Origin of the sequence: Streptomyces achromogenes subsp. achromogenes (genome assembly GCF_000720835.1) — a bacterium.
Classification (GTDB): domain Bacteria; phylum Actinomycetota; class Actinomycetes; order Streptomycetales; family Streptomycetaceae; genus Streptomyces; species Streptomyces achromogenes.
On record NZ_JODT01000033.1, the window covers coordinates 1 to 83375 of the forward strand.

The 83375-nt window shown below is 72.8% G+C and carries 59 protein-coding genes and 2 pseudogenes; 30 read left to right on the forward strand and 31 right to left on the reverse strand.

Annotated elements, in window-relative coordinates; all coding sequences use genetic code 11:
• From IH25_RS0128740 to IH25_RS0128750, 3 genes are all read right to left on the reverse strand, one after another.
• Nucleotides 1-1067: CE1 family esterase (locus IH25_RS0128740; RefSeq protein ID WP_051754174.1), on the reverse strand; the 1067-nt coding region annotated here is incomplete at its 3' end.
• Between the two features lie 86 nt (nucleotides 1068-1153).
• On the reverse strand, nucleotides 1154-2569 hold the full coding sequence (locus IH25_RS0128745) for a glycoside hydrolase family 43 protein (protein WP_051754169.1): 1416 nt from the start codon (nucleotides 2567-2569) through the stop codon (nucleotides 1154-1156).
• Between the two features lie 45 nt (nucleotides 2570-2614).
• Nucleotides 2615-4261: a glycoside hydrolase family 27 protein gene (locus IH25_RS0128750; RefSeq protein WP_030616883.1), complete on the reverse strand. Its 1647-nt coding sequence runs from the start codon at nucleotides 4259-4261 to the stop codon at nucleotides 2615-2617.
• 384 nt (nucleotides 4262-4645) lie between these two features.
• Between IH25_RS0128750 and IH25_RS0128755 the strand changes: the two genes are divergently transcribed.
• Nucleotides 4646-5752 (forward strand): ricin-type beta-trefoil lectin domain protein, encoded by a 1107-nt coding sequence (locus tag IH25_RS0128755; protein WP_030616886.1) that lies wholly within the window; start codon nucleotides 4646-4648, stop codon nucleotides 5750-5752.
• A 249-nt stretch (nucleotides 5753-6001) separates the two neighbouring features.
• Here IH25_RS0128755 and IH25_RS0128760 read toward each other — a convergent pair whose 3' ends face one another.
• From IH25_RS0128760 to IH25_RS0128770, 3 genes are all read right to left on the reverse strand, one after another.
• Nucleotides 6002-7153, reverse strand: coding sequence for an LLM class flavin-dependent oxidoreductase (locus IH25_RS0128760; protein ID WP_030616889.1), 1152 nt, complete (start codon nucleotides 7151-7153; stop codon nucleotides 6002-6004).
• 199 nt (nucleotides 7154-7352) lie between these two features.
• Nucleotides 7353-13394, reverse strand: coding sequence for a non-ribosomal peptide synthetase (locus tag IH25_RS0128765; RefSeq protein WP_030616890.1), 6042 nt, complete (start codon nucleotides 13392-13394; stop codon nucleotides 7353-7355).
• A gap of 385 nt (nucleotides 13395-13779) precedes the next feature.
• The gene (locus tag IH25_RS0128770) at nucleotides 13780-15504 is read right to left on the reverse strand and encodes an asparagine synthetase B family protein (RefSeq protein ID WP_051754170.1); all 1725 of its coding nucleotides are present in this window, start codon (nucleotides 15502-15504) and stop codon (nucleotides 13780-13782) included.
• Nucleotides 15505-16046: 542 nt separating this feature from the next.
• On the opposite strand from IH25_RS0128770, the gene IH25_RS38685 reads away from it, so the two are divergent.
• From IH25_RS38685 to IH25_RS0128795, 5 genes are read left to right on the forward strand one after another with little or no spacing between them, the layout of a single operon-like run.
• On the forward strand, nucleotides 16047-22052 hold the full coding sequence (locus IH25_RS38685; RefSeq protein ID WP_167346055.1) for a type I polyketide synthase: 6006 nt from the start codon (nucleotides 16047-16049) through the stop codon (nucleotides 22050-22052).
• Between the two features lie 35 nt (nucleotides 22053-22087).
• Nucleotides 22088-23857: an acyl-CoA dehydrogenase family protein gene (locus tag IH25_RS0128780; protein ID WP_051754172.1), complete on the forward strand. Its 1770-nt coding sequence runs from the start codon at nucleotides 22088-22090 to the stop codon at nucleotides 23855-23857.
• A gap of 55 nt (nucleotides 23858-23912) precedes the next feature.
• Nucleotides 23913-27221, forward strand: coding sequence for a non-ribosomal peptide synthetase (locus tag IH25_RS0128785; protein ID WP_030616898.1), 3309 nt, complete (start codon nucleotides 23913-23915; stop codon nucleotides 27219-27221).
• Nucleotides 27221-28525, forward strand: coding sequence for an MFS transporter (locus IH25_RS0128790; RefSeq protein ID WP_063755166.1), 1305 nt, complete (start codon nucleotides 27221-27223; stop codon nucleotides 28523-28525). The genes IH25_RS0128785 and IH25_RS0128790 overlap by 1 nt, the downstream gene beginning before the upstream one ends.
• Nucleotides 28526-28548: 23 nt before the next feature.
• Nucleotides 28549-29817, forward strand: a complete 1269-nt coding sequence (locus IH25_RS0128795) for a cytochrome P450 family protein (protein ID WP_107058490.1) — start codon at nucleotides 28549-28551, stop codon at nucleotides 29815-29817.
• A 97-nt stretch (nucleotides 29818-29914) separates the two neighbouring features.
• On the opposite strand, the gene IH25_RS0128800 is transcribed toward IH25_RS0128795, so the two are convergent.
• From IH25_RS0128800 to IH25_RS0128815, 4 genes are read right to left on the reverse strand one after another with little or no spacing between them, the layout of a single operon-like run.
• Entirely contained in the window at nucleotides 29915-30373 is a 459-nt protein-coding gene (locus IH25_RS0128800; RefSeq protein WP_030616907.1) for a MaoC family dehydratase, read from the reverse strand.
• Nucleotides 30374-30433: 60 nt separating this feature from the next.
• Nucleotides 30434-31996 carry an acyl-CoA synthetase gene (locus IH25_RS0128805; RefSeq protein ID WP_051754173.1) on the reverse strand — a complete coding sequence of 521 codons (1563 nt, stop codon included), beginning with the start codon at nucleotides 31994-31996 and terminating at the stop codon, nucleotides 30434-30436.
• Nucleotides 31997-32009: 13 nt separating this feature from the next.
• Nucleotides 32010-32891, reverse strand: a complete 882-nt coding sequence (locus IH25_RS0128810; RefSeq protein WP_030616911.1) for an amidohydrolase family protein — start codon at nucleotides 32889-32891, stop codon at nucleotides 32010-32012.
• 32 nt (nucleotides 32892-32923) lie between these two features.
• Nucleotides 32924-33835 (reverse strand): SDR family NAD(P)-dependent oxidoreductase, encoded by a 912-nt coding sequence (locus tag IH25_RS0128815; RefSeq protein ID WP_030616913.1) that lies wholly within the window; start codon nucleotides 33833-33835, stop codon nucleotides 32924-32926.
• 110 nt (nucleotides 33836-33945) lie between these two features.
• Between IH25_RS0128815 and IH25_RS0128820 the strand changes: the two genes are divergently transcribed.
• From IH25_RS0128820 to IH25_RS0128840, 5 genes and pseudogenes are all read left to right on the forward strand, one after another.
• Nucleotides 33946-34818, forward strand: a complete 873-nt coding sequence (locus IH25_RS0128820) for a PaaX family transcriptional regulator C-terminal domain-containing protein (RefSeq protein WP_030616915.1) — start codon at nucleotides 33946-33948, stop codon at nucleotides 34816-34818.
• Between the two features lie 461 nt (nucleotides 34819-35279).
• Entirely contained in the window at nucleotides 35280-36650 is a 1371-nt protein-coding gene (locus IH25_RS0128825) for an alpha/beta hydrolase (protein WP_078844471.1), read from the forward strand.
• 48 nt (nucleotides 36651-36698) lie between these two features.
• On the forward strand, nucleotides 36699-38306 hold the full coding sequence (locus IH25_RS0128830; RefSeq protein ID WP_030616920.1) for an MFS transporter: 1608 nt from the start codon (nucleotides 36699-36701) through the stop codon (nucleotides 38304-38306).
• Between the two features lie 25 nt (nucleotides 38307-38331).
• Nucleotides 38332-38496: pseudogene (locus IH25_RS40015) on the forward strand (DUF1697 domain-containing protein); the annotation flags it as partial.
• A 49-nt stretch (nucleotides 38497-38545) separates the two neighbouring features.
• Nucleotides 38546-39121: a YdeI/OmpD-associated family protein gene (locus tag IH25_RS0128840; RefSeq protein ID WP_030616922.1), complete on the forward strand. Its 576-nt coding sequence runs from the start codon at nucleotides 38546-38548 to the stop codon at nucleotides 39119-39121.
• Between the two features lie 401 nt (nucleotides 39122-39522).
• Here the strand turns inward: IH25_RS0128840 and IH25_RS37885 are convergent, their stop codons facing one another.
• Both IH25_RS37885 and IH25_RS0128850 read right to left on the reverse strand, forming a co-directional pair.
• A complete protein-coding gene (locus tag IH25_RS37885; protein WP_157847031.1) occupies nucleotides 39523-43197 on the reverse strand; it encodes a hypothetical protein in 3675 nt (1224 codons plus the stop codon).
• Between the two features lie 74 nt (nucleotides 43198-43271).
• The gene (locus IH25_RS0128850; protein ID WP_030616924.1) at nucleotides 43272-43805 is read right to left on the reverse strand and encodes an AAA family ATPase; all 534 of its coding nucleotides are present in this window, start codon (nucleotides 43803-43805) and stop codon (nucleotides 43272-43274) included.
• 243 nt (nucleotides 43806-44048) lie between these two features.
• Between IH25_RS0128850 and IH25_RS0128855 the strand changes: the two genes are divergently transcribed.
• The gene (locus IH25_RS0128855) at nucleotides 44049-45233 is read left to right on the forward strand and encodes an aminotransferase class V-fold PLP-dependent enzyme (protein WP_030616926.1); all 1185 of its coding nucleotides are present in this window, start codon (nucleotides 44049-44051) and stop codon (nucleotides 45231-45233) included.
• A 122-nt stretch (nucleotides 45234-45355) separates the two neighbouring features.
• On the opposite strand, the gene IH25_RS0128860 is transcribed toward IH25_RS0128855, so the two are convergent.
• Genes IH25_RS0128860 through IH25_RS0128875 form a run of 4 tightly spaced genes read right to left on the reverse strand, consistent with a single transcriptional unit; the run spans nucleotide 45356 to nucleotide 50196 of the window.
• The gene (locus tag IH25_RS0128860) at nucleotides 45356-46498 is read right to left on the reverse strand and encodes an XdhC family protein (RefSeq protein WP_030616928.1); all 1143 of its coding nucleotides are present in this window, start codon (nucleotides 46496-46498) and stop codon (nucleotides 45356-45358) included.
• A complete protein-coding gene (locus IH25_RS0128865; protein ID WP_030616930.1) occupies nucleotides 46491-48626 on the reverse strand; it encodes a xanthine dehydrogenase family protein molybdopterin-binding subunit in 2136 nt (711 codons plus the stop codon). Before IH25_RS0128865 ends, IH25_RS0128860 begins: the two co-directional genes overlap by 8 nt.
• Nucleotides 48623-49615 (reverse strand): FAD binding domain-containing protein, encoded by a 993-nt coding sequence (locus IH25_RS0128870; protein WP_030616932.1) that lies wholly within the window; start codon nucleotides 49613-49615, stop codon nucleotides 48623-48625. Before IH25_RS0128870 ends, IH25_RS0128865 begins: the two co-directional genes overlap by 4 nt.
• Nucleotides 49612-50196: a (2Fe-2S)-binding protein gene (locus tag IH25_RS0128875; RefSeq protein ID WP_030616938.1), complete on the reverse strand. Its 585-nt coding sequence runs from the start codon at nucleotides 50194-50196 to the stop codon at nucleotides 49612-49614. Before IH25_RS0128875 ends, IH25_RS0128870 begins: the two co-directional genes overlap by 4 nt.
• A 270-nt stretch (nucleotides 50197-50466) precedes the next feature.
• Between IH25_RS0128875 and IH25_RS0128880 the strand changes: the two genes are divergently transcribed.
• The 7 genes from IH25_RS0128880 to IH25_RS0128910 all read left to right on the forward strand — a co-directional run bounded on the left by IH25_RS0128880 (nucleotide 50467) and on the right by IH25_RS0128910 (nucleotide 56260).
• On the forward strand, nucleotides 50467-51045 hold the full coding sequence (locus IH25_RS0128880; protein WP_030616941.1) for a TetR/AcrR family transcriptional regulator: 579 nt from the start codon (nucleotides 50467-50469) through the stop codon (nucleotides 51043-51045).
• Nucleotides 51046-51238: 193 nt separating this feature from the next.
• Nucleotides 51239-51754: a lytic polysaccharide monooxygenase auxiliary activity family 9 protein gene (locus tag IH25_RS0128885; protein WP_030616944.1), complete on the forward strand. Its 516-nt coding sequence runs from the start codon at nucleotides 51239-51241 to the stop codon at nucleotides 51752-51754.
• A 304-nt stretch (nucleotides 51755-52058) separates the two neighbouring features.
• The gene (locus IH25_RS0128890; RefSeq protein ID WP_030616948.1) at nucleotides 52059-52832 is read left to right on the forward strand and encodes a calcium-binding protein; all 774 of its coding nucleotides are present in this window, start codon (nucleotides 52059-52061) and stop codon (nucleotides 52830-52832) included.
• A 415-nt stretch (nucleotides 52833-53247) separates the two neighbouring features.
• Nucleotides 53248-53733: a hypothetical protein gene (locus IH25_RS0128895; protein ID WP_030616950.1), complete on the forward strand. Its 486-nt coding sequence runs from the start codon at nucleotides 53248-53250 to the stop codon at nucleotides 53731-53733.
• 98 nt (nucleotides 53734-53831) lie between these two features.
• The gene (locus tag IH25_RS0128900) at nucleotides 53832-54422 is read left to right on the forward strand and encodes a class F sortase (protein ID WP_030616952.1); all 591 of its coding nucleotides are present in this window, start codon (nucleotides 53832-53834) and stop codon (nucleotides 54420-54422) included.
• Nucleotides 54423-54641: 219 nt separating this feature from the next.
• Nucleotides 54642-55286 carry an HD domain-containing protein gene (locus IH25_RS0128905; protein ID WP_030616955.1) on the forward strand — a complete coding sequence of 215 codons (645 nt, stop codon included), beginning with the start codon at nucleotides 54642-54644 and terminating at the stop codon, nucleotides 55284-55286.
• Nucleotides 55283-56260, forward strand: a complete 978-nt coding sequence (locus IH25_RS0128910) for a GlxA family transcriptional regulator (RefSeq protein WP_030616957.1) — start codon at nucleotides 55283-55285, stop codon at nucleotides 56258-56260. The genes IH25_RS0128905 and IH25_RS0128910 overlap by 4 nt, the downstream gene beginning before the upstream one ends.
• Before the next feature lie 159 nt (nucleotides 56261-56419).
• Here IH25_RS0128910 and IH25_RS0128915 read toward each other — a convergent pair whose 3' ends face one another.
• Entirely contained in the window at nucleotides 56420-57073 is a 654-nt protein-coding gene (locus IH25_RS0128915; RefSeq protein WP_030616959.1) for a TetR/AcrR family transcriptional regulator, read from the reverse strand.
• 131 nt (nucleotides 57074-57204) lie between these two features.
• Here IH25_RS0128915 and IH25_RS0128920 point away from each other — a divergent pair, with 131 nt between their 5' ends.
• Nucleotides 57205-58167, forward strand: a complete 963-nt coding sequence (locus IH25_RS0128920; protein WP_030616962.1) for an alpha/beta hydrolase — start codon at nucleotides 57205-57207, stop codon at nucleotides 58165-58167.
• A 134-nt stretch (nucleotides 58168-58301) separates the two neighbouring features.
• Here the strand turns inward: IH25_RS0128920 and IH25_RS0128925 are convergent, their stop codons facing one another.
• Nucleotides 58302-58880, reverse strand: a complete 579-nt coding sequence (locus IH25_RS0128925) for a TetR/AcrR family transcriptional regulator (protein WP_030616965.1) — start codon at nucleotides 58878-58880, stop codon at nucleotides 58302-58304.
• A gap of 90 nt (nucleotides 58881-58970) precedes the next feature.
• Between IH25_RS0128925 and IH25_RS0128930 the strand changes: the two genes are divergently transcribed.
• The 5 genes from IH25_RS0128930 to IH25_RS0128950 all read left to right on the forward strand — a co-directional run bounded on the left by IH25_RS0128930 (nucleotide 58971) and on the right by IH25_RS0128950 (nucleotide 62983).
• A complete protein-coding gene (locus tag IH25_RS0128930) occupies nucleotides 58971-59417 on the forward strand; it encodes a DUF1772 domain-containing protein (RefSeq protein WP_030616968.1) in 447 nt (148 codons plus the stop codon).
• Between the two features lie 106 nt (nucleotides 59418-59523).
• Nucleotides 59524-60300, forward strand: coding sequence for a maleylpyruvate isomerase family mycothiol-dependent enzyme (locus tag IH25_RS0128935; protein ID WP_030616970.1), 777 nt, complete (start codon nucleotides 59524-59526; stop codon nucleotides 60298-60300).
• Between the two features lie 85 nt (nucleotides 60301-60385).
• Nucleotides 60386-61030, forward strand: coding sequence for a phosphotransferase (locus tag IH25_RS0128940; protein ID WP_245172907.1), 645 nt, complete (start codon nucleotides 60386-60388; stop codon nucleotides 61028-61030).
• 93 nt (nucleotides 61031-61123) lie between these two features.
• On the forward strand, nucleotides 61124-61936 hold the full coding sequence (locus tag IH25_RS0128945; protein WP_030616975.1) for a phytanoyl-CoA dioxygenase family protein: 813 nt from the start codon (nucleotides 61124-61126) through the stop codon (nucleotides 61934-61936).
• A gap of 180 nt (nucleotides 61937-62116) precedes the next feature.
• Entirely contained in the window at nucleotides 62117-62983 is an 867-nt protein-coding gene (locus IH25_RS0128950) for an AraC family transcriptional regulator (protein ID WP_030616978.1), read from the forward strand.
• 48 nt (nucleotides 62984-63031) lie between these two features.
• Here the strand turns inward: IH25_RS0128950 and IH25_RS0128955 are convergent, their stop codons facing one another.
• On the reverse strand, nucleotides 63032-63700 hold the full coding sequence (locus tag IH25_RS0128955) for a class I SAM-dependent methyltransferase (RefSeq protein ID WP_030616980.1): 669 nt from the start codon (nucleotides 63698-63700) through the stop codon (nucleotides 63032-63034).
• Between the two features lie 247 nt (nucleotides 63701-63947).
• Between IH25_RS0128955 and IH25_RS0128960 the strand changes: the two genes are divergently transcribed.
• Nucleotides 63948-64400 (forward strand): phospholipase, encoded by a 453-nt coding sequence (locus IH25_RS0128960; RefSeq protein WP_030616983.1) that lies wholly within the window; start codon nucleotides 63948-63950, stop codon nucleotides 64398-64400.
• Between the two features lie 63 nt (nucleotides 64401-64463).
• On the opposite strand, the gene IH25_RS0128965 is transcribed toward IH25_RS0128960, so the two are convergent.
• The 3 genes from IH25_RS0128965 to IH25_RS0128975 form a co-directional block, all read right to left on the reverse strand.
• Nucleotides 64464-66752 carry a tetratricopeptide repeat protein gene (locus IH25_RS0128965; RefSeq protein ID WP_157847033.1) on the reverse strand — a complete coding sequence of 763 codons (2289 nt, stop codon included), beginning with the start codon at nucleotides 66750-66752 and terminating at the stop codon, nucleotides 64464-64466.
• Between the two features lie 56 nt (nucleotides 66753-66808).
• Entirely contained in the window at nucleotides 66809-67498 is a 690-nt protein-coding gene (locus tag IH25_RS40855) for a hypothetical protein (protein WP_030616989.1), read from the reverse strand.
• Between the two features lie 166 nt (nucleotides 67499-67664).
• Complete coding sequence (locus IH25_RS0128975) at nucleotides 67665-68360, reverse strand: hypothetical protein (protein WP_245172908.1); 696 nt, start codon at nucleotides 68358-68360, stop codon at nucleotides 67665-67667.
• A gap of 328 nt (nucleotides 68361-68688) precedes the next feature.
• Here IH25_RS0128975 and IH25_RS42885 point away from each other — a divergent pair, with 328 nt between their 5' ends.
• Genes IH25_RS42885 through IH25_RS0128990 form a run of 3 tightly spaced genes read left to right on the forward strand, consistent with a single transcriptional unit; the run spans nucleotide 68689 to nucleotide 69847 of the window.
• Nucleotides 68689-68817, forward strand: coding sequence for a hypothetical protein (locus tag IH25_RS42885; RefSeq protein WP_280842544.1), 129 nt, complete (start codon nucleotides 68689-68691; stop codon nucleotides 68815-68817).
• Complete coding sequence (locus IH25_RS0128985; RefSeq protein WP_030616996.1) at nucleotides 68814-69419, forward strand: PRC-barrel domain-containing protein; 606 nt, start codon at nucleotides 68814-68816, stop codon at nucleotides 69417-69419. Before IH25_RS42885 ends, IH25_RS0128985 begins: the two co-directional genes overlap by 4 nt.
• Nucleotides 69416-69847 (forward strand): PRC-barrel domain-containing protein, encoded by a 432-nt coding sequence (locus IH25_RS0128990; protein WP_030616999.1) that lies wholly within the window; start codon nucleotides 69416-69418, stop codon nucleotides 69845-69847. The genes IH25_RS0128985 and IH25_RS0128990 overlap by 4 nt, the downstream gene beginning before the upstream one ends.
• Nucleotides 69848-70271: 424 nt before the next feature.
• On the opposite strand, the gene IH25_RS0128995 is transcribed toward IH25_RS0128990, so the two are convergent.
• From IH25_RS0128995 to IH25_RS0129035, 9 genes are all read right to left on the reverse strand, one after another.
• A complete protein-coding gene (locus IH25_RS0128995) occupies nucleotides 70272-73022 on the reverse strand; it encodes an alkaline phosphatase family protein (RefSeq protein WP_030617002.1) in 2751 nt (916 codons plus the stop codon).
• Nucleotides 73023-73026: 4 nt separating this feature from the next.
• On the reverse strand, nucleotides 73027-74382 hold the full coding sequence (locus IH25_RS0129000) for an ABC transporter permease (protein ID WP_051754177.1): 1356 nt from the start codon (nucleotides 74380-74382) through the stop codon (nucleotides 73027-73029).
• Between the two features lie 8 nt (nucleotides 74383-74390).
• A complete protein-coding gene (locus IH25_RS0129005) occupies nucleotides 74391-75413 on the reverse strand; it encodes an ABC transporter ATP-binding protein (RefSeq protein ID WP_078844475.1) in 1023 nt (340 codons plus the stop codon).
• Between the two features lie 154 nt (nucleotides 75414-75567).
• Nucleotides 75568-76278, reverse strand: a complete 711-nt coding sequence (locus IH25_RS0129010; protein WP_063755167.1) for a GNAT family N-acetyltransferase — start codon at nucleotides 76276-76278, stop codon at nucleotides 75568-75570.
• A gap of 90 nt (nucleotides 76279-76368) precedes the next feature.
• The gene (locus IH25_RS0129015) at nucleotides 76369-77406 is read right to left on the reverse strand and encodes a LacI family DNA-binding transcriptional regulator (protein ID WP_268695574.1); all 1038 of its coding nucleotides are present in this window, start codon (nucleotides 77404-77406) and stop codon (nucleotides 76369-76371) included.
• Between the two features lie 25 nt (nucleotides 77407-77431).
• Nucleotides 77432-79096 carry a glycoside hydrolase family 13 protein gene (locus IH25_RS0129020; RefSeq protein ID WP_030617013.1) on the reverse strand — a complete coding sequence of 555 codons (1665 nt, stop codon included), beginning with the start codon at nucleotides 79094-79096 and terminating at the stop codon, nucleotides 77432-77434.
• 82 nt (nucleotides 79097-79178) lie between these two features.
• A complete protein-coding gene (locus tag IH25_RS0129025; protein WP_030617017.1) occupies nucleotides 79179-80093 on the reverse strand; it encodes a sugar ABC transporter permease in 915 nt (304 codons plus the stop codon).
• Nucleotides 80094-80106: 13 nt separating this feature from the next.
• Complete coding sequence (locus IH25_RS0129030) at nucleotides 80107-81105, reverse strand: carbohydrate ABC transporter permease (RefSeq protein WP_037655796.1); 999 nt, start codon at nucleotides 81103-81105, stop codon at nucleotides 80107-80109.
• Between the two features lie 134 nt (nucleotides 81106-81239).
• Complete coding sequence (locus IH25_RS0129035; protein WP_030617035.1) at nucleotides 81240-82529, reverse strand: extracellular solute-binding protein; 1290 nt, start codon at nucleotides 82527-82529, stop codon at nucleotides 81240-81242.
• 509 nt (nucleotides 82530-83038) lie between these two features.
• Between IH25_RS0129035 and IH25_RS42565 the strand changes: the two are divergent.
• A pseudogene (locus tag IH25_RS42565) lies at nucleotides 83039-83375 on the forward strand (hypothetical protein); the annotation flags it as partial.

Below are 83375 nucleotides of genomic sequence, written 5' to 3' on the forward strand. Positions count from 1 at the left end.
GTAGCAACCCGGCCTGAAGCGCTACCACCACCAGGCACCAAACTGATCAGCCCAGACCAACCCCATGACTCACTGATCAGAAAGACCGCTCCTGGACAGGTGAGGGTGAGGTTCGCGGTCAGGCCGGTGTTCCACGCGTTCACGGTGCTGGTGACCTGGCAGCCCGCCGTCCCCGGGGTCGGGGTGGAGGTCTGGAACTGCGTGAAGAACTTCCATATCTCTTGCGGCAGCCAGGTCCTGGGGCCGCTGTCGCCCGGGGCACCGTCCTGCGGAGCGGCGATGTGGCCTTCGTCGAACGCGGCCCAGACCACCGGATGGCCGGCCGAGCAGCCCGCGTAGGCGGTGACCCGGTGGGTCAGGCTGCCCTGGGCCGGCTCGGGCGGGTTCTGGGGAGTGCAGCCGTTGTTCCTGACGAACCTGTCCCGCATCGCCCGGCCGCCGGAGATGCCGAGGACGTTGTCCCTCAGACCGTGCACTCCGAGGTAGGCGATGGGCCGGGTGCCGTCGTCGCAGCCGCTGAGCACCCCGCCGCTCTGGACCGCGACCGCGCGGAAGACCGTCGCGCGGGAACACGCGAGCGAGTACGACATGGCGGCACCGTAGCTGAACCCCAGGGCGAAGCGCTGTGTCTGGTCGACACACAGGTCCGTCTCGATCCGCCTGATCATGTCGTCGACGAAGGTGACGTCCTCCCCGCCGGTGTTGGCCCAGCCGTTGCCGAGACCCTGGGGCGCGACGAAGACGGCACTGTTGTCCGCCAGTCGCTGGAGTCCGTAGTAGGCCCAGGTGCCCGGGTCCACGGTGCGGCCGGTGGCGACGTCGGTGGAGGTGCCGCCCAGCCAGTGGAACCCGAAGACCAGCCGGTAGGCGCGGTCTCGGTCGTAGCCGTCGGGGACCCGCAGGATGAAGCTCCGGTTCTTGCCACCGCTCTGGAGGGTGTACGTGCCGCTCGTCAGGGTCGGGGCCTTGCCGCACCCGGGGCTCGCGGCGGCGGCATCGGCGGGTGCGGCGGCGGCGCGGCCCGGTGTTGTGCCGCCCAGGCCGAGGACCAGCAGCACCGCGACCAGGCCGGGCCATAACAGGGATCTCGTCCTCGTCGTCGTCATCCGGGTCATCCGGCTTCCCTTCTGTTCGGTCATCGCTCTGTCCCAGGTCAGAACGCGGGGGTGAAGCGCCACCAGTCGATGTTGAACAGGTAGCCGCTGCCGCCGGTGAAGCGCAGATAGAGGTCCTGGGTTCCCGTGGCGCCGCCGACCGGGCAGGTCACCGAGGTCCAGGTCTGCCAGCCGCCGGTGGAAGGCACACCGCACCGGCCCACGAGCGTCCCGTTCGGGGAGCCCAGCCGCAGTTCGACGGTGCCGCCGCCGCTGCCCGAGGCGACGCGCGCGGTGAAGGAGGAAGCGCCCGCCCCGAAGGCCACGCCCTTGACCTTGATGTAGTCGCCGTTGTCGATCCAGCCGACATCCCTTCCGCCGTCACCGGCCGGTTCGGTCTCGATCCCGGACCCCCAGGCGATCGTCTCGGCCTCCTGGCGTACGTACGGGTCGAGCGTGCCGACCTGCGGTGCGCCCGTGTTCGTCATGCCGATGGTCGGGATCGTGCCGTCGGCGTTGTAGGAGAACCGCTCCACCGCGACCGAGCGGGTGAAGCCGCCACCGCCCGGCAGCGCTCCGTTGTGGTAGAAGAAGTACGAGTTGCCCTTGAAGTCCACGATCCCGGGGTGGTTGGTGAAGCTGCCGCCCTGTGTGGGCATGACCGTCCCGCGGTAGGTCCAGGGTCCGGTCGGACCGGGCGCCGTGGAGTAGGCGATGAACTCCGAGCAGCACTTGGCCGCGAACACCAGGTAGTACAGGCCGTTCCGCTTGTAGACCCAGGGGCCCTCCTCGTACAGCGTGGGACGGTTGGGGTCACCGGTGCGGGTGCCGAATCCCGCGGTGGTGAGCGGGATCCTGGTGGGGCCGCCCGAGTACGAGGTCATGTCGGCGTTCAGCTTGACGTACCACAGATTGGGGTTGCCCCAGTACAGATAGGCCTGGCCGTCGTCGTCGATGAAGACGGTCGGGTCGATCTCGCCGTTCTCCACCAGCGGATGGCCGAGGGCGTCCCGGAACGGGCCGGTGGGGCTGTCCGCCACCGCCACGCCGATGGCCATCCGGCCGGTGGCCCGGTTCTTCACCGGCACGTACCAGTAGAACCGGCCGCCGCGCTCCACGGCCTGGCCCGCCCAGGCGTCGGCGGACGCCCAGCCGAAGGTGGCCAGGCCGAGCGGTGAACCGTGGTCGGTCCAGTTGACCATGTCGGCGGAGGACCACACACGCCAGTCCTTCATGGTGAAGTACGTGGAGCCGTCCTCGTCGTGCCCGGTGTAGAGGTAGACCCGTCCGTCATGGACCAGCGGTGCCGGATCCGCCGTGTAGACGTGCTGCACGATCGGGTTGTCGGCCCTGGCCGGCGTGGGCCTCACCGCGGCGGGGACGACGGCGAACGCCAGCAGCAGACCCAGGGTCCAGGCGAGTGCCCGGCCGAGCCTCGTACCGCCGGCGGACGACCGCCGGAGCGGGATCGTCATCGTGGTCTCCTCAGGGTGTTGGCGGACGGCTGCACGCGATGTCCCTCATGCGCGGGACCACTTCTGGGCGGCCCGGCCGTCACAGGTCCACAGGACCAGCGGGGTTCCGTCGGCCGTGCCGGAGCGGTCGGTGTCGAGGCACAGTCCGGCGTGGACGTTGCGGACCGACCCGTCCGAGCCGAGGGTCCACTTCTGGTTGTCCTGGCCGTTGCAGGGCCAGGTGACGACGCGGGTGCCGTTGGCGGTGCCCTGGTCGTAGGCGTCCAGGCACTTGTCGCCGTAGACCCGGATCTCGCCGCCCGCCCACGTGGTCCACAGCTGGTTCGCGGCCGTGTGGCAGTCCCAGAGCAGGACCGTGGCCCCGGCGACGGTGGAGGCGTTGTCCACGTCCGCGCAGCGGCCGGACGCCCCGCCGCGCAGACGCGAGGTGGTGGCGGCCAGCGGGCTGCCACCGCTCACCCGGTACACGGCCACGCCGTGCGCGGGGACGTTCGCCGAGATCTGCCCGGACGTGCTCGACGTGCCGCCGGTCCACAGGTCGGTGAGGGTGAACGGCCCGCCGGACAGACCTACTTGCGCGGGCGAAGCGGTGACGGTCGCGGCGCCCGATCCCCGGTTGAACAGGCCCACCGCGACCGAACCGTCCTGCAGCGGCTTGGCGAACACCTCGGTGGCGCCGTCGTCACGTACCCGGCGTCCTCCCACGCCCAGCGGGTCCTGGTTCACCGCCAGCAGACGCGGATTGCGCAGGATGGCACTCACGTCGGCGGACATGGTGCGGATGTCGTTGCCGGCCATCAGCGGGGCGCCCAGCAGGGCCCACAGGGCGAAGTGCGAGCGGGACTCGGTCAGCGACAGGCCGGGACGGCCGACGACCAGCATGTCGGGGTCGTTGAAGTGTCCCGGACCCGACTGGGCCGCCAGCGGCGCGGTGACGTCGAGGACGTTGCCGACGCCCATCGGGTAGCTGTTGGTGTTGCCGTTCTGCCAGATGTCGAGCAGGTCCTCGGTCGTCCGCCACAGGTCGGCGACCTCGCCCCAGTTGTAGGTGGCGCCGGTGATGGCGTGCAGGCTGTTGGGGTTGATGCTGTAGACGATCGGACGGCCGGTGGCGCGCAGCGCGTCGCGCATGAGCGTGAACCGCGCGACCTGCTCGTCACGGGTGCCGCTGGAGGAACACCAGTCGTACTTGAGGTAGTCGACGCCCCACGAGGCGAACGCGGCGGCGTCCTGGGCCTCGTGGCCCTTGCTGCCGGTCGACCCCGGGTAGCCGCCCGTGGCCTGCGCGCAGGTGCGCTCGTTCGGCACCTGGTAGATGCCGAACTTGAGGCCCTTGTTGTGGATGTAGTCCCCGAGGGCCTTCATGCCGCTCGGGAACTTGGTGGGATTCGCCCGCAGGTTGCCCTGCGCGTCGCGCTGCGGGTCGAACCAGCAGTCGTCGACCACCACATACCGGTAGCCGGCGTCCCGCATGCCCGAGGACACCATCGCGTCGGCGGCCTGCCGGACCTGGGCCTCGGTGATCCCGCACCCGAAGCTGTTCCAGCTGTTCCACCCCAACGGCGGGGTGAGCGCCGGGCTGCCCGGCGCGGCGGAGGCGGTGGAGTGAGAGGCGGCCGTCAGGGACGCGGTGACCGTCAGCGCGGCGGTCGCGAGGAGGCGGAGGAAGCGCCCGCCTGATCGTCTGAACACCAAGGGCTCCTTTTCCGGGGTCGATATGTCAGGCTCATGACATGAGGGTGTGGTTCGCAATTTCGAACGACATTCGGAAACTCGGCCTCACGGATATTAGAGAGACCTCCGACCCTGTCAACACCGCCCGCCCTCAGGAATCCGCGGCCCCAGCCCACAAGGGCCCCATATGCGCACGGAAGTGCGACGTTCAGTCAACGGGTTCACGGAAGTGGCCTGGCGAATGTTTCGGAGCAACTGGCGAATTATGCGAGAAGGATTGACGCCTCCCGCCGGCCGCCTATCATCCAGGGTGCTCGATATGCCAACCGATGTTCGATATCACGAACATGCCGATCGATCCAGTCGCTCCGCACCGCACGAACCGACGAAGGGGACGTGTGCATGAGAAAGTCCTGGATTCTCACCCTGGTCACGCTTGTCGCCGCCGCGCTCGGAGTCATGACGGCCGGCGTCACCCCTGCCTCCGCCGCCCCGAACACGCCTTTACGCCTCATGCCGTTGGGCGACTCCATAACCTGGGGCGTGGGCAGCAGCACCGGCAACGGCTACCGCGGACCGCTCTGGAACAAGCTCGCGGCGGACGGGCATCCGCTGGACTTCGTGGGCACGGTGCGCAACGGCCCGATGTCCGACCCCGACAACGAGGGCCACTCCGGATACCGCGTCGACCAGATCGCCGCACTCGCCGACGCCTCGCTGACCCGTTACCGGCCCAACGTCGTGACCCTGCACATCGGGACCAACGACCTCCAGGGGGCCTCCGAGGTCGACACCGCCGTCACCCGGCTGCGCTCGCTGGTCGGTCAGATCACCGCCGACGTCCCCGACGCGACCGTCCTCGTCGCCTCCCTGGTCGTGTCCACCAGCGCCTCGGAGGAACGGTTCCGGGGCGCGTACAACCAGGCCGCCTCCCGCATCGTCGCTGACGCGCGGGCCGCGGGCAAGCACGTCGCGTACGTGGACATGAGCGGCCTGACCACGGCCGACCTGGCCGATCCCCTGCATCCCAACGACGCCGGCTACCAGAAGATGGCCGACGCCTTCCACCGCGGCATCCAGGCCGCGGACAACGCCGGGTGGCTGAAGAACCCGGCCCCCGCCCCCGCCCGCGTGCAGTCCGGCATCGCCGGCAAGTGCCTGGACGTCAACGGCACCAACAGCGCGGACGGGACCGCCGTCCAGATCTGGAGCTGCGGCAGCGGCGCCAACCAGGTCTGGTCCGCGTACACCGACGGCACGCTGCGCTCCCTGGGCAAGTGCCTCGACGCGGCCGGCGGGAGCACGGCCAACGGTACGAAGGTGCAGATCTGGTCCTGCCACGGCGGCGCCAACCAGGTCTGGCAGCCCTACAACGGCGGCTACCGCAACCCGGCCTCCGGCCGCTGCCTCGACGACCCGGGCTTCTCCACGGCCGACGGCACGCAGCTCCAGCTGTGGGACTGCACCGGCGGCTCCAACCAGAAGTGGACCACGCTGACCGCCGGATGACCCCAGGTCCGTGAGGTGCCGGCCGGCCCGGGCGGTGGTGTCTCGCACACCCGGGAACGTCTTGTGGACCTGCGGAGTCACCTGGCCCGGGCGAGGCGGTCGGGCGCACACCGGGCCGGCGCCGGCCCCGCCCGAGCACCACGGGGCGGTGCGCGGGCGGGGCGGAGGGCGCCGGCCGCGTCCGAAGGCGGCCGGGCCGGTTCCTCCGGTACGGACGGCGGGGAATGTGCCTGTGCCACGCCGGACGGCTCACCCCGATGCCAGCAGTCCCCGCCTCCGCAGCTCGGGGGCCAGGCCGTCCGAGAGCCAGTGGGCCTCCTCCAGGTTCGGGAACCCGGAGAGGATGAACTCGCTCACGCCGATGTCGCGGTACTCCTCCAGCCGGTCGGCGACCTCCGCGTGGCTGCCTACGAAGGCCAGCGCCGAGCCTCCGGCCAGGAGCCCGAAACCGCCCCAGAGGTTGGGCGCCACGTGGAGGCTGTCCAGGTCCTCGATGCCTGCCCCTGCGAGGAGGCTCTGGCCCCTGGCCTGGCCGACCGAGTCGCGGGCGCCCAGCAGCGCGCGGGCCCGTGCGGCGTGGGCCGGGTCGATGCCGGCGAGATGCCGCTCGGCGTCCGCGAACGCCTGCTCGGCGGTGTCCCGGCTGAGCAGCCAGGCACGCAGGCCGAACCGAGGTGCCGGCCGGCCCTCGGGCAGCGCCTCGGCCAGCCACTTGATCTTCTCCATGATCATGTCCAGTGGTTCCAGCCAGCTCAGATAGACGTCGGCGTGCCGGGCGGCGACCGGCCGGGCGTACTCCGAGGACCCGCCGAACCAGATCTCCGGCGGCTTCGCGGGCAGGTCGCGCCCCGGGGCCGTCACGGAGGCGTCCCGCGCCGCGAAGTACTCCCCGGTGTGATCGACCGTCTCACCCGCCAGCAGCGGCCGGACGATCCGCAGGAACTCCTCGGTGCGGGCGTATTGCGCGGCCTTGTCTCCGTGGTCGCCGTAACGGCGTGCCTCCCACCCCGGTTCACCGGTCACCACGTTCAGCGCCAGGCGGCCGTGGCCGGCGAGCCGCTGGAAGGTCGCCGCGTGATGCGCGGTCAGCAACGGGTGCTGGGTGCGGGGGTGCAGCGCCACCAGGAACCGCAGGGTGCGGGTGTGCGCCAGGAGCACGGAGGAGACGATCCAGGGGTCCTCACAGGAGGACCCGGTCGGGACGAGTACGGATGTGCACCCGGCCTCCTCCACCGCCAGCGCGATCTCCGTGAGGTAGGACAGGGTCGGTGCGCGGAAACCCCCGGGCCCGGCGGAGTCCCGGTCGGGCAGCACGACGTTGGTGCCGCCCTGCCGGAACTGCCGGGTCTCCCCGGAGCTCGGCAGGTACCAGTGGAGGCGGATCCGGTCATCGGTCGTCATGTCAACGGCCCGCTTTCGATCGGTTCGTGACGGTGGGGGGAGGGCAGCCGCGAGCCGGCGCGGAACGGCCGCGTGACCAGGGCGCCACCAGGCCCCGGACGGACTCGCCGGCGAGCGCGCCCGGGTGCGGGACGCCGTGCGGGGTGACACGAGGGCGGCCCGCCGGCGGTGGCGCGGCACACCCGCGTCACCTCGCGGCTCACTTCCACGGCCGGTGCGGGTCGACGGGCTCGGCCAGTGTCCGCTCCGGGGCGTCCGCCAGGCCGACGAGCACGTCGCCGATCGCCGCGGCCAGCGTCCCGGCCTGCTTCGCCGAGACCCGCGTTCCCTGGTAGGAGAGCACGGCGGTCAGCTCGCCGTCCTCTTCGGCCACGGTCAGGGTGATGCCGGTCTTGGCCTCCCGGGCCCCGAGCCGGTCGAGGAAGACCGGCCGCAGATACGTTCCTGCCAGTTCCGCCTTGCGGTCGCCGCGCAGGTTCATGTTCAACGTGACATCGGTGTAGGGCGAGCGTCCTGGCCGCCGCACCGGGGCCAGCCGCTCCAGGACGTCCTCGAACGGGGCCTCGCCGTGCGCGAAGGCGTCGAGCGTCTCGGTCCTCAGCGCGGCCAGTACGTCGCCGAGCGAGCTGTCCGCGGTCACGTCGGACCGCAGCACGACGGTGTTCAGGGTGGGCCCGAGCAGGTCCGGGAAGGCACCCCGGTCCGGCTGGACGGCGGGGACGCCCACCGTCAGACCCGGCTGGCCGGTCCAGCGGTGCAGGGCGACCACGAGCGCCGCGCCCACCACCATGAACCAGGACACCGAGTGGCGGGTCTGGAGGTGCCGCAGCCGCTGTCCCAGGCCGGCCGGCAACGGCACCGTGACCGCCCCGTCCGGCTCGGGCAGCGCCGGCGGCTCGGGGAACTCGACCGTGCTCGTGGCGCCGTCGAGCCGTTCACTCCAGAAGTCGAGGTCACGGCGCTGCCGTTCGCCTCCGCGGGCCGCTTCGCCGGCTGCCGTGAACTCGCGGTACTGGGTGCGTGGCGGCCGGGCGGGCACTCCGTCGGCGACGGCACGGTAGTAGCGGTCGAGCTCCGACAGCAGCGTCGGGACCGATTCCCCGTCGATGACGAGGTGGTGGGCGCACACCAGCAGCGCGTGCGCGTCTGCGAGGTCCGCCACGGCGAACCGCAGCAACCGCCCGGACTCCAGGTCGAAGGGCTGCTCGGCGGTGTCTTCGAGCCATTGCGCCAGTTCCTCGTCCGGCTCGGCCGGGTTGGTGACGAACACCAGCTCGATGCGGGGCCGCCACGGCTCCCGGATGACCTGACGCAGCACGCCGCCGTCGGTCACGAACGCGGTGCGCAGGATCTCGTGCCCCGCGACCAGCTCGGCCAGCGCACGGTTCAGCACCGCCAGGTCCAGTGGTCCCTCGGCCTTCCAGGACAGCAGGACGGTGTTGCGGGAGCGCGCCTCGACCTGTTCCGCGAGCCAGAGCTGGCGCTGGAGTGGGCCGGCCGCGGGCAGCCGGCCGGCGTCCGTCGCCGTGTCCGGGCGGACGGCGGGCGGGGGGCCGCCGAGCTCGCGGTCGACGAGCGCGGCCAGCGCGTCCAGGCGGGGGTGTTCGAACAGGGCGCGCATCGGCAGTCGCACACCGAAGTGCTGCTGGATCCGCGCGATCAGCGCCACCGCGTTCATCGAATGCCCGCCCAGCGCGAAGAACGAGTCGTCGGGTTTCACCGAGGGGACGCCGAGCAGTTCGGACCACAGCCGGCCGAGGACCGCCGCCGTGCCGCTCCCGGTGGCGGCCGGTCCCTCGGCCGCCGGTTCGGCCGGCGGTGTCCCCGGCCGGCGGCGCAGCGCCTCCTCGTCCACCTTTCCGTTGGTCGTCAGCGGAATCTCCGGGACGGTGCGGAACTCTCCCGGGATCATGTAGCCGGGCACCTTGGCGAGCAGGTGGTCGTAGAGGTCGCGCCGGGTGAGCGGGGCGGTGGTGGCCACGACTCCGATGAGGCGGTCCGGCTCGGCCAGCACCGCGGCGTCGTGGACCTGCGGGTGTTCGAGCAGCGCGGCGCGCACCTCGCCGGGCTCGACGCGGTATCCGCGCAACTGCACCTGGTCGTCGGCCCGGCCGATGAACTCCAGTGTCCCGTCCGGCCGGTACCGGGCCAGGTCGCCGCTGCGGAACAGCTTCCCGTCACCGAACGGCGACTCGACGAACCGCTGCGCCGTCAGCTCGGGCCTGCCCAGGTAGCCGCCCGCGACTCCGGCACCGCCGACGTGTATCTCGCCGACCGCGCCGACCGGCAGCAGCCGGCGGCCGGTCAGCCGGTCCAGCAGCAGCAGCCGGGTGGTGGGGATCGGCCGGCCGATGACGCTGGCGTCCGCGTCGGCGTCCGCCCGGGTGACGGTGTGGACGCTGGCGTGCACCGTGGTCTCGGTGATGCCGTACATGTTCACCAGCCGCACATGGGGGCGGCGTTCCAGCCAGTCCCCCAGTACCGCCGGGCGCAGGGCCTCGCCTCCGAAGATCACGTATCGCAGCCGGTTGAGCCCCGTGGGCGTCGCCGGTTCGCGGCCCACGATCCGGCCGAACGCGCTCGGGGTCTGGTTGAGCACGGTGACCCCTTCCCGTTGCAGCAGCGCCCAGAACTGCTCGGGGTCGCGGGCCTGTTCCTCGGTCACGAGCACCAGCCTGCCGCCGTGCACGAGTGCGCCGAAGATCTCCCAGACCGAGAAGTCGAAGGCGTAGGAGTGGAACATCGTCCACACGTCGCCCGGTCCGAACGCGAACGGGAGGCGCTCGTTGGTGACGAGCCGCACCAGGTTCCGGTGGCTGATCACCACGCCCTTCGGCTTTCCGGTGGTGCCGGAGGTGTAGATGCAGTAGGCGGGCGCGTCGACGGCCACCGGGGGCAGGTCGCGGTCGGAGCCGGGTTCGGCGTCGACCGCGACGGTGGCGCCCTGGAACCCCGGGACGCCGGCACCGTCCGGGGTCACCGCGAGCCGGGTTCCGGAGTCGTTGAGGATGAAGGCCGCCCGCTCGAGCGGCCCCGCCGGGTCGACCGGCAGGTACGCGGCCCCCGCGAGCAGCACGGCGAGGATGGCCTCGATCTGCCGTGGTCCGCGCGGCAGCAGCAGGGCGACGAGTTCGCCCGGTTCCACGCCGCGTTCGAGGAGGACCTCCGCGAGCCGCTCGGACCGGGCGAGGAGCTGTCCGTAGGTGATCTGTGTGCCTTCGTGCGTCAGGGCCACGGCCTCGGGCCGGCGCCCGGCGGCCTGCCGGACCAGTTCGTGGACGGTGGTCTCCGGGTAGGCCGCGTCGGTCGCGTTCCAGACCGCCAGTTGGGTGTGGCGTTCGTCGTCGGTCAGCGGGTCCAGGTCGCCGAGCGCGGTGTGCGGCCGCCGCGCGAGCTGCCGCAGGGCTGTCGTGAAGTGCTCCGCGAGGGCGGCGATCTGGTCGTGGTCGAAGTAGCGTCCGTTGAAGACGAGGACGCCCCGGTGGCCGCCGTCCTCCGGGCGCAGCACGAGGTGCAGGTCGTATTTGCCGTAGCCGCCGGCGAGGCCGGTCTCCTCCTGCGGCCCGGTGTCGTCGAGGACCGTGACGAGCACGTCGAACAGGGCGGTGCGGCTCATGTCCTTGACCGGGTCGATCCGGCGTACCAGTTCATCGAACGGGGCGTGCTCGTGCCGCTGGGCGTGCGCGCGCTCGGCCGCGACCGCGGTCGCCAGCCGGTCGAAGGTGACATCCGGCCGTGCCTCGAAGCGCAGCGGCAGCAGGTTGGACAGGGGGCCGACGATGTGGCGGTCGGCGTCGTGGCGTCCCGGGTGGGTGAGGCCCAGCACCAGGTCGGTCTGTCCGGTGTACCAGCCGAGGACGGCGGTGAACGCGGCCAGCAGCACGTCCAAGGGGGCCACGCTGAGCCCTTCGGCGAGCGTTTCGACCGCTGTGTCCGCCGGCACCGGGAAGCCGGCCGTGGCCTCCTCGTAGACGTGGACGGCGTCGCGCCGGCGCCGTTCGGGCAGGCGCAGGGGCTCGGCCGGGGGGCTGAGCACGGCGGCGCGTGCCTCGATGTCCGCGCGCCGCGTCTCCTGCGGTGCCCGCTCCTGCCAGGCGCCGAAGCTGCTGGGTTCGGGGGTGTCCCCGAGGAGTTGCCGGGCGAGGAGCCGCAGCGAGTGGTCGTCCGCGACGGCCTGGTGGGCGGTCAGCGCCAGCCAGGCCGAGCCGTCTTCGCGCGGCAGCACGGTGACGCGCAGCAGCGGGCCGTCGACCAGGTCGAACGGCGCGGTGACGGCCGCGCGCAGTGCTTCGGGGCCGGCGCCGGCGGGCAGCCACTGCGGACGCACCGGAACGGTGTCGTGGACGCGCTGCACCACCTCGCCGTCCACGTGGTCGAACGTGGTGCGCAGCGCCTCGTGCGCCCGCACCACCGCCGCGACGGCGGCGTCCAGCCGGGACGGCTCGGGGGCCTCGGGGAGCCGCAGCACGAGCCTGAGGTTGTGGTAGGTCGGCGCCGCCGGGTAGATCTCCCCGTTCTCGAACCGGTCCACGAACCACATGCGCTGCTGGTGGGGGGAGGCGGGCCGGACGAGGACGGCGGGCGCCGTCCTCGGGGGGTCACGGTCCGGCTCGGGCGGCAGGGGGTCCGCGGCCGGCGGGTCGTCCGTCGCTTCCGGGGCGGCGGCCGGGGCCACCGCCGCCGTGAAGTCGCGCAGGCGGGGGTGGTCGAACAGGGTCCGGATCGACGCCGCTTCGGCGCCGTAGCGCTTGTCGACCGCGAGCACCAGCTTCTCCGCCAGCAGCGAGTGGCCGCCCAGCTCGAAGAACGAGTCTTCGGGGCCGATGTCCCGCACGCCGAGCACGTCGGCCCACAGCCGGGCCATCTCCGTCACCGACTCGTCGCCGGCCCGCTCCGCGAAGGGGCCGGGCCGTGTCCGTGCGACGGGTCCGGGGTCCGCCGCCAAGTCCCGCCTGACGTCGATCAGCGGCGTGTCGGGGTTCTCGGCGAACGCGTCGAGGATGGACCGGTAGTCGTGCGCGAGTTCGGCCACCCGGGTGGGGCCGACGGCGCCGGTGGGGTCCTTCCACAGCACGTGGGTGCCGGCGCTGTCCTCGCGCACCATCGTCGCCAGGAGGAAACCGGCGGAGCTCTCCATGCCGAGCAGCCGCAGCGACGCCCGGTGCTCGCCGTGGCGCAGGGGCAGATCCTGTACGTCGACCCCGTCCCGCAGGCCGGCGTTCCAGACCTGGAACACCGTCTGGTGGGTGCGCGCCCCCGCTTCCGGCCCGGTGAGGCCGGCCGCCCGCATGATCGCCGGCAGTGGCAGGTCCCCGTGCGCGACGGCGTCCCGCACGCGGCCGTGGACCCGGCGCGACAGCGAGGCGTAGGTGTCGTCCGCCGTGGGCCGGTCCAGGACCGGCAGGGGGTTGACGAAGTCCCAGACGAGTTCGCGCAGCGACGCCGAGGACCGACCGTGGTAGGGCACGAACGACAGCACGTCCGTGCCTCCGCCGTACCGGCGCAGCAGCGCGAAGTAGCTTCCCAGGAGCACCGATGTGTAGGAGACGCCGATCTCGGTGGCGCGTGACCGCAGCCGGGCGGCGAGTTCCGCGGGTATCAGCTCCTCCAGCACGGTGTACCGCGTCTCGTCCACGCTCGGCGGCAGCCGGAAGCCGAGCTCCTGACCGCCCAGCGTCCTCCGCCAGTACTCCCGGTCGGCTTCGCCTTCCGGACCGTCGGCCAGCGCGTGCGACCGCTCGGCGTGGCGCACCAGCGGGCCGTGGTCGGGGACCACCGGTGTGGCGCCCGCGTACGTGTCCCTCAGCGCCTCCAGGAGCACGAGGATCGACGCGCCGTCGAACACCAGGTGGTGCACGGCCAGGACCAGGACGGTGAAGTCCGCGCCCCGCAGCAGCTCCACCCGGGCGAGCGGTCCGCGGCGCAGGTTGAACGGCCGTTGCCAGCTTTGGCGTACGGCCTCGTCCCGGGGGAGGTCCGTCGTCGTCTCCGTCACCGGGATCTCCGGGCCGCCCGAGCGGTCCAGCACCAGGCCGCCCGGTGTGGCCAGCACCCGGCCGCGGAGCTGGGGGTAGAGGTCGCCGATCTCCTTGACCGCCGCACGCAGGCATGCCACGTCGAGCGAACCGGTCACTTCGAAGGGCGTCGGGATGATGTTCGTCCAGGCAGCCGGGTCACGTTTCCACGCGACCCAGATGGCTTCCTGCCCGACCGAGAGCGGGACCTGCTTCGGGTCACTCACATGTGCCTCATTTCCGCGTCGTGTCCGGCTTCTTCTCCGCCCCGCCGGTACTCGTTCGGCGCGGCGGAGTCAGGTCGGTCCGTGGCGGACAGCCGGATGTGGGGGGCGTTGACGCGCTGCCGCGCGCGGCAGCGGGAGACGTCTGCCGGCCTTTGGGCGTCGGCACCGGTGGTTCTCCTCGCCCGGGCGAGGACCGGGGCCGTGGGCAGACGGGTACGGGGCGAAGCGGCGGGTCCGCGGACTCACCCCCGGGCGGGGTGGGAGGCGCCGCGTCGGCGAGTGGTTCGTGGGCGGGCTCGGGCCCCGGGCCGCGGCGGGCGGCGGCTTCCCCGGCCGGAATCGCGGCGCCGCCCGGTGTCACCCGCTGTGTCGTCCCGCCGCCGGGTCACAGCTGCGTCCGCACGTTCAGCCGCCTGAGCCACGCGTCGAGTTGCAGCACCATCTCGACGTCCGCACGGCCGAGCCAGCCGCCACGGTCGAGGCGGCTTGGATCGTCGACGACAGCGGTGGCGGCACGACGGTCCAGCAGCGCGTGCACAGGGGCCGCCGAGTCGTTCAGCAGCGCCCGGAGGCGGCTCAGGAGAGCGGATTTGTAGTACGTGTCGTAGGTGATCGGGTAGGGCACCTTCGGCCGGGTGAGCACCGACTCGGGGACCAGGCCGCGCCCGAGGGCGCGCAGGAGGCTCTTCTCCCTGCCGTCGAAGGACTTCGCCCGCGCCGGCAGGTGGTACACGGCCGACACCACCTGGGGGTCGGCGAACGGGAAGCGCACCTGGAGTCCGGCCGCGGTCGATATCCGCTCCGAGTGGAGCACCGTCTGCTCCAGCAGCCGGGTGATCGTCAGATGATCGATCTCGCGGGCGAGGCGGTCGGTGCGGGACGCACCCGGCGGGTGCCGCACCTCGGCGACGGCTTCGCGGAACAGGGAGTCGATCCAGCCGGACACGTCGATGGCGGCGAGCAGTTCGGTGTCGAACAGTCCGGCACCGATGCCGTACGGCAGACCGAAGCGCCGGGAACGCTCGATCCAGGGAAACGATGTCAGGGCACGGGTGGGGTCGGGATCCCCGCCGAGTCCGGTGAACACCGCGTCCGCGCCCTCGCCGCTGAGCACCACCGGCACGGTCTGCGCGACCCGGCGTCCGAAGACGTACGGCGTGATGTTCTTGTCGCCGAACGGGGTCGGATGGTCCTTGGCCGCGGCCACCTCGGCCAGCAGGCCGGGCTCGGAGAGCTCGCGCGGGTCGATCTCCGCCTCGTGGTGCTCGCATCCGAGGAAGTCGACGACCTCCTGCGCGTACGGCCGGTCCGGAACCGGGACGCCGGTCTGGTCGAACACGACCGTGAAGGTCCGCGGAGGGTGTTTCGCGATGCCGGCGGCGAGGCCGGTCAGCACGCTGGAGTCCAGTCCTCCGGACAGCAGCACAGCGGGCTCGGCGTCGCCCAGCGCCCGGCGTACGGCCTCGTCCAGGAGCTCTGCGACCTGCTCGACGGGGCCGCCGCCCCGCGCGGCCTCCGGTGGATCCTGCAGGGACCAGTAGCGCGCCTCGGAGGCGGCACCGCCGGCCCGTAACTCGACCGTGGTTCCCGGCACCACCTCGCGCACGCCCGCGAGCACCCCGCGCCCCGGGGGACGCAGTTGTGTGATCAACGCGCTCAGACCGTCGGCGGTGAGCCGGGGCCGGGCCCACGGGTGCCGCGCGAGAGCGGCGAGGTCGGACGAGAACAGCAGGCCGTCGTCGGTCACCAGATAGCTGAGCGGTTTGATGCCGAGGCGGTCGCGTCCCAGCAGCACCCTGTCCGCGTCCAGGACCGCGAACGCGAAGTCGCCGTGGAACCGCTCGACGGCGGCCCGTCCCCACTTGAGGTAGGCGTGGGCCACCAGTTCGGAGGGCGAGTACCCCGGGCGCACCGCCAGCGAGGCCGCGAGGCCGCCGGCGTTGGCGAGGTGACCGTCGAAGACCGCCACCACCGGCGGGGCTCCGGCGCGCTCGAGCACCGCCGGCCCTCTCGGCCCGGTCCAGGTGGGGCCGACCGTCTGCACGAGGACGGAACTCTCGTGCCGCCATATCCCGTGTCCGGCCCTGCCGCGCACGGCGAGATCCGTCATCAGGCGACTGAAGTCCGCTTCACGCACCTCAGCCCTGGAATAAGCCGACCATCCGGCAAAACTGGACATTGAGACCTCGCCGAGATTCTACGAGTCACGTGACTCATCGGAGTCGAATTACGTCCGCATCATCTGCCGAGCAGGAGCCGCGCTCAGGCCGCCACTTGCTGGAACCTCTCGAGAACCTATCCCGATCGACCGCCGTTTATGTTGCCGGAACATTAAAATAACTGGAACATGAATGCAAATAATCGGGACACACTCTGTCATGTCTCGGATGTCCTGCCCGAGTTACAGGGTCCCGCATATCACAGGCCCGCAACATCGCCTGGTAATCGGGGGGTAAAAACTGCCTTGAGTCCCGGTGGAGCGACGGTCTGAATGCGCTGGCAATAGCGCACGAGCAAGGTCGTCTCGGGGTTGACACTGGTTCGTTCCTTGCAATACTGGATCACTCAACGGGGTGGTAAGTAATGCGCCGCAAGGTCTTGGCGGCGAGCGGGCGCGACGAATAGATACGCCGCATGACTTACGGAGATCCGATGACGCAGGAAAACTCTGTCGCCGTAGTCGGGTTAAGTTGCCGTTTCCCCGGTGCCCACAACGTCGAGGAGTACTGGAGAAACCTTTGCGCGGGCATCGACAGCATCACCCACTTCGATCGGTCCACACTCGACGCTTCCGGACTCGACACCGCCCTCGTCACGGATCCCCGGTTCGTTCCGGCGCGCGGAGTGGTGCCGGACGGCGAACTGTTCGACCGTGAGTTCTTCGGAATCAGCGCCGCCGAGGCGGCGACGATGGACCCGCAGCACCGCGTCTTCCTGGAGTGCGCCGCACAGGCCCTGGACGACGCGGGCATCGACCCCGACCGGTCAGGGAAGTGGACCGGCCTGTTCGCCGGCGGTGACCACACGCCCGCGCCGCCGGCGGGCTCCGTCGACACCGCCACGGCCACACAGCGTCTGATCGGCCGGGAGAAGGACTTCCTGGCCACCCGGGCCGCTTACAAACTCGATCTGCGCGGCCCGGCGATCACCGTGCAGACAGCCTGCTCGACCGGGCTGGTGGCGGTCCACCAGGCATGCCAGGCACTGCTCGGCCACGAGTGCGACGTGGCTCTCGCCGGAGCCACCGCGCTTCACCTGCCGCAGGTCGGCGGCCATCTCCACCAGGAGGGGTCGATCCTCTCCGCGGACGGCCGCTGCCGCGCCTTCGACGCCGACGCCTCCGGCACCGTCAACAGCGGCGGGGTCGGGGTCGTCGTGCTGAAACGTCTCACCGACGCGCTGGAGAACGGCGACCGGATCCTCGCCGTCATCCGTGGATCGGCGGTGAACAACGACGGCCGGGAGAAGGTCGGCTACACGGCGCCCTCGGTGGCGGGGCAGCGGGACGTGATCCGGATGGCGCTGGCCCGGGCGGGCGTCTCCTCCGACGAGATCGGCTACGTGGAGGCGCACGGCACCGGCACCCCCGTCGGGGACCCGGTCGAAGTGGCGGCGCTGAGCGCGGCGTTCGCCGCCGAGAGCGAGGGCTCCCGGACCGGTCCCTGCCTGCTCGGCACCGTGAAGGCCAACATCGGCCACGCGGGCGCCGCGGCGGGCATCGCCGGCCTGATCAAGGCCGCGCTCATGCTGCACCACCGCGTCTTCGTCCCGACCCCGCACTTCTCCCGCCCCAACCCCGCCCTGGACCTCGACGCGTCACCGTTCCGGATCAGCACCGAGCACCGTCCCTGGGAGCAGGCCGGGCCACGGCTCGCCGGCGTCAGCTCCTTCGGCATCGGCGGCACCAACGCCCACCTCGTCCTGGAGGAACCGCCCCGCACCGAGCCGGGCGACCTCGACGAGGCGGACGGGGCACACGCCCTCTGTCTGTCCGCCGCCACCCCCGAGGCGCTGCACACGATGCGCACCCGGCTGGCCGACCGGTTCGACGCGGCCGACGCGCCCCGGCCAGCGGACGCGGCACGGACCCTGGCGGCGCGCCGGCGCTTCCCGTACCGCCTGTCCGTCGTCGCCGGGACCGCCGCCGAGGCCGCCGCGCTGCTGCGGGACACCGACCGGACCACCCGGGCCGCGCAGGCTCCGCGGGTGGCCTTCCTCTTCCCCGGGCAGGGCGCCCTGCAAGCCGGTCACGGCCGGGCCGCCCACGCCCTGCTCCCGGTCTTCCGCGAGGTGTTCGAGACCGGCCGGGCCCATGTCCGCGCCCGCCACGACATCGACCTGGCACCGGCGCTGGACCCCGGCACCTCCCCCGACTGGTTCCTCGACACCCGTCACCAGCAACTCGGCCTGTTCGTGTACGGCTACGCGCTGGCCCGGCAACTGTCCGTCTGGGGCGTCACCCCGGAGGCCTCGCTGGGGCACAGCGTCGGCGAGTACGCGGCCGCCGCGACCGCCGGCGGCTGGGACTGGCAGGACGCCCTCGATCTCGTCCACGCGCGCGCGACCGCGATGCACCAGGCGCCGCCCGGCCGGATGCTCGTGGTGCGGGCGCCGCTCGACGAGGTGACACCGCTGCTGGACGACACTGTGTCGCTCGCCACCGTGGGCTCCGGTTACGCCGTCGTGTCGGGCCCGGCGGACCGGATCAAGGCGCTCGCCGCCGACCGGCGGGCCGCCGGCACCGCGACCCGGCTCCTGCCGACCGCGCACGCCTTCCATTCGCCGCTGATGGCGGCCGCCGCCGAGGAGCTGCGGAAGGCCGTGGCCACCGTGCCGGGGAAGGCGCCGCACCAGACGTGGATCTCCGGGGTCACCGGCGAGCCGACGGCCCCCGGGCAGGCGCAGGACCCCGACTACTGGGCCCGGCAGCTCACCGGCACCATCCGGCTGGACCTCGGGATGCGCACGCTCGCCGAGAGCGGTGCGCAGGTCCTGGTGGAGCTGGGTCCCGGGGACTCGCTGACCCGGGAGGCGATCCGCCGGTCGGCGGACCTCGTCGCCGTCCCGCTCCTGGGCCGCTCCCCGTCCGACGAGCGCGGGAACCTGCTCGGCGCTCTCGCGCGGCTGTGGGAGGAAGGGGTGCCGGTGGACTGGGAGTCCCTGGCGCCCGTCCGCGCCGGACGGCTCTGCTCCCTGCCGCCCCATCCGCTGGCCCGGACCACCGTGCCGGCCCCGCCCGCGGCACCGCCCCGCCCACCGGCGGCGGTCGCGCCGGTCCCGGCCGCGTCCTCCGCACACCGCGCTCCGCAAGCCGTCACCCCGGTGTGGACACAGGCCGGCGCCGCCCGTCCCGACGCCTACGACGTGCTGCTGGCCGGAGACCCCGCCCGGCTCGGCGCGGCCCTGTCCGGTCACGGGGTCACCGCGGTCGCCTGGCGGCCCGGTGCCCTCGCGGCGGCGGCCGACGGCTTCGCGGTCCGGGACGGGCGGCGACCCCTGGTGATCGCCGTTCCCCCGGAGCGGGAGGCCCCGCCCGGTCCGGACGCGCCGGGCGTCGCCCCGGTGCTCGCCGAAGCGGTCGAGACCGCCGGGCGGCTCGGCGCCCCCTTGTTCGTCGCGGGCCGCGCACTGACCGACCTCCTGACCGCCGCCCCCGCGACCGCCGCCCCCGACTGGGACGCCTGGGCCGCGCACCACTCCCGGACCGGACGGCCCGTCGCCCTGCTCGACCTCGGTGACGGCCCCGCACCGTCCCGGCTGCCCGGCCCCGGGGCCGACGCGCACGCCTGGCGCGACGAGGTCTGGTGGGATCTGGAACCGCGGCCCGTGCGGCTGTCCGCCCCCGCGACGGACGGGGCGCCCCCGTCCTGGACCGTGGTCGGCGACGGACACCCGCGCGCCGCCGCCCTGGCCGCCGACCTGGCCGAACAGGGCCTGCCGGTACGGGAGTACGCCGAGGCCGTGCCGCTGCCCAATCTCACCGCGCCGGTACACGCCGCCGCCGACGGAGTGGCCTGGACCAGCCGGACCACACCGCTCACCCGGCGGACCGCGCTGAGCCGGAAGCTGGACCTGTACTGCGCCGGGCTGATCGGGCAGCAGATCGTGGCGATGACCGGCCTCACCGACGGCCGGCGGATGACGGACCAGGAGCTGCGCCGGCGCATCGATCCGGACCGGCGCCTGCCCGCACTGACCGACTTCTGCCTGCGCGTGCTGGAGCAGGAAGGCTGGCTGGCGCGGGACGGCGACCACTGGCAGGCCGCCGGCACGCTCACCGCCTCGCTGGCCACCGCGCTGGCCGCCGAGTCCGGGCTGGACGAACTCCCGGGCCTGAAGCGGATGCTGCGCCATGTCACCGCGGCCTACCCCGAGGTCTTCGCCGGTCACCGCACCCCCGTATCGGTTCTCTACCCCGACGCCGATACCGGGTTGCTCGACGGCTGGCTGCGCGACAACCGGATTCCGCTGGACGACTGCGCCGCCGCGCTGGAGGCCCTGCGCGACGTCGTGCGCACCGCGACCGCCGGTACCGAGGAGACCGGCCGGACCTTGCGCGTCCTGGAGATCGGCGCGGGAGCCGGCCGGCTCACCTGGCCCCTGCTGACCGAGTGGCCCGGCCGGCGGGGCATCGAGTACCACGTCACCGACGTCAGTCCGCTGATCGTACGGCGTGCCGAGGCTCGCGCGGCCGAGCTCGGTCTGACCGACCTGAGGTTCTCCACCTTCGACATCGCAGCGGACCCGGTCGACCAGCAACTGGTGCGGGGCAGCTACGACTTGGTGCTCGGGTACAACGTCGTCCACGTGGCCGAGTCGGTTCCCACGGCGCTGCGGCGGCTCGCGGGGCTGCTGCGACCCGGCGGCCAGCTGGGGCTGGTCGAGGTCACGGAGATCGCCCGCTGGTCCCATGTCATGTGGGGCCTGGCGCCGGGCTGGTGGGACTTCGGCGACGAACTGCGCACCGACTCCATCCACCTCGACGCGCCCACCTGGCTGCGCGCGATCGAGGACGCCGGATTCACCGACGTACGGGCGGTGGACGCCAGTCTCGCCAGTGACCACGTGGTGGTGTTCGCGGCCGGCCCCGGACCCGGACGGCCGCCGGGCGACGGCGGGTTGCTCTACCTGCCCCGCACCGGCCGGGCCTCCGCGGACCGGTGGCGGGAAGTGCGCGAGCGCCGGCCCGGGCACGCCCCCGCCTGGGTGGTGACCGAGGACCCCGACTCCTGGGAGGGCGAGCGGCTGCGCCGCGGCCTGGATCCCGCCCCGAGCGGCCACGCCTGGGGGCACCTGGAGGTCCCCCGCCTCGATCCCGGCCGGCTGGCGCGTCTCCTCGCCCTGGATCCGCCGCCGGGACGCCTGCGGCTGCCGGACGGCCCACCCGCACCCGCACCCGAGGAGGACCCGACGGTCCCGGACGCCGGGTCCGCGGCACCGGCGCCGGCCACGCGGGGCACGCCGGCCGCGCCGGCCCCTGCCGAACCGTCCGGCATGGATGGCGCGGATGGAGCGGGTGGAGCGGGTGGAGCGGCTGACACGAACGGCTCGGATGGCGCGAACGGCGCGGACGGCCTCACCACGGACCTGGCCACCCTGTGGTGCGAGGTGCTGGGCACCCCGACGGTGGGCGGTGACGACGACTTCCACCGGCTGGGCGGAGACTCGCTGATGCTCGTGCAGCTCAGCGGACTGATCGGCAACCGTCTGGGGCACCACGTGCCCGTCACGTCACTGCCGCACGACCTCACCTTCACCGCTCTGGTCGGCACCGTCCGGCAACTCGTCCCCGCCGCGGAGCAGACCCGTGCCCCCGAGGTCACGGCACCGGCACCGCTTCCCGGCCTCGCGCCCGCCGACCTGCCCGACCACGTCACTCTGCTCCGCGCGGCCGACTCGGGCCGCCCCCTGTTCCTGGCGGCCCCGGCCACGGGCAGCTCCCTGTGCTACCGGCAGCTCGCCGGCCATCTCGACGGCAGCCGGCCGGTCTACGGTCTGGAGGCGCCCGGCCTGGGCGACCACCGCCGCCCGCTGACCCGCCTGGAGGACATCGCCGCGCACCACGTCACCGTGTTGCGGCAGGTCCAGCGCGACGGGCCGTACCTGCTGGGCGGCTGGTCGTACGGAGCGATGGTCGCCCACGAGATGACCCGCCTGCTGGAGGCGATGGGCGAGTCGGTGGAGCTGCTCGTGGGCATCGACGGCTACCTGCCCGCCACCGGTGGCCTGCCGGTCGGCGCCCTGCCGCACTGGCTGGTGCCCAGCCTGAGCCTGCAGTGGGAGGCCCGCTTCCGCCCCCGCTCCCCGCGCCTGGTGCCGGAACGGCCGGAGGGCGGGCTGCCCCGGGTGCGGGAGCTGGCCGGGCTGCGCTTCACCGCCGGTGTGCCGGACTACGTACGGCTGCACAACACCAGCATCAGAGCCCTGCTGCGCCACCGCCCCCGGCCGGTCCGCGCACCGATGCTGCTGCTCAAGGCCGGCACCGACCACGACCGGCGCACCCGGCTCGGCCTGCGCCTCGCCCCGCTGTACGGCGCCGGGGTGACCGTGCGCCCCCTGCCGGGCGACCACCACAGCATCCTGGGCAGCCGGCACGTACCCGCGCTCGCCGCCGCGATCGACCGGGCGCTGGCGCCGCCGGCGGACCCCAAGCGCTGACGCACCCCCGTCCCCCCACCCCGATTGGCCTGCCCATGGCGCAACGACGTCCTGCCCAGCCGCGCAACTTCTCGTCCGACCCCGACCGCCCCAGCTTCCTGGAGGAGCTGTACCAGGGCCGCTTCCGCTGGGACCTGATCCACCCCTTCGCCGAGCAGGACGCGGCCGACCGCGCGGCCGGCGACCAGGCCGTCGCCGGTCTGGGGGCCTTCCTGCGCGAACACGTCGACCCGGCCGAGGTGGAGGCATCGGGGCGGCTGCCCGAGAGCCTGTACCCGCTGCTGCGGTCCCGGGGCTACCTGAGCCTGCAACTCGACCCGTCGCTCGGCGGCCTGGGCCTGTCGCACTTCAACGTGTTCCGGGTCGTACAGGCCGCCGCGAGCCACTGCTTCCCGGTCGCCCTGGTGATGGGCATCGAGAACTCGGTCGGCACACCCGCCTTCTGGCCGGTGGTGCCGGACGGGCCGCTGAAGGACCTGCTGCACCGGCACCAGAAGCTCGGCGGCCTGTCCGGCACCGCCGACACCGAACCCGGCGGCGCCGCCAACCAGTACCGGGCCACCACCGCCGTGCCGGTCGACGGCGGGGCTGCGTATGTGCTCGACGGCCACAAGGTCTTCGTGGGGCACGCGCCCCTCGGCACGCTGTTCAGTGTGACCGCGACCGTCCGGGAGAACGGCACCGCCACCAACCAGGTCTTCTTCGTGGAGGCCGACACCCCCGGGTTCTCGCGCGGGCAGTGGCACGAGTTCTCCGGCATCCACGGCTTCCCCAACGGCTGGATCACCTTGGACAACGTCCGGGTGCCCGCCTCGCACCGGCTTCTGGAGGAGGGGAACGGGCAGGCCCGCCTGACCCCCGCCGTCTCACGGCTCGTCACCCGGGGACGGCTGCACATGATCGTGGCGCCGTCGCTGGCCGTGGCGAAGCTGTGCTGCCGGTGGTCACGGCAGTTCGTCGACCGCCGGGTGGTGGACGGGCGCCCGCTCGGGGAGTACGAGGAGATCCGGCGCAGGCTCGCCGACTCGCTCGCGGAGACCTTCGCCGTGGAGAGCGTCGCCCGCGCCGCCCTGCTCAACGAGGACCAGGACCTCGGACGCAACACGGCGTTCGAACAGAACCTCGCGAAGAACATCGCCTCCGTCGTCGCCGGCCGTGTGGCCGACCGGACCCTGTCCCTGATGGCGGCGGAGGGTTACGAGACCGCGGCGAGCAAGAAACGCCGCGGGGCACCGGCGATACCGCTGGAGCAGGCTGTCCGCGACGTACGCAACATGCGGATCTCCGGCGGCGTGGACTTCATGATCGATTACTGGCTCGCGGGCCGCAACATCCTGTCGTACTACTACCCCGAGCCCGACGAACCCGAGGCCCCGGCCGCCCCGGACGCGAGTCTCCTGGACGCCGACCTGACCGACCGCAACCGCGCTCATCTCGCCGCGGTCGTCGAGGAGACCCGCCGGTTCGGGCTGACCTGCCGGGAGCTGGCCCGCCGCCATCCGGACCGCTCCGGGCTCGCCGCCCGCCAGCGCGCGCTGGTCCTGCTCTCGCGGATCTCCGGTGAACTCTTCACCATGGCGGCCGTCCTGGCCCGCGCCTCCGGCATGACACGGGCCGCCGCGCCGGCGGCCGAGGACGGCCAGCGCCTGGCCGACCTGTACTGCGCCGCGGCCCGGCACCGCTTGGCCGGGGACCTGCGGGAACTGCGGGACGCCACCTGCGACGACGGTGCCGACTACGCCGGGCAGAGCACGGCCTGGCTCTCCGCCACCGGGCCGCACCCGCTCTCCGAGGACCTGATCTGACGAGGCAGCGGCTCACCCGCCGTGCCGACCCGTACGCGACGAAGGAGCAGTTGCCATGACGGTCCCCGACCACACCGCCCAGGGCCGCCCGCCCGGCGCCCCGGAGCCGGACGAGGAGGTGGTGGTCCCGGCCTCGGCATTCCAGCGGCGGATCCGGCTCGCGGAACGGATGGACGCCGCCGCCACGTACAACGTGCCGCTGGCCTGGCGGGTGACCGGCCCGCCGCTCGACGCCGGCACCCTGCGGCGTGCCCTCGCGCTGCTGGTGGCCCGGTTCGAGATCCTGCGCACCCGGTTCGAGGAGCGGGACGGCACCCTGTGGCAGCGGATCGGGGCGCCCTGGAGCCCCCGGGTGGACGTGGTCGACCTGCGCGGGGACGGCGCCCCGCTGGAGGCGCTGCACGCGTGGCTCGGCCGGGCCGCCGGCGAACCGTTCGACCCGGCGTCGGGCCGGCTGCTGACCGCCGCGCTGCTGGAGACGGGCGGCCCCGACGGACAGGTGCTCTTCGTCTGCCTGCACCACCTGGTGTGGGACGGCGAGTCCGCCGGGATCTTCCTGCGGGAGCTGGCCGACTGCTACGCGGAGGCGTCCGCCGGCGGCCCGCACCTTCCTCGTCCGGTGGTGGCCGGTGGACGCGACGGCCGCGCACAGTACCGGGACTTCGTGGCCGCGCAGGAGGGCGGCGACCCCGGGCTACGGGCCGCCGAGCTGGCGTACTGGACCGACCACCTCGCCGGGGCGCCCGCCCACCTGGACCTCTCGCCCTCCGGGCCGGACCCCGAGGGCAACGGCACCGTGACCGTTCCCCTGCCCGCGGACCTGGCCGCCCGGCTGCGCCGCGTCCAGCAGGACCAGGTCTGCACCCTGTACCAGCTGGCGGCGACGGCGCTCGCCGCCGTACTGCACCGCTGGACCGGCCGGGACGACGTCGTCTTCGGCGCCCCGCTCGCGCGGCGCGACGACCCGCGCTTCGCGGGGCTGCTCGGGCCGTGCCTCAACACGGTGGTGCTGCGCTCGCGCCCCGCCGCCGACGCGACGCTGCGGGACCTGCTCGTCAGCCTGCGCGACGAGGTCCTCGACGCGTACCAGCACAGCGGCGTTCCCTTCGAGAAGGTGGTGGAGCGGCTGAACCCGCCGCGCCGGTCCGGTCGCACCCCGTACGCCGATGTGACCTTGAGCCTGGAGACCGTCCCCACCGAGCCGCCCGTGCTGGGCGGGGCCTCGCTGGTCAGGCTCCCGCTGTCCTCCCAGGGCGCCGACTACCGGGCCAAGTTCGGGCTGACCGTGGTGCTGACGCTCTGCGGTGACACCCTCGAGGCGGCCTTCTCCTACCGCGGCGACCACGCCCACAGGGCCGACGTCGCCCAGTTGGCGGCGCTGTACGGGCGGCTGCTGGCCCGGCTCCCGGAGACCCTCGACAGCCGCCTCGACACCCTCGACCTCGTGGCGGGCGACGCCGCGGAGCTGGCCCGTCTGGACGCCTGGGAGGACGGCGGCGAGGCCGGCCCGGCGACCACCGTCCCGGACCTGTTCGGCCGTTGGGTCCGCGAGACCCCCGACGCCCCGGCTGTGGACACCGAGCGCGGCGTCCTCACCTATGCCGGACTGCACCGGCGCGCCCTGGCCCTCGCCGCGCGTCTGCGGCCGCTGTGCCCGGCCGGCGACCCGGTGGTGGCCGTGCTCCTGCGCCGGGGCGAGGACCTCGTCGTCGCGATGCTCGCCGCCTGGTACGCGGGCGCCGCCTTCTGCCCTCTCGACCCGGACGCCCCGGCGGCCCGGGTGGGTGAACTGCTCGACGACCTGGGCGCGTGCGCCGTGATCGCCGACGGCCCCGCCCGTGCCGCGCACCCCGCCACGGCCGGCCTGCCGGTCCTGGACGTGCCGGGTGCCGTGGCCGGCCGGCCCGGACAGGACCGGCCGGCGACGGGGACGGACGCCGTCGGCCCGCACCTGGCCTCGGCACAGGCGGCGGCGTACATCGTCCACACCTCCGGTACGACGGGCAGGCCGAAGGGCGTCGTCGTCCGCCACCGCGGCCTGGCCCAGCTCGTCTCGTGGGGAGGTGAGTCGTTCGGCCTGGGGCCCGCGGACCGGACCGGGCACCTCCTGGGGGTCGCCTTCGACGCCACCCAGTGGGACGTGTGGTCCGCCCTCGCCTCCGGCGGCTGCGTCGTCCCCCACGAGGGAACACCGGCCGCCGACGACGTCGCGGACTGGCTCACCCGGCGGCGCGTCTCCGTCGTCCTGCTCGCCACACCGCTCGCGGAGGCACTGTGGGCGTCCGGGGCGGCACTGCCGAGGCTGCGCCAGCTGATCGTCGGTGCCGCCGCCCTGACGAGGACGCCGCCGGCCGGCACTCCGTACCGGATACGCAACGCCTACGGTCCCACCGAGTCGACGGTGATCGCGCTCACCCACGACCTCTCCGGCGGTGCCACCGGGCCGGTGAACACCATCGGACGGCCCATCGCCGGCACCCGGGCCCGGATCCTGGACCCGGCGGGGCGGCGCTGCCCCGCCGGAGTGCCCGGGGAGATCGTCCTGCGGGGCGCGGGCGTCGCGGCCGGCTACTGGCGGCGGCCGGAGTTGACGGCGGAGCGCTTCGACGGCCCCGGCGGCCCGGGCTACCGCACCGGGGACCGGGGCCGGTGGCTGCCGGACGGCACCGTCGAGTACCTGGGCCGGGTGGACCGGCAGCTGAAGATCCGGGGGCACCGGATCGAACCGGGCGAGATCGAGGCGGCGCTGCTGCGGCACCCCGCGGTGTCCTCCGCCGTCGTACACGGCGATCCGGACCGTACGCCCCAGCTGGTCGCCTACCTCGTCGCCGCGTCACCGGCGGGGCCGCGGCCCGAACGCGCCGAACTGCTGGACGGCCTGCGGTCCCGGCTGCCGGCCCACGCGGTCCCGGAGGCGTACGTGTGGCTGGACCGGCTGCCCCTGAACGCCAGCGGGAAGGTCGACACCGCGCGGCTGCCCCGGCCGCGCCGCGAGGACCTGCCGGTGGCCGCCGAGCGGACCGCCCCGCGTGACGACACGGAACGGCGGATCACCGCCGCCTGGGCCGAGGTCCTGGGCCGCGACGAGATCGGCGTGCACGACAACTTCTTCGACCTGGGAGGCAACTCCCTGCTGCTCACCCGGCTGCGCACCTCGCTCCACGGGCGCGGGTTCGCCGCCCTGACGCTGACCGCGCTCTACGAGCACACCACGGTCGCCGCTCTGGCGCGGTTCCTCACGGCTTCCGGAACACAGCCCGCCGCGCCCGCCGACGGGCTGCGCGACCGGGCGGCGCGGGCTCGCCGGGCGATGGCGGACCGGGGCGCGCGCGGCCGGGGCGGCCTGCGAGGGAGTGACGGCTGATGTCGCCACCGCCCGGCAACGCGTCGCGCGGCGTGCTCCGCACGGTGCTGGTCGCCGAAGTGCTCTCCATGAGCGGCTCGCAGCTGAGCGCCGTGGCCATGCCCTGGTTCGTCCTGGAGAGCACGGGTTCGGCGGCGGACATGGGGGTGGTGATGGCGGCCCAGATGATCGCCGTCGCCCTCTTCGGCGTACTGGGGGCTCCGCTGAGCGGACGCCTCGGCCCGCGCCGGGTGCTGGTGGCCTCCGACTACAGCCGTGCCCTGCTGGTGGCGCTGGTGCCGCTGCTGCACCAGGCCGGACTGCTGCCGCTGCCGGTGGTCATGCTCCTGCTGTTCGCCATCGGTTCCTTCTTCGCCCCCTACACCGCCAGTCAGCAGGCGTTGCTGCCGTTCCTCGCCGGCGAGGACGAGAAACTGCTCAGTCAGGCCAACGCCAGTCTCCAGGGCGCCACCCGCCTCGCCATCCTGATCGCCCCGCCCGTTTCCGGGCTGCTCGTGAGCTGGCTCGGCGCGCCGACCGTCCTGCTCCTGGACGCCGGGACCTATCTGGTCTCCGCGCTGATCCTCGGTCTCCGCGTCCCGCGCGGTCTCGCCCCGCCGGTCCCCACCGCCCGCCGGAACACCCGGGCCGCGGTGCAGGTGCTGCGCCGCGACCGGCTGCTGAGCTGCTGGACCATCGGACAGGTCCTGACCGAAACGGCGTGGCAGGCCCTGTTCGTCCTGTTGCCGGTCCTCGCCCGCGAGCAGTACGGCGGCACGGCCACCCTGGCCGGTCTGCTGCTCGGTGCCTTCGGCGGCGGAGCGCTCACCGGCACCCTGCTCGTCGGGCGGGCCCTGCGCCGCCTGTCCCCGTCCCGGCTGTCGGTTTTCGGCAGGATCGGCCAGACCGTGGCCTTCTTCGCCCTGCTGCTGCCGCTGAACGCGCCCGGGCTCGCCGCCGTCCTGTTCACCGCCGGGCTGCTCAACGGCCTGTCCAACGGACCGATCGCGGCGGTGCGCACCGCGCGCATCCCGGCCCCGCTGCGGTCGACGGCGCTCACCCTGATCGCCGCCTTCGGGCTGACCGGCGGAAGCGTCGGTCTGGTCACCAGCGGAGCGGCGGCGGAGAGCCTGTCGTCACGCACCGTCTTCACCCTGCTGGCCCTGTGTCAGGTCCTGGCCGCCGTGTGCTTCGTCCTCGGCGCCCGCCGGCCCCGTCGGGGGACCGCGGCGCACACACCCCACGGATCGGTCCCGCCCGTACCCGTGCCGCCCCGCCCCGGCCCTGACCGGCGGCCTCCGTTGCCCGACTCACCCGACGCATGACGAACGAGAAACGAAGGATGCCGATGACCTCGCTCGCACAGCGCTGCTGCCCCCATCTGGCAGGCGTCCCCGACAACGGCCACGTCCTGGGGCCCGACTTCGTCCAGGACCCCTTCCCCGCTCTCGACCGGCTGCGGAGCGAAGGCCCGGTGCACCTGGTCACGCTGCCGAGCGGCGCCGAACGCTGGCTCGTGACACGCTACGACGACGTGATCCGGGCCCTGGAGGATCCCCGGCTGAGCAACGAGCTCGGGCGCGGCCTTCAGCAGAGCCTGCCGCCCGAGCCGCTGCCGCCGCGCGCCCAGGTCAGCCTGCGCACCACGCAGCTCCTCGGCCGGGCGATGGCCAACCTCGACCCGCCGGACCACGACCGCCTGCGCAAGCTCGTCGTCCGGGGGTTCAGCGCGAAGCGTGTCGAGGGGCTGCGCGACCGCATCCAGCGGAGCACGGACGAACTGTTCGACGCGCTCGGGGACGCGCCCGAGTTCGACCTGGTCGAAACGGTGGCGAACCGGCTCCCCATCGCGGTGATCTGCGAGCTGCTGGGCGTCCCGGCCACGGACACCGGGCTCTTCCGTACCGCCGCCTCCGTGGTCGGCGGCCACATCCCCGACGACGAGACCGCCCTGCGCGTCGTCGCGGCCCTCGACGAGTTCGACGCCTACGTACGCGAACTGATCGGCGCCCGCCGCCTGACACCGCGGGCCGATCTCATCAGCGCCCTCGTCACCGCCGAGGCGGACGGCGAACGCCTGACGGAGGACGAACTCGTCAGCATGGTCGGGATCGTCCTGTTCGGCGGCTACGAACCCTCCGCGCAGCTGATCGGCAACGCCCTGGTCGCGCTGTTGCGGCATCCCGACCAACTCGCCGCTGTACGGGCGGACTTCGGCCTGATCCCCGCGGTGATCGAGGAGACGATGCGGTACGACGGTCCGGTCACTCCGGGACTGAGCCGCTACGCCCTGGAAGACGTGGAGATCGGTGGCACGACCATCCCCAAGGGCTCCTACGTCGTCGTCGGCACCGCCTCCGCCAATCGCGACCCCGCACACTGGCCGGACCCGGCGACGTTCGACATCGGACGGTCGTTCACGGCGCGTTCGCTGGGCTTCGGCCACGGACTGCACTACTGCGTGGGGGCACGCCTCGCCTCCCTGGAGGTGGAGATCGTGCTGGCCACCGCCCTGCGCCGCTACCCCCGCCTGCGGCTGGCCGTCCCGGCGACGGAGCTGGAACGCCGCCCGGGGTCGGTACGCGGCCTGCGCGCGATCCCGTTGCGGGTCGACTGAGCGAAGGCAGGCCGCGAGCCGTTGCCGTGTGCGGTGGTGGCGTACGTGGTGCCGGACGACCAGCCCGGTGCCGCGGTGGCCACCGCGAGATGCGGCCTCAGGCGTAGTGCCGGTAGACGGCCTGGGCGACGCACGCGGGCTTGGCGCTGCCCTCGGCCTCGACGGTGAAGGTGAGCCGCATCTGCACGCCGTCGCCCTTGACGTCCTCCACGGAGTCGACGACACCGTGGAGGCGGATCTTGGCTCCGACGGGCACCGGGCTGGGGAAACGGACCTTCTCCAGGCCGTAGTTGACGCTCATGGCGATGCCGTCGATCTCCAGCAGCTCGTTGAAGAGCGGGATGATCAGGGACAGGGTGAGGTAGCCGTGTGCGATGGGGCCACCGAAGGGGCCGGCCTTGGCGCGCTCCGGGTCGGTGTGGATCCACTGGTGGTCGTCGGTGGCGTCGGCGAAGGTGTTCACCCGGTCCTGGGTGATCTCCCGCCAGTCGGTGCGGCCGAGGTCGGTGCCGGCCAGGGACTTCAGTTCGTCGAGACCGTGGGCGGTGGTGGGCATCGGGGGGTCCTTCCGGTCCTTGCGGCGCGGGTGGGTACGCGTGCGGTGTGGGTGTGCGTGTCAGTGCGGTGCGGGCGGCCGGCCGTCGCCGGTGCCGGTGGTGGCCGGGGCGTGGGCCGCGCGCACCGCGGGTTTGACGAGCTTGCCGGAGGCGGTGCGGGGCAGGGCCTCGGTGAAGACGACGGACTTGGGGATCTTGTACTTGGCCAGGCGGCCGCGCAGGTGGTCGAGGATGTCCGCTTCCTTGGCGCGGGCTCCGGGCTTGAGGACGACGACGGCGCGGCCGACCTCGCCCCAGCGCGCGTCGGGGACGCCGATGACGGCGCACTCCTCGACGGCCGGGTGGCCGAGGACGACGTTCTCCACCTCCGCCGGGTAGACGTTCTCCCCGCCGGAGATGAACATGTCCTTGACCCGGTCGACGATGTAGGCGAAGCCGTCCTCGTCGGTGCGGGCGATGTCGCCGGTGCGCAGCCAGCCGTCGTCGGTGACCGCGGCGGCCGTCTCGGCGGGCCGGTTCCAGTAGCCCGTCATGACGTTGGGCCCGGACACCAGGATCTCGCCCCGCTCCCCCGGTGCGGCGTCGCGGCCGTCGGGCAGGACCACGCGGGTGTCGGTGAAGAAGTGCGGCACCCCCGCCGAGCCCGCCTTGGCGGAGGTCTGCTCCCGGTCCAGGAAGAGGACGCCGGGGGACGCCTCGGTCATGCCGTAGCCCTGGGCGAAGGCCAGCCCCCGGGCGAGGTAGGTGGCGATGGTGCGTTCGGGGACCGGGGCGCCACCGCAGTTGAGGCTGCGCAGGCTGGTCAGGTCGGCCTCGGGCCAGCGCGGCCGGGCGGCGAGCGCGTCGTACATGGTCGGCACGCCGAACATGCAGGTCACCCGGTGGCTCTCGATCAGGCGCAGGACGCGGTCGGGGTCGAAGGCGCCGAGCAGGATGACCCGGCCGCCCTTGAGCAGGGTGGGCAGGCAGGTCATGTTCAGCGCCGCGGTGTGGAACAGCGGGGCGGTCACGAGTGTGACCTCGTCGGCGGCCAGGTCGAGGTCGACGAGGACGTTGACGCTGTTCCAGACGATGTTGGCGTGCGAGAGGACGGCGCCCTTGGGATGGCCCGTGGTCCCCGAGGTGTACATGATCATGCACGGGTCGTCGGGGGCCACCGGCTCGTCCAGCGGCGCGGTGCCGCCGCCGGCGAGCAGGTCGTCGTAGCCGAGGGCGCCGGGGCCGGGCCCCGCGAGGGCGATGCGGTGGGAGACGCCTGCGTCGGCGGCGGCCGGGGCGGCGGCCTCGGCCTGTTCGGGGGCGTGCACGAGGACGGCGGCGCCGGAGTCGGTGAGGTGGTAGGCGAGTTCGGGTGCGGTCAGGCGGGTGTTGAGCGGGACGAACACCGCGCCGAGGGCGCCGGCGGCGAACAGCGTCTCGAGGAAGGCCGGGTGGTTGGGGCCCAGGTAGGCGATTCGGTCGCCGCGGGCCACGCCCAGGGTGCGCAGGGCGTGGGCCAGGCGCAGCACCCGCTCGTGCAGGTGCCGGTAGGTGACCTCGCGGTCCTCGTGGACCACGGCGATGCGGTCGGGGGTCTTGCGGGCTCGGCGTGCGGGCCAGGAGCCGATGCCTTGGTTGCGCACGGCGGCCTCCGTTTCAGTCTGTGGTCAGGCCGAGCAGGCGGGCGGCGTTGTCCTTCAGGATTCTGGGGCGGACCTCGGGTTTGATGTCGAGCTTCTCGAAGTCGGCGAGCCAGCGGTCGGGGGTGATGACCGGGTAGTCGGAGCCGAAGAGGACCTTGTCCTTGAGCAGGGTGTTGGCGTAGCGCACGAGTTGCGGCGGGAAGTACTTCGGGGACCAGCCGGACAGGTCGATGTACACGTACGGCTTGTGGGTGGCCACCGCCAGCGCCTCGTCCTGCCAGGGGAAGGACGGGTGGGCGAGGATGATCCGCAGCTCGGGGAAGTCCACGGCGACGTCGTCCACCAGCATGGGGTCTGAGTACTTCAGCCGGATGCCGCCTCCGCCGGGGACGCCCGCGCCGATGCCGGTCTGGCCGGTGTGGAACAGCGCGGGCACGCCGAGTTCCTCGATGGCCTCGTACAGCGGGTAGGCGAGGCGGTCGTTCGGGGCGAACGCCTGGATGCTCGGGTGGAACTTGAAGCCGCGTACGCCGTGTTCCTCAACCAGGCGGCGGGCCTCGCGGACCCCCGCCCGGCCCTTGTGGGGGTCGACGGAGGCGAACGGGATGAGGACGTCGGCGTGGGCGGCGCAGCTCTCGGCGACCTCTTCGTTGGAGATCCGCGGGTGCCCGGTGGCGTGCTCGGCGTCGACGGTGAAGACCACGGCGGCCATGCTGCGTTCGCGGTAATACGCGGCCATCTCGTCGATGGTCGGCGTGCGGTGCCCGTGGGCCTTGAAGTACTCCGCGGAGGCACCGAACAGCTCGGGGCTGAGCGCGCCGTGGCCGTCCTTGGAGATCTCGGCGTGCGTGTGGACGTCGATGGCGACGAGCCGGCCGGGGTTCGGGGATGTCATCGTCGGCTCACCTTCCGTGGGTGGTGGGAGGTTCAGGCACCGGGGGCCTGGGGGGCGGGGATGCCGTACGTCTGCGGCTCGCGGCCGACCGAGACGGGCCAGGCCGCGGCGATGTCGTCGGCGTTCCAGCCGCCGTCCCGGTAGGCGGTGGCGACCTCCTGCGGGTGCGACCACAGGGCCAGCTTGTCGCCGCCGATGCCGACGCACTGGCCGGTCACCGAGGCCGCGGCGTCGGAGGCGAGGTAGACGACGAGGCCGGCGACGTCCTCCGGGGTGCCGAAGCCCTCGGCCTTGCGCAGCCGGTCCGGCAGCGGCTCGCCGCGTTCCTCCCACGCCTCGATGTACGGGGCGAACGCGGGGATGGTGCGGGTCATGCCGGTGGCGGCGACCGGGACCAGGGCGTTGGCGGTGATGCCGGCCCGGGCCAGTTCCATGGCCCAGGTGCGGGTCATCGCGGCGATGCCGGCCTTGGCGGCGGCGTAGTTGGTCTGGCCGAAGTTGCCGCGCTGCCCGGCCGGGGAGCAGGCGGTGATGATGCGGCCGCCCTCGCCCTGTTCGCGCATCCGCACGGCGGCGGCCCGTACGCAGGTGAAGGTGCCGCGCAGGTGGACGCGGACGACGTCGTCGAAGTCGTCGTCGGACATCTTCCACAGCACGCGGTCGCGCAGGATGCCGGCGTTGGTGACCATGACGTCCAGCCGGCCGAAGGCGTCCACGGCCCGGGCCACCAGCGCCTCGGCGACCTCGCTGGTCCCCACCGGGCCCACCTCGGCCACGGCCCGGCCGCCGGCCGCGGTGATCTGCTTGACCGCGTGCGCGGCGGCCTCGGCCTCCACGTCGTTGACGACCACCGCCGCGCCGGCCCGGGCCAGGGCGGCGGCGTAGGCGAATCCGAGGCCGCGTCCGCTGCCGGTGACGACGGCGACCTTGTTCGAGAGATCCATGTGTGCGCAGTCCTTGCCTCGCGGGTGTGCCGACGAGGCCGACGTTAGGCGTTTCGATTACCGCCGTCAATGGTGTGCCGAACATTCTCTCCGCCCCTAAACTGAGCCGCGTGACCGGGACAGAGACCACGCCCTCGGCGGGCCAGGAGGAAGGGGCCGCGGCGTCCGCGCGGCCGCAGACGCTGATGCTGAGCTTCCTGGGCCTGTACGTCCTGGAGCACGGCAGCGCGGTCTACTCGGGCAGCGTCATCGACGTGTTCGCACGCGTCGGGGTCTCCGAGGACGCGGTGCGCTCCACGCTGACCCGGATGGTCAAACGCGACCTGCTGGCCCGTCACCGCCGCGGTCGCAAGATGTACTTCGGGCTCACCGCGCGCTCCACCGAGGTGCTGCGCGACGGTCACGACCGCGTCTGGGGCGCGGGCGCCGTCAATCGCGACTGGGACGGCACCTGGACCCTGGTCGGCTTCTCGCTGCCCGAGGCCTGGCGCAGCCAGCGCCACGACCTGCGCTCACGCCTGGTGTGGGCCGGCTTCGGCCCGCTGCAGAACGGCCTGTGGATCGCGCCGGGCCGGCCGGACGTCCCCGCCGTCGTCGCCGGGCTCGGCCTGGAGGACCACCTCAACGTGCTGCGCGGGCGCGCGGCCGAACCGACCGAGGCCGCGCAGCTGCTGCACCGGGCCTTCGACACGGCCGGCATCGCCGGGCGCTACCGCGCCTTCCTCGACCAGTGGGACCGCCCGGACCCGCTGCCGTCCGCCCCGGACGACCTGGCCCGGCAGCTCCTGCTGCACACCGACTGGCTGCAGGTCGTCCGCTCCGATCCGCGCCTGCCCGCGGAGCACCTTCCCGCGGACTGGCCCGCCATCCGCGCCGAGCACGTCTTCCGCACCCTGTCCGCCCAGTACGACGCCCCGGCCAAGCAGTTGGCCGACGCGGTGCTGGACACCATCCCGGCGGAGCCGGCGGCCGGGCAGGACTGAGCGGGGCGGGGCGACGCCCCACGGGCGGTACGACGCCCCACGGGCGGTGCGACGCCCGACGCACGCGGGCCGCCGCATCGACGCGGCCCCGGGCAGCCGACACAGCCGACGCGGCAGAGGGCAGCCGCCGCGGCCGTATGGCCGGGGTCCGCAAACGTTCGTCACTTCATTGACCGCCGTCCGCAATCAGCCCTATATTCGGCCGCACCCGCCGCCGGGCCGGGGCTTCGCGGACCCTTCCGCCAGGCCGCCTGCCCATCGGCGGCGCACGGACACCAGCACGGCCGGCACAGCCCGCCGAAACAGCACCCCGAGACACCCTCCGGCGGTCGTACCCTCGCTCCCCACGTCCCCGTACGCCTTTCCGTACAGACACGCCGCTCCCGTTCGAACACGTCTTCAGCACGGACCCGCCCCATCCGCCGTACAGCCCCACCCGCCGTACAGAGATGAGCCCGCACATGCCGAAGTTCGCGCTCGGCGCGGCCGCGCTGGCCGCCGCCCTCGCCGTCACCGCCGCAGCCCCCGCCACCGCGCGGAGCGACACCGCGCAGACCACCGCCGCCCCGCGCCACCTGAGCGGGCGCCTCCCGGACGGCGCGAGCTGGATCGCCGACCTGCCCGCCCACTGGAACGGCACCCTGCTGCTGTTCAGCCACGGCTACGGCCCCACCACCGCCCAGGACGCGCCCTCCCCCGCCGCCGGCCAGGCCCTCCTTGCCGAGGGCTACGCGCTGGCCGGCTCCTCCTACGACCCGAACGGCCCCTGGTGGGCGCTGCGCAGCGCCGAACGCGACCAGCTCGCCACCCGGGAGGCGTTCGCCGCCGTAGCGGGCCGCCCCGCCCGCACCCTGTCCGTCGGGCAGTCCATGGGCGGCCTGGTCAACGCCCGGCTCGCGCGGGACGCGGGCAGCGGCATCGACGGCGCCCTGGGCCTGTGCGGCCTGGTCGCCGGCGGTGTCGACCTGGACAACTACCAACTGGACGCCGAGTACACGATCGCCTCCCTGCTCGCCCCGGACGAGCACCTGCGGCTGGTGGACTTCGCCGACCAGGACGCGGCCGTCGCGACCGCGGCCCGGCTCACCGCCGCCGTGGAGCGGGCCCAGGCCACGCCCGCGGGCCGGGCGCGGATCGCGCTCGCCGCCGCGTACCTCAACCTCCCCGACTGGGCCCCGGGACAGAACCCGCCCGCGCCCGGCGACGCCGAAGGGCAGGAGGCCCAGCAGTACGCCTGGTTCGCCCAGGGCCTGCTGTCGTTCATCGTGCCCGCGCGCTACTCCGTCGAGCAGTCGGCGGGCGGCAACACCTCCTGGAACGCGGGCGTGGACTACGCCGCCCTGCTGCGCTCCTCCGAGCACGCCGACGAGGTCCGGGCGCTGTACCGGACGGCGGGACTGGACCTGCGCGCCGATCTCACCGCCCTGACCCGAGGCGCCCGGGTGCACGCCGACCCGCGGGCGGTACGCAGCCTCGAGCGCACCTCCACCGCCGGGCAGGGCCTGGCCATGCCGCTACTGGACCTGCACACCACCTCCGACCAACTGGTCCCCGTGCAGCAGGAGAACACGTTCGCCGCCCGGGTACGGGCCGCCGGTGACGGCGCCCTGCTGCGCCAGGCCTACGTCGCCCGGCAGGGCCACTGCGCCTTCACCACGGCCGAGGTCGTCGCGGGCGTGCACGCCCTGGAGCACCGGGTGGCCACGGGCCGCTGGGACGGCGGCACCACGCCGGCGGCCCTGCAGCGCGCCGCGCAGGCCCTCGGCCTCGACGGAGCGGCCTTCGTCCCCTACCGGCCCACACGCCTCGTCGTCGGCCGCCGCCACTCCTGATCCTCCGACCCCCCTTCCCGCCGCCGGCCTCCCACCCCAGGACCCGCCATGTCGCTGACCGACCCCCGCTCCCCCGCGCAACCCGCCGGCCCCGCGCCGAGCCCGCTGCCGCTCGGCACCCTCGTCGCCGGCTGTCTCGCGGTCTGCCTCGCCCAGATCGCCCTCGCCGTGCCCGCCACCCTCAACGGCCTCTTCCAGGAGGACCTGCATCCGATCGGCTCCCAACTGACCTGGATCTCCGACGCGTTCCTGCTGCCGGTGACCGTGCTGGAGCTCACCTTCGGCGTCCTGGGCGACCTGTTCGGACGCAAGCGGCTGCTCGTGGGCGGCTCCGTCCTGGTCGTCGCGGGCGAGGCCGTCTCCGCCGTGAGCGGCGGCGTCCACCTGCTGTGGGTCGGGCAGGTCGTCTCCGGCCTCGGTGCGGCGGCGCTCTTCCCGACCTCGCTCGCCATGATCGCGGCGGGCACGCACAGCCACCGGGACCGGGCGCGCGGCATCACCGTGTGGGCGGCCGCCCTGTCCACCGGCGGATTCGTCGCCCCCGTCATCGGCGGCGTCACCGGCAGCCACGACTCCTGGCGCGCGGCGTTCGTGGTGGTCGTGGTGATCGCCGCGGCCAGCACCGTGGTCAGCCTGCTGGGTGCCGCCGACTCGCGGGCGCCCGAGGGCCGCTCGCTGGACCTCGGCGGGCAGCTCACCGTCGGGATCGGCCTGTTCGCGCTGTTGTACGCGGTCATCCAGGGGCCCACGGACGGCTGGGGCTCGACCCCGGTGGTCGTCGCGTTCGTGGTCGCCGCGGTGTTCGTCGTGCTCTTCGTCGTCGCCGAGCGCCGTGCCCGTTCGCCGCTGCTGCGCCTGGACCTGTTCGCCAACCGGGCGTTCGCCGTCGCCTCGGTCGTCGCGGTCGTCGGCATGTTCAGCTTCCTGGGGACCGCCTACGCCACCAGCATCCGGCTGGGCCCCGTGCAGCACCAGAGCCCGCTGCGCACTTCCGTGGCCTTCCTGCTGCTCAACGGCCTCACCCTGGTCCTGGCTCCGCTCACCTCGCGGCTGCTGGAGCGGGTCAGCGGGCGCTGGATCCTCACCGTGGGCCTGGCGCTGATGGCCGCGGGCGACTTCCTCGCCGCGACCCTGCCGGTGGAGGACCGGGCGCTGACCTCGCTGGTGCTGCCCCTGGGACTGGTCGGTGCCGGGTTCGCGTTGACGGTCTCCTCGATCACCGCCACCGCCGTGAACACGGTCCCCGTGCACTACGCCGGCATGGCGAGCGCCTCCACCAGCCTGCTGCGCGACTTCGGGTTCACCCTGGGCCCGGCGGTCATCGGCGCCGTCGCCCTGAGCCGCGCGGGCTCGCTGTTCAGCTCCGACCTGCGTGACTCCGCGCTGAGTCCGCAGGTCAAGGCGGCCGCCGCCGAGGTCGCCGCGGAAGGCGGGCCGCTGGCCGTCAACTCCGTCCCGGCCACCGCACCGCCGGGCGGCGCCGCGCCGCTGGCCCTGCGGGCGCTCGGCCACGGGTACGCGCTGGGCTTCACGATCTGCGGGGCGGCGGCGCTGGTCTCCTGCCTGCTGGCCCTGATCGCGCTGCGCCGTACGGACACCCCGCACCACACCGACGCGACCGCGTCCACGGCCCCCGAGACGGCGCCAGCCGCCTGAGCCACCCGGGAACACCGGCTCACCCGCGATGAAGAATCTCCGCGAGCTCTTCGGCGCGCTGGGGTTCAGCGAGGTCCAGACGTACCTGCGGAGCGGGAACGTGGTCCTCGCCCAGACGCCGCCCGCCGGGGAGAGCGCCGAACTCTCCCTGGTCGGTGACGAGATCCACCTGCAGGTGCCGGACGGCTGAACCACCAGCCGCCGAGTCGGAGGTCACTGGGGAGTGGTTCACTGCTGGGGTGACTCAGGAGTTGGAGATCGTCTCATTCGACTCGGCCGAAGCGTTCGAGGCCTGGCTGGCCGAAAACCACGCCTCCTGTCCCGGTATCTGGCTGAAGCTGCGCAAGAAGGGCCCGGGAATCGTCGCACTGGACTACGCGCAGGCCCTGGACGTGGCGCTCTGCCACGGCTGGATCGACGGCCAGAAGGCCGGGTTCGACGACGAGTGGTGGCTTCAGCGGTTCACCCCCCGGAGGGCGAACAGCAAGTGGTCCAAGGTCAACCGGGACAAGGTCGCGGCGCTCATCGAGCAGGGCCGGATGCGTCCCGCCGGGCAGGCCGAGATCGACCGGGCCAAGGCGGACGGCCGGTGGGAGGCGGCCTACGACGGCGTGAAGACCGCGACGGTGCCGGACGATCTGGCCGCCGCGCTGGCCGCCAACCCGGCCGCCGCCGCGTTCTTCGAGACGCTGGACCGGCGCAACCGCTACGCGATCCTGTACCGGATCCAGGACGCCAAGAAGGCCGAGACCCGGGCCCGCCGGATCGAGAAGTTCGTCGCGATGCTGGCCAAGGGCGAGAAGATCTACCCGTAGAGCCCCGCGCCCGCCCGCTGTACGAGGTGATCCGCTGTGCAACGTCATCCGCTGTACGAGGTGATCCGCACCCAGGCCGGCCATCCGGGCGCGCGCCGGGCACCACCGCCCGGGCCGGCGGTGGGCCGCCCATCCCCTGTGCGAACCGGCCTTCCGGATCGGGCGGTTGGCATCGCCCGCTGTGGCGGCCCCGGCCTGTCCGCCGGCCGCCTGGGCCTTCGCTCGGGTCACCTGTGCGGTACGGCGGTCACCGGAGGAAGCGGCTCACCAGGTAGACGCTGCGCTTTCCCGGATACTCGCTCAGGTTCCACAACGCGTCGTGCCGGCCGTCGTAACTCAGGTCCGGCAGGTGCCCCGGCCGCTCCTACGGGCCGGGGCGGTTCCCACTGTGCCCGGCCTGGTCAGGCGGCGAGCAGCGCCTCCACCGTCGAGACCGGATCCCACTCGGGGTCGAGTCCGGTCAGCCGCCGCGCGACCCGGCGCCAGGCCGCCGGGTCCGTGCCGAGTTCGGAGCGCACGAGGCCCGCGAGGAGGGCGCGGGCCTCGGCGGCCTCGGGCGGGGCGTCCGTGCGACGGGCGGCGGCGCCCAGGTAGGCGAGCAGCCGCGCGGCCGGGGTCGCGCGGCGCACCAGGTCCGCGCCGTCGAGCAGCCCCGCCGTGAGCAGCCCGTCCAGTTGGGTGGTCGGAGGACAGTGGACATGGCCGCCGAGTCCGTGCCGGGCGCGCTCCCGGGTGAGCCGTGCGCTGCCGGGCAGACCGTCGGGGCCCGGCTCCGGCAGCAGCGCCGCGTGTCGCAGTCGTACGCCCTCGGGCACGCCGTCCAGGCGGATGATGTCCTGCCAGTACGGGAGCGGTTCCTGGGCGTGGGCGGCTTCGAGAGCGGCCCAGTCCACCGGCTCGCCCGGCGGGAGGGACTCGATGAGGTCCCGTGCGTGCGGGGCGTGCCGGGCGCGCCGCAGCTTGCGGACGAGTTTCTCCGGTGCCAGTTCACGGTCGAGCCGGGCACGGAGGACGGCGGCGGGGTCGGCGGACGCGAGGGCCTTCACGCAGAGGGCGGTGGCGGAGCGCCCCAGCACGTCCCGCCCCGCGAGCTTCGCCAGCCGGCCGGCACCACCGTGCTGCAACAGCCGTAGGCAGCCGAATAGTTGGTGCCCGAGACCGAGCCGCGAGCCCTCTGTTTCGAGCAGCGCCTCCACGAGGTCGGGTTCGGCCGAGCACAGCCACATCAGACCGCCGGCCGGTCGTGCGTCGTTCCCGGCTCGCCAGTCGGCCAGCACCCGGGCGCCCAGGGAAGGCCGCCCGGCAGCGGGCCGTGACCGGGTCACGATCCGGTGGACGAGGGGCCGGGGGTTCCAGTGCCGCAGCAGGGCGAGGTCGACCTCGGGGTCGTCGAGACCGACGAGGCGCGCCACCGCGCCGCTGCGCTCCATCCAGCGGGACTGGGCGGCCAGGACGCGCAGCGCGTCGGGGTCGCGGTCCGCGAGCAGCCGGTCGAGGACGGTGCGTGGTGTGCGGGCGTGGCGCAGCAGGTACGCGGCGAGCAGCCAGGGCCCGTCCGGGCCGAGCCGGGGCAGGACGGCGTCGACCACCTCGGCGTCGGCGAGGCACAGCAGGGTGCCCTCCGGCCAGGCCCACAGATGATCGCCCCGCTCCAGCAGCTTGACCGCTTCGTCGGGGGTGGCCGGTCTGGTCCTGCCGATGGACGTCCCCGCGCTCGCCGCCGGACGCGCACCGGACCGCGCGCGCCGCAGCAGCTGCGCCCAGGTCAGCCCCTCGCGGGCGGCTTCGGACGCCGTCACGGTCGCGGCCAGACGGAGCCAGGCGTCGGGGTCGGTGCCGAGTTCGGCGCGCAGGCGGCGGGCGAGCGCGGCACGCCACGCGTGGGCGAACGCGAGCCGCTCCCAGTCGTACGGCAGCAGGAGCAGGCGCCGGGCGGGCAGCAGGGTGAGCAGTTCGTCGGCGGGCAGCACGCCTTGTACGTAGGCGTGCTCGATGTGCTGGGCACCCGATCCGTACGTCTCGGGCAGTCGCGCGCGCACCTGCGCGAGGCTGGGCGCCGCGTACGCGAACCCGTCCCTGGACGGGGGGATGCCGTGGCGGGCGCAGGCGAGGGCGTACCAGCGAGGGGTGGCGAGGCCGGGCGCGGTCGCCTGCTCGTACACGGCGAGCGCACGCAGCACCTTGGGATTCCTCGAACGGGGCGCATCGTCCGGGGCGAGGGAGTACAGCAGGTCGAGCGCGGCCAGGGCGTGCACGCGGTCGCGCCGGTGGTGAGTTGGCGGGGGTGAGGGTTCGGAGACGGGGGGTTGGGGCGCGGCCGGTGATTGGGGTCCGGTGGCGTCATAGGACAACGGTTCGGACTGGGCAGGGGGCTTGGGCTGGGCTGACGGTTCGGCCGGGGCGGGTTGACGGGGCTCGGCCGTCGGCTGGGGCAGCGTCGGCGATGGGGAGTCGGCGGGCGGTTCGAGATCGGCCGACGGTCCGGGGTCGGCCGGTAGTTCGGGTTCGGCGGGGGCCTCGTTCGGGGCCTTGCCCGCCTCGGCGATCAGCTCCGCGACCGTTCCCGCGTGTGTGGGGAGCAGGACGTCGAACGCGGCCCAGGCCCCTTCCCGGTCTCCCAGGTGCGCCTGGGTCGAAGTGCGCAGTTCGGCGACCGTCGCCGCGCCCAGCAGGTCCCGTTCGGCGAGGCGGACCAGGGCGGCGAGGGCGTGGCGGGCAGGGCGCGCGGTGCCGATCAGCGCGACCGGGTCGAGGAACCCCGCCGTTGCCATGCCCTCCGCCCAGACGGCGGCGCTGTCGTCGAGCTCCTCCGCTGCGAGGCGCCGCGCGGGCAGGGTGGTGTTCCCCGCGCGGCGGCCCCCGGCCCGCCACGGCTCGTTGAGGACGGACAACCGGAACGCCCGGCGCTGGGCGTCGCTCGCCGCCTCGTGGCGGGCCAGCTCTTCGCAGGCCTTGGGCATGAACGGGGTCACGGCATGGGCCGCGGCGAGGGCGTCGAGATCATGGGCGTACGGCTCGGACAGCAGGTCGCGCAGGGTGCTGGTGCCCCGGGCGGTGGCGAGCAACGCGGGCAGCCGGGCGGGGTCCTCGTACGGCTCGCCCTGCGCGCGCAGTCGGCGCGGCCCGTCGCCGTCCGGGGCGGCCAGGGCCTCGGTGACCGTGTCCACGGTGGCCCGGCTCAGCCAGGCGGTCGCGGCGGGGTCGGCGAGCAGGGCGCGTACGGCGTCCGGGCCGCTCCGCTCCCAGATTCTCAGCAGGGCGTACTGCTGGGCGACCTGCCGCACCCCCCACCGCAGTGCCGGCACCACGAGCTGTGGGTCGCCCGAGCCGAGCAGCGGGGCGAGCCAGGTGCGCGGGACCTGGCCGTTCGGCGCCGTCAGCTCGGCGCGCAGCGCGGTGTCGAGCGGAACGGTGTCGAGCCGCGCGGCGATGGTACGGCGCAGGGACTGGGTGGTACGCGGGTTGCGGTAGACGGCCGCGGCGACTTGGGCGTCCCCGACCGCGACCAGCCGGGCCAGGAGCCGGGTGTCGAGCCGGGGATGGCGGGCCAGGGCTGCCCGGGTGCGGGTGTCGCCGTGGTCGATGACGGCGGCGACGAGGGTGGGCGCCGGCGGGGTCCCGCCGGCAAGCAGCTCCGTCGTCACCCTCTCGGGCAGGGCGGCGAACGCGGCCGCGGCATGCCGGGGCTCCGTGTGCTCGAGGAGGAGGCCGAGCGTGCGGTGGACGCTGCGGGGTGCGGGCGGACGGAGCGTGTCGTCCGGGACCGGCGGCACCGGCGGCGCGGCGAGCAGCTCGGGCAGCGTGCCGGGGTACGTGGCCAGCGCGTCGTGCAGTCGGCACCAGCGGGCGGCGTCCCCGCCGAGGTGACGCTCCGTCAACTTCCGGAGGAAGGCGGCCGTCTCTTCAACGACTCCACCAGCGGCGGCGACCTTGGCGGCCACCGAGCGCGCGGGCCGCGCCCGTTCCACCACGTGCGGCGCGGCGCCACCGCGCGGGCCCGCCCCCTCCGCGTCGCGACCGGCCCCGACCATCTCGCGCAGCAGCCGCCCTGCCGCCCCCGCCTGCGTCCTCATCATGATCGCCATGCTAGGAGGCAGCACTGACAATCCCGGCCGGTGCGAGCCCAGACACCGGCCTCTGCCTGCCCCGGTCAGCGGTCCAGCGCGGGCAGGTGTGCCAGGCCCGTCTCGCGCATCATGCGGTCGACGGTTTCGTGCAGGGCGCTGTCGGCACCGATGACCGTCTCGATGCCGCCGGGCAGGAGATCGAGCGGCCGGTACCAGTCGCGCAGTCGCGTCTCGTCGACCTCGTCGGCGATCGGCTTGGTGGCGTGCCGGGCGAGGGTTTCGTCCAAGGGCACGTCGAGGTAGTAGCTGTGGGTCGGGCCGCGGTGGTCGGCGCGCAACCGGGTGAGCATGTCGCCGTAACGGTCGGCGTAGAGGATGCCTTCGACAACCACGTGAAATCCGGCGTCCAGGGCGTAGCGGGCCGTCAGGTCGATCAGGCCGATGTTCGCCGCTCCGGGCCGGTCATGCTCGCGCAGCACGACGCGGCGGAGGTTGTCCTGCCCGACCAGCGCCAGGCCGCGGCCGTAGCGCTCACGGAGGCCGTCCGCGACACACGACTTCCCCGATGCGCTGTTGCCGCGCAGTACGACCAGCCGGGTCTCTTCGCTGCCCACCATCACAGCGGTCACGCTACCGGCAGCCGGTGACACCACCCTGGTCGTTCCAGGGACCCGCCGAGCACGGACGGATGACTACGGGTGGCGGGTCGCGTGGGGTCGGCGGCGGTGGTGGTGTGGGGTGGGAAGCGTGGTCGCCGCCGCGGTCGGCGGAGCGATGGCGCGGCCGGTCCTCCGGGAGAGGGAGAATCGCGGGAGCGTCGCAGGTCTGCCTGTCCACCGGAGCGAACGTGAAGGAGTGCCGTGCCGGAACCAGTGAACGTGGCCCGGGCCCGCCGAGAGACCCCCGGGTGCGCGAACGTCGTCCACCTCAACAACGCCGGCGCGGCACTCGCTCCGGCTCCGGTCCTCGACGCCGTCATCGACCACCTGCGGCTGGAGGCACGGCTCGGCGGTTACGAGGCCGCGGCGGCCCGGGCCGCGGAAGTCGACGCCGTCTACGAGTCGATCGCCCGTCTGATCGGCTGCCGGCCGCAGGAGGTCGCCGTGGTCGACAGCGCCACCCGGGCCTGGGACATGGCCTTCTACGCGATGCGTTTCGGGCCCGGCGATCGCATCCTGACCTGCCGCGCCGAGTACGCCAGCAATGTCATCGCCTTTCTGCAGGTGGCCCGCCGCACCGGCGCCCGCGTCGAGGTGGTCGACGACGACGAACACGGCCAACTGTCGGTAGCGGACCTCCAACGGCGCCTGGACGACGACGTCAAGCTCGTCGCCGTCACCCATGTACCCACCCAGAGCGGCTTGGTGAACCCCGCGGCCGAGATCGGGCGGCTGACCCGCGCCGCCGGCGTCCCGTTCCTGCTGGACGCCTGCCAGTCGGTGGGGCAACTGTCCGTCGACGTACGGGAGATCGGCTGCGACATGCTGTCGGCGACCGGGCGCAAGTTCTTGCGCGGGCCGCGCGGCACCGGCTTCCTGTACGTCTCCGAACGGCTTATCGGGAAGCTGGAGCCGCCCTTCCTCGACCTGCACGCCGCGACGTGGACCGGCGCGGACACGTACGAGATCCGGTCCGACGCGCGGCGGTTCGAAGCCTGGGAGACCAACTACGCGGCGAAGATCGGCCTCGGTGTGGCCGTGGACTACGCCCTGGGCTGGGGCATCGAAGCGATCGAAACACGGGTCACGGCTCTCGCCGCACGGCTGCGGCACCGGCTCGCGCAGACCCCGGGAGTGACCGTCCAGGACCGTGGCCGGCGTCTGTGCGGCATCGTCACGTTCACCGTCGACGACGTACCCGCAACCGAGGTGCGGCAGCAGCTCACCGCGGCAGGCATCAACACCAGCGTGTCGGCGATCGCCTCGGCCCGCTACGACCTGGGCGCGCGCGGCCTGCCCGAAGTGGTGCGCGCATCGGTGCACTACTACAACACCGACGAGGACATCGAGAGGCTGTGCCGGGCGCTGAACTCGCTCCCGGTCTGAGTGTCCGCCCGCGCCTCGCCGACGGACAGGGTGCCCCTCCCCCGTACCCGAGAGGGATGAGCACCCCGCCGCCCGTCGTCCGGGCCGAGGGCCGTCCGGGTGACTGCCTCGCCCCCGGGCCGTCAGGCGACCGCCGGCCTCCTTCCTTCTCCCGTGTCGTGGTGGATCGGCGTGCCGGAGCCGGTCAGGGGCACGCCCGTGCCGCCCCGCCGGGTGGCGACGATCTCCGCGACGATCGAGAGGGCGGTCTCCTCCGGTGTGCGGGCGCCGAGGTCGAGGCCGATCGGTGAGCGCAGCCGGGCCAGTTCGCGTGCGGTCATGCCTTCGGCCCGCAGCCGCCGGTCGCGGTCCTCATGGGTACGGCGTGATCCCATCGCGCCCACGAACGCGGCCGGCATCCGCAGGGCCGCCTTCAGCAGGGGTATGTCGAACTTGGGATCGTGGGTGAGCACGCACAGGACCGTCCGGGCGTCGGTCGCGGTGCGCCGCAGGTAGCGGTGCGGCCAGTCGACCACGACCTCGTCGGCGTCCGGGAAGCGGTCACGGGTGGCGAAGACGGGGCGGGCGTCGCAGACCGTCACGTGGTAGCCGAGGAACTTCCCGGCCCGGGCCAGCGCCGACGCGAAGTCGACCGCGCCGAAGACGATCATGCGCGGGGGCGGCACGTTCGACTCGACCAGCAGCGTCAGTCCGCCGGGGCAGTGCGAACCGTCCGCCGAGAGGTCCACGGTGCCGGTGCGGCCCGCCTCCAGCATCGCCCGGGCCTCGGCCGCCGCCGTCCGGTCCAGGTCCGGGTGGCCGCCGAGACCACCCCCCGGCCTGCCGTCGGAGCGGACCGACAGGACCCGTCCGAGCAGTTCGGCGGGGCCGCGGACGACCCGGGCGAGGGCCGCCGGTTCGCCTCGGGCGGCGGCGGCCAGCACCGGGCCGAGGACCGTCCGCGCGGGGGCCCGCGCCACCACCGGCGTGATCAGTACGTCGATGGTTCCGCCGCAGGTCAGCCCCACGGCGAACGCGTCGTCATCGCTGTAGCCGAAACGTTCGAGGACGCTCTCCCCGGTCCGCAGCGCCGCACCGCACAGGTCGTACACGGCGCCCTCGACGCAGCCGCCGGAGACCGAGCCGATGACGGTGCCCTCGCGGTCGACGGCGAGGGCGGCGCCGACTTCGCGCGGTGCGCTGCCGCTCACGGCCACCACGGTGGCGACGGCGAACTCCCGGCCCTGCTCGATCCACCGGTGCAGTTCCCCTGCCAGGTCAAGCATCCGGCGCCCCCGCGGCGGCCGTGAGGACGCGGTCCGGCCGGATGGGCAGGCTGCGGTGGCGCACGCCGGTGGCGTGCCAGACCGCGTTGGCGACGGCGGCCGCGGCGCCGACGGTGCCGATCTCACCGATGCCCTTGATGCCCACCGGGTCGTCGGGGTCCGTGTCCTCGATCCAGTCGGCCTCGATGCGGGGCACGTCGGCGTGGGTGGCCACGTGGTAGCCCGCGAGGTCGGCGCCGACGACGCCACCGGAGGCACGGTCCCGGGCCGCCTCCTCGTGCAGGGCCATGGAGATGCCCCAGACCATGCCGCCCAGGAGCTGGTTGCGGGCGGTGAGCGGGTTGACGATCCGGCCGGCCGCGAAGATGCCGAGCATCCGCCGCACCCGCACCTCGCCGGTGGTGACGTCCACGGCGACCTCGGCGAACTGGGCGCCGTAGGAATGCCGTTCGGCGGGGCCGAGGGCTCCGACGGCCTCGGTGGTGTCCGAGCGCACGGTGAGGCCCTGTGCGGGGAGGTCGGCGCCGAGGGCCAGCCGTTCGCGCAGTTCACCGGCCGCCTCCTTGACGGCCCAGGACCAGGAGCGGGTGCCCATGGAGCCGCCGGCGATCATCGCGGGGCCGAAGTCGCTGTCGCCGATGCGCACCCGGATCCGCTCCGGGGACACCTGGAGGGCGTCGGCGGCGATCAGGGCGAGTGCGGTACGGGCCCCGGTGCCGATGTCGGCCGCGGAGATCCGGATGGTGAAGGTGCCGTCCGGGTGCGCGGTCGCGGTCGCGGTCGACGGTGCCGAGCCCGCCGGGAAGGAGGCCGCCGCCGTGCCGGTGCCGAGCAGCCAGCGCCCCTCACGGCGCACTCCGGGGCGGCTGTCCCGGTCCGCCCAGCCGAACCTGCGGGCGCCCTCCCGGAAGCAGGCGGCCACGTTGCGCCCCACGAACGGCAGGCCCGACACCGGGCCCGCCTCGGGTTCGTTGCGCAGCCGCAGTTCGATCGGGTCGATCCCGCATTTCTCGGCGAGTTCGTCGAACGCCGCCTCCAGTGCGAACGATCCGGGAGCCTCCCCCGGGGCACGCATCCACGTCGGGGTCGGCACGTCGAGCGGCACGACGTTGTTCGCGGTGTGGTGGGCGTCGGCGTCGTACATCACCCGTGCCGCTCCGGCACTCGGTTCGACGAAGTCGTGGAAGGTGGAGGTGCGGCTGACGGAGCGGTGTTCCAGCGCGCGCAGCCGCCCGTCGGCGTCGGCGCCGAGCCGGACGCGCTGGATGGTGGGGCTGCGGTGGCCGGTCAGCGTGAACATCTGACGCCGGGTCAGGGCGACGCGGACGGGGCGTTGCAGCATGGTCGCGGCCATCACGGCGGCCACCTGGTGGGCCCGGACCCCTTTGCTGCCGAAGCCGCCGCCGACGTGTTCGGAGCGTACGCGCACGGAGGCCGGGTCGAGTGAGAAGAGGTTCTGGAGTTCGCCGGCGACCCAGGTGACGCCTTGGTTGGAGTCGGTCACCTCCAGCCGTCCGTCGTCCCAGCGGGCGGTGGCCGCATGGGGTTCCATCGGGTTGTGGTGCTCTTCGGGAGTGGAGTATTCGACGTCCACGACGAAGGCCGAGGAGGCCAGCCGGGCGTCCAGGTCGCCCTTCTCCGTCACCGCCGGCATATGGCCGTCCAGCGGGCGGCAGTCGGGATGGTCACTCGTCAACTCGACGTCGTGCGGTTCCTCTTCGTAATGCACGACGAGTGCTTCGGCGGCCTCCCTCGCCTGCTCGGGCGTCTCCGCGACGACCAGTGCCACCGGCCAGCCGAAGTGCGGCACCCGGTCGTGCTGGAAGACGGCGCAGGTCGGGTCCGGTTTGCCCAGCAGACCGGCGTAGTCGGTGTTCAGGTGCGGGGCGTTGCGGTGGTCCAGCACGGCGAGGACGCCCGGCATGGCGAGGACGGGTTCGGTGTCCAGGGCGCGGATCCGGCCGCGGGCGATCGTGGACAGCACCAGCCAGCCGTGGGCGAGGCCGGCGAAGGGCACCTCTGCCGCGTAGCGGGCCGCTCCTGTGACCTTGTCCCGTCCCTCGACGCGGGTGTGGCCGGTGCCGACGGACGGCGTGGGTACGGATGTGGTGGTGGTGACGGTGCTCATCGGGCGGCCTCCTCCGCGAGTTCGGTCAGGACGGTCACCGTGAGGTTGCGGATCAGGTCCACTTTGTAGCCGTTGCGGGGCAGCGGGCGGGCCGCCGCCAGTTCGGCGTCCGCCGCGGCGGCGTAGGTCTCGGGTCCGGTCGGCGCGCCGGTCAGGACCCGCTCGGCGGCGGTGGCCCGCCACGGCCGGGAGGCGACGGCCCCGAAGGCCAGGCGCGCGTCCCTGACGATGCCGTCCCGGATGTCGAGCGCGGCGGCGAGGGAGCCGATGGCGAAGGCGTAGGAGGCGCGTTCGCGCACCTTGCGGTAGCGGGAGCCGGCGGCGACCGGGGCCGGCGGCAGCGTGACGCCCGTGATCAGCGCGCCCGCCGGGAGGGCGGTCTCCCGGTGCGGGGTGTCCCCGACGGGCAGGTAGAAGTCGGCGAGCGGCAACTCCCCTGGTCCGTCCGCTGTTTCGTAGTGGACGACGGCGTCGAAGGCGGTCAGGGCCACGGCCATGTCGGAGGGGTGTACGGCCACGCAGTGGTCGGAGGCGCCCAGGATCGCGTGGTTGCGGTGTTCGCCCGCGACGGCGGGGCAGCCGCTGCCGGGGACACGCTTGTTGCAGGGCTGGCTGACGTCGGTGAAGTAACCGCAGCGGGTGCGCTGGAGCAGGTTTCCGCCGACCGTGGCCATGTTGCGCAGCTGCCCCGACGCGCCGGCCAGCACGGCCTGGGCGAGTGCCGGGTAGCGGCGCCGTACCTCGGGGTGGGCGGCCAGGTCGCCGTTGGTGACGGTGGCACCGATGCGCAGTCCGCCCCCGGCCGTCACCTCGATCCGGTCGAGCGGCAGCTCGCGGATGTCGATGAGCCGTGCGGGACGCTCGACACCCGTCTTCATCAGGTCCACGAGGTTGGTGCCGCCGCCGAGGAAGCGGGTGTCCGGATCGGCGTCGAGCAGTGCCACGGCTCCGGCGACGTCGTACGCCCGCCGGTAGTCGAACTCCCTCATATCACGGCCTCCTTCGTCCCGCCCGTCGCGGCGTCCTCGTCACTCGCGTTCGTGTGAGCTTCGGCGGCGCGGGCCACCGCCTCGACGATCGCCACGTAGGCGCCGCAACGACACAGGTTCCCGCTCATCCGCTCCCTGATCTCGTCGGCGGTCAGGGGCGGGGGCCCCGCCTGTGGACGGACGTCCTCGGTGACGGCGCTCGGCCAGCCCGCCGCGTGCTCCTCGATCATGCCGATCGCCGAACAGATCTGCCCCGGCGTGCAGTAACCGCACTGGAAGCCGTCGAGATCGAGGAAGGCCTGCTGTACGGGGTGCAACCGCTCGCCGTCGGCCACGCCTTCGATGGTGGTGATCTCCCGGCCCTCGGCCGCCACCGCCAGTTGCAGGCAGGCCACGGCCCGGCGCCCGTCCAGCAGGACCGTACAGGCACCGCACTGCCCCTGGTCACAGCCCTTCTTGGTGCCGGTCAGATCGAGCCGCTCGCGCAGTGCGTCGAGCAGGGTGGTGCGGTGGTCGACGGGCAGCGTGTGCTTCTCGCCGTTGATTTTCAAAGTGATGACGCTGGACGTCGATAAGGCCATGCGCTGCTTCTTTCGCAATTCAGGACAGATGGATGAGCGATCAGCCGGGATACGGGCCGCGGGTGGGACGCGTCGTACGGGACTGCGCCCGGGAAGGGTGAAACGAAGGTGTCGGGTGCTGGGGGCCGGACAGTGCGGCCGGCGACTGCCACAGGGTCGTTTCCGTCGCTATGGTGGAACCGACCGGACAGCTGTCCGCTTATCCGAAAACCTAACGGACAGCTGTCCGCTTAGCAAGGGCGAGGTTTGGCCACGCCTTGAGGAGGACGCGTGCCTCAGCAGAGGGACTCATGCCGGCGCTCCGACGCCCAGCGCAACCGCGAGCGCATCCTGGAGGTGGCGCTCGCCGAGCTGTCGCGCTGCGCGGACGCCCCGCTGAGCGGGATCGCCAAGAAGGCCGGCGTCGGACAGGGCACCTTCTACCGCAACTTCCCCAACCGTGAATCCCTCGTCCTCGAGATCTACCGTCACGAGATGCAGCAGGTCGCCGACAGTGCCCGGCACCTGCTGGACACCCGCGCGCCCGACGTGGCCCTGCGCGCCTGGATGGACCGGCTGTCCGAGTTCGCCATGACCAAGGCCGGACTGGCCGACGCGATCCGGCAGGTGACCGGCGCACCGGGCGGCCCCGCGAAGCCGTCCCCGACGCCCGTGGCCCATGCGGCGGAACTGCTGCTCCGCGCCAACGAGGAAGCCGGCACCATCCGTCCCGGCGTCACCGCGGACGACTTCCTCCTCGCCATAGCCGGCCTGTGGCAGCTCGACCCGCACGACGACTGGCGACCGCGCGCCACGCGGCTTCTCGACCTGGTCATGGACGGACTGCGTACGGGGACACGCCACCGGTGAGGAACCGCGCCGCCGAGGGCGGCGCCGCCTCGCGTCCAACTACCTTGCCCGAGTACTGGTTTGGTCTAGACCAAGCAGGGTACGCTTCCGTCACTGCACATGGCCGTCTCCACGGCCATGGAACGGTTGCTTGACATGCGCATGCCCGTCGCTGCCTTGGTATCGACGGGCACGAACCCCCACAGGAGCTGTCATGAAGAGCAAGAAGATGCTGGCCGCCGCCATCGGCGCGGGGATCGCCCCGCTCCTGGCCGTGAGCCTGCCGGCCGGCAGCGCGAGCGCGCACGGCTACATATCCTCGCCCCCCAGCCGGCAGGCCCAGTGCGCCGCCGGCCTGGTCTCCTGCGGTTCCATCAAGTACGAGCCGCAGAGCGTGGAGGGCCCCAAGGGTCTGATGAGCTGCAGCGGAGGGAACGCCGCCTTCGCCGAGCTCGACAACGACAGCAAGGGCTGGAAGGTCACCCCGGTCAGCCGCACGACCAGCTTCAACTGGCGGCTGACGGCACGGCACGCCACCAGCACCTGGCAGTACTACGCGGGCGGCCGGAAGATCGCGGAGTTCAACGACGGCGGCGCCCGGCCGGGCGAGACCGTCACCCACCAGGTGAACTTCGGCAGTCTGACCGGCAAGCAGAAGGTACTGGCCGTGTGGAACATCGCCGACACCTCCAACGCCTTCTACGCCTGCGTGGACGTGAACGTGAGCTGACGCGCGTGATACCGGCCCCCGGGAAACCGGGGGCCGGGCCCCGCAGGGGTCCGGAGAGCTCTTCCCGCAGCTACGGCTCCCTCCCCCGGCAGGGGACCGGGAGCCGCGGGCGGCCCACCGGGCGGCCAGTTCCTGGTCGGCCAGGGTCCAGAGGCGTGGCGGATCTGGCCACGCGGTGGGGACGGGCGGACACGAGGGCGCTGCCGGCACGGCCGCCCGCCAAGTCCCCGCCGACTGCCCCGCCGGCAGGCCGGACCGCCCGCCTGCCACATCGAGACGAGGTCCCGTGGACAACAGACAAGGAATTACCACCACCCGCACGGTCGCCGTGACGCTGCTCGCCGCCGGCCTCGCCGCAGGTCTCGCCGCCGCCCCGGCAGCCGCCGCCTCCGTCACCACCCGGGCGGAGGCGCACGTCGGCGCGGACTGGGCGACTCAGTCGATCGTGTTCACCGCCGCCTCCGGACAGGCCGACGACCTCCACGTGTTCCCCATGGATCGCGGCGCCGGGGTCCGCCAGGTCGGTTTCCGCGACGCGGTCCCGCTCGCACCCGGCGACCACTGTGCGTACCTCGACCCCGCGGACCACACCTTCGTCGTCTGCGAACTGCCCACCGGCAGCCCCCGGCCGGACAGGATCGACATCTACCTCGGCGACCGCGACGACACGATCGTCACCAGCGACCCCGGGGTCGCCACCGTGCGCGGCGGCCCCGGCGACGACGAACTGCACGCCCACACCGCGCACACGGTGCGGGGTGACGCGGGGGACGACATGGTCATGGGGCGCGCGGTCCTGGACGGCGGCGACGGCATGGACCACCTGATGGGCGACGACGGCGACCAGCGGCTGTGGGGTGGCCGGGGTGACGACATGATCGAGGCGTACGGCGGCGCGGACACCGTGTACGCCGGCCCGGGCGACGACCACGCCAGGGGCGGGGACGGCCGTGACATCGTCCTCGGCGGCCCCGGCGACGACACTCTGTACGGCGAAGACGGCGACGACCTGGTCGGCGGCGGCCCCGGAAAGGACACCGTCGACGGCGGCCCGGGCCGCGATGTCGTCCTCCGGTAGGAGGGCACGACGCAGCGGATCGGCATCGACGGCGCCGGGAGCGCGCCGGACGTACCGGCACGGTGGGAGAAGCCCGGAGGACGGGCACGGTCCCCTCGCCCGCCCACGCGTCCATACGGGTGGCGACGCCCACGTGCGGGAAGCCCGCGCCGCTCCCGGCACCGCTGCCGGTGACCCACCCGGCACACGGTCGGCTTCACCGTTATGGGGACGGGGTGGTGGGTGACGCCTGACACCGGTCTTCACGGCGGTGACCTGCGCAAGCGAACAAGCGGAACCCTCATCGCGCCTGAACGAGTGACGCATGTAGTCAGGCGTCGGGTTGCGGGACTGACGGACTGTCGGTTGCCTCGTGAGCGGAACACAAAAGAGGCACCGCGCAGACAGGCCGGGCGCTGTCCGTTGGAGGATTCGCATGCGTTACACACACATGGCCGCAAGCATCGGCCTGGGTCTCGGTGCCCTGGTGCTGCAGATCCCGGTCGCCGCCGCCGATGACTCGGACATCCGTATCGAACCGCGGAATGCCTCCCCGGGTTCCACGGTCACGGTCAGCACGAGCGCCTGCGACCCCGACGCGGACTACGGCAAGGGCTCGTCGGAGGCGGGCGGGGATTTCCACCTCTTCGGAGGCGATGAGGAGGGCGTGCTCACCGGTGAGTTCCAGGTGCCCGAAGGCACCGAGCCGGGCAGCGACACCATCACCCTGAAGTGCCCGCCGCTGACCAAGGTCACGGGCACGTACCAGATCACCGGCCGCGCTCCCGAGGGCTCGGTCGACGCCGGTTTCGGACCGGCGGACGACTCGGGCCCGGGGCTCGCCCTGGGGGGTGCGCTGCTCCTCACGGCCGCCGCCGGTGTGGTCTGGTTGTGCCGCCGCCCGAACACCGACGGAATGTGACGACACCGCACCCGCCGTGAAGCGAAGGCCACACCGCGATGGCACCCCGACACCCGACCCGCCTTCCCCGAGGTCCGTTCCTTCCCGCTGTGGTCCCCCTGGGCTGGGCGCTGGCGGCAGGCGCGGTGCTGCTGATCACCGGGGTGCATGACGAGGAGCCGCCGCGGCCTCCGGCGGCCCGCGCCTTCTCCGCCGCCGCGGCCCCCGCTCCCCCGGCGGTCCGTCCGCTCCCCCGCGCGGAACCGGTCCGGCTCCGGATCGCCGCCATCGGCGTGGACGCCCCCATGACACGCGTGGGCCTCGACGCGGCAGGGGCGCTACGGACTCCGCCCCCTGACGAACCCGGCCTGGCCGGCTGGTACGGCGACGGCACCGCTCCCGGTGCGGCGGGCACCGCCATCGTCGCCGGGCATGTGGACACACCCGCCGGCGACCCCGGTGTCTTCTACGACCTCGGCGCCCTGACCGAGGGCGCCACCGTCGAGATCAGCAGGGCGGACCGGCGGACAGCGGTGTTCACCGTCCGCGCCGTCGAGCTCTACGACAAGAAGCGGTTCCCCAGCGAGAAGGTCTACGGCGGTTCCGGCCGGCCCGAGCTCCGGCTGATCACGTGCGGCGGCGGCTACACCGAGGGCTCCGGCTACCTGGGCAACGTAGTCGTCTACGCGACGCTGACCGCGGTGAGGTAGGCCCGCGGAACGGACACCGCCGGGCTTGCCGTCGGCGCGGCCCGCGCGTGCGGTTCCTCGGCGCAGCGCCGCCACCTCGCACAGCGAACCCCCTCGCCGACCGGTGTCCCGATCCGTGGGATGCCTGTCCGCAGGGACATGGTGCCGTCCGGCCGCGCGGACAAGACTGAGGTCACAGCGCGAGCTCGCGCGTACGCCTGGCAGACATGAGGTGGAAAGATGACCGACGCAACGCGGGTCGCCGGAGTCGGCGTGCCGGACACGAGACTTGCCCGGGAGGCGACCGAGCTGGTGCGGGACGAGACGAGCGAGCTGATCTATCACCACTCACGCCGGGTCTACCTGTTCGGTGCTCTCCAGGGCCGTCGGCGCGACCTCGCCTTCGACCCGGAGCTCCTCTACATCGGCGCCATGTTCCACGATCTCGGCCTCGGCCGGCGCTTCCACGACAGTGGCCGGCGCTTCGAGGTCGACGGCGCGGAGGCGGCGCGCCGGTTCCTGCGGGACCACCAGGTGCCCGAGGACGGCGTCCGCCGCGTGTGGACGGCGATCGCCCTGCACACCACGCCCGGCATCCCGGAGTTCATGGAGCCCGAGGTCGCGCTGGTCACCGCCGGTGTGGAGTACGACGTCCTGGGCATCGGCTACGACGACCTCGCCCCCGCCGACCGAGCGGCCGTCCTCGCCCTGCATCCCCGTCCCGACTTCAAGCGGCGGATCCTGGAGGCCTTCACCCAAGGCATCCGCCCCAAGCCGGAGACGACCTTCGGCAACATCAAGGCCGATGTCCTGGAGCACTATGTGCCGGGGTTCGAGCGAGGCGACTTCGTGCGGGCCGTCCTCGCGTCGCCGTGGCCGGAATGAGCGGCCGGCGGCCAGGGCAGGTCGTGGTGATCCTGGCCTTCCCCGGCGTCCAGTTGCTGGACGTGGCCGGGCCCGCCGAGGTCTTCACGACGGCGAATGCCTACGGGGCCCGGTACGACGTGCGGATCGTGTCCGCCGCCCCAGGACCGGTGGCCACCTCGGCCCCCGTCCGGCTGGCCCCCGACGCCGGGCGGCAGGACCTGCCGCAACAGCTGGGCACCCTGCTGGTGCCGGGGCGGCGGGAGTGGCGGGAAGCCGTGGCCGACGCGGCGCTGGTGGCCATGACGAAGGACCTGGCCGGCCGTGCCCGCCGCGTGGCCTCGGTGTGCGCCGGTGCGTTCATGCTGGCCGCGGCCGGACTGCTCGACGGGCGGCGGGCCGCCACGCACTGGCGCCTGGCCGCTGAACTGGCGCTCTGCTACCCGGATGTCACCGTGGAGAGGGACGCCCTGTTCGTCCGCGACGGTCATGTGATCACCTCGGCCGGGGTGACGGCGGGCATCGACCTCGCCCTGGCCCTGGTCGAGCAGGACCACGGTCCCGACGTGGCGCGGGAGGTCGCACGGGAACTCGTGGTCTTCATGGCGCGCCCGGGAGGGCAGTCGCAGTTCAGCGCGCGGCTGACCCTGCGGGAGTCCACGCATCCCGTCGTCCGGCGGGTCATGGACCTCATCGGCGCGGATCCCGGCGCGGAGCACGACCCGACCGCTCTGGCGCGCGGCGCCGGAGTGAGCGTACGCCACCTCAACCGGCTCTTCAGGACGCACGTCGGGACGACGGTCGGACGCTATACGGAGGCGATTCGCCTCGAAGCGGCACAGGCCCTGCTGGAGTCGGGCACCGAGCCCGTGGACACCGTCGCGGCCCACGCCGGTTTCGGCTCCGCCGAGGCGATGCGGCGGGCCTTCCAGAACGCGCTCGGCATCTCACCGACTGTCTACCGGGCCCGCTTCCGCACGACGGCCCCCGGCTGAGCCCGGCGCGCCCGGGTGAGACCGACGGCACGTGTGAACGTTGCCGCTCCTCCTCGCCCCGGTACGACCGCATCGACTTCCTCGGCCGCAGCTGATCCCGCACCGGCCCCCGGCACCGGGCTGGCGCGGCGTCGGTCGCGCCGACGCCGATCGGGCACATCAGGGGATCAGGGCCTCTATATGGGCGAGTTGGGCGGTGAGGATTTCGTCGAACGCGGCGCCGCGGTCCGCACCGAGGGGGCGGATGTCGCGGGCGAAGTGGGCCAGGGCCGGGAAGCGTTCGGGATCGGCGCCGAGCACGGCGACGCGGAACTGCTCCATGCCCTGTTCGTACTCCTCCGGGGAGATGGTGCTGATGCCGGCCTCGGAGGAGATCAGCGCGGCGAGGAGGATGACGATGCGGTGGTAGCGCGCCGGGACCTCCTCGTCGGGCAGTCCCGAGGTGCGCAGCGCCTGCAGCAGTTCCTCCATGACCAACCGGGATCCGGTGCCGCCTGACCCGTAGCGCCCCCAGACCGTGGCGAGTTGGGGTTGCTCGCCGAACGCCTCGCGCAGGCGCACGGCCAGCGCGGCGATGCGCTGCTTCCAGTCGCCCTCGGGACGGTAGCCGTCCATGGCGGCCAGCAGGATACGGTCGGCGACCGCGCGCAGCAGTTCGGTCTTGTTGCGGAAGTGCCGGTAGAGACTGGAGGAGTCGGTTCCGAGCGCCGCGGCGAGCTTGCGCACGCTGAACGACTCGGCGTCGCCCGTGCGCAGCAGTGTCGCCGCCGTGTCCAGGATCTCCTCGGTCGACCATCGCCTTCGGCCAGTCATCTCGCCCCTCTCGTCAAGTCCCAGCCTAACCTGTGCACTTGGCGATGCACGCGGTGCGTGCATAATGAGGGCAACGCACTGTCCGACCGCATTGACACACCCGGCGTCCGGCCGGGTGGGAGGAAGGCGACATGAGCGAGACCCCTACCGTCATACGGCCGCCGGAGCCGGACTACTCCACGGTCACGGCCGAGGAATTACGCGCCTACCGCGACGCCGAGAACCGCTTCCGGGCCTCCGCCGCGGCCCGGACGATCCTCGGGGAGCCGGATCCCGGCGCCACGATCGCCTGGCAGGACATCGCGCTGCCCGGCCGCGACTTACCGGTCCGTGTCCACCGGCCGGCCCCTGCCGATGACGACGGCACCGCGCCCCCGGCCGGCCTGCCCCTCGTGGTCCATGTCCACGGTGGCGGCTTCGTGGGCACGGCGACGCAGTGCGACTGGACCAACAGCCACCTCGCCGCCCGGCTGCCCGCGCTCGTCGTCTCGGTCGAGCACCGCCTTCTCGCCCCGGACAGCCCGCTCGCGAACGCGGCCGACGATGGCTGGGACGTGCTCCAGCACCTGGTGCGGCACGCCGCGCAGTGGGGCGCGGATCCGGCGCGCACCGCCGTCTTCGGCGAAAGCTGCGGCGCGCTGATCAGCGCGCTGACGGCCGTCCGGGCCAGAGAGGCCGGCCTGGAGCTCAAGGCCCAGGTGCTGGTCAACCCCGTGGTCGACGTGACCGAGACGATGTTCGACCATCCCTTGGTCACCGAGTACGCGTACAGCCCGACCCGGGCCCTGCCGCTGCTGCGGTTCGTCCAGCGGCTCGCCGTCCCGCCGGGATCCGACGCCAAGGCGGTCTCACCGCTGTACGCGAACAACCTCGGCGGGCTCGCCCCGGCGCTCATCGTGGTGCCCACCCAGGACGCGGTCGCCGACCACGGCCGTCGCTACGCCGAGCGGCTACGCGCGGCCGGCACCCCCGTACGGCTCTCCGAATACCCGGGCGCGAAGCACGCGTTCCTCACCTTGCCCGGCGTGGAACCGCAGGCCCGGTCGGCCCAGGCCGAGATTTACCAGTTCCTCCGCACGGCGTTGGCAGAGTGACGGACTCCGCTCTCGGTGACATCGACGCCGCCGCCCCCGAGACCGGATCGAGGTCGTGCCCCCGCGGCGGTGGTTCCTGACGCGGGGGCAACCGCCGGCGGTGGTTTCTGCGCGGGGACAACCGCTGCCCGCGCTCAGATCACGGCGAGCCGGTCCACCAGCAGTTCCACCCTCCGCTCGGCATCCTCCGGCAGCAGCCTTCCCGCCCTGGACAGGGTCGCCAGCCCGTGCAGGGCCGCCCAGAACACCTCGGTGAACAGTCCGGGGTCGACACCGTCCCCGGCGACCTCGCCGAGGCTTTCCAGCAGGGCGGCGAAGGCGCCCTTCAGGGGTTGCGGAGTCTCCTCGTCCGCGAAGGCCAGGCCGCCGTCGAGCTGGAACAGGGCGTCGTAGACGGCGGGGCCGCGCGCGGCGAAGTCGAGATAGGCGCGGGCGAGGGCGGTGACCCGGGCGCGGGGGCCGTCCGCCCCCGCGGCCGCGGCCCGCAGTGTCGCGGCCATCTCGGTGGCACCTTCAAGGGCGACGGCCCCGATGATCTCCCGTTTGCCCCGGAAGTGGCTGTAGAGGACGGGCTGGCTGTATTCGATGCGCTCCGCGAGCCGGCGGGTGGTGACCGCGTCCCAGCCCTGCTGTTCGGCGAGTTCGCGGGCCGTCGCCACGATGAGGCGCTCGCGGGCCAGCCGTTCCCGTTCCTTGCGTTCCTGTACCGACACGGCTCGATCCTAGCACCGCTAGACAATCGAGCGGCAGCATAGCTAGCGTTGCCCTATCAACTAGCAACGCTAGATCCCAGGGGGGACGCCATGCTCAACGCACTGCAGGTCTTCACCACCGTGGTCGTCGGTTTGATGGTGGGGGTGGAGTTCTCCGTCGCCTTCTTCGTCAACCCGATCCTCGGCGGCCTCCCCGGTGACAACGGTCTGCGCGGCCGCATCCACGGGGCCCGGCTGCTCGGCGCCGTGATGCCGTTCTGGTACATCGGCTCGCTCGTCCTCGGCGCGATCTGGGCCATCGCCGGGCGGCATCACCATGGCGCCGGCCTCGTCGTCACCGCGGCCGTGCTGCTGATCCTCAGCGTGATCATGTCGGTCCTGCTGCTCGTCCCGGTCAACAACCGGGTCAAGACGTGGACCGCCGACGGACTGCCTGCCGACTGGAAGCGGCAGATGAACCGCTGGGACCGCTTCCACTACGTCCGCGTCGCCGTCATCATCGCCGCCTTCGCCCTCCTGGTCGCCGCCCTCGCCTGAGCCCGCGGACCAAGACCGCGTGGGCGGCGCGGCCCGTGCCGGGTGCTTGCCGCGTCGGCTGCGAAAAGCAGTGTCGGTTGCCGGAGCACGGTGATAGACACCCGGAGTGGAAAAGACTCTGGAGTTCCCCGACCTGCTGCGGCTGATCGACGAACGGTCGGCCGCTTTCGCCGCCGCGGTCGCCGCCGCGCCCAGCCTCGACGCGCGGGTGCCGACCTGCCCCGACTGGACGCTGTTCGATCTGGTGCGGCACCTGGGCGAGGGGCGCCGGAAGTGGGCCGCCAACGTCGCCGCGGGGCCAGCCGACGCTCCCCCGCCCCAGTCCGTATGGGGCACGCCGGCCGCGCCTCGGGAGCGCGAGGCCCTGCTGGACTGGTGGGCCGCATCGGCGCGGCGGCTACTGGACGCGCTGCGGGAGTCCGGCCCGGACCGCGGCTGCTGGACGTGGTGGGGGACCTCGCAGTCGCCGCAGACCACCGGTGCCGCCGCTCGGCACCAGCTCCAGGAGATCGCACTGCACACCTACGACGCCCAGATCACCGGGGGCGCCGCGCAGCCGCTGCCGACGGAGGTGGCACTCGACGGTGTCGACGAGTTCCTGTCCACCTGCTGTGCGACGACGAGCGCCTGGCCGCATGAGCCCGCTGTCGTCGACTATCACGCCACCGAGGGCCGCTCCTGGCGCCTTATGCTCTCCGCCGACGGCGCACGGCCCGCCCGCCTGCCCGAACCCGGCACGGCGCCCGCCGCCGACGCCTCCCTTCGGGGCACGGCCGGTGAGCTGGTGCTGGTCATGTACGGCCGTATTCCGGCGGACTCCCTGAAGGCCGACGGCGACCGGCGGCTCTTCGACCAGCTTCTGGCCTGGGACCCGGATGAGTAGGACGCGCTTGCCCGGAGGTTTCGTCAATGCGGTCGTTCGTGTGGGGGACACGGTGCGCCGTCCGGTCTCGGCTCGCACGGAGTTCGTGGGCGGTCTGCTGAGGTTGTTCGAAGCCAGTGGCTGGAGTGGTGCTCCGCGGTATCTCGGTGTGGACGACGAGGGCCGTGAGGTCCTCGGCTATCTCGACGGGCACGTGGCGTGGGAGCCGCGACAGCCTGCCGCCGTCTCGTCCGACGAAAGTCTGGTGACGGTCGCCCGGCTCGTGCGGGAGTTCCACGACCTGACGGCCGGCACCCCGTCGGCCGGTGACCAAGAGGTCGTGTGCCACAACGACTTGTCACCCAAGAACACGGTCTATCAGCCGTGCGGTGGCGAGCTTCGGCCGGTGGCGTTCATCGACTGGGACCTCGCTGCGCCGGGCGCGCGGATACACGACATCGCCCATGTCTGCTGGCAGTACCTCGATCTGGGGCCGTCGGTCGCCGACGTCGAGGAGGTGGCCCGGCGGATGAGGCTGATCGTCGACAGCTACGAGTTGTCGGACCGAGGCTGTCTCGTGTCCACGATCCTGTGGTGGCAGGACCGGTGCCGACGGGGCATCGAGTCCCGGGCCGACGCGGGTGACATCGCCATGATCCGGCTCCGCAACGCCGGGGCGGTGAGGCGCATCCAGGCGGCCTACCAGTGGGTTTCCGATCACCGGGGCGTACTGGAACGCTCAGTACAGTGAGCGTGTGAGGAACGGCGATCAAGCCGGTCACCCGACAAAGGCGGTGCGGAGAATGTCGGGTGGCCGGGGCCGGTGCCGCCGCACGATGGGGGCATGGATGACACGACCTTGGTATCCCGCTTCCTCCGCGACGGCTTCGTCAAGCTGGAGGGTGCCGTCGCGCCGCGCGTGACCGCGGACTGCGCGCGGCTGCTGTGGCGGGAGACGGGCTGCGACCCGGACGACCCGGCAACGTGGACGCGGCCCGTGCACTGGGTGGCCGGCATGGCGCAGGGACCGTTCGCCGCCGCGCCCAACTCCCCCGCGCTGCACCGCGCGTACGACCTGCTCGTCGGCGCGGGACGCTGGGAGCCGCGCTACTCACTGGGCACGTTCCCGCTGCGCTTTCCGCACGAGGAGGAGCCCGACGACGCGGGCTGGCACATCGAGGGCAGCTATCTGCCGGAGGGCGAGCGGTGGTACTTCACCAATCTGCGTTCGCGGGGCCGGGCGCTGCTGATGCTGTTCCTGTTCAGCGAGGTCGGTGAGGAGGACGCCCCGACCCGGATCCGGGTCGGTTCACACCTCGACGTGCCGAAGGTGCTGGAGGGGTACGGGGAAGAGGGGGCGAGCGGGCCGGCCCTCGCCCCCGAGCTGGTGGCGGTGTCCGAGCACCGGCCGCTCGCCCTCGCCACCGGGTCCCCGGGTGACGTCTTCCTGTGCCATCCGTTCCTGGTGCACGCGGCGCAACCGCACCACGGGGTGCGGCCGCGCTTCATGGCCCAGCCGCCGCTGATGCCGGCCGCGCCGTACGAACTGGACCGGGCCGACGGCGCGTACTCGCCCGTGGAGATCGCGATCCGTCGTGGCCTGGGACACCCCACCCCGGGCCCGGACGGGGACGGCACCGGCCGGGGCACCGCGTAGCCGAACTGCATGACACCATGCTGGACAAGATCACGCGGAGGACCGGGCAGCCCTGGCCGAGGGGTCGGGGAAGTCCGACGGAGCAGGTCGCGGCAACTCCCGGAGCACCAGCGGCCGAGGTCACGCAGCGCCCTCCGCACCGGGTGCGGCGTGGTGGACGCCGGAGGAAGGAGACCGGGCATGCTGGAGCGGCTGAATCAGGCTCTGGAGCACATCGAACGTCATCTCGACCGCGAGATCGAGGTGGAGGAGCTGGCACGCGTCGCCGCCACCTCGGAGTACCACTTCCGCCGGATCTTCTCCGCACTCGCGGGCATGCCGCTGTCGGAGTACATCCGGCGCCGTCGGCTCACCCTCGCGGCGGCCGAAGTCCTCGCGGGGCGTGAGACGTTGCTGACGATCGCGGTGCGCTACGGCTACGGTTCCGGGGAAGCGTTCGCGCGGGCGTTCCGCGCCATGCACGGCATCGGACCGGGCGAGGCACGGCGTACCGGTGCCGCGCTCAGTTCCCAGTCCAGGATGGCCTTCCGCCTCACCATCGAGGGGCGCGGCAGGATGCGTTACCGCGTCGTGGACAAGGCGGACTTCACCGTCGTCGGTCTCAAGGCCCGGGTGCCGCTGGTGCATGCCGGGCCGAACCGGGCGATCATGGACTTCGTCCGGGGAATCACCCCGCAGACCCTGGCGCTCCTCGAGGAACGCTCGGACCAGGAGCCGCACGGCATCGTCGCGGTCTGCGACGGCCTGGACCCCGGTCGGGCGGAGAACACCGAACTCGACTACTACCACGGCGTGATCACCTCCGCGGCGGCGCCCGCGGGGACGACGGCGCTGGAGGTGCCGGCCGGCACCTGGGCCGTCTTCACGACCTCCGGACCGGTGCCCCAGGCCATCCAGGAGCTGTGGCGGGACGTGTTCACCGAGTGGTTCCCGTCGAACCCGTACCGTGGCCGTCCCGGCCCCGAGATCCTGCGCACCCGCCTGTCGCCGGAGAAGACCGGGGCCGACGCCGAACTGTGGCTGCCGGTGGAGCCCGAGCACGGCTGACCGAAGCGGGCACCCCTCGGCGGACCGCACCCCTCCCTCCTCCGATCGTCAGCCGGGGCGCCTGGCCATGACGACCACACCCGGCCCGCTGTTCTCCTCGGCGGGGAGCCGGAGTTCGGCGACCGGGTGCAGGCCGGCCCGCTCGATCAGGTCGACCAGTTGCTCCGGTTGCCACTTGTGTGTCGTCCAGCGGACGGGTACGCCCCCGTAGGCCTCCGTACGCACCGCGTCCTCGTCGCCGACGTGTGTGGCGGTGATGAAGTGCCCGCCCGGCTTCAACGCGCGTGCGAACAGGGCGAGCACCTGGGGAAGCACGTCACGGGGGAGGTTGAACAGCGACCACCACCCGAGCACACCGCCCAGGGAGGCGTCACCAAGGTCGAGGTCGGTGGCGGAGGCGACGCTGAAGCGGCATCGCGGATGGAGGCGGCGCGCGTTCTCGATCATGCGGGGAGAGAGGTCGACCCCCGACACGTCGAGTCCGCGCTCGGCCAGGTAGGCGGTCACCGTTCCGGGTCCGCAGCCGACGTCGAGGACGGGACCGAGCCCCCTCACGGTGTCGGCGAAGGCATCGATCGACGCCTTGAGCCATGGATGGCGACGGATGTCACCGACTCCCGTCGTCACCACCATGTGGGCGTAGTTGTCGGCCACCCGGTCGTAGGACTCACGTACCACGTCGAGATCGGCCGGGCGGTCAACAGGGTGTGCGCGCATCGCTCAACGATAAGGCCGGGCGCCGGACTTGGTACCGGCACGGTCCGACACCAAGCCACCGAGCGCGGCCCGATACCAAGCCGCCCCGCGCGTCCCGGTGCCTCCGGCGGGCAGTGGCCGATCACGTGAATTCAGCCGGGATTCAACAGTTCAGGTCAACTCCGTTGCGCGTACGTAGTGTTGAAGCGTCACATATTTGTCATGTACCTGCGGCTCACGGGGAGTCGCGGTCTCATGGAGGTGTGGGATGCACCGAAGACTGTCCGTCGGCCTGGCCGCCTCGGCTCTCGCCGTGATCACCGCCGTCGGTGGCGCCACCGCCGCCGACGCCGCTCCTGCCGACAAGTCCCAGGTCCTCGCGAGCTGGACCCAGACCAGCGCGTCGAGTTACAGCCTCTGGGTGGCCGCCCGGGCCAACCAGTCCGCCTGGTCCGCGTACGGGTTCGACTGGTCGACCGACTACTGTTCCTCCTCGCCGGACAATCCGTTCGGCTTCCCCTTCGCCACGTCCTGCGCCCGCCATGACTTCGGCTACCGCAACTACAAGGCCGCCGGCACCTTCAGTGCCAACAAGTCGCGGCTCGACAGCGCCCTCTACGAGGACCTCAAGCGCGTCTGCGCCAACTACTCCGGCGCCACGAAGACCGCGTGCGACAGCACGGCATGGACCTACTACCAGGCGGTCAAGGCGCTCGGCTGAGCCGTAGAGAGGGGCTGCGGCGGCGGGGCGTGAGCCGGCGTCCCACCGGGACGCAACGCCCCGTCAGCCCGTCGCCCGCAACCGCGCCGCCGCGCTCGCGGCCTGCTGTCGCGCCCGGGGCGAGCCGGAGGATTCGGCCAGCGCGACCAGGCGCCGGACGGCCTCCTCCCAGGCCGGACGGTGGGCACTGTCGTGTGCGGTGAGTCGCCGGTAGGCCTCGGCCGCCAGGGAGCACGCCTCCGCGGCGGCCCTTGGATCGGACTCGTACGCGCTTCCGGCGCCGGCGAATTGCTCCGCGACCTCGCGCATCCCCGCGGCGAGAGCGGCGACCCGGTCGGCCGGCACTCCCTCGATGTCCAGCGCGAAGTATCCCCAGCGCAGGCACTCCGCGAGGTCGCCGCGTGCGTTCAGGTACAGCTGGCACAGCCCGAACACGGAATCCACGTGACCGGTCCCGGCGGCGAGGGTCCACCACGCGAGGGCGGCGTCGTGGTCGTCCCGCTCCCAGTGCAGCAGCCCGAGCTCGTAGGCGGCGTACACCTCGCCCGGCTCCGCCGCCGCGCCGATCCGGTAGGTGGTCCCCGCCTCCGGCCCCGGCGGTGTTCTCGCGACCGCCCGACCAGGCGTGCCGAGGTGCGCGGCGGCGCGTTCCCACAGCCGTTCCCCGTCCTCGGCCCGTCCTTCGCGCACGAGCAGCAAGCCCAGGTAGAAGGCGCCGTCCGCGCTGCCCGCGTCGGCCGCCGTGCGCCACCAGCGCTCCGCTCCGTCCCGGTCGCCGGCTTCATGGCAGCGGAAGCCGAGACGCACGGCCGCCTGGACGTCGCCCGCCTCGGCGGCCCGCGTGAACAGTTCGCCGGCCTCCCGGTGCCGGCCCTGCCGCTCGTAGAGGACCGCGAGGTTCTGATCCGCGTTCGGAACGTCCCGCTTGCCGGCGAGCCGCCACAGCTCCTCGGCCTGCGCCTCGTCCCCCCGCTTCTCCCGTACGACGCCGAGGCCCACGGCCGCCGCCCAGTCGCCCGCGTCCATCCCCCGGCGGTACCAGCGTTCGGCCTCGTCGAGATCGCCGCGCAGCATGGCCAGCACGCCGAGGTTGTTGTACGCGGCCGGGACACGGCGGGCGGCGGCCCTCTCGTACCAGTGCGCCGCGCCGTCCAGGTCCCCCTGGTTCCGTGCGAGCCCGGCCAGCAGGTAGGCGGCCTGTCCGCTGCCCGCCTCCGCCGCCGACCGGTAGGCCTCGGCGGCACCGGTGAGGTCTCCGGCACGGGTCAGGGCGTCGGCGCGCCGCATGGCCTCGGCGGCACCGGGCGGCTCGGGGCCGGGCTCGGGGCGCGACGGCATCTCCAGCACTCCCCGGCCGTCCCGCGAGGTGTGGGCCACCACCTGGAACGTGCGGTCCGTCTCCGAGGGGGCTCGCTGTCCCTCAGGGGCCCTGGGGTCGTAGTGGTCGGGGTAGAGCGCGTGCACGGGCGCGGGCGTCGGTGCCGCGTCGGGGCTGAAGCGCGCCAGGCCCGTGGTGGCGGTGACCGCGAGGTCCCACCAGGGCCGCCAGACGCGCCCCGCGCAGGCGATCTCCGCCGTCAGCCGCCACCGCACCCACCGCCCGTCGTCCGTCACGGGCGCACAGGTGAGGGTGGCGCTCGCACCCGGCGCGGCGGTCAGCGGCAGAGCGGTGTCCGCTCCGGCCTCCGCCAGGACAGGCGCGGGCGAGTGGTCCAGCAGGACCGCCACATCGGGGCTGCGCAGGCGCCGATACGCGCGGACCGCGCGCTGGGCGGACTCCAGCAGGTCGGCGCTCATCACCAGGTCGGGCATCCGCGGCCGGGCCAGCGCGACACCGTCCGCGCGCAGCGGCGGACGGTCGGTCACCTCGGCCCGCAGTGACCGCAGCACGACCTCGTCCGGGCCCGTCGCGGTGAGGGTGAGAAGGAGGTTGTGCCCGGTCAGCGGGATGTGCACCGCTTCGGGGGTGCCCAGCAGCCCCGGTGAGGCGATGTGTGCGACATGGCTGTGGACGGCGGCTCGCACGGTGAACGGCGGGTCGTCCGCCAGTCCCTGTACGGGGACGGGGCGGACGGGCCGCGTCATTTCGTAGACCGACCGCCCCGGTGCGACGGGCGTGGCGTCCGCCCGGCTCTCCGTCCGCGATGTGCGGGCGGAGGTGTTCCGTCCGTCTTCGGCGGTCGCGTCCCGGAACTCGGGTGGGGGGTCCGCCGGTTCCGCTGCCGGTCCCGGCCGGCTCCGGCCGGGCCGCGCGAGGGCGGTCAGCCCGGAGAGCGCCGACACGGCGGCCACCGCGGCGTAGGGCAGCCAGGTGCGCACGTCCGTGGCGGCGAGGACAGCGCCGCCCGCCACCGCGGGAAGTACCGCTTGCACGGTGGCCGCGCCGGCACGGCGGCGGTACGGCGCCATCAGGCGCCGCTCGGCATGCGGGCGGCGGTGCGGAACGCGTGGCCCTGGAGATCGATACGGGTGCTGCCCTGGCGGCCCGCGGAGGTCCAGTCGAGCCACAGCACCCACCGCACGAGGCCGCGCTCGGTGCTGACGAGGAGGTCGAGGACCTCGGACTCGTCGGTGGCGATCCGGTAGGGGAAGTCGCTCTCCGCCAGGGCGCGTACCCGCGGCGGATCGGAGTCGAGGAGGACCTCGAACCGCCGCACCGGCAGCTCGGCCGCGTGCCGGGCGAGGTCCCCGGCCGCCTCCTCGCGGGACAGCACCTGCGCCCGCAGTCCGGTCAGCACCACGGCCGAGGGCGCCGTCGAGGTCACGACGACCCGGACGGTGTGCCCGGCGGCCGGAACGTCGACGACGCCGTCCCCGAGGTCGAGCGTGACGTAGTCGTGGTTGCGGACCTCCACGGCCACGGCCAGCGGGTCACCGTCCGCCGGTTCCCGAGCGGCCCGGCGCCGGGCCAGGGCCTCCTGGAGTTGCTGGGGTGCCTGCTGGCCGAGGTAGGCGGCCGAGGCGGCCGCCAGGACGCCGGCGGCCCAGGCCAGCGCCTGCCCGGGGTGCCACAGCAGCGCGGCGCCCGCGACCGCGGCGACCGCCCCGCCGGCCCCGCCCCACACCAGGACGCGGCGCCGCCTGTCGGCTCCCGGCATGTGCCCCCCGATCCCCCCGTATCCACCGCGCCCGGCTAGACGCGCTCCGCACCGGATACGTGGCGTGCGTCACATGATAGCCAACAGGCCTGCGGGGCGGGCCAGTTGTGCGCGGAGCCCGTCGGGAGGCGAACCGGGCACGGTGCACTGAGTGATCACGCGGCCATCAGGAAACGGTCTTGTCCGCCTTGGTGCCGTCGATCACCTTTCCGGCCGGCGGCGGTGTCGCCTTGACCGGCTTTCCGTAGTCCGAGAAGACCATGGTGCCCGGGCTCTTTCCGCCCGACTGGTCCACCTTGAGAATGTACGGCTTTCCCTCGGTCGCGACGTACATGGTGATGGTTTCGCCGCTCCCCTTCTTTTTCCTCAGCGTGATCGCCTTCCGGCCGTCCACCGTGGTGACGTCGCCCTTCGTCATTCCCTTGCGTTCGGACTTGTCGCTGTCCAAGTCGGCCAGGAATCCCTGTTTGTCGCACAGTCCCGTCGTACGGGAATCACCGACCGGCACCTTCACCCACCGGCCGCTCAGCGCCTGGGCCTGCTTCCCGCCGCTCGCCGAGCCCTGTGCGGCGCCGGCCCAGAACTTCTCGTCGCCCTTGAGGTAGGTCGTCTGACCGGTGTGGATGACCTCGGCCGCACCGTTTTCCATCGCCAGCCTGCCCTTGCAGTTCTTCTGGGTGTCGACGTGGAAATCGACCGTCAGGGGCTTCCCTTGGGCGGACACCTTTCCGGCCATGCGCAGCGAAGTGGCGTCCCGGGTGGCGGTCACCGCCTTCGCGGCCACCTGATCCGCGCTCTGCCCCTTGAACGGCTGGTCCGACGATCCGTCATCCGAGCAGCCGGCGATACCCATGACGGTCATCGCGCAGAGCACGGACACGGCTGACGTGCGACTCACAGACATACGGAGCCCTTCCCTGTACAACTGCCACTTTTGTCGATCGGCCGCCGCTCTTCGGTCCCGTGGACGGCCGCTGTGGAACCCCGGTTTCCCCGGGATGCTGGAATAGTCAATTCCTCTTTTCGGTTCTCCCGCTCCCCCAGCAGGACACGCCGGTTACGGCCACCCCTCGCACGGAAGGCTTGCGGGACCGTACGGCGGGCAACCGGATAGCCCAGGGGCCGCCGGGCAGGACGGCGGCTGGAGGATGACGGAACCGAGGAGGCCGGTGATGGCGTGGTGGGGCTGGGTGATCTTGTTGATCGCGGTGGCGGGGTTGCTCGTCGCGGCGGCCGTGGCGGTCCAGGCCAAGCGCCGTAGCGGAACGGTGATCGCGGTGCGCCAGGACCACGGGACCGGCCGGGAGGGTTCGCGGTGATTCCCCTCGTACTCGCCTCCGAACTGACCAAGCGGGTGGTGGTGACGCTGGGCGGTGAGGCCGTCGCCCAGATCAGGGACACCGTCTTCGACGCCCGCGCGGGCCGCGTCACCGGCTTCACGCTGAGCGGGCGCGGACTGCTGGCCGGCCCCCTCAAGGAAAGCCTGCCCTTCTCGGGAGTGCACGCCATCGGCCCGTCCGCCGTGATGATCCCCGGTGAAACCGTGCTGGAGAAGCGGGACGTGGCCATGGGAGCCGACGGCGCCGGACACGGCGAGGTCATCGGCGCGCCCGTGCTCACCGACCAGGGCACGGAGATCGGCACGGTCCTGGATGTCGTGATCGAGACCGGCGTCAGCGGACGTGTGGTCGGCTTCGAGATCTCCACCGACGAGAACACCGACCGCCACCGGCGCAAGGCGTTCATCCCGCGCGGAGAGACGCTGGCCGTCTCCGGACGAGCCCTGGTGGTCCCCGCGCACGCCCGTCACTTCATCGCCGACGACCTGCCCAGCTTCAGCGCCCAGGTCGAGGCGTTCCGCGCACACACCGCACAGCCGTACCCGCAGAGCCCCTCGACCGGAACGGGAGGACCGGCATGATGATGTTCACTCAGGTCCAGGGCCTGCCGGTGATCACCGCCGACGAGGCCGAACCGCTGGGGCGAGTGGAGAGCCTGACCATCGACGCGCACACGAGCGGCATCGCCTGTCTGCGCCTGTCCGGAGCCCCGAGGCATATCACGGCCATCGCCTGGCACGCGGTCGAAGCCGTGGGAAGGGACGCCGTCATCGTGCGCTCCCGTGCCGCCGCCGATCCCGGGCAGGACAGCCTCCCCGCCCACCAGGAAGCCCTGGGCCGCCGGGTCCTGACGGAACACGGCGCCGCGCACGGCACGGTCAGGGACATCGCCTTCGACAACACGACCGGACACATCCACACGCTGTACACGGCGCTCGGTGACATCTCCGGTGACCGCCTGCTCGGCATCGGCTCCTACGCGGTCGTCGTACGCGCCGAAGCCTCCTGACACGGCACGCTGAAACCTGCGGAGCCGGGCGTGCGGCACCTGTCCGGGTCCCGTAAGCGCCCGGAATGCGCGCGAAGAAAGCGCTCGGGGCCGGTGCGGTGTGGCTCGCCCTGGTGCCGGGGACCGGCTGGGCCCAGGCGCCCGCCAGGCCGCAGGCGGTGGCCGGAGGCACAGGGGAACGAGGCGATCCTCGTCGGCTCGTTCCCCACGGACGGCGCTGACGGCTGGACCGGTCCCGGCCGTCAGACCAGGTACAGCACCGTCGGCATCCCGGTGTACGTGATCTGCGCCTACCGCTGATCCGCCGGCCGGCCCTCCTGCCGCGCCCCGCCCGGGTCTTCCGGGGCGGGGCGCGGTGCTGTGCCGGGGGACGGTCGTCCGGGCCCGCCCGGGGTGTCAGGGTGCCTCGGCGTCGCGGGCCGTGTCAGTCGTCGGACTCCGGTGACGGGAGGTAGGCGCCGGGCACGTCGTCCGGCGCGTGGATCTCCTTCTCGCCGGGGTACGGCCGCGCCCAGTTGTGCGTCTGGTACCAGGTGAGGTGGTTCATCTGCGCGGGGTTGGCGAAGTCGGGGACGGCGTGCGGGCCGGTCAGGCGCTGCTTGGCCGTCCAGGCGTCCCATGCGGCGGCGAGGGACCTCTTGTCCGCCGGAACCTTCGCCGCCGGCACGGCCGGCGCCTCGGGGTTCTGGGCCGCCGGGGTGTCCACGCCGCAGGACGGCGGGGTCTTCAGGCCGTCGGTCAGCGGGACCCGGTTGGGCAGCGCGTCGAACGGGGTGTAGTCCGGGTGCCGGGTGAACACGCCCCGCATGGGCGTCGCCGCGCTGTCCTTCTGGTTCATCGGGTGGATGCCGAGGATCTGCTCGACGGTGCGGATCATCGTGATCTGGGAGTAGTAGTGGTGGTCCACCACACCGCGCCGGGCCCAAGGGCTGATGATCTGGACCGGGGCGCGGTGGCCGTCGACGTGGTCCAGGCCGGCCTGGGAGTCGTCCTCCACGACGAAGATCGCCGAGTCCTTCCAGTACTCGCTGTGGGAGATCTCGTCGATGATCCTGCCCGTCGCGAGGTCGTTGTCGGCGACCTGGGCGGCCGGGCTCGCCGGACCACCGGTGTGGTCGCTGGAGAGCCAGAACATGTTGAGGTTCGCCGGACCGTTCTTCTCGAAGTCCTGTTTCCAGATCTGGTAGCGGTAGACGTCCGGGACGCTGGTGTCGAACTTGGGGAAGCCGGGCACCGACACGCTGTTGAGCGACGGGATCGGTGACGAGGAGTTCAGGGGGTAGGCGGTGCCCTGCCCGGTCGCGTCCATGTTCTTGGCGTCGCAGTACAGGTTCTGCCAGCTCGCGCCGGAGGGCTTGGTGAGGAACTGCTGGAACTCCCCGAAGTCCCGCACACTCTTGCCGGCCGCCTGCGCCCCCGTCCACAGGAAGCCGGTCTTCTGGTGGCCGAGGGCGTCGTCCTCGGTGTCGTAGCTGCGCGCGTACTCCCCGGCCGAGGACTCCGTGTACTCGGGGTTGTCGGCCTGCATCAGCCAGTTGTGGCCCTCGGCGGAGTTGGTGCCGATGTCGTAGGTGTTGTCGTACAGCCCGAACTGCCGTGCCAGGGCGTGCTGGTTGGGGGTCACGTTCTCACCGAACTGGGCCAGTGAGGGGTCGCCGTTGCCCTGGGGGACATCGCCGAGGACCTGGTCGTAGGTGCGGTTCTCCTTGACGATGAGGAAGACGTGTCTGATCGTCGACGGGTCGCCGATCCGTCCCGGGACGGGCTGCGGCTTCGCGTGGCCCTTGCCCTTGGCCAGGGAGACCGAGCCGGCGGTCCAGCCGTTCTGGCGGAAGACCTTGGCGGTCTGGGCGCGGACGACCCGGTCGGCGGGCAGGGTGAACCGCGTCAGGCCGGCGGTGGTGTCGTGGGTGCCGTGGGCGGTGGTGCCGGATCGGCGCGCGTCGATGCCGCGGGTGTGGGAGACGACCACCTCGTGGCCCACGGTGGCGATCTCGGCGGGGAAGTAGTCCGTCGGGAGGAGGCCGACGTAGTCGACCGGCTCCTGCGGGGAGGTGTAGCGGTAGACGGCGACGGCGTTGGCCCGGCCGAGTGTCACCAGCAGGTGGCCGTCATCGGTGAGCGTCACGGCGTCGGGCTCGTAGCCGACCGATGCCTCGGGCCACGGCTGGGTGGAGATGGTCTGTACGACCTTGCCCCGCGCGGTGTCGATGACCGACACGGTGTCGTCGGCGGTGTTGGTGACGAACACCGCGCCGCGCCGTGCGTACACCGCGGTCGGGTGCAGTCCGACGTCGATGGTCCCGACGGCGGCGTCCGGGTCGGCCAGGTCGATGACGCTGACGGTGCCCGTGGTGGTGGCGCCGGTCCTCGGGTCGGCCGGCACCTGGGTGCCGTAGGAGTTGAGCGTGGTGTCGCCGGCCTTCGCGGGCCGTCCGCCCTCGTTGCCGACGTACAGCTTGTCGCCGGCCCGGGCCATGCCGCGCGGGGCGTTGCCCACCGCCCAGCCGCGCTGGACGGTCCCGGTCGCCGCGTCGATGGCGACGACCCGGTTCTGGCCGTTGACCGCGGCGTACACGGTGGTGCCGTCGGCCGAGAACACCGCCGCGGCGACCAGGGCGTGCTTGCTGCCGGCGGCCGGGATCCTCACGGTCACCGGGTCGGAGAGGGTGCCGTCGGTGTTGACGGTGAACTTGGTGTAGCCGTCGGTCTGGCCCAGCCACAGCTGCGTGCCGTCGGGCGAGTACGTCGAGCCTTCCTGGCCGACGGCGCCGCTGCCGATGCGCAGGTCGTCCACGGCGGAGGTGCCTATGCGCTGCTGCACCCGCCCGGTGGCGAGGTCCACGACGACCAGTGCGGCGTCGCCGTCGGCGACCGAGGCGGCGAGGTGGCCGCCGTCCGGGCTGACCGTCGACGACATGATCTTGCCGTCGTCGATGACGAGACGGCTGCCGTACGGGTCGAGGTACTGGTCGGCGGAGACGACCCGCCCCTTGGCGGTGACCTGGCCGACCTGGTCGGTGCCGAACTGGCGGGTGTCGGCGAGGGCGGTGCCGGTGGCCAGGGCGGCCGTGGTGACGCATGCCGTGACCAGGGTCGCCCGGCGGCTGACCCGTCTGCCCAGCAGGACGCAGGTGTCCTTCTCGTCCGGCCGGCGGCGGCGCGTTATCTGCATGGCGTCATCCCTTCGGGGAGGTGGAGAGCAGGTCGACGTCGCCGTCGAACTGCCACAGCGGGTTCGGTGCGTCACCCGTCGGCGTCCGCACCAGGAAGTAGCCGTTCACTTCCTTCGGTCCGTCACCGTCGGCGACGAACCGCCCGTCTGCCGTGATGTCGAGCTGGTAGACGGCCGACCCGGTGGCCGCGACACCCGGCAGATGCCAGGAGACGACGCACCGCCAGTCGTTCCCCGGGCCGCGGGCGCCGTCCTGGACACCGGCCTTCCCGCACGCCGCCGTGGCCCGCAACCGCGCCTCCGTGACCGCGGGGCGGTGGAGCTGGCGGGTCTGCATGCGGTACAGATGGGCGAACTCGGTGGCCAGCGAGCGCTCCACCTTGGTCTGCTCGATGCCGGAGCCCTGGGCCGTGGTCGTCGCCGCCACGACCGCGACCGTGGCGCCGAGCAATGCCGCAAGCGGCAGGACGCCCGCGGTGACCGCGCGGCGCGCCGAGCCGTCGTCGGCGGGGTTGGTGAAGTCGCGCCGCAGGAAGAGGACGTAGGCCAGCGCGGTCGCGGTCACGGCCCACACCAGGCTGACGGCGATGCCGATCAGCAGCGGGGTGAGCTGCGCCGGGCTGGTGAACAGTCCTTTCCAGTCGACGAAGGCGTCGCCGGGCAGGGCGAGGCGTACGGCGACGGGGAGCGGCAGCATCTGGGCGAGCTGCATCGCCAGGGCGACGAGCGCGGGCAGCAGCAGACCCATCGGGGAGCGCCCCAGCGCGACCGACCCGAGGAGCCCGATTCCGGCGAGGGCCAGGGTCGGGGCGAGCACGCAGACCCAGGCGAGCAGAACCTTGACGGCCGCGTCCCCGGGCGCGAGCAGCCGGCCGTCGAGGCCGACCAGTGGCCGGTCGCCCACGGCCAGCAGTCCGCCGACCGTGCTGGAGACGGCCAGTCCGGCCACGAGCAGGAGGATGACGGTGAGGCCGGCCAGTGCCTTCGCCGCGAAGATCCGCCGGGGCGAGCGGACGACGACGAGCAGGTGGCGCCAGGTGCCGAGCCGGTCCTCGGCGGCGAACACATCGCCGGCGACGACGGAGGTCAGCAGCGGAAGCGCCCAGGTGCCGGCGAAACCGAGCGTCACCAGTGGTCCGGCCCAGCCGGTGGCGTGCATCCAGCGGCCGAAGAGGGTGTCCGTGGGCAGTGTGCTCTGTTCGCTCACCCCGGCCACGAAGAGTGCCGGCGCGATCCAGCAGGCGAGGACCAGCAGGCGGACGCGCCATTGCGAGACCAGTTTGACGACTTCGAAGCGGTAGCCCCGGGCGACGGAGACGGGGCGGGAAGCGGTCCGGTTCCCCGGGGCGGCCGGGGTCATGGCCGCGGTCACTGACCGGCCTCCTGCGGCTGGGCTTCGGCGCGTTGCCGTCGCGGGTCGATGGCGTCGTCCTCCCGTTGGCGGGTATCCCGGGATTCGGCCACCCGGGGCTCGGTCAGGGCCAGGAACGCCGCTTCCAACGGGGAGACGACCGGGGCGAGTTCACGCAGCGCGATGCCCGCGTGCACGAGGCCGGCCACCAGGGCGTCGAGGGCGGGCACCGGCGCGTGCACCACGAGCGCCTCACCGCCGTGGCGTCCCGCGGTGTCGGCGGCCAGGCGGACGCCCGGCGCGGCGGCGGCCAGCCGGTGTGCCCGCGCCGGATCGGAGGTGATGAGCCGGTAGGCGAGTTCGCGGTCGCCGGCGGCCAGTTCGCCCAGCGGCCCGGAGAAGACGACCCGCCCGGTCGCGAGGATGGTGACCTCGGAGCACAGGGCTTCCAGGTCGTCCATGCGGTGGCTCGACAGCACCACGGTGGTCCCCTCCCCCGCGAGCCGGGTGAGGACACCGTGGACGTGCTTCTTCCCGGCCGGGTCCAGGCCGTTGGCGGGTTCGTCCAGGACGAGCAGCCGGGGCCTGGCGAGCAGGGCCGCGGCGAGGCCGAGCCGTTGGCGCATGCCCAGGGAGAAGCCGCGGGTGCGATCGTCAGCGACGTCCGTGAGACCGACCTGTTCGAGCGCGTCGTCGATTCCCGCCGACCGGGTGTCGTCGCCGCGCAGGGCGGCGAGCGCGGCGAGATTCTGCCGGGCGGTGAGCGACGGGTACAGCCCGGGCGCGTCCACGAACCCGGCGACCCCGCCGGGGTCTTCGAACGTCCGGCCCGTGGGCGTGCCCAGGATCTCCAGCCGGCCGCTGTCGGCCACGGCCAGGCCGAGCAGCAGGCCGAGCAGCGTCGTCTTGCCGGCGCCGTTCGGTCCGACCAGCCCGTGGATCCGCCCCCGCGCCACGTCCAGGTCGATGCCGTCCAGCGCGACTACCTCGCCGAAGCACTTGGTGATTCCGCGAGCCCGTACCGCGAGGTGTGCGTCCATGAGCCCCTTCTTTCGACAGCCTCATGGACCCTAGGAAGCTCACACCACACCGACAGGGGGCACCGGTTGAACGCTCAGGGAACGGAAGCCCAAACGCGGGTCAACCGGCGCCCGCCGCCCCGGACCCGACGGCACCGGACGCGAGGGGCTCCGCTCAGCGCCGCCCGGCCGGTGTCGGTGTCGGCGCCGGAGTCGGAGTCGGAGTCGGACGGGAGTCTTCCGCTTCCCGGGCCGCGGCGCTCAGCGGAGCCACCGCCTGCCAGCCCACGGCCTCGTACAGCGTCCGGCCTTCCTCGGTCGCGGCCAGCACGGCCGCCCGCGCGCCCTGCCGGGTCGCGGCCTCGGCGAGGGTTCCCATCACCACGCGTCCGAGCCCCCGGCGCTGGTGAGCCGGGTGCGTCTCCACCTGGTCGACCACGGCTGCCGGGCCGGTGACCGCTATCTGCCCGCGCGCGGCGAAGGATCCGTCGGCGGCGCGCACCACCGCGCGGGTGACGCCGGCCCGGTCCCAGCGGTGCAGCCGGTAGCCGTCGGGGAGGCGGGGCGGGGCCTCGACGGCGCCCGGCCGGGCGGCCATGAGGGCCGCGTGGCCGTCCAGAAGGGCCCAGCCCGGCGGCAGCCACGCCTTCAGGGTGGGCGCCGGCACAAACACCTTGAGGGGTATGCCGCAGGCCGTGGTGTTCTCGGCCAGTGTGCGGACGGTCGCCTCGTCGGCGGCGGTGACGACATGCCGGGCCACCTCATGGGGCCGGCCCACTTCCACGGTGAACCCCCAGGCCCGGGGCGCGGGTTGGGCAGCGCCGCGTGAGACGGCCCACCCCTCCACCCACGCGCGTACCGCCTCTTCGGTGGTCTTGAAAGGCACAGCCGCCTCCCGACTCGGTAATAGGCACAACTCTCTACGAGTCATTACACCATGGAGGCCGGCGGACGAGCGGGCGGGATTCCGCCCGGCTCAGGCGGCGGGGTGGCGTGCCCTCGGTCGGGAGGCCGTGGAGCCGCGGACCACCAGTTCCGGCATGAACACGAACTCGCTGTGCGGCGCGGGTGTGCCGCCCACCTCCTCCAGCAGCGTGCGCACCGCGGCCTGTCCCATCGCGGGCACGGGTTTGCGGATCGTGGTCAGGGGCGGGTCGGTGAAGGCGATCAGCGGCGAGTCGTCGAAGCCGACGACGGAGAAGTCCCGGGGGACCTCCATGCCGCGCTGCCGGGCGGCCCGTATCGCTCCGAGCGCCATCATGTCGCTGGCGCAGACCACCGCCGTGCAGTCCCGCTCGATGAGGGCCACGGCGGCGGCCTGGCCGCCCTCCAGGCTGTAGAGGGAGTGCTGGATCAGCGTCGACTCGACGAGGTCCGGCGACAGGCCCAGTTGGTCCTGCACGGCGCGGACGAAGCCCTCGATCTTGCGCTGCACGGGCACGAAACGTCTGGGGCCCACGGCCAGGCCGATGCGGGTGTGGCCCAGGGAGGCCAGGTGGGCCACCGCCAGTGTCATCGCCGCGCGGTCGTCGGGTGAGATGAACGGGGCCTGCACCTTCGCCGAGAAGCCGTCCACGAGCACGAACGGCACGCCCTGGGCGCGCAGTTCGGCGTAGCGCCTGGTGTCGGCGGTGGTGTCCGCGTGCAGCCCGGAGACGTAGATGATGCCCGCCACCGCGCGGTCCACGAGCATCTCGGTGAGTTCGTCCTCCGTGGACCCGCCGGGCGTCTGGGTGGCGAGTATGGGGGTGTAGCCCTGACGGGTGAGGGCCTGCCCGATGACCTGCGCGAGCGCCGGGAAGATGGGGTTGTCCAGCTCGGGGGTGATGAGGCCGACCAGGCCCTCGCTGCGCTGCCGCAGCCGTACCGGTCGTTCGTAGCCCAACACGTCGAGCGCGGCCAGCACGGACTGGCGGGTGCCGGCGGCGACGCTCGGCTTGCCGTTGAGGACCCGGCTGACGGTCGCCTCGCTCACCCCCGCCTGTGCGGCGATGTCGGCGAGCCGGATCGTCACGGGAACGGTCTGTACCGGCCGCATGTCAGGCCGCCCACCAGACGGCGCACTCCCCGGGCAGTACGGTCTCCGCGGCGCCCGGACGCACGTCGGCACCGGCCAGCAACAGCGTGCCGGGGGTGGCCAGCGTGACGGGGCCGGCGGCGAAGTTGACCGTGCAGACGAAGGAGCCGCGGTCGCTGTCGCGGCGGAAGGCCAGTACCCCCTCGGGGGCGTCCAGCCAGGTGATCTGGCGGCCGGCGCCCAGCGCGGGGTGCGCGCGGCGGACGGCGAGGGCGCGGCGGTAGAACTCCAGCGTGGAGGCCGCGTCGCCCTGCTGCGCCTCGACGGTCAGGTGTTTCCAGTCCGCCGGCTGGGGCAGCCAGCTCGGGCCGCCCTCGACGGGTCCGAAGCCGAACGGCGGCACCTGGCCGGACCACGGGATCGGCACCCGGCAGCCGTCGCGGGTGCCGTCCTGGCCCGTGGTGCGGAAGAACGCGGGGTCCTGGCGCACCTCGTCGGGCAGGTCGATGACCTCGGGCAGGCCGAGTTCCTCGCCCTGGTAGATGTAGGCCGAGCCGGGCAGCCCCAGCATCAGCAGGGTCGCCGCGCGGGCCCGGCGCAGCCCGCGCTCAGGGTCTCCCTCCGCGAGGCGGGTGACGTGCCGTACCACGTCGTGGTTGGACAGCACCCAGGTCGCCGGCGCGTGGACGGCGTTCATGGCGCGCAGCGAGCGGTCGATGACCTCGCGCAGTCCGGCCGGGTTCCAGCCGGTGCCCAGGTAGTCGAAGTTGAAGGCCTGGTGGAGCTCGTCGGGGCGCAGGTACAGGGCGCTGCGTTCCACGGTCGGGGTCCAGGCCTCGGCGACGGCGACGCGTTCGCCGCCGTACTCGTCCAGGATGCGCCGCCAGCCGCGGTAGATGTCGTGCACGCCGTCCTGGTCGAAGTACGGCACCGGCCGGGTGCCGAGCAGTTTGACCTGTTCGTCGTGGCCGACGTCGGGCAGGCCGGGCGCCTTGACCAGGCCGTGTGCCACGTCGACGCGGAAGCCGTCGACGCCCAGGTCGAGCCAGAACCGCAGGATGGAGCGGAACTCGTCGTGGACGGCGGGGTGGTCCCAGTCGAAGTCGGGCTGCTCGGGCGCGAAGAGGTGCAGGTACCACTCGCCGGGGGTGCCGTCGGGCTCGGTGACCCGGGTCCAGGCGGGGCCGCCGAAGATGGACTCCCAGTCGTTGGGCGGCAGTTCGCCGTCGGCGCCCTTGCCCGGGCGGAAGTGGAAGCGGTCCCTCAGAGGTGAGCCGGGGCCCTCGCGCAGGGCCTGCTTGAACCACTCGTGCTGGTCGGAGCAGTGGTTGGGCACCAGGTCGATGATGATCCGCAGGCCCAGTGCGTGGGCGTCGCGCACCAGGTCGTAGGCGTCGGTGAGGGTGCCGAACATGGGGTCCACGGCCCGGTAGTCGGCGACGTCGTAGCCTCCGTCGGCCTGCGGGGAGGCGTAGAACGGCGACAGCCAGACGGCGTCGACGCCGAGTTCCTTCAGGTAGGGCAGGCGGGCGCGGATGCCGGGCAGGTCGCCGATTCCGTCGCCGTCGCTGTCGGCGAAACTGCGCGGGTACACCTGGTAGATGACCGCGTCGCGCCACCACTCCCGGCGCGGGGAGGCGGCGGCGGGGGCTTCGTGGGCGACTGTGTCGGTGACGTGCTGGGTCATGGGTTCCCTCGGGGGTGGAAGGGTAACGGCGAAGGCGCGTCCTCGGTGGGCGGGCGCCGGGGTCCGGACGGGGCGGCGCCGGTCACGACTTGGTGCCGCCGGCCGTCAGTCCGGAGACGAGGCTGCGCTGCACGAGCATGAACACGAGGGCGGCCGGGATGGTGATGATGATCGCGGTGGCCGACGTCCACGCCCAGTCGGGCCGCTGGTCCTGGGCGAAGGTGCGGATGCCGACGGCGAGCGTGTAGTGGTCGGACTGCATGAACTGCGTCGCGTAGGCGACCTCGCCCCAGGCGGTGAGGAAGCTGTAGAAGGCCGTCACCGCGAGACCGGGCCGGGCCAGCGGCACGATCAGTCGCCAGAAGGTGCCGAAGGGGGTGAGGCCGTCCACGCGTCCGGCCTCGTCTATCTCCTTCGGGATGGTGTCGAAGTAGCCCTTCATCATCCAGGCGCAGAAGGGCACGGCGGTGGTCGCGTAGGCCAGGATCAGTCCCAGGTAGTTGTCCAGCAGGCGCAGTTCGGCCATGAGCAGGTACAGCGGCACGATGAGCACGATGCTGGGGAACATCTGGGTGACCAGGAAGACCCACATCAGCTGCCGGCTGCCCGGGAACCGCATCCGGGAGACGGCGTAGCCGGCGGTCGCGGCGAGGAAGACGCCCAGCGCCGTGGTGCCGGCCGCGACGATCACGGTGTTCAGGAACCACTGCGGCAGGTCCGAATGGGCCAGTACGTCACCGTAGTTGTGGAAGCCGAGGTGCGACAGCACCTCTCCGGGCTGCTGCCAGGCGTTCTTCGGGCCCAGGGAGATGAAGAACACCCACACCACGGGGAAGGCCGCGATCAGGGTGGCGAGGGCCAGCGTGGCGTGCAGGGCCACGGAGGCGCCGAGCCCGCGTTCCTCCCGGCCGCGCACCCGGCGGGGCGGGCGGGCCGCGGCGGGGAGCGGGGCGGTGCCCTCGGGCGTGGTGGTGGTCTCGTGCGTTGCTGCGGTCATGGCGATGGCTCCTTCACGCCTGCTCGGACTTCAGGGTGCTGCGGCGGTAGAAGGTCGAGAAGGCGAGCAGGAGAGCGAGGATGATGATCCCGTAGGTCGCCGCTCCCGCGTAGTCCGAGACCCCGTTGAACGCCTTGTGGAAGGCGAAGGTGACGAGGATGTCCGTGTCGCCGGTGGTGTTGTTGCCCAGCAGCAGGTAGATGACGTTGAACATGTTGAACGTCCAGATGCAGCCCAGCAGGATCACGGTGTTCGACACCGGCCGCAGTCCGGGCAGGGTGACGTTGACGAAGCGCTGCCAGGGCGAGGCGCCGTCCATCTCGGCCGCCTCGTACAGCTCCTTGGGGATCGACTGGAGCCCGCCCAGCACGGCGACCATGTTGAAGGGGATGCCGATCCAGACGTTGACCATGATGACGGCGATCTTCTGGGACAGCGGGGAGCCGAGCCAGTTCTGCGCGGGCAGGCCGAACGCCTGGATGATCTCGTTGAACACCCCGTACTGGGAGTTGAGCATCAACCGCCAGGCGAAGACGCCGATGAACGACGGGACGGCCCAGGGCAGGATCAGCATCGCGCGGTAGAAACCGCGCAGCCGCATCTTGCGGTTGAGCAGCACCGCGAGCCCCATGCCGAGACCGACTTGCAGGACGACGCAGGAGACCGTCCACACGACCGTCCACACCAGCCGCGGGTAGAAGTCGCCGTCCGCGCCCGACAGGACGTGCCAGTAGTTGTCGAGGCCCACGAACTCGTAGGTGGCCGGGCGGTGGAAGGCGCCGATGGTGGTGGCGACGTTGGACTCGTTGGCGTCGGTCAGCGACTGGTAGAAGCCGTATCCGAGCGGATACAGCACCAGCAGGGCGATGACGATGGCCACCGGGGCCACCATGGCCCAGGCGTACCAGTACTTGTCCCAGGCGCGGCGGAGCGACGAACCACGTGGGCGGGGTCGTTTCCGGTGGCCGCGGGCCGTCTCGTCGGTCGTTCCGGTGCTCGTTGCGGTCGTCATACTCATCGGCTCTTTCGCGGGCGAAGTCGGGTGGTACCGCAGCCCCGGGGGAGCCCCGGTCGGGGCGGCAGCGGGGAAGTGGATTCCCCCGGGGCTGCGTGTTCTTCGGTTGCCGTGGGGCGGAGCACCGCGGTTCAGCCGACGGAGAAGCCCTTCAGGAGCTTCTGGAACTCCTTGGCGGTGGCGTCGAGACCGCCTTGCACCGACTCGTCGCCCTGGAGGATCTTCACGTAGTTCTGCGCCAGCGGTGTGAAGAGCGAGCCGGCCTGCGGGAGGGCCACGCGGGCGCGCGCCGTCTTCTCCAGGAGCGGCTGGAAGCCGGCAATCTTGGCGTCTCCGGTGACCTCGGAGGTGTAGGCGGACTTGCGGGTCGGCAGTGTGCCGGTTCCCTTGGCGATCTCGATCTGACTCGGCGTCGACGTCATGAACTGCGTGAACAGATAGCTGGCGTCCAGGTTGCCCGAGCCCTGGTACACGGTGAGGTTGTGACCGCCGGTCGGGGCCTGGGCCTTGCCGCCCGCGCCGGCCGGGACGGGCGCGAAGCCGAGGTTCTCCTCGTCGCCCTTGAACGCCGTGCCGCTCAGGTCGTCGCCGACCGACCAGGGGCCCTGGATCAGCATGGCTACCTTGCCGTTCTTGAAGGCGGCCTGCATGTTCTGGTAGGCGTTCGCGAAGTCGACCTTCATCGACGCCTCGTCGTTGATCTTCTTGGCGGTGGTCAGGGCCTCGACGGCGGCGCCGTCGTTGATGGTGATCTTCTTCGCCGAGGGGTCGGCCAGGTCGGCGCCGTTGCTGTAGAGCAGTGGGAGCAGGAAGTAGGAGTCGGGGTTGAGATAGGTGCCGTAGGCCCCCGTCTTCTCCTTGATGGTCTTGGCGTCGGCGATGAACTCGTCCCAGGTGGCGGGCGGTTGCGCGATGCCGGCCTGCTTCAGGAGCTTCTTGTTGTACAGCAGGCCCAGGGTGTCGGTGACCGACGGGACGCCGTACGTCTTGCCCTTGTACCTGGCCGTGTTCAACGGGACGGAGCTGAAGTCGCCGGTGTCCTTCAGTGCCGGGGTGCCGTCGAGGGGGGCGATGTAGCCCAGCTCGGCGTACTCGGCCATCAGGCCCACGTCGGTGCGGACGACGTCGGGTGCGCCCTTGCCGCTCTTGGCGGCCGACTTGAACTTCTGCTCGATGTCGGTGAACGGGATGTTCTGGTAGTCCACCTTGATCTTGGGGTACTTGTTCTCGAACTGCTTGATGAGGGCCTTGTACGTCGGGGCCTCGGTCGCGGCGTCCGAGGTGTCCCAGTACGTGATCGTCCCGGAGATGTCCTTCGGGTCCTTCGGCTTGCCCGTCGAGTCGCCACCCGAGCCACCGCAGGCGGAAGCGGTGAGGGCGACCACGGTGACCGCGGCGGCGATCGATATGCCACGTCGCATAGCAACTCCTTGATCTGGGGGCCCGGAACATCCCTAGAGCAGGGCCGGGGGTGCCGTGCTTCTCAACCAACGGCCGCCGGGCGCGAGTTGAACATACAAGGTTGCAATCTCTTGCGAAAGACGTTGCAGACAGATTCCTTCCCGGTTCCCCCGCTGTGACAACCTCGTTACCTGCACGCTCAGTTGTATCCGGGCAGGCGGCGCGGTCCTGCGCGGCAACACGATTCGCCCTCACCTGGGGAGATGCCGAGAAGGTCTTTGAATGCCCTTGCTGATTCTTTCAAGTCCCTTGCTGTAACCGCTCGCTCGTGGTTACGGTCACGCCCGACGTCCGGCCACGGGGGCTGCTCCTTCAGGGCCCGGTGGCCACTTCCCCGACAAGCCATCGGCACAAGGAGTCCATACCCGTGACACACAACCGGCCGGCGGTGGTCGCCTGTGCGCTGCTCGCCGCCGCCCTCCTCCCACCCCTTGCCGCACTCCCCCAGGCCTCCGCCCACGCATCCGGCGCAAGGGCCGCCACCACCCTCGATGCGACCACCTCCCAGGCGGTCTGGATCGACCGGCACACTGTCGCCTGGAACGGCGTGGCGGGCGCCGCCTCCACCCAGCTGCTGTACTCCCGCGACGGCTCCCTCACCACCTCTTCGACCGGCACCGACGTGCACCGGATCAGGCTGGAGAAGACGGCCCTGACCGACGCGCAGAAGGCGAGGTTCCCGCACCTGAAGGACCACACCGCGTGGACCGTCGATCCGCGTGACCGGGACCGGGTGCGTGAAGCGGTCAAGGGGCAGCTGGTCGTCTCCCAGCGGGCGGCGAACGGTGCCGTGCTGGCCGCGACCG

What these genes read in the sequence shown, in the direction of transcription:
- IH25_RS40855 (WP_030616989.1), bottom strand. Translation starts at nt 67,498, where the DNA reads ATGCCGGGAGCCGACAGGCGGCGCCGCGTCCTGGTGTGGGGCGGGGCC.
- IH25_RS0128895 (WP_030616950.1), top strand. Translation starts at nt 53,248, where the DNA reads ATGCGTTACACACACATGGCCGCAAGCATCGGCCTGGGTCTCGGTGCC.
- IH25_RS0128915 (WP_030616959.1), bottom strand. Translation starts at nt 57,073, where the DNA reads ATGACTGGCCGAAGGCGATGGTCGACCGAGGAGATCCTGGACACGGCG.
- IH25_RS0128850 (WP_030616924.1), bottom strand. Translation starts at nt 43,805, where the DNA reads ATGGTGGGCAGCGAAGAGACCCGGCTGGTCGTACTGCGCGGCAACAGC.
- IH25_RS0128790 (WP_063755166.1), top strand. Translation starts at nt 27,221, where the DNA reads ATGTCGCCACCGCCCGGCAACGCGTCGCGCGGCGTGCTCCGCACGGTG.
- IH25_RS0128945 (WP_030616975.1), top strand. Translation starts at nt 61,124, where the DNA reads ATGGATGACACGACCTTGGTATCCCGCTTCCTCCGCGACGGCTTCGTC.
- IH25_RS0128910 (WP_030616957.1), top strand. Translation starts at nt 55,283, where the DNA reads ATGAGCGGCCGGCGGCCAGGGCAGGTCGTGGTGATCCTGGCCTTCCCC.
- IH25_RS38685 (WP_167346055.1), top strand. Translation starts at nt 16,047, where the DNA reads ATGACGCAGGAAAACTCTGTCGCCGTAGTCGGGTTAAGTTGCCGTTTC.
- IH25_RS0128755 (WP_030616886.1), top strand. Translation starts at nt 4,646, where the DNA reads ATGAGAAAGTCCTGGATTCTCACCCTGGTCACGCTTGTCGCCGCCGCG.
- IH25_RS0128930 (WP_030616968.1), top strand. Translation starts at nt 58,971, where the DNA reads ATGCTCAACGCACTGCAGGTCTTCACCACCGTGGTCGTCGGTTTGATG.
- IH25_RS0128780 (WP_051754172.1), top strand. Translation starts at nt 22,088, where the DNA reads ATGGCGCAACGACGTCCTGCCCAGCCGCGCAACTTCTCGTCCGACCCC.
- IH25_RS0128885 (WP_030616944.1), top strand. Translation starts at nt 51,239, where the DNA reads ATGAAGAGCAAGAAGATGCTGGCCGCCGCCATCGGCGCGGGGATCGCC.
- IH25_RS0128960 (WP_030616983.1), top strand. Translation starts at nt 63,948, where the DNA reads ATGCACCGAAGACTGTCCGTCGGCCTGGCCGCCTCGGCTCTCGCCGTG.
- IH25_RS0128800 (WP_030616907.1), bottom strand. Translation starts at nt 30,373, where the DNA reads ATGCCCACCACCGCCCACGGTCTCGACGAACTGAAGTCCCTGGCCGGC.
- IH25_RS0128975 (WP_245172908.1), bottom strand. Translation starts at nt 68,360, where the DNA reads ATGACCGTCATGGGTATCGCCGGCTGCTCGGATGACGGATCGTCGGAC.
- IH25_RS37885 (WP_157847031.1), bottom strand. Translation starts at nt 43,197, where the DNA reads ATGATGAGGACGCAGGCGGGGGCGGCAGGGCGGCTGCTGCGCGAGATG.
- IH25_RS0129035 (WP_030617035.1), bottom strand. Translation starts at nt 82,529, where the DNA reads ATGCGACGTGGCATATCGATCGCCGCCGCGGTCACCGTGGTCGCCCTC.
- IH25_RS0129030 (WP_037655796.1), bottom strand. Translation starts at nt 81,105, where the DNA reads ATGACGACCGCAACGAGCACCGGAACGACCGACGAGACGGCCCGCGGC.
- IH25_RS0128785 (WP_030616898.1), top strand. Translation starts at nt 23,913, where the DNA reads ATGACGGTCCCCGACCACACCGCCCAGGGCCGCCCGCCCGGCGCCCCG.
- IH25_RS0128920 (WP_030616962.1), top strand. Translation starts at nt 57,205, where the DNA reads ATGAGCGAGACCCCTACCGTCATACGGCCGCCGGAGCCGGACTACTCC.
- IH25_RS0128990 (WP_030616999.1), top strand. Translation starts at nt 69,416, where the DNA reads ATGATGATGTTCACTCAGGTCCAGGGCCTGCCGGTGATCACCGCCGAC.
- IH25_RS0128795 (WP_107058490.1), top strand. Translation starts at nt 28,549, where the DNA reads ATGACCTCGCTCGCACAGCGCTGCTGCCCCCATCTGGCAGGCGTCCCC.
- IH25_RS0128810 (WP_030616911.1), bottom strand. Translation starts at nt 32,891, where the DNA reads ATGACATCCCCGAACCCCGGCCGGCTCGTCGCCATCGACGTCCACACG.
- IH25_RS0128830 (WP_030616920.1), top strand. Translation starts at nt 36,699, where the DNA reads ATGTCGCTGACCGACCCCCGCTCCCCCGCGCAACCCGCCGGCCCCGCG.
- IH25_RS0129005 (WP_078844475.1), bottom strand. Translation starts at nt 75,413, where the DNA reads ATGGACGCACACCTCGCGGTACGGGCTCGCGGAATCACCAAGTGCTTC.
- IH25_RS0128860 (WP_030616928.1), bottom strand. Translation starts at nt 46,498, where the DNA reads ATGCTTGACCTGGCAGGGGAACTGCACCGGTGGATCGAGCAGGGCCGG.
- IH25_RS0128875 (WP_030616938.1), bottom strand. Translation starts at nt 50,196, where the DNA reads ATGGCCTTATCGACGTCCAGCGTCATCACTTTGAAAATCAACGGCGAG.
- IH25_RS0128955 (WP_030616980.1), bottom strand. Translation starts at nt 63,700, where the DNA reads ATGCGCGCACACCCTGTTGACCGCCCGGCCGATCTCGACGTGGTACGT.
- IH25_RS0128745 (WP_051754169.1), bottom strand. Translation starts at nt 2,569, where the DNA reads ATGACGATCCCGCTCCGGCGGTCGTCCGCCGGCGGTACGAGGCTCGGC.
- IH25_RS0128995 (WP_030617002.1), bottom strand. Translation starts at nt 73,022, where the DNA reads ATGCAGATAACGCGCCGCCGCCGGCCGGACGAGAAGGACACCTGCGTC.
- IH25_RS0128950 (WP_030616978.1), top strand. Translation starts at nt 62,117, where the DNA reads ATGCTGGAGCGGCTGAATCAGGCTCTGGAGCACATCGAACGTCATCTC.
- IH25_RS0128770 (WP_051754170.1), bottom strand. Translation starts at nt 15,504, where the DNA reads ATGACGGATCTCGCCGTGCGCGGCAGGGCCGGACACGGGATATGGCGG.
- IH25_RS0128870 (WP_030616932.1), bottom strand. Translation starts at nt 49,615, where the DNA reads ATGAGGGAGTTCGACTACCGGCGGGCGTACGACGTCGCCGGAGCCGTG.
- IH25_RS0128815 (WP_030616913.1), bottom strand. Translation starts at nt 33,835, where the DNA reads ATGGATCTCTCGAACAAGGTCGCCGTCGTCACCGGCAGCGGACGCGGC.
- IH25_RS0129020 (WP_030617013.1), bottom strand. Translation starts at nt 79,096, where the DNA reads ATGACCCAGCACGTCACCGACACAGTCGCCCACGAAGCCCCCGCCGCC.
- IH25_RS0128825 (WP_078844471.1), top strand. Translation starts at nt 35,280, where the DNA reads ATGCCGAAGTTCGCGCTCGGCGCGGCCGCGCTGGCCGCCGCCCTCGCC.
- IH25_RS0129025 (WP_030617017.1), bottom strand. Translation starts at nt 80,093, where the DNA reads ATGACCGCAGCAACGCACGAGACCACCACCACGCCCGAGGGCACCGCC.
- IH25_RS0128905 (WP_030616955.1), top strand. Translation starts at nt 54,642, where the DNA reads ATGACCGACGCAACGCGGGTCGCCGGAGTCGGCGTGCCGGACACGAGA.
- IH25_RS0128865 (WP_030616930.1), bottom strand. Translation starts at nt 48,626, where the DNA reads ATGAGCACCGTCACCACCACCACATCCGTACCCACGCCGTCCGTCGGC.
- IH25_RS0129000 (WP_051754177.1), bottom strand. Translation starts at nt 74,382, where the DNA reads ATGACCCCGGCCGCCCCGGGGAACCGGACCGCTTCCCGCCCCGTCTCC.
- IH25_RS0128760 (WP_030616889.1), bottom strand. Translation starts at nt 7,153, where the DNA reads ATGACGACCGATGACCGGATCCGCCTCCACTGGTACCTGCCGAGCTCC.